The 115,343-nt window shown below is 40.0% G+C and carries 97 protein-coding genes, 4 tRNA genes and 1 pseudogene (2 of these 102 running past the window's edge); 58 read left to right on the top strand and 44 right to left on the bottom strand.

The features are described from left to right. The 6 genes from OGI71_RS07895 to OGI71_RS07920 form a co-directional block, all read right to left on the bottom strand. On the bottom strand, nt 1-432 hold the 5' end (the start) of the coding sequence (locus OGI71_RS07895) for a hypothetical protein (protein WP_282254852.1). 513 nt of this gene lie to the left of the window's left edge; only the first 432 of its 945 coding nucleotides appear in the window; it begins with the start codon at nt 430-432; its stop codon lies beyond the left edge, outside the window. A gap of 80 nt (nt 433-512) precedes the next feature. Next, nucleotides 513-3,656: an error-prone DNA polymerase gene (locus tag OGI71_RS07900; protein ID WP_335995643.1), complete on the bottom strand. Its 3,144-nt coding sequence runs from the start codon at nt 3,654-3,656 to the stop codon at nt 513-515. Then, on the bottom strand, nt 3,656-5,158 hold the full coding sequence (locus tag OGI71_RS07905) for a DNA polymerase Y family protein (RefSeq protein ID WP_282254853.1): 1,503 nt from the start codon (nt 5,156-5,158) through the stop codon (nt 3,656-3,658). Before OGI71_RS07905 ends, OGI71_RS07900 begins: the two co-directional genes overlap by 1 nt. Then, the gene (locus OGI71_RS07910; RefSeq protein WP_282254854.1) at nt 5,155-5,901 is read right to left on the bottom strand and encodes an Error-prone repair protein ImuA; all 747 of its coding nucleotides are present in this window, start codon (nt 5,899-5,901) and stop codon (nt 5,155-5,157) included. The genes OGI71_RS07905 and OGI71_RS07910 overlap by 4 nt, the downstream gene beginning before the upstream one ends. A 141-nt stretch (nt 5,902-6,042) precedes the next feature. Continuing rightward, complete coding sequence (locus tag OGI71_RS07915; protein WP_223580074.1) at nt 6,043-6,777, bottom strand: LytTR family DNA-binding domain-containing protein; 735 nt, start codon at nt 6,775-6,777, stop codon at nt 6,043-6,045. A gap of 12 nt (nt 6,778-6,789) precedes the next feature. After that, on the bottom strand, nt 6,790-8,718 hold the full coding sequence (locus OGI71_RS07920) for a histidine kinase (RefSeq protein ID WP_282254855.1): 1,929 nt from the start codon (nt 8,716-8,718) through the stop codon (nt 6,790-6,792). Nucleotides 8,719-9,243: 525 nt separating this feature from the next. Here OGI71_RS07920 and lgt point away from each other — a divergent pair. Beyond that, nucleotides 9,244-10,071, top strand: a complete 828-nt coding sequence (gene lgt / locus OGI71_RS07925) for a prolipoprotein diacylglyceryl transferase (RefSeq protein WP_282254856.1) — start codon at nt 9,244-9,246, stop codon at nt 10,069-10,071. Between the two features lie 33 nt (nt 10,072-10,104). On the opposite strand, the gene OGI71_RS07930 is transcribed toward lgt, so the two are convergent. Beyond that, nucleotides 10,105-10,767 carry a response regulator transcription factor gene (locus tag OGI71_RS07930; RefSeq protein WP_282254857.1) on the bottom strand — a complete coding sequence of 221 codons (663 nt, stop codon included), beginning with the start codon at nt 10,765-10,767 and terminating at the stop codon, nt 10,105-10,107. Between the two features lie 279 nt (nt 10,768-11,046). Here OGI71_RS07930 and OGI71_RS07935 point away from each other — a divergent pair, with 279 nt between their 5' ends. Continuing rightward, nucleotides 11,047-13,119 carry an ATP-binding protein gene (locus OGI71_RS07935; protein WP_282254858.1) on the top strand — a complete coding sequence of 691 codons (2,073 nt, stop codon included), beginning with the start codon at nt 11,047-11,049 and terminating at the stop codon, nt 13,117-13,119. Between the two features lie 252 nt (nt 13,120-13,371). Here OGI71_RS07935 and OGI71_RS07940 read toward each other — a convergent pair whose 3' ends face one another. The 6 genes from OGI71_RS07940 to rocD all read right to left on the bottom strand — a co-directional run bounded on the left by OGI71_RS07940 (nt 13,372) and on the right by rocD (nt 23,288). After that, nucleotides 13,372-14,451 carry a phytase gene (locus OGI71_RS07940; protein ID WP_282254860.1) on the bottom strand — a complete coding sequence of 360 codons (1,080 nt, stop codon included), beginning with the start codon at nt 14,449-14,451 and terminating at the stop codon, nt 13,372-13,374. Nucleotides 14,452-14,461: 10 nt separating this feature from the next. Further along, nucleotides 14,462-15,724 carry a right-handed parallel beta-helix repeat-containing protein gene (locus OGI71_RS07945; RefSeq protein WP_282254861.1) on the bottom strand — a complete coding sequence of 421 codons (1,263 nt, stop codon included), beginning with the start codon at nt 15,722-15,724 and terminating at the stop codon, nt 14,462-14,464. A 66-nt stretch (nt 15,725-15,790) separates the two neighbouring features. Beyond that, nucleotides 15,791-18,574, bottom strand: a complete 2,784-nt coding sequence (locus OGI71_RS07950) for a TonB-dependent receptor (RefSeq protein ID WP_282254862.1) — start codon at nt 18,572-18,574, stop codon at nt 15,791-15,793. A 206-nt stretch (nt 18,575-18,780) separates the two neighbouring features. Further along, nucleotides 18,781-20,445, bottom strand: a complete 1,665-nt coding sequence (locus OGI71_RS07955; protein ID WP_282254863.1) for a tetratricopeptide repeat protein — start codon at nt 20,443-20,445, stop codon at nt 18,781-18,783. A gap of 615 nt (nt 20,446-21,060) precedes the next feature. Beyond that, on the bottom strand, nt 21,061-22,026 hold the full coding sequence (gene rocF, locus OGI71_RS07960; protein WP_282254864.1) for an arginase: 966 nt from the start codon (nt 22,024-22,026) through the stop codon (nt 21,061-21,063). Next, nucleotides 22,023-23,288, bottom strand: a complete 1,266-nt coding sequence (gene rocD, locus OGI71_RS07965; RefSeq protein WP_282254865.1) for an ornithine--oxo-acid transaminase — start codon at nt 23,286-23,288, stop codon at nt 22,023-22,025. Before rocD ends, rocF begins: the two co-directional genes overlap by 4 nt. 123 nt (nt 23,289-23,411) lie before the next feature. Here rocD and OGI71_RS07970 point away from each other — a divergent pair, with 123 nt between their 5' ends. Further along, on the top strand, nt 23,412-23,864 hold the full coding sequence (locus OGI71_RS07970) for an Lrp/AsnC ligand binding domain-containing protein (RefSeq protein ID WP_108631878.1): 453 nt from the start codon (nt 23,412-23,414) through the stop codon (nt 23,862-23,864). Between the two features lie 61 nt (nt 23,865-23,925). Here OGI71_RS07970 and OGI71_RS07975 read toward each other — a convergent pair whose 3' ends face one another. After that, on the bottom strand, nt 23,926-24,114 hold the full coding sequence (locus OGI71_RS07975) for a hypothetical protein (RefSeq protein WP_120257934.1): 189 nt from the start codon (nt 24,112-24,114) through the stop codon (nt 23,926-23,928). A gap of 205 nt (nt 24,115-24,319) precedes the next feature. Between OGI71_RS07975 and OGI71_RS07980 the strand changes: the two genes are divergently transcribed. The 3 genes from OGI71_RS07980 (at nt 24,320) to OGI71_RS07990 (ending at nt 26,822) form a co-directional block, all read left to right on the top strand. Further along, nucleotides 24,320-24,562, top strand: coding sequence for a hypothetical protein (locus tag OGI71_RS07980; RefSeq protein ID WP_282254866.1), 243 nt, complete (start codon nt 24,320-24,322; stop codon nt 24,560-24,562). A 102-nt stretch (nt 24,563-24,664) separates the two neighbouring features. Beyond that, nucleotides 24,665-25,324: an NAD(P)H-binding protein gene (locus tag OGI71_RS07985; protein WP_282254867.1), complete on the top strand. Its 660-nt coding sequence runs from the start codon at nt 24,665-24,667 to the stop codon at nt 25,322-25,324. 85 nt (nt 25,325-25,409) lie between these two features. Then, nucleotides 25,410-26,822, top strand: coding sequence for an alkaline phosphatase (locus tag OGI71_RS07990; protein WP_282254868.1), 1,413 nt, complete (start codon nt 25,410-25,412; stop codon nt 26,820-26,822). A gap of 40 nt (nt 26,823-26,862) precedes the next feature. Here the strand turns inward: OGI71_RS07990 and OGI71_RS07995 are convergent. From OGI71_RS07995 to OGI71_RS08005, 3 genes are all read right to left on the bottom strand, one after another. Next, nucleotides 26,863-26,935 (bottom strand) — tRNA-Thr (locus OGI71_RS07995). 34 nt (nt 26,936-26,969) lie between these two features. Next, a tRNA-Thr gene (locus tag OGI71_RS08000) sits at nt 26,970-27,042 on the bottom strand. A gap of 34 nt (nt 27,043-27,076) precedes the next feature. Beyond that, nucleotides 27,077-27,149 (bottom strand) — tRNA-Thr (locus OGI71_RS08005). 272 nt (nt 27,150-27,421) lie between these two features. Between OGI71_RS08005 and clpB the strand changes: the two genes are divergently transcribed. Beyond that, complete coding sequence (clpB, locus tag OGI71_RS08010) at nt 27,422-30,022, top strand: ATP-dependent chaperone ClpB (RefSeq protein WP_282254869.1); 2,601 nt, start codon at nt 27,422-27,424, stop codon at nt 30,020-30,022. A 99-nt stretch (nt 30,023-30,121) separates the two neighbouring features. On the opposite strand, the gene OGI71_RS08015 is transcribed toward clpB, so the two are convergent. Next, a complete protein-coding gene (locus OGI71_RS08015; protein ID WP_282254870.1) occupies nt 30,122-30,616 on the bottom strand; it encodes a thioredoxin family protein in 495 nt (164 codons plus the stop codon). A 157-nt stretch (nt 30,617-30,773) separates the two neighbouring features. Between OGI71_RS08015 and purN the strand changes: the two genes are divergently transcribed. Further along, nucleotides 30,774-31,346, top strand: coding sequence for a phosphoribosylglycinamide formyltransferase (gene purN / locus OGI71_RS08020; protein WP_120257940.1), 573 nt, complete (start codon nt 30,774-30,776; stop codon nt 31,344-31,346). A gap of 256 nt (nt 31,347-31,602) precedes the next feature. Here purN and OGI71_RS08025 read toward each other — a convergent pair whose 3' ends face one another. Continuing rightward, nucleotides 31,603-32,838 (bottom strand): MFS transporter, encoded by a 1,236-nt coding sequence (locus OGI71_RS08025; RefSeq protein ID WP_282254871.1) that lies wholly within the window; start codon nt 32,836-32,838, stop codon nt 31,603-31,605. A gap of 92 nt (nt 32,839-32,930) precedes the next feature. Here OGI71_RS08025 and OGI71_RS08030 point away from each other — a divergent pair, with 92 nt between their 5' ends. From OGI71_RS08030 to OGI71_RS08070, 9 genes are all read left to right on the top strand, one after another. Then, the gene (locus tag OGI71_RS08030) at nt 32,931-33,428 is read left to right on the top strand and encodes a DUF4442 domain-containing protein (RefSeq protein ID WP_282254872.1); all 498 of its coding nucleotides are present in this window, start codon (nt 32,931-32,933) and stop codon (nt 33,426-33,428) included. Between the two features lie 41 nt (nt 33,429-33,469). After that, a complete protein-coding gene (locus OGI71_RS08035; RefSeq protein WP_282254873.1) occupies nt 33,470-33,886 on the top strand; it encodes a transposase in 417 nt (138 codons plus the stop codon). An 82-nt stretch (nt 33,887-33,968) separates the two neighbouring features. Continuing rightward, complete coding sequence (locus OGI71_RS08040; protein ID WP_282254874.1) at nt 33,969-34,616, top strand: SCO family protein; 648 nt, start codon at nt 33,969-33,971, stop codon at nt 34,614-34,616. A 1-nt stretch (nt 34,617) separates the two neighbouring features. Continuing rightward, nucleotides 34,618-35,037: a cytochrome c gene (locus OGI71_RS08045; protein WP_282254875.1), complete on the top strand. Its 420-nt coding sequence runs from the start codon at nt 34,618-34,620 to the stop codon at nt 35,035-35,037. Nucleotides 35,038-35,249: 212 nt separating this feature from the next. After that, nucleotides 35,250-35,870 (top strand): TetR/AcrR family transcriptional regulator, encoded by a 621-nt coding sequence (locus OGI71_RS08050; protein WP_282254877.1) that lies wholly within the window; start codon nt 35,250-35,252, stop codon nt 35,868-35,870. Beyond that, nucleotides 35,860-37,185 (top strand): TolC family protein, encoded by a 1,326-nt coding sequence (locus OGI71_RS08055; protein WP_259178837.1) that lies wholly within the window; start codon nt 35,860-35,862, stop codon nt 37,183-37,185. Before OGI71_RS08050 ends, OGI71_RS08055 begins: the two co-directional genes overlap by 11 nt. A gap of 28 nt (nt 37,186-37,213) precedes the next feature. Then, on the top strand, nt 37,214-38,371 hold the full coding sequence (locus tag OGI71_RS08060; protein WP_259178835.1) for an efflux RND transporter periplasmic adaptor subunit: 1,158 nt from the start codon (nt 37,214-37,216) through the stop codon (nt 38,369-38,371). A gap of 37 nt (nt 38,372-38,408) precedes the next feature. Then, nucleotides 38,409-41,579 carry a multidrug efflux RND transporter permease subunit gene (locus OGI71_RS08065; RefSeq protein WP_282254879.1) on the top strand — a complete coding sequence of 1,057 codons (3,171 nt, stop codon included), beginning with the start codon at nt 38,409-38,411 and terminating at the stop codon, nt 41,577-41,579. A 136-nt stretch (nt 41,580-41,715) separates the two neighbouring features. After that, nucleotides 41,716-42,327, top strand: a complete 612-nt coding sequence (locus OGI71_RS08070) for an HAD family phosphatase (RefSeq protein ID WP_282254880.1) — start codon at nt 41,716-41,718, stop codon at nt 42,325-42,327. Nucleotides 42,328-42,464: 137 nt separating this feature from the next. On the opposite strand, the gene OGI71_RS08075 is transcribed toward OGI71_RS08070, so the two are convergent. Then, nucleotides 42,465-43,847, bottom strand: a complete 1,383-nt coding sequence (locus OGI71_RS08075) for a hypothetical protein (protein ID WP_282254881.1) — start codon at nt 43,845-43,847, stop codon at nt 42,465-42,467. 14 nt (nt 43,848-43,861) lie between these two features. Further along, complete coding sequence (locus tag OGI71_RS08080) at nt 43,862-44,467, bottom strand: RNA polymerase sigma factor (RefSeq protein WP_223580031.1); 606 nt, start codon at nt 44,465-44,467, stop codon at nt 43,862-43,864. Nucleotides 44,468-44,691: 224 nt separating this feature from the next. On the opposite strand from OGI71_RS08080, the gene lysS reads away from it, so the two are divergent. The 6 genes from lysS (at nt 44,692) to coaA (ending at nt 50,994) form a co-directional block, all read left to right on the top strand. Next, on the top strand, nt 44,692-46,410 hold the full coding sequence (gene lysS, locus OGI71_RS08085) for a lysine--tRNA ligase (RefSeq protein WP_282254882.1): 1,719 nt from the start codon (nt 44,692-44,694) through the stop codon (nt 46,408-46,410). Nucleotides 46,411-46,547: 137 nt separating this feature from the next. Beyond that, on the top strand, nt 46,548-47,603 hold the full coding sequence (locus OGI71_RS08090) for a patatin-like phospholipase family protein (RefSeq protein WP_282254883.1): 1,056 nt from the start codon (nt 46,548-46,550) through the stop codon (nt 47,601-47,603). Between the two features lie 31 nt (nt 47,604-47,634). Continuing rightward, on the top strand, nt 47,635-48,867 hold the full coding sequence (locus OGI71_RS08095) for a spore maturation protein (protein WP_259178819.1): 1,233 nt from the start codon (nt 47,635-47,637) through the stop codon (nt 48,865-48,867). Between the two features lie 169 nt (nt 48,868-49,036). Beyond that, nucleotides 49,037-49,417: a methylglyoxal synthase gene (locus OGI71_RS08100; protein WP_120257954.1), complete on the top strand. Its 381-nt coding sequence runs from the start codon at nt 49,037-49,039 to the stop codon at nt 49,415-49,417. Nucleotides 49,418-49,438: 21 nt separating this feature from the next. Further along, complete coding sequence (locus tag OGI71_RS08105) at nt 49,439-49,843, top strand: OsmC family protein (protein ID WP_282254884.1); 405 nt, start codon at nt 49,439-49,441, stop codon at nt 49,841-49,843. A 191-nt stretch (nt 49,844-50,034) separates the two neighbouring features. After that, nucleotides 50,035-50,994, top strand: a complete 960-nt coding sequence (gene coaA / locus OGI71_RS08110; protein ID WP_259178816.1) for a type I pantothenate kinase — start codon at nt 50,035-50,037, stop codon at nt 50,992-50,994. Here the strand turns inward: coaA and OGI71_RS08115 are convergent. Beyond that, nucleotides 50,991-51,839 carry a mechanosensitive ion channel domain-containing protein gene (locus OGI71_RS08115; protein ID WP_282254885.1) on the bottom strand — a complete coding sequence of 283 codons (849 nt, stop codon included), beginning with the start codon at nt 51,837-51,839 and terminating at the stop codon, nt 50,991-50,993. The genes coaA and OGI71_RS08115 overlap by 4 nt on opposite strands. A 177-nt stretch (nt 51,840-52,016) precedes the next feature. Between OGI71_RS08115 and OGI71_RS08120 the strand changes: the two genes are divergently transcribed. The 4 genes from OGI71_RS08120 (at nt 52,017) to OGI71_RS08135 (ending at nt 59,131) form a co-directional block, all read left to right on the top strand. After that, the gene (locus OGI71_RS08120; RefSeq protein ID WP_282254886.1) at nt 52,017-54,116 is read left to right on the top strand and encodes a cation-translocating P-type ATPase; all 2,100 of its coding nucleotides are present in this window, start codon (nt 52,017-52,019) and stop codon (nt 54,114-54,116) included. Between the two features lie 163 nt (nt 54,117-54,279). Beyond that, nucleotides 54,280-56,850: a DNA gyrase subunit A gene (gene gyrA / locus OGI71_RS08125; RefSeq protein ID WP_282254887.1), complete on the top strand. Its 2,571-nt coding sequence runs from the start codon at nt 54,280-54,282 to the stop codon at nt 56,848-56,850. A gap of 5 nt (nt 56,851-56,855) precedes the next feature. Continuing rightward, nucleotides 56,856-57,956 (top strand): tetratricopeptide repeat protein, encoded by a 1,101-nt coding sequence (locus tag OGI71_RS08130; protein WP_282254888.1) that lies wholly within the window; start codon nt 56,856-56,858, stop codon nt 57,954-57,956. Nucleotides 57,957-57,958: 2 nt separating this feature from the next. Beyond that, nucleotides 57,959-59,131, top strand: a complete 1,173-nt coding sequence (locus OGI71_RS08135) for a tetratricopeptide repeat protein (RefSeq protein ID WP_282254889.1) — start codon at nt 57,959-57,961, stop codon at nt 59,129-59,131. A gap of 126 nt (nt 59,132-59,257) precedes the next feature. On the opposite strand, the gene OGI71_RS08140 is transcribed toward OGI71_RS08135, so the two are convergent. Both OGI71_RS08140 and OGI71_RS08145 read right to left on the bottom strand, forming a co-directional pair. Then, a complete protein-coding gene (locus tag OGI71_RS08140) occupies nt 59,258-59,692 on the bottom strand; it encodes an FKBP-type peptidyl-prolyl cis-trans isomerase (protein ID WP_282254890.1) in 435 nt (144 codons plus the stop codon). 228 nt (nt 59,693-59,920) lie between these two features. Then, nucleotides 59,921-60,331: an OsmC family protein gene (locus OGI71_RS08145; protein ID WP_282254891.1), complete on the bottom strand. Its 411-nt coding sequence runs from the start codon at nt 60,329-60,331 to the stop codon at nt 59,921-59,923. 202 nt (nt 60,332-60,533) lie between these two features. On the opposite strand from OGI71_RS08145, the gene OGI71_RS08150 reads away from it, so the two are divergent. Both OGI71_RS08150 and OGI71_RS08155 read left to right on the top strand, forming a co-directional pair. Continuing rightward, a complete protein-coding gene (locus OGI71_RS08150; RefSeq protein ID WP_282254892.1) occupies nt 60,534-60,782 on the top strand; it encodes a hypothetical protein in 249 nt (82 codons plus the stop codon). A 53-nt stretch (nt 60,783-60,835) separates the two neighbouring features. Further along, entirely contained in the window at nt 60,836-62,020 is a 1,185-nt protein-coding gene (locus OGI71_RS08155; RefSeq protein ID WP_282254893.1) for an MFS transporter, read from the top strand. A 121-nt stretch (nt 62,021-62,141) separates the two neighbouring features. Here OGI71_RS08155 and fabV read toward each other — a convergent pair whose 3' ends face one another. Then, on the bottom strand, nt 62,142-63,344 hold the full coding sequence (gene fabV, locus OGI71_RS08160) for an enoyl-ACP reductase FabV (RefSeq protein ID WP_282254894.1): 1,203 nt from the start codon (nt 63,342-63,344) through the stop codon (nt 62,142-62,144). Between the two features lie 161 nt (nt 63,345-63,505). Here fabV and OGI71_RS08165 point away from each other — a divergent pair, with 161 nt between their 5' ends. Then, nucleotides 63,506-64,444 (top strand): multidrug resistance efflux transporter family protein, encoded by a 939-nt coding sequence (locus tag OGI71_RS08165; RefSeq protein ID WP_282254895.1) that lies wholly within the window; start codon nt 63,506-63,508, stop codon nt 64,442-64,444. A 19-nt stretch (nt 64,445-64,463) separates the two neighbouring features. Here OGI71_RS08165 and OGI71_RS08170 read toward each other — a convergent pair whose 3' ends face one another. From OGI71_RS08170 to OGI71_RS08180, 3 genes are all read right to left on the bottom strand, one after another. Continuing rightward, complete coding sequence (locus tag OGI71_RS08170; protein ID WP_282254896.1) at nt 64,464-66,254, bottom strand: ABC transporter ATP-binding protein; 1,791 nt, start codon at nt 66,252-66,254, stop codon at nt 64,464-64,466. Between the two features lie 163 nt (nt 66,255-66,417). Beyond that, nucleotides 66,418-67,212, bottom strand: a complete 795-nt coding sequence (locus OGI71_RS08175; RefSeq protein ID WP_208642440.1) for a S1/P1 nuclease — start codon at nt 67,210-67,212, stop codon at nt 66,418-66,420. Between the two features lie 22 nt (nt 67,213-67,234). Continuing rightward, nucleotides 67,235-67,696, bottom strand: a complete 462-nt coding sequence (locus tag OGI71_RS08180) for a DUF4268 domain-containing protein (RefSeq protein ID WP_282254898.1) — start codon at nt 67,694-67,696, stop codon at nt 67,235-67,237. A 99-nt stretch (nt 67,697-67,795) separates the two neighbouring features. Here OGI71_RS08180 and OGI71_RS08185 point away from each other — a divergent pair, with 99 nt between their 5' ends. Next, entirely contained in the window at nt 67,796-68,332 is a 537-nt protein-coding gene (locus OGI71_RS08185) for a lipocalin family protein (protein WP_282254899.1), read from the top strand. On the opposite strand, the gene OGI71_RS08190 is transcribed toward OGI71_RS08185, so the two are convergent. Continuing rightward, on the bottom strand, nt 68,329-68,634 hold the full coding sequence (locus OGI71_RS08190) for a hypothetical protein (protein ID WP_282254900.1): 306 nt from the start codon (nt 68,632-68,634) through the stop codon (nt 68,329-68,331). The two genes, OGI71_RS08185 and OGI71_RS08190, sit on opposite strands and share 4 nt — an antisense overlap. Nucleotides 68,635-68,751: 117 nt before the next feature. After that, nucleotides 68,752-70,056 (bottom strand): ammonium transporter, encoded by a 1,305-nt coding sequence (locus OGI71_RS08195; RefSeq protein WP_282254901.1) that lies wholly within the window; start codon nt 70,054-70,056, stop codon nt 68,752-68,754. Nucleotides 70,057-70,316: 260 nt separating this feature from the next. Here OGI71_RS08195 and OGI71_RS08200 point away from each other — a divergent pair, with 260 nt between their 5' ends. Continuing rightward, on the top strand, nt 70,317-71,369 hold the full coding sequence (locus OGI71_RS08200) for an outer membrane beta-barrel protein (protein WP_282254903.1): 1,053 nt from the start codon (nt 70,317-70,319) through the stop codon (nt 71,367-71,369). 187 nt (nt 71,370-71,556) lie between these two features. Here OGI71_RS08200 and OGI71_RS08205 read toward each other — a convergent pair whose 3' ends face one another. Next, nucleotides 71,557-72,939 carry an OmpA family protein gene (locus OGI71_RS08205; RefSeq protein ID WP_282254904.1) on the bottom strand — a complete coding sequence of 461 codons (1,383 nt, stop codon included), beginning with the start codon at nt 72,937-72,939 and terminating at the stop codon, nt 71,557-71,559. Nucleotides 72,940-73,017: 78 nt separating this feature from the next. Further along, entirely contained in the window at nt 73,018-73,425 is a 408-nt protein-coding gene (locus tag OGI71_RS08210; protein WP_282254905.1) for an NUDIX domain-containing protein, read from the bottom strand. Nucleotides 73,426-73,528: 103 nt separating this feature from the next. Between OGI71_RS08210 and OGI71_RS08215 the strand changes: the two genes are divergently transcribed. Further along, on the top strand, nt 73,529-74,548 hold the full coding sequence (locus OGI71_RS08215; RefSeq protein WP_282254906.1) for a L,D-transpeptidase: 1,020 nt from the start codon (nt 73,529-73,531) through the stop codon (nt 74,546-74,548). Between the two features lie 82 nt (nt 74,549-74,630). After that, nucleotides 74,631-75,392 (top strand): murein L,D-transpeptidase catalytic domain family protein, encoded by a 762-nt coding sequence (locus tag OGI71_RS08220; protein ID WP_259178786.1) that lies wholly within the window; start codon nt 74,631-74,633, stop codon nt 75,390-75,392. A gap of 179 nt (nt 75,393-75,571) precedes the next feature. On the opposite strand, the gene OGI71_RS08225 is transcribed toward OGI71_RS08220, so the two are convergent. After that, on the bottom strand, nt 75,572-76,270 hold the full coding sequence (locus OGI71_RS08225) for a prolyl oligopeptidase family serine peptidase (protein ID WP_282254907.1): 699 nt from the start codon (nt 76,268-76,270) through the stop codon (nt 75,572-75,574). A 224-nt stretch (nt 76,271-76,494) separates the two neighbouring features. Here OGI71_RS08225 and sbcD point away from each other — a divergent pair, with 224 nt between their 5' ends. The 6 genes from sbcD (at nt 76,495) to gap (ending at nt 84,342) form a co-directional block, all read left to right on the top strand. After that, nucleotides 76,495-77,700 (top strand): exonuclease subunit SbcD, encoded by a 1,206-nt coding sequence (gene sbcD / locus OGI71_RS08230; RefSeq protein WP_282254908.1) that lies wholly within the window; start codon nt 76,495-76,497, stop codon nt 77,698-77,700. Nucleotides 77,701-77,704: 4 nt separating this feature from the next. Continuing rightward, nucleotides 77,705-80,743 (top strand): SMC family ATPase, encoded by a 3,039-nt coding sequence (locus OGI71_RS08235; RefSeq protein WP_282254909.1) that lies wholly within the window; start codon nt 77,705-77,707, stop codon nt 80,741-80,743. Nucleotides 80,744-80,826: 83 nt separating this feature from the next. Then, nucleotides 80,827-81,027, top strand: coding sequence for a hypothetical protein (locus OGI71_RS08240; RefSeq protein ID WP_282254910.1), 201 nt, complete (start codon nt 80,827-80,829; stop codon nt 81,025-81,027). A 348-nt stretch (nt 81,028-81,375) separates the two neighbouring features. After that, nucleotides 81,376-82,470, top strand: coding sequence for an AI-2E family transporter (locus tag OGI71_RS08245; RefSeq protein ID WP_282254911.1), 1,095 nt, complete (start codon nt 81,376-81,378; stop codon nt 82,468-82,470). Nucleotides 82,471-82,707: 237 nt separating this feature from the next. Beyond that, on the top strand, nt 82,708-83,328 hold the full coding sequence (locus OGI71_RS08250) for a redoxin domain-containing protein (RefSeq protein ID WP_282254912.1): 621 nt from the start codon (nt 82,708-82,710) through the stop codon (nt 83,326-83,328). A gap of 6 nt (nt 83,329-83,334) precedes the next feature. Next, on the top strand, nt 83,335-84,342 hold the full coding sequence (gene gap, locus OGI71_RS08255; RefSeq protein WP_282254914.1) for a type I glyceraldehyde-3-phosphate dehydrogenase: 1,008 nt from the start codon (nt 83,335-83,337) through the stop codon (nt 84,340-84,342). Between the two features lie 291 nt (nt 84,343-84,633). Here the strand turns inward: gap and OGI71_RS08260 are convergent, their stop codons facing one another. Next, the gene (locus OGI71_RS08260; protein ID WP_282254915.1) at nt 84,634-85,413 is read right to left on the bottom strand and encodes a TIGR02757 family protein; all 780 of its coding nucleotides are present in this window, start codon (nt 85,411-85,413) and stop codon (nt 84,634-84,636) included. A gap of 9 nt (nt 85,414-85,422) precedes the next feature. After that, entirely contained in the window at nt 85,423-86,457 is a 1,035-nt protein-coding gene (locus OGI71_RS08265; protein ID WP_282254916.1) for a quinone-dependent dihydroorotate dehydrogenase, read from the bottom strand. Nucleotides 86,458-86,517: 60 nt separating this feature from the next. Here OGI71_RS08265 and OGI71_RS08270 point away from each other — a divergent pair, with 60 nt between their 5' ends. The 3 genes from OGI71_RS08270 (at nt 86,518) to OGI71_RS08280 (ending at nt 89,378) form a co-directional block, all read left to right on the top strand. Then, the gene (locus OGI71_RS08270) at nt 86,518-88,437 is read left to right on the top strand and encodes an ABC-F family ATP-binding cassette domain-containing protein (RefSeq protein WP_282254917.1); all 1,920 of its coding nucleotides are present in this window, start codon (nt 86,518-86,520) and stop codon (nt 88,435-88,437) included. 131 nt (nt 88,438-88,568) lie between these two features. Continuing rightward, nucleotides 88,569-88,641: transfer RNA gene (locus OGI71_RS08275), tRNA-Lys, on the top strand. A 155-nt stretch (nt 88,642-88,796) separates the two neighbouring features. Next, on the top strand, nt 88,797-89,378 hold the full coding sequence (locus OGI71_RS08280; RefSeq protein ID WP_282254918.1) for a Crp/Fnr family transcriptional regulator: 582 nt from the start codon (nt 88,797-88,799) through the stop codon (nt 89,376-89,378). Here OGI71_RS08280 and OGI71_RS08285 read toward each other — a convergent pair whose 3' ends face one another. Continuing rightward, on the bottom strand, nt 89,379-90,407 hold the full coding sequence (locus tag OGI71_RS08285) for an LLM class flavin-dependent oxidoreductase (RefSeq protein ID WP_282254919.1): 1,029 nt from the start codon (nt 90,405-90,407) through the stop codon (nt 89,379-89,381). A 290-nt stretch (nt 90,408-90,697) separates the two neighbouring features. Here OGI71_RS08285 and OGI71_RS08290 point away from each other — a divergent pair, with 290 nt between their 5' ends. Together OGI71_RS08290 and OGI71_RS08295 are read left to right on the top strand one after the other, a co-directional pair. Further along, the gene (locus tag OGI71_RS08290) at nt 90,698-91,273 is read left to right on the top strand and encodes a Crp/Fnr family transcriptional regulator (protein WP_282254920.1); all 576 of its coding nucleotides are present in this window, start codon (nt 90,698-90,700) and stop codon (nt 91,271-91,273) included. A 98-nt stretch (nt 91,274-91,371) separates the two neighbouring features. Continuing rightward, nucleotides 91,372-92,064, top strand: a pseudogene (locus tag OGI71_RS08295) (NAD(P)-binding domain-containing protein); the annotation flags it as partial. 185 nt (nt 92,065-92,249) lie between these two features. On the opposite strand, the gene OGI71_RS08300 reads toward OGI71_RS08295, so the two are convergent. Then, nucleotides 92,250-92,723, bottom strand: coding sequence for a hypothetical protein (locus OGI71_RS08300; protein WP_282254922.1), 474 nt, complete (start codon nt 92,721-92,723; stop codon nt 92,250-92,252). A gap of 588 nt (nt 92,724-93,311) precedes the next feature. Between OGI71_RS08300 and OGI71_RS08305 the strand changes: the two genes are divergently transcribed. From OGI71_RS08305 to OGI71_RS08330, 6 genes are all read left to right on the top strand, one after another. After that, nucleotides 93,312-93,611: a hypothetical protein gene (locus OGI71_RS08305; RefSeq protein ID WP_282254923.1), complete on the top strand. Its 300-nt coding sequence runs from the start codon at nt 93,312-93,314 to the stop codon at nt 93,609-93,611. 174 nt (nt 93,612-93,785) lie between these two features. Then, nucleotides 93,786-94,364, top strand: a complete 579-nt coding sequence (locus OGI71_RS08310; protein ID WP_282254924.1) for a Crp/Fnr family transcriptional regulator — start codon at nt 93,786-93,788, stop codon at nt 94,362-94,364. A 103-nt stretch (nt 94,365-94,467) separates the two neighbouring features. After that, nucleotides 94,468-95,118 (top strand): hypothetical protein, encoded by a 651-nt coding sequence (locus OGI71_RS08315; protein ID WP_282254925.1) that lies wholly within the window; start codon nt 94,468-94,470, stop codon nt 95,116-95,118. A gap of 73 nt (nt 95,119-95,191) precedes the next feature. Next, complete coding sequence (locus OGI71_RS08320; protein ID WP_282254926.1) at nt 95,192-95,566, top strand: DUF3302 domain-containing protein; 375 nt, start codon at nt 95,192-95,194, stop codon at nt 95,564-95,566. Nucleotides 95,567-95,606: 40 nt separating this feature from the next. After that, the gene (locus tag OGI71_RS08325) at nt 95,607-96,764 is read left to right on the top strand and encodes a biotin/lipoyl-binding protein (protein ID WP_282254927.1); all 1,158 of its coding nucleotides are present in this window, start codon (nt 95,607-95,609) and stop codon (nt 96,762-96,764) included. 1 nt (nt 96,765) lies between these two features. Continuing rightward, the gene (locus OGI71_RS08330; protein WP_282254929.1) at nt 96,766-98,166 is read left to right on the top strand and encodes a TolC family protein; all 1,401 of its coding nucleotides are present in this window, start codon (nt 96,766-96,768) and stop codon (nt 98,164-98,166) included. 399 nt (nt 98,167-98,565) lie between these two features. Here the strand turns inward: OGI71_RS08330 and OGI71_RS08335 are convergent, their stop codons facing one another. Then, entirely contained in the window at nt 98,566-99,582 is a 1,017-nt protein-coding gene (locus OGI71_RS08335; protein ID WP_282254930.1) for an alpha/beta hydrolase, read from the bottom strand. A gap of 228 nt (nt 99,583-99,810) precedes the next feature. Between OGI71_RS08335 and OGI71_RS08340 the strand changes: the two genes are divergently transcribed. Then, on the top strand, nt 99,811-100,335 hold the full coding sequence (locus OGI71_RS08340) for a hypothetical protein (protein WP_282254931.1): 525 nt from the start codon (nt 99,811-99,813) through the stop codon (nt 100,333-100,335). Nucleotides 100,336-100,406: 71 nt separating this feature from the next. Here OGI71_RS08340 and OGI71_RS08345 read toward each other — a convergent pair whose 3' ends face one another. Next, a complete protein-coding gene (locus OGI71_RS08345; RefSeq protein ID WP_282254932.1) occupies nt 100,407-100,847 on the bottom strand; it encodes a hypothetical protein in 441 nt (146 codons plus the stop codon). Nucleotides 100,848-101,286: 439 nt separating this feature from the next. Here OGI71_RS08345 and OGI71_RS08350 point away from each other — a divergent pair, with 439 nt between their 5' ends. The 5 genes from OGI71_RS08350 to OGI71_RS08370 all read left to right on the top strand — a co-directional run bounded on the left by OGI71_RS08350 (nt 101,287) and on the right by OGI71_RS08370 (nt 107,442). Continuing rightward, a complete protein-coding gene (locus OGI71_RS08350) occupies nt 101,287-102,411 on the top strand; it encodes an acyltransferase (protein ID WP_282254933.1) in 1,125 nt (374 codons plus the stop codon). 256 nt (nt 102,412-102,667) lie between these two features. Beyond that, nucleotides 102,668-104,620, top strand: a complete 1,953-nt coding sequence (locus OGI71_RS08355) for an ATP-binding protein (protein WP_282254934.1) — start codon at nt 102,668-102,670, stop codon at nt 104,618-104,620. Continuing rightward, on the top strand, nt 104,610-105,242 hold the full coding sequence (locus OGI71_RS08360) for a response regulator transcription factor (protein WP_282254935.1): 633 nt from the start codon (nt 104,610-104,612) through the stop codon (nt 105,240-105,242). Before OGI71_RS08355 ends, OGI71_RS08360 begins: the two co-directional genes overlap by 11 nt. Before the next feature lie 422 nt (nt 105,243-105,664). Then, nucleotides 105,665-106,603, top strand: a complete 939-nt coding sequence (locus OGI71_RS08365) for a 1-phosphofructokinase family hexose kinase (protein ID WP_282254936.1) — start codon at nt 105,665-105,667, stop codon at nt 106,601-106,603. A gap of 125 nt (nt 106,604-106,728) precedes the next feature. Next, a complete protein-coding gene (locus OGI71_RS08370) occupies nt 106,729-107,442 on the top strand; it encodes a hypothetical protein (protein WP_282254938.1) in 714 nt (237 codons plus the stop codon). Here the strand turns inward: OGI71_RS08370 and OGI71_RS08375 are convergent. From OGI71_RS08375 to OGI71_RS08395, 5 genes are all read right to left on the bottom strand, one after another. Further along, nucleotides 107,439-108,440, bottom strand: coding sequence for a YihY/virulence factor BrkB family protein (locus OGI71_RS08375; protein WP_282254939.1), 1,002 nt, complete (start codon nt 108,438-108,440; stop codon nt 107,439-107,441). The two genes, OGI71_RS08370 and OGI71_RS08375, sit on opposite strands and share 4 nt — an antisense overlap. 97 nt (nt 108,441-108,537) lie before the next feature. Continuing rightward, on the bottom strand, nt 108,538-109,821 hold the full coding sequence (locus OGI71_RS08380) for a hypothetical protein (RefSeq protein ID WP_282254940.1): 1,284 nt from the start codon (nt 109,819-109,821) through the stop codon (nt 108,538-108,540). Continuing rightward, a complete protein-coding gene (locus OGI71_RS08385; protein WP_282254941.1) occupies nt 109,814-111,868 on the bottom strand; it encodes a hypothetical protein in 2,055 nt (684 codons plus the stop codon). Before OGI71_RS08385 ends, OGI71_RS08380 begins: the two co-directional genes overlap by 8 nt. A 98-nt stretch (nt 111,869-111,966) precedes the next feature. Then, nucleotides 111,967-112,599, bottom strand: coding sequence for a response regulator transcription factor (locus OGI71_RS08390; protein WP_282254942.1), 633 nt, complete (start codon nt 112,597-112,599; stop codon nt 111,967-111,969). Nucleotides 112,600-112,612: 13 nt separating this feature from the next. Further along, nucleotides 112,613-114,859 carry an ATP-binding protein gene (locus OGI71_RS08395; protein ID WP_282254943.1) on the bottom strand — a complete coding sequence of 749 codons (2,247 nt, stop codon included), beginning with the start codon at nt 114,857-114,859 and terminating at the stop codon, nt 112,613-112,615. A gap of 222 nt (nt 114,860-115,081) precedes the next feature. Between OGI71_RS08395 and OGI71_RS08400 the strand changes: the two genes are divergently transcribed. Further along, nucleotides 115,082-115,343, top strand: partial view of a multidrug efflux SMR transporter gene (locus tag OGI71_RS08400; RefSeq protein ID WP_282254944.1) — the 5' portion only. 71 nt of this gene lie beyond the right edge of the window; only the first 262 of its 333 coding nucleotides appear in the window; it begins with the start codon at nt 115,082-115,084; its stop codon lies beyond the right edge, outside the window.

Here is a 115,343-nt window from a genome sequence, read left to right on the forward strand (position 1 = left end):
CGCGCCCCCATCATTTTTCCCAAATACCTGAGCTAGTTCAGACAAATGATGTCCGATATGGTTAAAACCAACAACATAACGTAAAAAAACAAAACCTATCACAAGTACAGATAAGCCTATTATTAAGCCTTTTTTACTCCCTGAGCGGTTGCTTTTTTCTATTTCCAAAAAAGAAGATGGCTCAGGTTCTCCTCTGTTTATAGCTTGGCTATTAAACACTTCGTCGTAATCAACTAAAAATAGGTCTTTACCATCGAAAAGATCAATATCACCTTCCTCAAACATTTGGACAATATCGCGGGCCGTTTTCAATTTTACATTTGCGCGATTGGCGATTAGTTTAATTGCGCCATCGTAATTGCCTTGTTTAATTAAATCTATAATTATTTCTTTATCAATTTCGATCTTGTTGACGAGAATAGTTTTGTTCATCTGGTTGTATCTTCTTTCAGTTGATTCCTGTTATGCTATGTTCTTTACGATATTCAAAAATGAGATTAATAAATGGAAGATCAATGAAAATTTCTTCCTTTATAAAAAACATCATTCACCTGCTCATCCTCTTCTGCCAGATTTTTTAATAAACCCGACATATCAAAACAGCGTTCAGCAATGATATGGATCACCTCTCCCTCTACCTGTACTTTTCCTGCAACCATAAACAATTTAGCTCGAAGGATCTCCTTTCGGTATTTTTCGAATACTTTACTCCAGATAACCACGTTTGCAAATCCAGTATCATCTTCAATGGTCACAAATAGCACGCCTTTGGATGTTCCAGGCCGCTGCCGCACTGTAATCAATCCACATACCTTTACGGGCATATTATTTTTGATCAGGTTTAATTTTTCAGTTGGTACAATATGCAGAAGATCCAATTTGTCACGTAGGAAACTTACGGGATGCGCTTTGATGGACAACCCGGTTCTTGCATAATCCGCTACGACATGTTGGCTGGGGCGCAACAAAGGTAGCTCAATCTGCCCTTCTATGCTTTGTGGTGAAGGTTTCCCTTCAAATAATCCAATGGGACGATCTCCTAAAGCAGTGATTTCCCACAATGCCCTCCGGCGATCGATGCCCAGTGAACGGAAAGCATCCGCCTCAGCCAACCTTTCCAGTCCAGACAGGGACAGCCCAACTTCCATCATCGTTGTGATCGCCGAATATCCATGTTGGCGCGCCGAGGTCAGCAATAGTGCTTCTTCTTCCGAAAATCCCTTGATCTGACGTAAGCCCAAGCGCAGCGCATGCGGGTGCCCCATTTTACCTTCCAGGGTATTATCCCAAAAGGAATGGTTGATATCGATGGGTAGAATTTTCACCCCATGTCGCTCCGCATCAATAACGATCTGCGCAGGCTGATAGAATCCCATAGGCTGACTATTGAGCAAGGATGCTGCAAAAATATCGGGATAATGGCATTTGATCCATGATGAAACATAAACCAAAAGCGCAAAAGAAGCCGCATGGCTTTCCGGAAAGCCGTAACTCCCGAATCCTTCCAGCTGCCGAAAAACCCGTTCAGCAAACTCTACGGTATAATCTTTCTTCACCATACCGTCTATCATCTTTTGCTTAAACACCGACACCTGCCCTTTTGCTTTAAAGGTCGCCATACTACGGCGCAGTTCATCTGCCTCGGCAGGTGTGAATCCGGCCGCAACGATCGCAATCTCCATGGCCTGCTCCTGAAACAGCGGAACACCCAGTGTTTTTTCCAAAATCGCCCTAATTTCTTCTTTAGGATAGTCCACAGCCTCTTCTTTATTTCGCCGTCGCAGGTACGGATGCACCATATCCCCCTGTATCGGCCCCGGACGTACAATAGCTACCTCGATAACCAGATCATAAAATTCCCTGGGCTTTAGTCGTGGCAACATGGACATCTGCGCCCGGCTCTCAATCTGAAATACCCCCAGGGTATCGGCATGACAGATCATATCATATACCTTTGGATCTTCAACTTCACCAATCTTGGCCAACGTCAGATCCAGCCCATAATGACTTTTGGCAAGATCAAAAGCCTTCCGGATACAGGTCAGCATCCCCAATGCCAGTACATCTACTTTGAGGAAACCCAGTGCCTCCAGATCATCTTTGTTCCACTCCAGGTTGGTTCGGTTATCCATGCGGGCATTTACCAAGGGACAGAGCTCGTGCAGATTACCCTGTGTAATAACAAAACCACCGGTATGTTGCCCCAGCTGCCTTGGAAACCCAATATACTGATGCGTCAATTCGAGTACCTTACGCAAATGCGGATCGTCGGAATTAAAGCCTTGTTCCTTCAAGCGCTCCAGATCAATATAATCGTCCCAATGACTGCTGACCACGCCGGCCAGACGGCCGACAGTATCCATGGATAGTCCCATTGCTTTCCCTACATCACGTACAGCCCCTTTAGCACGTACCTGCGTCACCGTCGCCACAATAGCCGCGCGGTTGCGACCATATTTCTCATAGATGTACTGAATCACCTCTTCGCGGCGTTCATGTTCAAAATCGACATCGATATCAGGTGGTTCATCCCGCGCATCCGACATAAACCGTGCAAAGAGCAACCTGAATTCAGCAGGATTGACTGAGGTAATGCCCAGACAGTAACAAATGGTAGAATTGGCAGCCGAACCACGTCCTTGACATAAAATACCCCTTTCTTTTGCAAAACGCACATAATCATAGACGGTCAGAAAATAAGAAGCATAGCCCTTACGCTCGATAAAATCAAGTTCCATCTGGATGGTATCCCGGATAGCATCAGGGATCTGATCACCAAACCTATCTTTCGCTCCTTTCCATGTCAAATAGACCAATTCTTCCTGCGCGGTACGCCCATTAGAAGACAGTTCATCTGGATAAACATATTTTAAATCATCTAAGGAGAAGCTGCATGCTGCTGCTATTTCCATTGTCCGTGAGACGGCTTCAGGATAAGGTCTAAACAGGCGCTCCATCTCTGCTATAGGTTTCAGATACCGTTCGGCATTGGGATACAATTTAAATCCTGCATTCTGAATGGTGCATTTCTCCCGGATGCAGGTTAAAACATCCTGTAGTTCCCGCCTTTCGGGTACATGATAATAGACATCCCCCAAAGCAACAAGGGGAATTGCAAGGTTTTCGCCCAATTGTTGCATACGGAACAAGAGCTTTGCATCATCACCACGGTATAGCCGCTTGACTCCCAAATACAGGGCCACGCCTAGTTGCTGCTTATATTCCGTTACAGAAGTGAGAAAACCGGCTTCCAGTTCAAATTTGGCCGTTAACCGAGTGAGTGGACAGATAATAAATCGAATTCCTTCCCTATACTGGTAAACATCCGATCGATAGAGATGACATTTTCCTTTTTCAGCGCGCAGATTACCTATGGTCAATAAGGATGATAACCGGCCATAAGCTTCTTTATCGGTTGGATACGCCAATAAACTTGGACCATCCTGTAAGTCCAGCCGACAAGCTGGAATAAGTGTAATACCGTGCTTCTTCGCGGCACTATGGGCGCGAACAATACCAGCAAAACTATTCCGGTCAGTAACCGCAATTTTGCGGTACCCCAATTGTGCTGCACGTTCCATCAGTTCTTCCGGATGGGAAGCTCCTTCCAGAAAACTAAAATTGCTCGTTACCTGTAATTCACAATAACCCATCATTATGCAAAAAAACCATGTAAAAACCATTGATTGGGCAAACTGTCGTCGTAATGCCCTGAACGATAAAGCCAAAATCGCTGGCCTTTCTCATCCTCAACGGCATAATAATCGCGATGTTCACCTTTATCTATCCACCATTCCCGTTCAATGCGCTCCGGCCCATCCGCCTTTTTAACGGTATAGACTTCCCCTTTATAGCGAAATAACAATGGTGGATAATCGGGAATAGGTGCTGTAACCAAAATAGGTTCTGGTATGCTTAACAAACGCGTGGGCCGGGGTCTTTCAGTTTGCCAGTCAACAGTGGCTACTTCCTGGACTGAATTGGCAGTTTTCATGGAGCGCTCAGGCCAATAATGTGCTGCTGGCAAATAACGGGAAATATCACAGCTGGGATCTCTGCTTTTTAGACGATCCAATAATTCGGTCACCATGGGATTATCAAGTCCAATGCAATTGCCCCATAAATTCTCCTGCACAGGATCGGCCTCTTCAACCTTGGGTACCTCCAAGATAAACAGTTCAATACCCAATGCAGGTTCTATCTGTGCGATTTTCAAGGCAAATAACTGAAACAAGTGATGTTCATGCGCTGTCGCCCGATTGGTTCCGATGTTGATCTGTTCGATTTTTCCGTCAATACGGTGACATTGTAATACAGCCTCCCGTACACCTTTGCCTTCCCCGATCAGGCGTTTACAGATTGCATGTAAAAGCTGCTGGAGGGCGAGCTCAATACCTTCGGCTGTACGGATCGGTTCCAGACTGGGCAAACGTTCTTCATAGGGAAAGATTGGCTTTATGGAAATGATAAATTCATCTTCATGCCCAATAGCCTGATCCAAGCGGAGAAGCAAATGATTTCCGAAACGTCGGCGCAATGCTGTACGTGGCATGGCCGAAAAACTTCCAATTGTTTTCAAGCCAAGGCTTTGCAATCGTGCTAATACAGCGGCTTCCAGTCGAAGTGCCTGGGCTGGCAAAGTCAATAAGGCATCAAAGTGCATATCTGCCTTTAAAATACTGCTTTCCTTTCCGAAACGGGCTATTGCCCAAGCAGCACCGACGGTATCTGCAATACACATCTGCACATCATAGCCATGTTGCTTAAACCTGGAAACGATATGCTGTACATAAGATTCTTCTCCACCCCAGAGGTGGGAACAACCACTGATATCCAAAATAATTCCTTCAGGCAGGTCTATCGCTACGACAGGTGTATACCTGATACACCAATGTGCAATGCTATGGAGCAATTTTTCCTTTAATCCCGGACGTTCATTGATCACTTTTAAGGAGGGGAAAAATGCCTTTGCATCGGCAATGGCCAAACCTGGATATATACCTTCCTCTTCAGCCAGAGGATTACTGGCACTGACGATCAGCTTTCCATGGGTAGAAATCGCCAATACAAAAGGTATTCCCCTGAGCTGGGGATGCCCAACAGCCATCCAGTCTGTTTTTAGATGGCGAAACCACAAGGAGGCAAATCGCTTTTTCATGCCAATCCCTGGTTATGATAAGATGGTGCCCAACCTTCAATCTCTTGCCTTGTTTTAGCAACAGGCACAAAGTCGCCGGCAGTCCATGTCATCTGCCATCGCCCCGGATTTCCGTTCCGGACTTTCAACAAAGCTATATCCCAACTTGGGTAGCCAATTCCCGGCAATCCACCTTCCAATTGACTCGGCAGCGAGCTAATTTTCCATCGTGCTGCACAGGCAGTTGCTCCCAGTAACTTTGGGTTGTGCTGTAGGATAAATCCCGTCACTGCACTTTTCTCCACGGCCAACTGCAAGCGTCGCGACTGTACAAAGTCCAAATGATGTATCTCCGCCAGTACAGCCGTTATCCCTTCACATTTTAGGGCCTCTTCCATCGCCCATAAAACATCCTTTTCCCGTCCCATACGAACGAAAATGACATTTTCAGGAACAACACCAAACGATTTCAGGGCCGTGGGAAATAGTGTATGAAAGCAACTTATCCAAATGCAAATCCCACCATTACACATCAGCTTGCCCAACAATCCACTGATAAAACCACAAGAAACAGCTCCCCCTACCCGATCAAAACTAACAAATTCGTGAATCACTCCTCTTGGGAAAATTCCATTGGGGAAAGCCTCCTCCAATGGACCAAGGCCCATCGGAAGTACATCGGCCGATTTTTGTGGTACTCCCTGCCATACCAGCAGGTCCTTTTTCAATTGGCCGATTAAAGCTTTTTTTTCTGTTAATAACATAGCCACCTCCGTCTTAAAGTTTAAGCAAATTTAATACTAATAATTTTAGTATTAAAACGAATTTGCTATGTTTTTTAGCTTTTCAGAATTTATAAATAAGGATAAGCCTTCTTTTCGATTCCAAAAGAACTTACATTTCCATTAGAAATCATTCAGAAATTGCTGAATAACATCCTTCTTTCTCGTCGCTACAGGAATCATTTTGCCATCTGCCATCTCCAACTGACCATCCTTAAAATATTTTTTAATATAGTTTGCGTTGATCAGATAAGATTGATGACATCGGATAAACTCTGTTTCGGGCAACATGGTTTCGAAGTGTTTCAATACTTTAGAAACCATCATAGGCTTGTTGTCCTTGATATAAAATGTGGTATATCCCTTGTCGCCATGGCAATAAAGCACATCGTCAATATTCACAATCTGTGTATATTCAAAAGTGCGCAAGGCAATTTTTTTGGGTTTATTAGGCGCCTTCAGATAGCTCTCTGCCATATTTAACTGCATGCTATTGAATCGATATTCGGTATTCTTTTTATAGCATTTTTCAATCGCCTCTATAAATTGATCGGGCACCAACGGTTTCAACAGATAAGCAATGGCACCGATATTAAGAGCTTCAATGGCATATTGATTGAATGCTGTAATAAAAATCGTATTGATATCCAATTTAAGTTCAGAGAGAAAAGATAAGCTCGAACCATCTTTCAGCTGAATGTCAGCCAAAATTAAATCGGGGTTGGTTGCCAGTAGTTCCCGCTCAGCCTGTGCAATGGAAGGGCTGTAACCAACGATTTGAACATAAGGGATGCTATCCAAAAGTGACTTTATATACAAGTATATATTATACTCATCTTCAAGAATATAAACTTTCATAATATTGATTTTTTAGTTAAAATATAAAACAAGCGGAATATAAATTTCGACTTTATAACCACGCAGATCATCTCTATAGTTTGGTGTTATTTCAATCCGTGCTTCCGGTTCAGCATCCACAAACAAAAGCTCCAGACGTTCTTTTGTAATGATCTGCGATAAGGACGTCTTATGGGGAACCTGTTCCTTAGATACCTGCATCCCCCATCCATTGTCACAGATGCTGACATGCAGTTGATTTTCATGTGTACGGAAAGAAATCTCCAGTTGTCCCATATAAGGTAAATTCTTAAACGCATGCTCAATGGCGTTTTCCACAAATGGCTGTATAATCATCGGTGGAATCATAACATCATCCAGATCCAGATCCTCGGTCTCAATCTGAAAGCCAAACACATCCTGATAACGCATCTGCTGTAAAAGTATATAATTATTTAATGATTTAATTTCCTGATCCAATGAAATATATTCTTCCCTATTCAATTCGAGAATATCACGGATCTGACGTGATAATAAGAGCAGATATTGATTAGCCTTTGCCTTTTGTTCGCTACTGATCAATCCCTGTAGGTTGGCGATGGCATTGTATATAAAATGTGGATTTAATTGGTTTTGCCTTGTTTTTTGTTCTAAAATAAGCTGCCTATTCTCCGCAAGAATACGTTGATTGATATTTTGCAGTAATTTCTGTTTGTTTCTGAAATAGATAAAAAATGCGATACTGAATACCAGCGCAAATAGAATAACAAATATCCAACGTTGTTGTACCAGTATCTTATGATTAAATGTGTTTGTTGTTCTTAACAGCGTAATCGCCTGATCCTTTTTCTCCGTTTGGTATTTTGTATTGATATCGTTGATTTTCTCAGCTTCGATCCGCTGTGTACTCAGTTGATAATCTTGAAAAGTTGAATCCAAAGCAAAATAGGCTCGTTCATAATCTCCTTTTGACGCATAGGCTAATTGCAGATTTTTATAATAAAACATTTTATTATGCTTAATCTTATGTTTTTTAATAAATCGGAGACCGGCATTAAAATAAAATATGGCCGAATCCACTTGATTATTGTTCAGGAAATTCTTACCAAGATTTGCAAAAATATATGCATTGAGGGTATTGGATGCTTCTAGATAATTGAAATACTTCTTGGACGCTTCTATTGCTTTGGGATTATTATTAATACTAAAATAATATTGCGACTGTAAGTCATACATCCGCATGATGATGGCCGAGTCCTTGGTTGCATTTGCATAGTGTTTACAACTGTCCAAGGTACCTTTTAGTTTCTCATAATCATGCAAAGCAATATATTGCATAAACTTCATTTCCTGATAGGCCTGAGAGACATGTGCGTTGGATTTATTAGGATGATAATGATACCAGGACTCGACATCTTTCAAAGCCTCTCGATATTTTGCCTGTCGGTATTCCGCATTAGCCAATAGATTATAGAACAGAAAGGTAAACACACTTTCATGTGCTAAAGCGTACTCTTTGGAATCAATAATCTGCTCCATCATCGTTCCGCTGGTTACATCATGAAAACTAAAATTAGCACGGATTTCCAAATAATCCTTTAAAACAGCCAAATCCGAAGATAATTTTTGTCCTTCCAGATTTTTTAAAGCGATTTCGACGGAATCAATATTGTCATCCAATAAATATTCGTAGGCCAACAGAATCGAACTGTAAGAAGAATGCTCAAAATAGCCATCTTTAAGCAGTTCATTTCTTTTCTTGTTTACAAGGGCTGCACTCCTGAAATCCTGTGTCGAAAGATAGCTCAACATCACATTCTCATAGCTCAAGTCAAGAGAGTCGTTGGCTACGACCGTAACCTTCTGCGCATCTTGGGGCTTATTCTGATGACAAGAAAATAACTGGATCAGCAGTAAAATCACGATAAGACAGTAAAACGCTCCAGTTCTATATAATTTCATCAGAATATCTATTAATTCACTTTTGTTCTTCTCCAAAGGTATACTTATGTCCTTCAGTGATTTAAAATAACAATGCCGCTATGATGAGTGCGATATTTTAAACGTTAAGGTATAGCGCTCAACAGGGTTGCATTAATAAGTAATCGAATATCGGAATATTCCCAACAAAACAATATACCTGAGTTCAAAAATATTTAACTTTCCTGATATTTAAGTATGACTCTTAATGGATTAAAGATACATAGAAACATACTTCTTACGGTTCATCCTAAACAGGTAGGTCTACCATCTTTAATCAGGTTGTTTATAAAAAACCTCGTCATGCGGTCTTATTAACAAACAAATATACAGGATCGAAAAAAGATAAATTAGGCATTTTAACAATCGTACGGGTAGCATCAATATTTGTATTGAATGACCTAGTTTCCGAACCAATAACGCAACTTTGAACTTATTTTAATGACTTAATGTAACAAAAAACCATCATCTTATACTAATACCATACACTAAATATTTTAAGGCATAATGACGAGTAGCTTAATATTGAATTTCATCACCTGGGATGTCAATAGCGACATCTTTACCATACCGATCATCAATCACCCTGTCCGTTGGTACGGCATATTTTGGCTATTTGGAATTACCCTATGCTACAGACTGTTATGGACAATGTTTAAAAAGGAAGGCCGAGCTGTCGAATTTTTAGATCAGCTTAGTATCTATGTTGTCCTGGGCACAATTATAGGCGCACGTTTGGGGCATGTCTTATTTTATGATCCCTCGTATTATTTCAACAATCCGCTAAAGATCTTCGCTATATGGGAAGGAGGTCTTGCTAGTCATGGTGGTGGCATTGGTATTTTGGTCGCTATTTTCTTGTTCGCGAAGAAGCAGAAACTTCCCTTCCTTTGGGTCGCAGATCGAATCGCATTGGTGGTCCCTATTGCAGGAGCGTGTATCCGCCTGGGTAATCTAATGAATTCGGAGATGATCGGTACACCAACAAACATGCCCTGGGCTTTTGTCTTTACTTCTATTGATCAAATACCACGACATCCGGCTCAGTTATATGAAGCGTTGTTTTGTATCATACTATTCCTGTTACTGCGTTATCTCTGGACAAAACCAATCCTAAAAAACAACATTGGAAATTGCTTTGCTTTATTGTTGATCCTGTTGTTCTCTTTTCGATTTTTAGATGAGTTTCTAAAACTCAATCAGAAAGACTTTGAGAATTCATTGTTCATTAATATGGGACAGCTACTGAGTATCCCATTTATACTTATCGGATCTGTCTTACTTTTCATCAACAGTAGGAGAAAAACACAACAGCTGTTGCAAACCAAAAGTTAGTCAAGCAGGAATCGATTGTATTATTTTAATGCACTATTTGAGAATACCAGACTGAAAGGCAACTTTAACAAGTTCTGCCGTATTTTTCACATTCATTTTTTCGATCAAACTTTGTCGATGGCCCTCTATTGTGCGTTTGCTCAAAAAGATTTTGTCGGCAATCTCCATATTCGTAAAACCGTCCGCGATCAACTTCAGTACTTCCAGTTCGCGTTCACTGATATCAAAGTCTGGTAGCGAACGGTTTGGTAAATCCGTGTAATTTTCACCAGAAATCACCTGATCAAGCAGCGCCATACTGATTTCTTCACTTATATATTTACCACCATTAGCCACATGGTTGAGTCCAAAAAGAAGTTCGTTATAATCCACATTTTTAAGCAGATAGCCCGAAAGGCCATGCTCAAATCCTTCAACAACATAATGAATCTGATTCAACATCGAGAGGATAACAACCTTAATGGACGGATACTTCGCTTTGATCACACGCAATAGCTCCATACCATCCATATGATCCATACTGATATCCGTTAAGATAATATCGGGCAATAATTCGTTGCTCAGGAGTTGTAGCGCCTCATTGCCATCCGAAGCCTCTCCAATGACAACAAAATCCTCCTGAGACTCCAATAACAATTTAATACCATTACGTACGACCATATGATCTTCAACCAACAGTATCTTAACCTTACTCATCTTTTGCAATATTTAATAAAAATTATCTTTCTTCTTCATCCGAATAGTATGCTACTATGGAGTTTAGTTGCATTTTTTTACCTTGGAAAGATCAGGAAACCTCTTGTACCTCCAGCTACCCACCTGCCTTCTTTCCAAACCGGTACATACTGATAAAGATACAAAATTCTCAGCAAGAAGCCTCTGTTCGGTTTAAATTTTAAGGAAAGCATAAGTAGGATCTGGAAAGGGAACAATATTTGTTTTAAACTAAATAGCATTTTATTTTTTTGAAACTTTATGATCCGTTCCGACAAAGATATTTTAACCATACTCAGAACCGCATCGGTGGCCTGCGCGATTTATGATAGCCCTGAGCTGCATATATCCTATGCCAGCGCAAGAATGCTCCAGCTATGGAATTGTGATGAAACTGTCCTTGGACAGCGTCTGGAAGATCGTATTCAACAGGATGATCTCCTAGCTACTGTCTCCAAATTAAAACAGGTATGGTTTAGCCAGAAAAGCCTACTAGAGGAAAATATATCAATCAGGATTGATTTGGAAGGGCAATCCGATAGCTATAACTGCAGCATGAAATACCAGCCCCTTTTCAATGCAACAGGAGAAGTGTATGGCATCTACCAGGAAATAAACATTATTCCCGACCATATTTCGATCGTACAGCAGTCGGATGAAAAGAATAGCATTGAGCAAAAACTTCTTGAAGATCTACTGACTCCAAAATACAGTCTGGAAGGCAACATTCATGCAGTCACCAGTTTAAATAAATATCCATTACCGGGCAGGGAATCCAAAAATTTAAACCAAAAGCTAAAAGTTGCACTAAAAAAAATTATCGAAAGCGAAGAACATTATCATTTTGCGCTACAATCTGCCGAAATGGGAACCTGGAATCTAAACTGCAAGAGCTACATTGTACACTGGGATGAACGTACACGTGAGCTCTTTGGCTTTGCCAAGGGTGAGACTGTTCCTTATAGCGAGGTTTTACGCTATATACACCCCGAAGATAGAAACAGAATAGATCGGGAAGTTAAAAAATCATTGAGTTATCAAAATAAGGGTGTTTATGATGTACAGTTTCGTACCATTGGTGCCGAGGATCAAAAATTACGCTGGCTACATTGCAAGGGAAAAATGTATTTTGATCAGGACCAACAGCCGGAATGGTTTGCTGGCACCACCCTGGATATTACACAACAGCATGCAGAGCGTGAACAACTGGAGGCGATCAACAATCTAGTCGCAAAGAAAGATCAAGAGTTTAGAATGATCGTGGAGGCTGCAGGAATTGGCATCTTTTCCATTGATCTGGAATCAAGGAAAATGGAACTCAATGATCAATGTCGCGAGCTTTTTGGCTTTGATCACCATCGGGAAATACAGGAAGTGGATTTCTTCACCCAGATCCTACCGCAATACCGAGACAACGTACGTCGTGTCTTTCAGGAAGTTGTATCCAAGCAGTCCCCCTTTGACTGTCAATGTGAAATAGAAGATAAAAAAACAGGCAAAATAAAATGGCTTCGATCTGTTGGTGGAGGGCAATTATCGGCTGATTCAAACCGACAAATCATATACGGTGCGATATTCGATACCACTAACGACAAAGAAGAGGAAAGAAAAAAACTGGACTTTATCAGTATCGCAAGCCATGAATTGAAGACTCCTTTGACTTCGCTGATTGCCTATATACAACTGTTACTTGCAAGGGAGCAGACACTCAGTTCGGAAAAACGGCTACAATATCTCCATCAGTCAAATGAGCAGGCTACACGCATGCGTGGATTAATCGAGGGTTTCCTGAATGTATCTCAGCTCAATGAGGGAAAATTATTGCTTCACAAAAATACATTTCGCATCTGCACACTGATAGATTACATCCGTAACATCTATTCACTAAAACCCATCAAGCATCTTATTCACTATACCGGAGCAACCCATTCCAGACAGGAAATTGTTGCTGATCGTGATAAGATCGAACAGGTGATCATTAATTTCATCGATAACGCCATTAAATACGCTCCGACCAATTCAACCATTATCATGGATGTCCTGGTGGATGATGATTATTTCAGTGTAAAAGTCAGCGACCAAGGAAGAGGCATCAGTGACAAGCACCAAAAGCAGATTTTTAATAAATTCTATCGGGTGAATGATTCAACAGACAGTTACGCCTCTGGATTCGGCATCGGATTGTTTATCTGTCGTGAAATTATCCAAAAACATCAGGGAGAAATTGGTGTGGACAGCACACTCGGTGAAGGTTCGACATTCTGGTTTAAGGTCCCTATCCATTGTCAGGAATTACCTGTAACTACAGCGCATAAAGCCTCTAAACAGGATTGATTAATGCTTTGCTTGCACCGAGGAAGACCATATTTCTTTCTGAGAGCTTGATTCGCTATCACCAGCAGGAATCAGCTGTAGCGTATAAAATGTACGAGCAGGATTGATAAAGGCTACGCTTCTGCTTGCACTGTGCGGGGATCGTGGATCTTAAAAAAAACAACAGTAGTAATACATTATTACCGAAAAGAGCAACAACTGTACGTCAATTGTACAGCTGTTGCTTCATACTTTATCAGTCTTCTCTAAAGACTATTTCTTTTTTAGCTCCTGCCCCGCGATATCTTCCCAACGGTAATAGTGAAAAGTCTTATCATCACTCATGGCAACAAATAAACCATGCTGAAATGTATCGTTTAGACGGGAAGAAACGACATCCGAACCATCACTTTGCATAGCCATAACAGGCACCGTTTTCAAATGAGTATGTTCAAATGGGTTTGCCTTTGTACCCTCACGGCTAAAAACCTGAAAGCGGTTAGCTCCCTGATCGGACACCAAAATATAGCCCGTACTATCCGTCAATTTATAAATCGAAATACCTTCATGGTCTTCTTTGAAACCTTCGGTCGCAAACAAAGCCAACTGTTGATTTCCCTTCGCAGGATCTGCATAATACTGCTTCACCCCCACTTGTTCATCCGAGTAGTAGATATAGCCCAGTTCATTGTCTATAGCGATAGCTTCAATTTCTTTCTTTCCACTGAATGAACCAAACTTACGGACTAAGGTGGCCTTCACAGCACCGGCACCATTATCCGTCAAGAGATATTGGCCCAAGTAACCCTCTTTGGGACCATTTTTTCTTCCCACAATGGCATAGATTTCCCCTTTCGGTGAGGTATAAAGTGCTATTCCCATCAGATCCCTGAAATCAGGTTCGGTCTCCCCTACAAACATATCCAATCCACCCTGATCGATTGGTTTCATATCTGGCAGTGAGAATACGCGTAGTTTATGTGTCATACGTTCTGTTGTCACAGCGATATCGACAGATTTCCCTCCGATGATCAAACCATAGGCGATATCCACATTATTTGGGCGTTTCAAATTTGAGACTACCTTATCTTTGACAATTTTACCTTGTAAATCGTACACAAATAAAGCGCCATCCGCATCTTTGTCCGTTGCGATGACCAGACTTTTGCTGGGATCGGTTTTATTGACCCAGATCGCAGGATCATCGGAATCATAACGTACTGCATCAGTAACAAAAACAGGTTTAATGGAATCCGTTGCGGGCGTATTCGTTTTTGGGTTATTACAGGAGACTTGCAGTAATGTCGATGCTGTCAAGCCAAAAAACAGTATTGTTTTTAAAGTTGTTTTCATGTTGAATTAATTAAAATTTGGCACCAAAAGCACCAACATAAGTTGCAGGTTGTGGAGAGCTGTAGGATAAACCATTTGATAGTGTCAATCCGTCTATAAAATGTGGTTTGAATGCTAACGTACCAGCTTTCAAAGCGGGTGAATTTCCTTGTAGGTGGAAATCCCAGGCTGCATTAAATACATAGTTATCACCGGGAGTTTCTAATGGATAGTTCACAAATTTAGGGTTGTTCTCCCCTGCCAATTTGCCCCTGACATCATTGGTACCTTCAACGATATCATTCTTTCCGACCTGAAATTGATCCACCGTCAATTGATCATAACCATAATACCAATTGTTGCTTGATACCGAGCGCTTATCTTCGGGCTTCTTGGGGTCGCGTTTAACCCCAAATCGCGTATTGGCGAACAGATTATTGTAAACTTCCGCTTTAACAGATGCCTCCAACCAAACCGAACCACCTTTTGCTGTCGGCCGACGCCAGCCCGTATTCAGCATGGTATTGTTGTAAACGATGATATGTGCCTGTGGTATTCTGTCTCCTGAATTGGATAGCTTTAAGGCATTGGTATTGACGCTGTAGACCAAATTGTAGGCGACATCAGCGAGACAACCCGATTTAAAGTTCATGGCTTCACCTCCAGTGACGCCATTCGAGAAGAAGCGATTGTTAGCGAAGATAATTTTACCACCTTCAATATAGGTGCAATCTTCATGAAAATGACTGATTGTACTATTTTGAACAATCAGTTTCCCATCAATATTGGAAAACCATAATGCTGGTAACGCTTCACCAGCTGTCTTTTTATATAATCCCATTTTGACAGACATTGAAGCATCTGAAGTAATTGCTCCCCCATATTCGATAATTGTATGGTCTAAAACTAACTCCTGACAACTAGGTGCCGCTAAAATACCACCCCAAAGCTTTCCAAATTCATTGGTTTTAGATTTGTATTTATCTTCTACGGTAAATTTCACCGGATTTTCAGCTGTACCTAGCGCATATAGATTTCCCAACACCACGATTTCAGCTTTACCAACAGAGTCCATTAACACCGTCACGCCCTCCTCAATGGTCAATGTTTTTCCTTCGGGAATAATAATATCACCTTTAATATGCTGGATACTCCCCTTACTCCAAACGCCGGAAACTTCACCAATAGCACTACCATTGGCATCAGAAGTATCCACGTCAATATTTGCCTTTTCACAGCCCGCTAACAATGCGATTGAAAGAGCTGTAAACAATAAAATAATGTTATTTTTCATCTGTATATTTCATTATGAGCATGTGCTCGATTTATTTAATTATAATATGCTAAATGCTTCACAAACCTATTTATTCAGATTATAGCGTAGACCTAGGATATAATTCTGGCCATATAAATCCTTCCGAATAAGCGTATTACCCCCCTGTACGAGCTTTTCCTTAATCTTATCATTCTCAGGATTTGTCCCCTTCACATACAGTTCCATAGGTGTATTTAATATATTATTGGCTTTGGCGAAAATTGCCCATCCTGCACGGAATTTCTTTTCCACAGAAGCATCAAGTTGAATAAATCCCTTTTGCCATAAATCATTATTCAAAAACTGGGAAACGGTATTGATCCGAGATCCGGTATAAGATCCAGCCAATTGTCCTTCCCAACCTTTGTTAGCATCTTTGTATAACAAGGATAAATTAGCTATATGTGCTGCTTGCCCATAAAGAGGGCGAGTTTGATCCAAAAAGATAGGATCAGGATCCTGTGTAACTTCGTTCGTCTTACGGGTCATTTTAGTAGTCGTGATACGCGAATGCGTGTAAGTATAATTTGCCTTAACACCAAATTTTTGGATATACTTAATATAATCAACCTCTAAGCCGAAGTTTTTAGCAGTTCCAAAATTTCCAGGTGTATAGTATACGTCCTGCCTGCGTACCTCATCAGGCTGAAAAGTGTACTCGATAGGGTTTTTAATCTTTTTATAAAACATACCCACAAGAAATTGTGATGACGCTTCTGGGAATAATTCGTAACGTAAATCAAAATTATCGGCCAACGCGTGTTTCAAATCTGGATTTCCTCGTTCCATAAATTCCTCATTGACAACACTAGATGGAACAATTTCGTAAAAACCAGGGCGGTTTAATGCCCGATAGTAAGCTGCATGAAGTTGTTGCTTTTTGTCCAAATGATATTTAATCGTTAAACTCGGCAACCATTCTGTATAAATCTGGGATCCCTTAGGTCTCTTTTCTCCAGCAGGGAATAATAATTTATACCCTTGATTCGTATGTTCCATACGTATACCTCCGATCATTTGAAGCTTGTCATTCTCATAGTTGAACATACCGTAAACCGCCGTCGTTTTTTCATCAGCATCGTAGGTCAATGCATTAGCAACAGCACCAGTAGCGTTACTGACTGTCAATTGGAGATCCGTATATTTCTGAAAATCAACCCCATATTTATATTTTGCCTCATCAGAGATCGGAGAAAGGTTATAATTATTATAGAAGCTGCTCCGTTGTTTGTCACGATATAAACCACCAGTGGAAATCTCCAGTTTGTTTTCTGCCATCGGAACTTTATAAGCGAGGTCCCAATAACCGGCTCGATCCTCATCGGTATTACGCTCCCAACGGTAAGTCACTGGCGACTTGTTTACGAGAGAAGTCCGTCTACGTTCGAAGTTCTCTTCTACTCCATCTAAGCTAATTGTCGTGTTCTGCGGCAACTCATTGCGCGCCGAAGATAAGACACCCGACCAGCGAAAATTCAAACGATTATCCAAAAAATGATGCTCGCCTTGGAGATTACCAGTGTAGATCTGTTGTTGTGTCTTCCTGCTACGGGTCATATAGGTCAGTTCTGACTTACCGATACTTGGATCGTACTGTCCATTGTAAATGGTATTGACCGCATCACGTAATTGGAGGTTGTTCAAATTCACGTACATCTGATAAAAACTCAGCCGATGGTTTGGGTTGAATCGATAATCAATTTTGTTATGCAGTCCCAAGCGTTGTTGCTGTTCATCATACTGTCGGTCACTCTGTTCAGTAATGACCGCATTGGGATTGATATCAACGACAGACGATTTGTAGAAAATAGAACGACTGCCACGATGAAGATTTTGATAACTTGCCCCTAGTATGACTCCCAACTTATCATCTAAATAGCGATTACCAATTGTTAGATTACCGATAAGATCTGGTGATGGTTTTTTATACATATAATCCAACGTTCCCTTATCAAAATCACCAGAAGTAGCATTATAATTTTTTCCATGCAGTTCATAAGGAGATTTTGACGAAACCCCGCTGGTGGAAAAGCTTCCAAAATCCCCATTAAAATACCGTTGGCTATATCCTGTAGCTAAGTTGGCCTGAAACAATAATTTACTTGGAGCAGATTTCATAACCATATTTACGACACCACCAATGGCATCAGCCTCCATATTTGGCGTCAGGGATTTGTAAATTTCCAATCGCTCCAACATATCCGATGGGAACAGATCCAAGGGCACATAACGGTATTTGTTGTCAGGACTGGGGACTTTTACGCCATTGACCAATGTCGTATTATAACGTTTGTCCATTCCTCTTAAAATAGCATACTGCCCCTCACCATTTGAATTTCGTTCGATTGAAACACCCGAAACACGTTGCACAACATTTGCCACTGTAATATCTGGAGATATCTCAATTGCCCGAGCTGATACGACGTTCATGATCTGTGAGGCATTCTTTTCTAGTCGACGAGCGCTTGGATCATCATCGCCGCCATTTCGCTTTCCTTTAACAGTTACCTCCATTAAAGTTTGTTCACTCGAGGTAAGCTGAAAAGTAAAATGAGGCGTATTTTCTTTTTTAATCTCAATTTCTTTAATCAATTCAGTATAGGCCACATGTCGAATATGGACTTTCTCTGTACCTGCGGATAGTCCTTTGAATTCAAAGGAACCATCCAATTGTGTCTTGGTTGACAAACCACTTTGTTCGAGGAACACGGTAGCACCGACAATGGCTTCCCCCGTTTGTCCATCCAGGACTTTCCCCTTGATCTTGGTCGCATAAGCGGCGCTGATCGAAATACTGGAGGCAAGCAATACCGTTAAAACATTTTTCATTTTTAATAGATTATTATGAATCTCTGATTATTGCTGCAAATATGATAGCCTGCAACAGATTCACAAAATCTTTGGCGTTACAAGAAAGAAACAAGCTGAAACAGGGGATCAACCAGAGGGAATCAACAGTAAATAAACAACTGAAATAAAGATAATTACAAGAAAAATAAGCGCCATTAACCTTCAGTTACTCCTATGTTAAGAAATCATGAAATACTAAGCAGATACCCGGCGAGATCCTCACCCTGTTCCAATTTTAGTTTTTTCCTTAACCGATGTCTGGCCACACGAAGACTATCCTGTGATATCCCCAACAGGATCGCGATATCTGTATTGTTGAGATTGATTTTTAGCAATGCGATCAGGCGCATGTCGGCTGCGGTCAGATCAGGAAATAGCTTGATCAGTTTTTCAAAGAAACTATGATGTACGCGTTCAAATGTCCCCATAAACTCTTTCCAATGGATGCCTTGCGTAATATGTTCATTGATCTGTTGTACCAACCGTTGCATAGGTTTCTTTTGATCCCGTCGATCGTCTTTGACTAGCGCTTTCAATTCGTCGCGAAGTTCTTCCAGAAATTGGTTGCTGCGGATGAGGTTGAGCGTATGGGATGTGAGTTCCTTTTCCTTCAGCGTTAGCTCCTGCTTGAGCTGCTTATCTTCCAACAGCTGATTTTTGAGTGCTATTTCCGCCAGTTCACGCTCCGCTTCCTGTTTCCGTGATTCAGCGATCTGAGTTTTGATCCTTATTTTCTGCCGGCTATAAAGAACATAGGATAATACACTCAATAAGATCAATACCACAATCGTACCGAGCAACAAGATCGAATTGATCCGTTTGTTTGTCTGTAGTTTTTCTATTTCCTCCGCCTTTTGATTCATATCATACAGTGCCTGGAAAAATGCTGTGTGCCGCGCCCCATCCACACTATAAAGCTCCAGCACGAGTTTTCGGCTCCGTTCTGCATAGAAATAAGCACTGTCCATTTGTCCGCTTAAAGCATATGTCTTACTGAGATCTTTTGTCGTTGATGCCATCTGATAGACATCTCCAAGATTCTCCGCTAGGCGAAAAGCGAGTTGGGTCAGCTGAATACTTTCGGGATATTTACTGGTTTTTCGAAAGATATCACCCATATTATTGATCACCACAATCCTTCCATAGTTATCCTGTGTTTCCTGATATAAATTCCTCGCCTTTTCAAAATGCAAATAAGCACTATCGTATTTCCCAAGATCTTCATAGATACTGCCCAAGTTTTCATGAATCTTGGCTTCCCCGTTACGATTTCTCTGCTCACGGTAGATCGCCAAGGCCTGTTTTTGATAGACAAAGGCCGAATCATAATGTCCCTCCTTTTCAAAAAGATGCCCCATATTTCCCAGTACAGAGGCCTCGCCATTTCGATCATTTTCGCTTTTGAATGCGTGTAGCGCCTTGTTAAAGTATTCCTTTGCCAACTGATGGCGCTTGTTGAAAATATTGAGTTCACCGATATCGCTCCAGTTGGATCCCAGTGCCTGTTTCGCGTTGAGCTGGGTGTAGATGCGGTCTGCCTGAAAGTAATAGTCCTGTGCCTGGGCATAATGCCCCTGATTCACGCATAACCAACCTATTGTCTGCAGGCAATTTCCCTGCAGCAGTAGATCGCGGTCGTTTATGGCTTTCGCATAACGTTTTTTCACTAAGGTAATCGCCGAATCTGGATAATTTTGACTTAATACCCGAATCTCTTTAAATGAATCAGCTTGTGCCGTAGTCAACTGTGAGAAAAAAAACTGTACCAGAAAGAAGGTCGAAAATATAATATTGTAAGAAATTCTCATTTTTGCCGTAAATAGTCGCCGCGTAAATTTAAGCGTTAGCATGTTAAGAGAATATTAAATCCGATTAAACTTAATATATATCTGCAGTCCTGTGGGCAGGATATTTTATACGAAAGTGCCTCTTTTCTCTGCTTATTTATTGCTATTTCTTTGGTTATTTATTGCTATTTCTTTGGTTATTTATTGCTATTTCTTTGGTTATTTGTGGGTTGTTCTTTGCCATTTCTAGGCCAGTTCTTCGAGACTTCTTCGTACTTTCTAGGGACCTGGCTTGCTATTTCTTTGCTGTTTCTTTGCTGTTTCTTTGGTATAATGGCAATAAAACACCAAACAATTAACCTCCAACAGGCCTTGTTGGACGCATCTTGCCTGCACCGAAGTCCCTGTCATACACGAAAAAACGACCTAACAAGATAAAAGCAAACGACTTAGGGTTGAACTATTGAAAAAGATCCTATAAGGGACTACCTTCAGAAACAGTAAAAAATAAGGGGTATCCGATCTTCATATCGGATACCCCTTAGTACTTATTGATTTATTAAATATTAATACAGGCGCACTACATGACCTTTTGCTCAATCTTAGTTAAATATCACTAATCCTTACAGAGAAGCGGACCTAAGCCAAAAGCAATATAAAATGAAATCATATTAGCTATCAATCACCAGATTTAAGCTCGATCATCGGTGTTATGCGTTCTAAAATATCAAAAGCGACCTCCGCCATCTTATTCCCTTTATTGTCCAACAATGGGTTTACTTCGACAATCTCCAGACAGCCAACTTTTTCGGAACGTATGATTTCTTCCAATATCAGGACGATTTCCTTTGGCATAAACCCCTTGGGAACAGGCGTCCCAGTACCGTCTGAGATCAATTCGCTATCCATGCTATCCACATCAAAAGAGATATAAATCATATCGCAGTCCTGCAAACGGATCAATGCTTCAGCCACACAGTCTTCAATTCCTCGTTGGCGAATTTCTTCGACACGGTAATTTTTAATTCCCAAATGCGCAATCAAAAGATCTTCTGGTTCCTCAGTATCCCTGACACCAAAATAGATTAAACTCGCTGGTTGTATCTTTTCTGCCGGACCGGCAATACGCTTCAGCTTATTCCAGAATTCCTGCGTTGATTGATCAATTTCATTAATTTTACAGGACAGGTTATCTTCATTCAACATGGCTGCCAAGGGCATGCCATGCATGTTGCCAGAAGGTGTCGTATAAGGCGAATGAATATCTGCATGGGCATCTACCCAAATCACACCCAATTTTTTATCGGGATAAGCCGACTTGATACCGCTGATTGTCCCCATTGCCGAAGAATGGTCACCCGAAAATACCAAGGGGAAATTACCAGCCGACAGACTATCTTCCACTGTAGAGGCCACCTGCTTACATTGTTCGTAAATCTGTTGGATATGTTTACCGAAAGGATGGTTATCATTTTGGTAAATGGAACTATTTCGTGTAGGCACATCCACAAAGGGATAATTGATAAAATACTGACTTCCCTTGTTGATCGCCGCAATCTCAATAGCATCTATACCAAGGTCAGAACCTCGGGTACCCGCACCAATATCCGATCTATTTTTGATCAATTCAATCATTTTCTTCATCGCGCAGTCACATTAGTCAACGATCGTTCGATTATCTCCAGGCAGCTGTCAATCTGACTTTCCGTAATGACCAATGGCGGCGCCAAACGGATCTTGTTGCCATGGGTAGGTTTTGCCAAAAGACCATTTTCCTTAAATTTCAGGCAAATATTCCAAGCTAGATCACTCTCTTCGCTAGCATTGATCACAATAGCTGTCAATAGTCCTTTGCCTCTGACTTCGGTAATCATATCCGATTTAGCCGCAATTTTTCGTAACCCCTCCAAAAACAGATCCCCCATTTGACGGGCATTGTTGATCAGATCTTCATCCAGTACAACCTGGAGCGCTTCCATCGCTACCGCACAGGCCAGTGGATTACCACCGTAGGTAGAACCATGCTCGCCCGGTTTGATACATAACATAATCGCATCATCTGCCAATACCGCTGAGACTGGCAATACACCTCCAGACAGCGCTTTTCCCAATATCAATACGTCCGGTTTACTCGCACTGTCCGCATCATCAATGGCATAAGAAGCCAACATGCTTCCAGTTCTTGCAATACCTGTCTGGATTTCATCCGCAATAAAGAGTACATTATAGGTTGTACACAACTGGCGTACACGTTTCAAATAATCTGCATCCGGAACCACAATTCCTGCTTCACCCTGAATCGGCTCAACAATAAATCCGGCAATATTTTTATCCTGTTTAAACAAGGCTTCCAATGCCGCAATATCATTGTAGGGCACCAATGCAACTCCCTCCACGAAAGGACCAAAATCGTTGGTTGCAGTCGTATCGTTTGAAGCAGATATCACCGAAATGGTACGTCCATGAAAATTATCTTTGGCAAAAACTATTTTAGCCTGATTTTGAGCAATACCTTTGACCTGATATGCCCATTTGCGACAGAGCTTCATCGCTGTTTCAACAGCCTCAACACCCGAGTTCATAACCAAAGCTTTATCGAAACCAAATAGCTTACAGATCATTTCCTCAAAATCACCCAGCTTATTGTTATAGAAAGCACGTGAAGTCAAAGTCAACTTCTGAGCTTGATCTGTCAACGCAGCAATAATACGTGGGTGACAATGCCCCTGATTGACTGCTGAATATGCCGACAGGAAATCAAAATAAGACTTACCATCAACATCCCATACCATCACACCTTCTGCCCGTTCCAACACAACCGGTAAAGGGTGATAGTTGTGTGCTCCATATTTTTCTTCCTTGGCAATAAATGCCGCGCCGTTTCCTTGTTTAGATACAATACTCATAATTTGGATTTTATTTCAAATAATAACAAATATACAATTTTTACTATTTTTAAGGTAAAATAATAGAATTTAACACTAAATTAGCATTAAAATATTAAAATTAACTTTTAAACCTACATAACAATGAACGGCATAGATGAATTTGACCTTCAAATTTTAAAATATCTGGATGCGGATGGCCGAATGGCGTACTCGGCTATTGCAACAGCATTAGGCGTATCCAATACCATGATCCATCAACGTATCAATCGTCTCATGGAGCAAGGGATATTAACAGGCATAAAACCCGTATTAGATGAAAAAAGATTAGGTTATGATTGGGGGGCTTTTACGGGGCTCAGTCTGGAAAAAGATCATGATTCAAGTCGTATCATTGCCGAGCTGAAAAAGATTCCTGAAGTTACGGAATGTTATTACATCACTGGAAACTACACCTTATACGTAAAGATTATCGCCAAAAACCATGAACATATGCGTCAGTTGCTTTATGAAAAAATTGACAACATTCCGGGCATCGCAAAGACAGATTCTCTTATCGAATTAGGATGTGCATTTAAACGCAATATTATCCTTTAACAACAATAGCAAGCTCAACTGGTCTCGGATCTCAGACAGCAATCTTGGATTCAAGACCTTGTTATTGTTTTCCGATATTTGCCAGCTCCTCCTCTGTCCAATAAATAAGTTCCCGTAATACAAACACATTTTCATAGCTTCCCAATCCATCTATATAATCCCACAGATTGCCTTCAACTTTAACCGGCCTGCCATGGTGCAGTATATCATACCCATTATCCAACCAATTTTGTATCTGCTCTTTATCCATCTTTATATGATCTTATTGTTAATATTTATTTAAAACGATTACTTCAAATATAAGGCATTTTTGTCAGGGAAATAAGTCTCCGGATAAGAAAATTCAAATTCTATACTTTATTAAAAAACAACATATCAGCGACAAGTTTTCAGTTCGAATTAGGTAATTTTAGGATTAAATAAAGTATATTCGTATAAAACCAAATTGTATAATTATGGCAGATTTTTTCTATGTTGGCTATGAAGGTGAAGATGAATTACTCGAACTCGTAGCTGTATCGACCATCCAATCGCTACTGTATTTTCAGGACGCCGATCAAGAAGATTTTACGACAATAAAAACGGCTATCGATCAAAACTTCATTGTGGAAGAAGATCTGATCACCGTAGCCGACGCCCTGAGACTGGATCAATCCATCGTACGTTTTACACCCGGAAAACCAAATTACAAAGATTAGAGATTCTGATGTAAAACTATTGCTTATCATAGCAGTATTGCTGTCCCGATTGACAGAGATAGCCTGTCGTTCATTTGATGTAAAACAAAAAAAATCAACAACATGAGAGCAGTTTTAATTGGTGGTTCCGGTGCAACTGGAAGAGTACTTGTTCATGAACTATTAAAGTCTACTGATTTCACCGAAGTCGTCGTCCTCTTACGTCGCAAGAGCTTTGATGAACAACCCAAATTACAACAGATCATTATAGACTTCAGTAAACTCCAAGAGTTTGAACAGGAGATTCACGGCGATATTGCTTTTTCCTGCCTGGGTACCACAGTCAAAGATGCAGGTAGTAAAGAAGCACAATGGAAGGTAGATCATGACCTTAATCTACAGTTCGCAGCACTGGCCAAGAAAAATGAAATCCCCTGCTTTGTATTACTTTCGGCGGTCAACGCAGACGCTGAATCAAAGATTTTCTACAATCGGATGAAAGGGAGTCTGGAGCAACATGTGAAAGCGCTAGATTTTGGTAAACTTATTATTGTACAACCCGGCGGCTTGATCCGTCCCAATACAGATCGTTTAGGTGAAAAGATCGGCATAAAGACATTACGCGCTTTTAACCGTATCGGCCTTTTTAAGAGTTATGAAGCGCTACCCGTTGCCACAGTTGCCCAAGCGATGATACAGGCTATCCAGACTCACAAAGAACGCGTCAATATCATCTCGGTAGAAGATATCAAACAGCTATCAGACACTACGAACCAAGGGTAACGTAAAAAGTATTCATAACAATGAATTAACAATAAGCTAATTCGGGCTTATTAATTTGCCGTCATTTATTTTATTTATCACACTAATGAAAAAACGCTTTTTATTCCTTTTTCTCTTTGCTTTTATTTATGTATTTCCGGCTTTTAGCCAAGAAGCAAAATATATCTTTTTCCTCATCGGTGACGGAATGGGACTCAATCAAGTCAATCTGACCGAAATACACCGTGCCGAACTGCAGCAAAAAAACAGTACGGTACCTTTGGTTTTTACGCAGTTTCCCCATGTTGGTTTTGCTTCCACGCACTCCCAATCCAACGGTGTTACCGATTCTGGTGCTGGCGGTACAGCTCTTGCCGTCGGTAAAAAGACGAAAAATGGTGTTATCGGAATGGACAGTACCGGAACAGTACCACACAAAAGTATCGCTTATGCAGCTAAGGAAAAAGGAAAGAAAGTCGGTATCATCACGAGTGTGAGTATAGACCATGCTACACCTGCTTCGTTTTACGCCCATCAGCCCGACCGGGATATGTATTACGAAATTGGCAAAGAAATTATCAGCTCCAATTTTGACTTCTTTGGTGGATCCAATTTCCTAAAACCCGAAACAACCTTTGATAAACAACCCGCTCCTTCCCTTTTCCCCTTATTTGAAAAAGCAGGATATAAAATTCTAAAGGGAAAAGAGGCCTATACGCAACATCCCCGCAAGTCTGACAAAATCATCCTTATGAATACAGACGGCACTGCAACAGATGCGCTAAAATATGCCATAGATCAAAAACCATCTGACCTCAAGCTAGCGGATATTACCGCTGCTGCAATCCAATCTTTAGAACAAAACAATAAAAATGGATTCTTTTTGATGGTTGAAGGTGGAAAAATAGACTGGGCCTGCCATGCAAATGATGCTGCTACCACCATCCAGGAAGTATTAGACTTTAATTCAGCGGCAGAACTTGTATATGAATTCTACAAGAAACACCCCAAGGAAACACTTATTGTGGTCACTGCTGACCATGAGACTGGTGGATTGGGCATCGGCAACGGTAGCTCTACTTTAAAGACAAAATTACTGGCTAATCAAAAATTATCGCATGCCGAGCTTTCAAATGAAATTGGTCACCTGCGCAAAAACAAAGCAAATGCAACTTGGTATGACTTAAAAAATCTGCTTTCTACGCATACAGGCCTGTATAACCAAGTAAAAGTCAATGCGGATGACGATAAATCGCTACAGGGAGCTTACCAACGCAGTTTCGTTGACCATCAGAATGAAACAGCAAAAAGTTTGTACGCCAGTGATGACAAAATCGCGGCTTTAAGCATTGCCATACTAAACCGTATGGGATCAATTGCTTGGGCTTCCAACAACCATTCAGCAGCTTATGCACCCGTTTATGCCATTGGTGCAGGCGCAGAACAGTTCAACCAAAAAATGGACAACACCGATATACCGAAGAAAATAGCGATAGCTGCCAAACTAAGCTTAGACTAAAAACAAAAAAATCCCCAAGAAATTCTTGGGGATTTTTTTGAGCCTCTTATCGGAATCGAACCAATGACCTACTGATTACAAGTCAGTTGCTCTACCAGCTGAGCTAAAGAGGCTTTTTAAATGAATTTTAATGAGTATCGCTCAAAGAGCCTCTTATCGGAATCGAACCAATGACCTACTGATTACAAGTCAGTTGCTCTACCAGCTGAGCTAAAGAGGCTTTTTAAATGAATTTTAATGAGTATCGCTCAAAGAGCCTCTTATCGGAATCGAACCAATGACCTACTGATTACAAGTCAGTTGCTCTACCAGCTGAGCTAAAGAGGCTTTTTACTTCTTTTCAATCTTAAAACGACCTCCGTTTTAAGATGCTGCAAATATCGAAAGCCTAAATCAAAAATGCAAGTCCCTCGCTATAATTTTTACCCGCTTTGACGCCAAATATTTAAAAATCAACAGCATTATTTTTTAATACTGAAAATTTGTCATGAATCAATAAATATCAATGTCATTTTTTCCGAATTATCACGTAAAACCCGAATGGCACTTCAATTGTTATACCCCTACATATCAACAAAACTTTAATTAAGCGATACAGAATGAACTTTAACAATTACACAATCAAAGCCCAAGAGGCTATACAAAAAGCGTCGGAGATAGCTGCTGAAAATCAGCAACAGGCCATCGAGACAGCACATATATTAAAAGCATTACTTACTGTAGATGAAAATGTTGTCAGTCACCTATTAAAGAAATTGAACGTCAACATCCCCTACCTTGGCGCTGAGCTTGATAAGCAAATCGAGAGCTTCCCTAAAGTAAGCGGAAGCAATATCTATCTGAGCAGTGATGCAAACAACGCTTTACAGAAAGCACAAGGATATCTCAAAGAATTCAACGATGAATTTGTATCGGTCGAACATGTACTACTGGGTATATTGGCCACTTCAGACAAAACCTCATCCCTACTGAAATCACAAGGGGTGACGGAAAAAGATCTTAAGACGGCCATTAAAGAATTGCGGGGCAATAGTCGCGTGACTGATCAAAATGCGGAAGCAACTTACAACGCACTTGGAAAATATGCCCGTAACCTAAATGAATATGCCGAATCCGGCAAATTAGACCCGGTCATTGGCCGTGACGAGGAAATCAGACGTGTCATGCAGATTCTTTCACGACGTACCAAAAACAACCCCATACTCGTTGGCGAACCCGGGGTTGGTAAGACCGCTATTGCGGAAGGAATCGCCTATCGGATTATCAAAGGCGACGCACCAGAGAATCTAAAATCCAAAATTGTATTTTCTTTGGATATGGGCGCCCTGGTTGCCGGAGCTAAATATAAAGGTGAATTTGAGGAACGCTTGAAAGCTGTTGTCAAAGAAGTAACCGATTCCAATGGTGAGATCGTCCTTTTCATTGATGAGATCCACACCCTGGTTGGTGCTGGTGGTGGTGAAGGCGCTATGGATGCCGCAAACATCCTGAAACCTGCCTTGGCCAGAGGTGAGCTACGTGCAATTGGAGCAACCACGCTCAACGAATATCAAAAATACTTTGAAAAAGACAAAGCTTTGGAGCGTAGGTTTCAAAAAGTCATGGTGGAAGAGCCAGACACGCAAGACGCCATCTCCATCCTACGGGGATTGAAAGAACGTTATGAAACACACCATAAAGTGCGTATTCTCGACGAGTCTATTATTGCTGCCGTGGAGTTATCACAACGTTATATCGCGGATCGTTTTTTACCGGACAAAGCCATCGACTTAATTGACGAGGCGGCATCCAAATTACGTTTGGAGATGGACTCTGTACCAGAGGCCGTAGACGAACTGGAGCGCCGTATCATGCAATTGGAAATCGAACGCGAAGCGCTGAAACGTGAGAATGACGACAAAAAGGTGCAGGAACTTTCTGAAAGCATTGCCAACTTATCTGCTGAACGCGACACCCTGAGAGCTTCATGGCAGGAAGAAAAAAGCCTGGTGGACAATGTGAACCAAGAAATTGAAAACATTGAAAACTATAAACTTGAAGCCGAACAGGCCGAACGTTCAGGTGATTATGGTAAAGTAGCTGAATTACGTTACGGACGGATCAAAGAAGCACAGGAAAAAGTGGAGAAACTGAAAGCTGAACTGGCTGAAAAACAGGAAAGCAAGCGTATGCTCAAGGAAGAGGTAACTTCAGAAGATATTGCTGATGTCGTTGCCAAATGGACCGGAATACCTGTCAGCAAAATGATTCAGTCTGAACGTGAAAAGCTGCTGAACCTGGAAGAGGAACTTCACAAACGGGTTGCGGGTCAAGATGAAGCCATTGAAGCGATCTCTGATGCAATCCGCCGTTCAAGAGCAGGACTGAATGATGCGAAACGCCCAATAGGTTCATTCATCTTCCTGGGTACAACCGGGGTCGGAAAAACCGAACTCGCAAAAGCCCTGGCTGAATTTCTATTCGATGATGAACAATCTATGGTGCGTATCGACATGTCCGAATATCAGGAAAGGCATGCCGTATCCCGTTTGATTGGCGCGCCTCCTGGATATGTTGGTTATGATGAAGGTGGTCAGCTTACAGAAGCCGTACGCAGACATCCTTATTCGGTCGTATTATTGGATGAAATTGAAAAAGCACATCCGGATGTATTTAACATCTTGTTGCAGGTATTGGATGATGGTCACCTAACAGACAATAAAGGCCGTACAGTCAACTTTAAGAACACAATCATTATAATGACCTCTAATACAGGATCACATATTATCCAAGAGAATTTCAGTCATTTGGATGATGACAATAAAGAGGAGATCATTGCAAAAACACGTACTGAAGTGTTTGACCTACTCAAACAGTCGATCCGTCCAGAATTCCTGAACCGTATTGATGAAGTGATTATGTTTACACCATTGAGTAGAGATGAGATTGGTGATATTGTTCGACTTCAATTTGTGCATGTCCAAAAACAACTGGCCGAACAAAATATCTTTATAACAGCCTCGGATGAAGCGATGGATTGGTTGGCACAACTCGGATACGATCCGATCTATGGTGCTAGACCATTGAAACGTGTCATTCAGAAACGTATTCTGAATGAGTTATCCAAAGAAATCTTATCGGGCAAAGTCAGTCGCGATTCGATTATCAGATTGGATGTGTTTGATGGAAAATTCGTCTTTATCAATAAACAGGAAGATTGATAATTGATAGCTTATAGTGATGAATAATCATAAAAGCCCCGCTAATGAAGTGGGGCTTTTATTCTATAAACTAGTATATTACTATAAGCCAACTATAATTTAATTCCAAACTCCTACTGTTTTCAGCAATTTCTTCACATCGTCTTCCCCGTCAAGATGCTGCACTAAGGTCCTCGTTTTTGCATCATAAACATAAAGAGAAGGATAATTACTTGGGCTGAATTTTTCTATAAACTGTGTTCCCGAATCAAACAAAAATTTCACATTGGGAGCAGTTTTCAATGCTTTGGCATGCATATTAATAAATCCATCCACATAAGGTTTGTCGTTCATGGAGATAAAATAAAAACTAACGTTTTTTAGCTTTTGTAAATTCTGTGCAATGCCCGCCCCCATTTTCTGACAATGGCCACAGCCCGGATCATAGAAGTCCAAAACGATATAACCTGTCCTGGGCAATTTGTCCGAATTGAATTTGCCCGACCCATAGACCTCATCAAACGTAAATGCTGGAATTGTTTTTGGAGCCTGCGCAAATAAGGGTTGAAAAAGAAAAAATGCACATGCAAAAAATACGGAACAAAGTAACTTCATGTTAAAGAATTTTAAACTGAAAATGAATATTCAATTAATTTTGATCAATAATACCTAAAAATGCGGTTCTATTCGTCAATATTTTAGTTTTTTTGCAAAAAATGCGTAAGTTTGGACTAATTTTTAAATCGATCAAATCTATTAACACTCATTAATCGTGAAAAAACGAATTGCCATTTTTGCTTCAGGTTCAGGGTCCAATGCTCAAAAAATAATGGAACATTTCAAATACTCAGATGAAGTTGAGGTTGCGCTGATCCTGTCCAACAACCCTGATGCTTATGTTATTCAACGCGCTGACAATTTTGAAATTCCAGCCCATATATTTGATCGCAATGAATTTTACAACACGGACAATGTCGTTAACATCCTTAAAAATTTGAATATTGATCTGATCGTTTTGGCAGGTTTCCTATGGCTTGTTCCAAACAATCTTTTAAAAGCCTATCCAAATCAGATCATTAATATCCACCCTGCTCTCCTACCTAAATATGGTGGCAAGGGCATGTATGGCGACCATGTACATAAAGCTGTTTTGGCCAACAAAGAAGAAGAGCATGGCATTACCATTCATTTTGCCAATGAGCACTTTGATGAGGGCGAGATTATTTATCAAGCAAAATTTAAGGTAGATGCGGGTGATACCCTGGATATTATTAAGTTCAAAGGACAGCAATTGGAACACCAGCATTTCCCGAAAGTAATTGAGAACCTAATCAAAAAAATGTAAAAACAACATTTTTATTTAGAATTATTTTAAACAAATTGTAACTTTGTCTCATGAACGAAGTTATTGAATCCTTTGTGGAACAGTGTGAAGGCGAGGGCAAAGCAAGCCCATTTCAATTTAGAAGTGCCGCAATGAATCCTTTTTCCGATTTTTCCTGTGTTTGTTTCAAAAAATGCTGTAAAAAATACAAAGAAGGGAAACGTTGCAAGAAGTGTCCAGGCCGAAAAAAATAGGCTGTTATTACTTTTATCTAGGCTTACTCCTCTAGATAGTTCAGATCCTTATCAAAACTTTCTTCGAGTTGTGTCAGTGAATACATCGCAATACCAGAAAGTACCAAGACCATCGTAATTGCCGCTGGGACAATACCAAACGAATCCACCAAAAGTCCATAGACCATTGTTGATGGTATCAAGGCACCTCTGACAAAATTAGGTGCTGTGGTAGCCACAGTTGCCCGCAGGTTGGTCCCAAATTGCTCCGCCGAAATAGTCACAAATGTGGCCCAATACCCTACTCCTAGCCCCATGACAAAAGCCAAAACTAAAAATTTATTGGCTGTAATTCCAGTACTCAAAAGATACCATAACGAACTACCGATAATAATCAACTGACAAATAAAAACCACCTTTTTCCGAGATTTTAGAATCTGCGCAAACACACCCGCTAACACGTCGCCAATAGAAATTCCTATATAAGCAAACATCACCCCTTTACCAGCGCTCAGGGTCTCTGATGCTCCTAGTGCTTTTCCTATTTCTGGAGCCTGCGTGACCAACACTCCCACCACAAACCAGATTGGCAAACCTATACAGAGACAATTGATATAGCGCTTCAATCGGCCTTTATCGGTAAAAAGCATCCTGAAATCACCTTTCGGAACATCCTTTTTATCCTGTTCCTTAAATAGCCCCGACTCAAAAGAACCAACACGCAATAGCAACAACAATAAGCCCATTCCGCCACCAACAAAATAAGCTGTACGCCAATTGAATTCCTCCGAAACAAAGTAGGCTAAAATAGCGCCCAATACCCCAACACTGGCAACTAGCATCGTTCCATAACCACGCTTTGACTTATGCATGCTTTCCGAAACCAAGGTGATCCCCGCTCCCAGTTCCCCAGCCAATCCAATCCCCGCTATAAACCGGATAATTCCATACTGCCACACATCCCCTACAAAACCATTTGCAATATTCGCTAAAGAATAAAGTAAAATAGAACCAAACAGCACCTTTAAACGTCCGTATTTATCACCGATAATCCCCCAGATAATCCCTCCAAGCAACAAACCGCCCATTTGCATATTAAGAACAAATTCGCCTTTTACCCGCATCTGTCCTGTCGGCACCCCGATATCTGTAAAGGATTGAATGCGGACAATAGAAAAAATAATGAGATCATAGATATCGACAAAATACCCCAACGATGCGATCGTCACCAATAGCCATACCTTCTTGCTTTCAGCCTGTTTATCTTTTAATGTTGACATTTTAGGTTCTTTGATGCCGTAAAAATACCATAGTGAAATAAGAAAACCAAGATTTCGAAAAATAATCCGGTACATTGTTCTATTTTTGTATCATGAGATACAGTCCGCGTGCATTAACATGGCTATTGCGTTTTTACCCTCCTTTTTTATTTCAGGGAATTTGGGTAAAAAAAATTAGTCCCGGCTTTAAAGGAGCCGAGGTGAAAATTTACAAGACTCCGTTTAATATCAACACCAATAAAACCTTATTTGGTGGAACAATTTTCGCTGCTGCAGACCCGATATTTCCGATCCTGATTGATCAGTATCTTCAAAAAACAGGTTTTAAAAAAACCGTAGCTTGGCTCAAGTCATCTCGGATTGATTTTAAAAAACCCGGCAAAACGAGTGTGTGCTATTCTGTTCAACTTTCTGACGAACTATTGGACGAATGCACCCAAACCATTCGCACGAAAGGCAAGATTGTCAAAAACCTGAGTCTGGAAATAAAAGATAAAAATGATGAATTATGTGCTGTAGTACATTGTGAAACCTACATTCGTGACTTGAATTTTACATTCCCGGATAGAAATCGAAAGGTCGAGCAATAAGAAATTGATATCTTTGTCCAATTACCAAAAAAAATAGAAACATGAACAAAATCGCTTTCATGGCTATCGCATCCTTGGCAATAGCGGCATGTGGAACCACTGGCACAAACAATGTAAAGGTTTTACAAGATTCAACAATCAAAATCCATGATGAAATCATGCCTCAGATCGCTCATTTTGACCGCGATGCAGTCAAAATAGACTCTATCTTGAATAATCTAAAAACACTTAAAGCTGCTAAGGCGGACTTAGACACCACAGCAACAAAAAAGGAACTTGGTTTATTGAAAGCCAATCTGGAGAGTGCAACAGACCATATGATGGACTGGATGAAAGCATATAAACCCGACAGTACCGATATCAAATATTTTGAAGTCGAATTACAAAAAGTATCAGACATGAAGAAAATATTTGATGCTGTCTCCAAGGAGAGCCAAGATAAATTAAAGAACTTCTAGGCGAGCCGCGCTGCTCACTACTTCCTTACAGCAGGATAGAAAAGCCCAATAGGGTAAATTGATAATAAAAGAATACAAACGGATGAAATCTATAATTAAACTTTGTTGTGCTACGGGCCTATTGTTTGGTTTATTTTCTTGCAAAAACACGAGCCAGTCCAACTTACCAATTTATGGCGAACGGGAAGCCGTCGAAAAAACAGTTGATGGAAAACAAGTGATAGATACGGTTTATCATACCATACCGGCATTTAAGTTTTTGAATCAGGATAGTGTGATGATCTCAGAGAAGGATTTCGAGGGAAAAGTATACATCGCAAACTTCTTTTTTACCCATTGTCCAAGTATCTGCCCGACAATGAACCGTAATTTGCTCAAAATCTATACACAATATAAGGACAATGATGCGGTCCGTTTTTTGTCCCATAGTATAGATTTTAAATATGACCAACCTTACGTATTGAAAGATTACGCAAATAAATTAGGCGTAAGCAATGACCATTGGCAATTTGTTTCAGGTACAAAGGCAGATATATATGGTATAGCCAACCAATATATGGTTTACACGGCTGAGGATAAAAATGTACCCGGAGGTTATGATCACCAAGGTTATCTTGTCTTGATTGACAAAGATAAACGCATCCGTGGCGCTTATGACGGCACTAATGATGAGCAGGTAAAAAAACTAATGGATGACTTACCAAAGCTATTGAACGAAGCTAAAAAGTAATATGCGGACCCTCTTAACGACCTTCTTTATTATCGGATGCCTATTATCGGCTTTGATCGGCTGTCAAAGCGAAATTGATATTAGGACAGCACAATACACGGTAAATGGTCAAAAAGTGTATATAACACATTGTCAGAATTGCCATGGCGAAAAAGGAGAAGGATTGGGGAACCTCTACCCACCGCTCACAGACACCAAGTTTTTGAAAAAAAATCACCAGAAGCTTGCCTGTATCGTTAAACATGGAGCAACAGGGGAACTTGAGGTCGCAGGCAAGAAATTCAATAACACGATGCCAGCTTCAAATCTTTCCGCTGTTGATATTGCTTATGTACTGACCTATATCAATACAAAGATCAATAAGGGCAAGGAAATATTTCCCTTAAATGAAGTGGAAAAACAATTAAAAAATTGTCAATAAAAAAAGGAACTTGTATAAAGTTCCTTTTTTTATGAGGCCTAATGCCAAAAAGCCACGTTAAATCCAGCCGACTAAAAAATAATCATCCAAAGCCAAAACAATTTAAATCTTTTTTCCTTATTGTAGTATTGATCCAAATTGTTTAGCTTTTATTGATTTATAACAATAATTTGACATTTTGGATTCAAATTAATCACTAATTTTGCAACCGAATGAACGTTCGATTGATGCAGACAAATGAAAAAATTGCAGCTGTCTTTGCTGCCACACTTAAACTGATACACACAAACGGTTTCCACGGGACGCCAATGAGTAAGATCGCACAGGAATCCGATGTAGCGATAGGAACTATCTACCACTATTTTCCCTCTAAAGATGATTTGATCTTTGCGCTGTTCAAACATTGCCGGTCAATCTTGAACGATTACATATTTGATGGGATAAAAGAAGACTTTGATTATAAAGCTTCTTTTTTTCATGTGTGGCGCAACTTTGTTCAGTTCTATTTAGAAAATGGACGGATCTTCAGTTTTTTTGAACAGTTTTTTTCCTCACCTTATTACGAGAAGAATAAAGCTGAGATACAGGAACCTGTCGGTGGCCAAAACAAAGTACTCGACTTTTTGCAAGAAGGCATTGACAAAAAAATTTTAAAACAAGTAAATGTTCACCTACTGGTGGCTAGTTATATCGGAGTGGCTTTGTCCACAGTACATAGCATCAAATTCAAAGATCTTCACTTCTCCGAACAGAATATGAAGGAGCTGATGGAAATAATTTGGGATGGCGCTGTCAATAGAAATAAAATAATTAATGAGATATATGAAGTTTAATAAAATCGTTTATTCCTTAGCGACCCTGTCGCTGTTGAGTAATACAGGATTTGCACAACAGCAATCTGAAAACTTGCCGCCAAATGCGACGCTTCAGCAGCTGATAGATTATGCACTACGCAATCAAATTTCTGTAAAACAGGCACAATTGGATGAAGCCATCGGTGAAAAGGATATCGATATCTCCCTCTCGGGCTGGTACCCACAATTAGGTTTGAAAGGAAGCTACAACTACAATGTGATTGTCCCTGTGGTCAATATCGGTGGAAATAATATCAAAATGGGGCAGAATAATGCCAGTGCATTGACGCTACAAGCCGATCAGCAATTGTTGAATCCCGAATTGATACAGGCAAAAAAGGCTGCCTCATTAGTTCGCTTAGGCAACAAGCAAAACACCGAAAGCAAAAAAATAAATGCGGTTGTGGAAGTCAGCAAAGCTTATTATGACATCCTAACAACAGAGGAAATGATTAAAATTGTCCGCGAAAATATTGCTAGGCTCCAAAAGCAGCTGAAAGACGCAAAATCGCAATATGATGTTGGAGTGGTTGACAAAACGGATTTTAAAAGAGCGCAGATCGCTTTGGCCAATTCCAACGCAGACGAAAAACGTAATGTCGAATTACGAAAATATAAATATGAATACCTGAAACAGCTGCTAGCATTGGATAAAGGCCAAAATCTTACTTTATCATTCAGTAACAGTAACATGGAATCCGAAATTTTATTGGATACCACAGCTGCTGTGAGTGTTTCCAATCGGATCGAATTCCAACAATTGGAAACATCGAAAAAGATTCAACAATTGAACACGCAATATTTTAAATGGACCTATTTACCTAGCATAAGTGCCTTTTATAACTACGCATTCAATTATCGGAATGATAAATTCAGTAAACTCTATAACGACAATTTTCCGGGTTCTGTCGCAGGTTTGAATCTCTCTTTTTCTATTTTCGACGGATTCAAACGAAAAAAACAAGTCAATAAATCCAGGTTGCAGGAGGAACGTATTGACTGGGATATCAAGAATCTGGAAAACAGTATCAATACGGAGTATGCCTTATCAAAAGCCACATACAATGCTAATCTAAATGATTGGAAAACGGCAAAAGAGAATGTAGAATTGTCCAAAGAGGTTTATGAAACAATCAAATTGCAATACGATGAGGGAATCACAAAATACCTGGATTTAATGACGGCTGAAAATGATCTCAAAATAACGCAATTCAATTATCTGAGTGCGCTCTATGCATTGCTATCAAGTAAATTGGATGTTCAAAAAGCAGTTGGGGCAATCCAAACTAATTAATCAATTCAAACGGAAACTAATACAAATCATGAATAAAAGACAATTATTATTCGCTTTCTTCCTTGGGACGGCTTTAGTATGGACCTCTTGTGGAAATAAAGATGCAAAAAAGCAAGGTGCAGCACAGGCTCAAGCCGAGAAGGTTGTTCCTGTTACCTTTGGCGCAGCATCACATGAGACTGTTACGGGAACCATAAGTTACCCAGCAACAGTCAAACCGTTGAACGAAGCAGACCTATTTGCAGAAGTAAGCGGTTATATTACCAAAATATATGTTTCAGACGGTGCCGTGGTCTCTAAAGGTCAAGCCTTATATGAGATTGACGGGACACGTTATAATGCAGCGGTACAACAGGCCAAAGCAAGTCTTCAAATCGCACAGACAGACCTTGACCGTCAAAAAAGAGATTTAGCGCGTTACCAAACATTAGCGGACAAAGATGCGATCGCTAAACAGGTTTATGATAATGCCGTTTCAAATGTTGCTTCTTCGCAAGCACAGGTAGAATCTGCACGCGCTGCATTGGTAACAGCCAATACAAACCTGTCCCGTTCTACGATTCGTGCGCCATTCTCCGGAACCATTGGTATATCACAGGTACGCTTAGGTGCTTTGGTCAATCCTGGTACTACGCTATTGAATACATTATCCTCAACAAGTCCGATTGCCATTGAGTTTCAGGTCAACGAAAAAGATATCAGCAAGTTTGCTCAAATGCAGAGCAGCCATGCTTCTTCGGACCTTTCGCTTTTATTACCGGACGGAAGTACCTATGAAGGTAAAGGAAGCATAACGACCATTGACCGTGCTGTTGATCCAGCGACAGGAACAATTAAAATACGGGCTACATTCCCGAACAATGCCAATGCGTTAAGAGCGGGCATGAATATTACCATGAATGTATCCACCACATCGGCAACTGAAGAAATCGTTGTCCCTTACAAAGCAGTCTTCGAGCAATTGGGTGTGTTCAATTTATATGCCGTTAACGATAGCAGCAAAGCTGAAATCCGTCAGGTAAAATTGGGTATTAAAGCCGGTGATAAAATCGTTATCAAAGAGGGTGTCAAAGACGGTGAGAAAATCGTTGTTGATGGAGCCATGAATGTCCAAAATGGTGTTAAAGTTGTCGATGCTGCCACTGCTGCCCAACAAGCTGCAAAAGGCGCTCCGAAAGGAAAATAACAGCATTAATTTTTAAAGAGAATCTAAAAGATATAGAATGATTTCAGAAGTATTTATTAAGAGGCCAGTTACCGCAATCGTTATTTCGATATTGATTTCAATCATCGGAGTTATTGCTGTATCTACGTTGCCAATTAGCCAGTACCCTTCTATTGCACCTCCAACCGTAACAGTTACAGCAAACTATACGGGCGCAGATGCACAGACGGTTGAGCAGACCGTGACAACTCTGATCGAGAGTCAGATCAATGGTACACCTGGCATGATTTATATGTCGTCAAATAGTACTTCAAATGGTCAAGCAACAATTACTGTCACATTTGAAGTAGGTACCGACATCGATATCGCAACCCTAGACGTCCAAAACCGCGTCGGGATTGCAGAACCTGCCCTTCCAGAAGCTGTTAGACGTTTGGGGATCACTACCCGTAAAGCCAACAACGATATCTTGATGTTGGTGGCTTTAACATCACCCAAAGGAACCAGAGATGAAAATTTTCTGGCCAATTACAACAACTTGTACGTCAAAGATGCGTTATTGCGTGTCAAAGGTGTCGGTGATGTAACGGCCTTCGGTCAACCTTTCTCCATGCGTGTATGGTTAGATGCCAACAAATTGGCTAATCTAAGCATGACACCTGCAGATGTTTCCGCAGCTATTGCCGAACAAAATACCCGTATACCGGGAGGTAGTGTCGGAGCACGCCCACAAGAGTCTTCGACCGTATTTGAATATCCTATTATTACGGATAGTGACCTTTCTAATCCGGAGGACTTTGAAAATATTGTCGTAAAGACCAATAAAGATGGATCCATTGTACTTTTAAAGAATGTCGCACGCGTAGAACTGGGACAATTTAGTTATGGAACTTCTTCCAAAGTAAATGGAATGACCTCATCTGCGATGATGATCAACCAGACACCGGGTGGAAACGCCGTTGAATCTGCAGAAGGTATTGTTGCTGCCCTGGAAAAATTAAAGCAATCCTTTCCAACGGACGTTGATTACACCATCAGTTACGAGACCGTTTCTGTAGTAAATGCATCCATTTCTTCGGTAATCCATACCCTGGTGGAAGCATTACTTTTGGTAACCTTTGTGGTATTCTTCTTCTTACAAAGCTGGAGAGCAACATTAATCCCTGTTCTAGCGATTCCAGTGTCGATTATTGGTACATTCATCTTCTTCCTGATGTTTGGTTTCTCAGTCAACAACCTGACGATGCTTGCCTTTGTACTGGCCATCGGTATTGTGGTGGATGACGCCATCGTTGTGGTGGAAGCGGTACAGCACTATATTGACCACTATAAACTAGATGCAAAAGAAGCGACCCGTCGCGCAATGGGTGATATTACTGCGCCGGTTATCGCGATTGCCTTGATCTTGGCCGCGGTATTCGTTCCAGTAGGATTTATTCCGGGGATGGTGGGTAAACTGTATCAACAATTTGCGATTACCATTGCCGTATCGGTTATGTTATCCGCATTTATTGCCCTCTCCCTGACACCTGCGCTATGTTCAATTTTATTGAAACCAACAGCTGTACACGAAGGTGCAAAAGGATTGAACAAGTTCTTCTACAAATTCAACGTTTGGTTTGAGAAAGTGACGATCAAGTACTCACGCGGTGTAAAACAAGCCATCAAAAAGGCGCCGCTTGTATTGATTATCCTTTTATGTATCTTTATCGGTACAGGTTATATGTTTACCACCAAGCCAACAGGATTTATTCCTTCTGAAGACGGTGGTGCATTCTTCGCTGGTGTCACTTTACCTGAGGGTTCATCTTCTGCCCGTACCAATGAAGTATTAAAAGAGATCGAGGACGATTTACACAAGACCTTCCCTGAAATCAAATACGTTACAGCCATCTCGGGTATCAATATTTTGAACCGTGCCTTCAAATCAAATGGTGCAACGCTATTCGTCTCCCTAAAACCGTGGGAAACACGTACACGTACCGCAAACGATATCGCTGGCATGATCATGGGTAAATACATGGCTTATACGAAAGCTCGCGTATTGGCAGTAACGCCACCGGCAATCCCAGGTTTGGGTACTTCCGGCGGTTTCTCCCTACAAATTCAAGATTTACAAACAGTAAATATCAAAGATTTTGAAGCCACTGTAGGTAAATTTCTTATGGCGGCCAACCAACGTCCTGAAATTGGAATGGCCTATACCATGTTTAACACCAATTCGCCAAACTACAAATTGGAAGTAAATCGTGAACAGGCAAAACGTATGGGCGTACCGATCTCAAGTATCTATTCGACAATATCGGCCTATTTAGGAAGTAGCTATGTCAATGACTTTACGAAATATGGCCGTAGCTACCGTGTCGTTACACAAGCCGATATCCCCTACCGGATGAACATTGAAGACATCAACAAGCTGTATGTCAACAATACGATGGGCAATCCAGTGCCGATGGGTACCTTGGTGAAGTATGAGCTAATAACAATGCCTTCAATCATCAACCACTACAATATTTTTAGAAGTATCGAGATCAATGGTAGTTCTGCCCCAGGATATTCTTCTGGAGATGCGCTGAAAGCTTTGCAAGAAGTTGCGGCGCAGACATTACCAGAAGGATTTGACTATCAGTTCTCAGGTCTTTCATTACAAGAGATGCAGTCCGGATCGAAGACCGTTCAGATCTTTGCTTTATGTATCTTATTTGTATTCTTGCTGTTGGCAGCGTTGTATGAAAGCTGGTCTGTTCCATTCTCTATCCTCCTATCGGTTCCTTTAGGGGTATTTGGAGCAATCTTGACCTTAACGTTGATACCGTCTTTAGATAATAATATCTATGCACAAATCGGTCTGGTAACCATCATTGGTCTTGCGGCCAAGAATGCGATCCTAATTGTGGAATTTGCCAAAGAACGGGTTGATATCGGGATGAATCTCTATGAAGCGACATTAGACGCTGTAAAATTGCGTTTACGTCCGATTATCATGACCTCTTTTGCATTCATCCTGGGTATTATTCCATTGATGTTATCACACGGTGCTGGTGCCATATCTCGCCAAACAATCGGTTGGACGGTATTCGGTGGTATGACTGCGGCAACACTGTTGGCAATTTTTATCGTACCGGTTCTATTCGTTGTGATCACACGAATGGCTTACGGTAAGAAAAAATTGGCTGAATTAGAAGCTAATTTTGATGAAGAAAAAGCGAAGAACTTAAGTGCACATTAAGCAAATAAAATTTGCAGTATGCGCTAAGAACGGACTATATACCATAAGACGCCTTTCCTTCTGACGAAGGAAAGGCGTCTTTCTTTTGGCTCATCCAATTATAATTTTTAATTTTACCACACACTATTAAATAGATATGTCACCTGAATCACAACGTAAATTTGAACAGCTAAATCTTCTTGCCGAATCCTATGATGCCCTACTATTTGACGTCGACGGTACTTTGGCCGACAACATGGATGCCCATAAACAAGCGTATAAAGCTGCCGCCGAACAATATGGTGTCACTTTGGATGTCACTCTTATTGACGAAACGGCCGGCTGGCCTACGGTCGCTGTTGCAGAGGAAATCAGTAAACGCTATGGCGTAGATTTCAATTATCAAGAATTCTCAACATTGAAGTCCACCATATTTCGGGACGAATATGTCTTTAAAACAAAGCCGGTAGATTATGTTGTTGAACATTTAAAATATCAAAAGGGTAAAAAACATATTGCTGCTGTCTCAGGAGGCACAAGAACAACCTTGTCGATGACTCTGACAACCATAGGTGTATGGGATGACCTGGAAACATTGGTGTGTGCCGGTGATACAGCAGAAGGTAAACCCTCGCCGCAACCGTTCTTACTCGCTGCTTCACAGTTGAATATTGCTCCAGAAAAATGTTTAGTCTATGAAGATGGAGTTCCGGGGGTAGAAGGTGCAAAAGCCGCCGGAATGGGCTGGGTTCGTGTAGACGAGCTATAATCGATCAAATAAAGACGCTACAAAAAGCCCCCGAATTTTCTATCGAGGGCTTTTCTTTTATTCCTGCGCTCCCTCCTTTCAGACTGTTCAATTCTGGAAGGGGTTCGCGTCTACTTTTTGCATAGCTTCTTTCTAAACTAAAAGCTAGTGATAATTTTCACACCACCATTACTGTAATTCAGATCAGACGATCTTAAACCACCAACCGGTATTTTATAATAGGGTTCCACAGAAATGGAAAGTTTTCCTACTTTCTGTTTTCTTCCGACCGAGAAATTCACAAAACCATTTACACCTTTATCATCCACATTCTTTTCGGTGGATTTTTGCTTATATTCTGTATTGTTGGTTTCGTAAATGGTCGCGCGTTCCTGATCCAGTAAACCAACATAAGAAACCCCAACAGAGGTATAAAAATTCTTAGTGATTGCATAGCGAACATCAACCGGAATATCCACCGTCAAAATTTTACCGGAGACACGTTCGTTGCTTTTGGCATCTTTTGCATCGGCTAAACCCTTTGCAAAAGCATTACTCAAACCATTGGGTTGCGAAAGATAACTTGGTGCGTTCATTTCAAAAGAATTGGAAGCCATCGCCGGTGTAATGGGTGTATTTCCCGAAACAGCGCCATAGTGTTGGATAGAAGCACCTGAACGAATGCTGACCTTACTCGAAACATTATAGGCCAGGGCAACTCCTCCACCAAGAGTAATACTTTCAGAAGTGGAAGCTGGAGACACAAATGCGCCCATTTCCCATTTTCTATCGAGATCATTGTTGCTTTTTAACATCACACTACTCTTCTGGTTTCCCTGTTGTCCAGCATATAGTGCCGCAAGACGTGCAGCCTCACGTTGGATCTGTGTAGAAGAAACAGCTGTATTTGAGTTCGTTGATATCACATTTGAATGTGTTGCTGTGGCAACCTTAGTCCCTGTCGTGATATCTGTCGAAGCAGTAACTGTAGGGTCATCCAAATTGATCTGTGCGGATAGTGTACTATTTCGCAGTTGCATGGCCTGCCCACCCAAAGCGGCTAAATTATTTGATACACTGATATTATTTCCACGTACTGCCTTTCCACCAAATAGCACAAACTGTTGTTGCTGACTGTTATCGGCAGGTTGGCTTTCCACTTTCGAATACGTAAACGGTCTATCCCGCAATAGCTCTTGCGCACTTAGCCCCTGCTCGGCAGTAACATCAGACAATGAGCGTTGAATAGATTCTTTTAAATCTTTATTATACGCGAGAACCTCGCTATTTTTATCATTTTGCGTTAAAACTGCAGAAGACGGAGCTACCGAAGAATTATTTTTCAAACCCCAATACCCCACACCAAAACATAAAAGTACCGCGGCAGCCGCGCTCCAATATTTCCAGGCGGAAGAAGGCGGGGCTGCTACCCCATGCTTTGATGCAAACTTTTCCCAGGAGCCTTCACGATATGGTAGCTCATGGTCTTTTAATTGCCCAATGATTTCTTCTATCAATTCTTTTTTCTTATTGCCTTCCATTGTAACAACAATATTTATCTTATTTCTTGAACTACACCTGTATAGTCCAAGTATAATTTTCTCAGTTTTTGTTTTGCCCTTGTCAGATAAGTACGCGAAGTACTATCCGGTATATTTAGCATCTGGGCAATTTCATCATGTGAATACCCTTCTATTTCATAGAGATTAAAAATAGTTTTTTGAATTTCGGGAAGCTGATCCAACAGACTCAGAATTTCATTCACTTCTAAGCGGCTGTCCAATTGAACCGACGGTGTGTGCATATCCCCTTCAGCCATATCTTCCACGGAATACATTTGTTTTTTACCCCTCAAAAAATCAATAGAGATATTGGCCGCGATTCGACCGATCCAGGCCCTAAATGACTTTTCAAGGTTCTCTGCATCGATATCCATATTAAAGGATTCCAACTTTCGAAAGATCCGGACAAAGCTCTCATTCACAAGTTCCTCGGCATCCACATCCTGTTTGACATAGCGGATAATGATTGCCATGAGGTAGCCATAATATTTTTTATAGACGAAAGCCTTTCCGTCCTCACGATTTCGCAAGCAACGCTCCAGGGCATCATGTAAAGATGATAGCTTCTTGTTATAAAAATATGACTGAATAATTCCCACTTAAACTATTTTAATATTAAGCTTCAAATAACGAAAATAAAATTATAAAACTTAAAATCAAATAGTCGAATGTCCCCGCTTAATATCACTATTTAACTATTTTTATTCTCCTAACGGTTCCGGTTTATATTTCGCTACACTGCTTTCAAAAAAATGAATAAAAAGAATTGAAAAAAATGGCTATTTTTGCATGATTTTCACATTTTAAATATTATTCAGACCGAATGAGTACTGTATTATCCGAACAGGAACAACTTAGAAGACAGGCGATGCAATCGTTGTTGGATATGGGAATCGAGCCTTTTCCAGCAAATGAATTTGTCGTCAACGCACACGCTGCCGATATTTTAGAAAACTACGATAGAGATAAATTGAATTATAAGAACATTACCATTGCCGGACGTATCATGAGCCGTCGTGTTATGGGAAGTGCTTCATTTTTTGAAATTCAAGATTCTACCGGACGTATCCAGGCCTATATCAAGCGTGATGACGTATGTCCTGATGAAAATAAAGATCTCTATAATGTCGTTTTCAAGAAACTATTGGATATTGGCGATATTGTAGGTGTCAGAGGATATGTTTTCACAACGCAAACCGAAGCTATCGCAATACACGTTGAAGAACTTACCGTATTATCCAAATCTTTGCGCCCGCTTCCAATCGTTAAATCTGCAGAAGGAAAAACTTTCGATGCGTTTACGGATCCGGAGCAACGTTACAGAATGCGTTATGTGGACTTGATCGTGAACCCTGCCAATAAAGAAATATTTGTAAAACGTACCAAGCTTTTCAATGCCATGCGTCAATTCTTTAATGATGCTGGTTATATGGAAGTGGAGACACCTGTTTTGCAGTCTATCCCCGGTGGTGCCACTGCACGTCCATTTATCACACACCATAATGCACTGGATATTCCTTTATATCTTCGTATCGCCAATGAACTTTATCTAAAAAGATTGATCGTGGGTGGTTTTGACGGTGTGTATGAGTTTTCAAAGAACTTCCGCAACGAAGGAATGGACCGTACCCATAATCCCGAATTTACGGCAATGGAAATCTATGTAGCCTACAAAGACTACAATTGGATGATGGATTTTACAGAACGCCTTTTGGAATATTGTGCTGTGGCAGTCAATGGTACCACTGAAGCAACTTTTGGTGAGCATAAAATTGATTTCAGAGCGCCATATAAGCGTATTTCCATGACCGATTCCATCAAAGAATTTACAGGATTTGATATCACAGGCAAAACCGAAGATGAAATTCGTGTTGCTGCGAAAGGCATGGGAATCGACGTCAACGAAACAATGGGTAAAGGCAAGCTAATCGACGAAATTTTCGGTGCCAAATGTGAAGGGAACTATATCCAACCAACATTCATTACGGATTATCCAAAAGAAATGTCACCATTGACAAAGAAACATAGAGACAATCCGGATTTAACAGAACGTTTCGAGTTAATGGTCTGTGGAAAAGAGATTGCCAATGCTTACTCGGAATTGAATGACCCGATTGATCAACGCGAACGCTTTGAGGATCAATTACGTCTTTCAGAGAAAGGTGACGATGAAGCGATGTTTATCGACCAGGATTTCTTGCGTTCATTAGAATATGGTATGCCTCCTACTTCTGGTTTGGGAATAGGTATGGATCGCCTGATTATGTTCCTGACAAATAATGCTTCTATTCAAGAAGTATTGTTCTTCCCACAAATGCGTCCAGAGAAAGTAGCAAAAGTTGCTGATGTGAAAGACTATGAAGAGCAAGGCATTCCAGCGGAATGGGTACCAGCTCTACAAAAAATGGGTTTTACAACCATTGAAGCATTAAAAGAAGCCAATCCGAATAAAGTTTTCAATGATCTGGGTGGTATGCGTAAAAAGCTAAAACTAGAGATAGCGATGCCGAGCAAAGAGGATGTACTTGCTTGGTTTAACTAACCGACTACAGCATATAAAAGGCGTGTCTGAAAAAATCGGATACGCTTTTTTTATAAAATCCTTACCCAAGAAAGGGTACACTAAATTGCAAACATTTTCTATATTTACGTATCTTGAAATAAAAATTGCTTTAGCGTATGAAGAGCATACTTGCCCTTGATGGCGGTGGTATTCGGGGAATTATTCCGGCTATGATACTTGTGGCTTTGGAGGAGAAATTACAGAAAAAAACAATGGATACCAATGCACGTATCGCCTCCTATTTTGATTTTATTGCCGGTACAAGCAGTGGTGGGATTCTGACAAGCATCCTACTATTCCCGGAAGAGGGAAATCCCACGCACCCAAAGTTTTCAGCACGCGACGCCCTAAACCTATTTGTCAATCACGGGACAGAAATCTTTCACACCTCAAAATGGCGACGTTTTCTGGGCGGATTTGGTCTGGTCAGTGAATTGTATTCCTCAGTTGCCTTATCCAATGTGCTGGACAAATATTTTCAGAATGCACGGCTAAGTCATCTCATCAAGCCATGTATTATCACGGCTTACAATATCGAGCTCCGTAAAAATCATTTTTTCAGACAGCAAAAAGCCATTACACATGGCGAAGCGCGCGATTTTTATCTAAAGGACGTATGTAAGGCAACCTCAGCGGCTCCGACCTTCTTTCCTGTTGCTGAAATATATTCGATATCAAACACCAGATACCCGCTCATAGATGGTGGTGTATTCGCGCAAAACCCCTCGATCTGTGGTTTGCTGGAAGTCCTAAAAGCTTTCAATAGTACACAGATCAATGATGTATTTATGGTATCCTTGGGTACCGGCGTTTCAAAGACAGCATATAATTACGAACACTTCAAGAAAAAACTTGCGATCCAGATTGGCCCCGCCCTAGTCGATATTATGACAAGTGCTTCTTCTGAAAGTACCGAATTTTTTATTAAGCAATTGTTCAGGAACAATGGCAAACAGCAGAATTATATCCGCCTGGAACCGGCAAACCTGTCCAGTATCAATGCTTCCCTAGATGCTGCCTCACCAAATAATATACAGAAACTCATATCCCTATCCGATAAGCTGATCAGCGAACATGAGGATACGCTGGATTATATCATCGAACACCTCATCAAAGAAAAGAATCAGAATAAGAAGAAAAATCCATGGAGCCAGTTGATGGATAAATTCTAAAAGGTTACTTTTACGCATATTTAAATCTATTATGGCATTAAACTACGTTTGGGTTGCATTTTTTTTAATCACATTTGCCGTAGCCCTAGTAAAACTTATCTTCTTCGGAGACACCGAAATTTTCCAACAAATTGTCAACTCGATCTTTGACAGTGCTAAAAACGGAGCCGAAATCTCCTTAGGACTGATAGGAATGATGAGTTTCGCTCTAGGGATCATGAAAATTGGTGAAAAAGGTGGTATGATCAATATCTTCGCAAAAATCGTAGGTCCTTTCTTCCATAAATTATTTCCTGAAGTCCCTAAAAACCACCCTGCTCTTGGATCTATCCTAATGAATTTTTCCGCCAATGCACTTGGCTTGGATAATGCAGCTACCCCTTTGGGACTTAAAGCAATGAAGGAGCTTCAGGAACTCAATCCCAATAAGGACACAGCAACAAATGCACAGATTATGTTTATTGTACTCAATGCATCCAGTCTGACCTTATTGCCGATTTCGATTATGGCTTACCGCAAGGAAGCAGGTGCACCAGATCCTTCGGATGTCTTTCTTCCGATTTTGATTGCAACATTCTTTTCCACCTTGGTCGCATTGATTCTTGTAGCCATCTATCAGAAAATAAATCTATTCAACCGGGTAGTTTTGGGCTATTTAGGTGCCATGTGTTTATTTATCGGTGGATTGCTTTACTATTTTTCAGGTTTACAGCAATCTGAAATTGAAGTCTTCAGCAAGGTATTTGGTAATGTAATCTTGTTTAGTTTATTCACTTCGTTTATCGGATTGGCGCTGTTCCGCAAAGTCAACGTTTACGATTCCTTTATTGAGGGTGCCAAAGAAGGTTTTGAAGTTTCTGTCAAGATTATCCCCTATCTGGTAGCTATGTTGGTCGGTATTGCTGTCTTTAGAGCTTCCGGAACGATGGATTATATGGTTGCTGGGATATCCAAAGGTATTGCTCTATGTGGTTTAGATACGTCTTTTGTAGATGCTCTTCCTGTTGCATTTATGAAACCGCTTAGCGGCTCGGGTGCCCGAGGACTAATGGTCGATCTGATGAATGCCAAAGGTCCGATGGATTTTGCTGCCCGCGTTGCCTGTGTGATCCAGGGTTCTACAGAGACAACATTTTATGTACTAGCAGTCTACTTTGGTGCCGTGGGTATAAAACGGACAAGACATGCCCTACCTTGCGCTCTTTTGGCTGAATTGGCTGGTGTGGTAGCGGCGATTATTATCTCTTATATCTTTTTCAAATAGTGTTTATTGTCAGCTATTAGTTGAAAAAACAATAGCAAATAAACACTTAAATGAATTAAACCGGGAGACAAGTAAAGTAGATAAATAATGATCTATGTGTATTCAATCAGTTAAGGATCGCTTCAAAGCATTTGAATGCATAGACAAATGAATAAATAATTAGAGACGAATGAAAAAAACAATCGCACTGATCGCCCATGATGGCAAGAAACCAGAAATGGTTGCCTTTGTCAAAGACCACCAAGATTTGTTGGAACATGCTAATATCATCGCAACGGGAACAACGGGTTCCTATGTGCGGCAAACCGGATTACCTGTGGAGCTAAAATTAAGTGGCCCTATGGGCGGTGATGCACAGATCGCTGCATTGGCCGCTGAAGGTAAAGTGGATGGTATTATCTTCTTCCGTGATCCGCTCGGCAAGCATGCGCATGAACCCGACATTCAGATGTTAATGCGAGTATGCGACCTCTATAATGTTCCATTGGCAACAAATCCTGCTACTGGAAGCTTAATTATCGAAGGATTATTGGAAGATCTCGTTGACTAACAAAAAACTATTTTATTCAAGATGACGGAAAATGAAGTTATTGTCACCATAGGTGAAACTCCCTATACAACAACTGTACAATATGGCAAACACCAGATTATTGTCGATGAACCGGAAGATTTAGGGGGTCAGGATCAAGGGATAAGCCCTACACCGCTTTTACTTTCTTCTTTAGGCACATGTAAAGCTGTCACAGTAAAAATGTATGCTGATCGAAAAAACTGGCCCCTAGAAGAAGTTATGATCCGTCTTTCACACGAAATCCAGACCAGTGAACAGCAGCAGACGACCTATATACAATGTCACATTAGCTTCAAAGGCGATTTGGACGACGAACAAAAAAAGAGGTTATTTAAGATCGCTGAAAAATGTCCGGTGCATAAAATCTTAACTAATCCTATTGTAATAACTTCAAATCATTTGTAATTGTTTCTTGGGATAACGGACAACACTATTTATATTTGTCCGCACAAAAAATCTTCGTATAACAATCCATGCTAGTGAGGCAAAAGGATGCCGAAGGTTCTAATAGGCCTTTGAATCGAGCGGAAAGCTCAGTTTTGAAAGAATAAGCAGGAATCAAGAATACATACACGTTCAATAAAAATAGCAAACCGATGCAATTGGATCCACAAATAGCAATAGACTCTCCTTTTAGATCAATAAAACGGGAAGACTGGAAAAATCTAAATGGAAAAATATTGCACAACTTCAGTTCTGAAGATCTTGAAAATCTACATGCACTCAATGAGCCATTGACAAATCAGGAGATCGAAGAAGTTTACGTTCCTTTGAGCCATTTGCTAGAAATCCACATTGACCGTTTCCAAAGCCTTCATCAACGGACAAATCGCTTCTTCGGTAAAGAAGAGAGCAAATTGCCCTATATTATCGGCATTGCCGGATCTGTGGCGGTAGGAAAAAGTACAACAGCAAGAGTATTGCAACGGGTACTGAGTATGTTGCCTTCCAAACCAAAAGTAGATCTGGTGACAACAGATGGCTTCCTCTACCCCAATCAACAGCTGATCGAAAAAGGTATCCTCAACCGCAAAGGATTTCCGGAAAGCTATGATGCCAAACGGTTGATCCATTTCCTCTCTGCCGTCAAGTCTGGAGCCCCTAAGATTACTGTTCCGGTTTATAGCCACTTGGTTTACGATGTCCTGCCAGACGACCAACAGCAAATCATTGAACAACCGGATATCCTGATTGTCGAAGGTATTAACGTATTACAGGTTAACTCACAACGCCCACGTAAAGGCCATAGTGTATTCGTTTCCGACTTCTTCGATTATTCTATCTATGTACATGCCAGTGAGAAAAACCTCATCGAATGGTATACCAATAGGTTTGAATCCTTGCGCGCGACAGCCTTTCAGAATCCGGCTTCATTTTTCCATAAATATGCGGATATGTCACCTGAGGAGAGTCATGCCATGGCCGTGAACATCTGGAATGAGATCAACAAGCCCAATCTGATCAAGAATATCTTACCGACCCGTTACCGTGCCGATCTTATCCTAGAGAAAGGCAGCCACCACTTTGTCAAGAATGTGAAGGTCAGAAAGATCTAACTGAGCCGTCCCTTAAATTGAAGCACTTCATTCAGGATCTTGCTCTGCACCTGTTGGTGAATCCGATTGCTCGAAGATATGGTGCTGACTTCAACTTTGTATTTCACAAAGTCTTTGGCCAGGTCAGCTATTTTCACCGAGAAGCCCTGTCCGTGGTCTAAATTGGGATTATTCTGAAATAAAGGCTTAAAATATTGCTCCAACTCCTCCACAGCTGCCGCATGATCAACCGGCAACTCGAATTTCACAACTATTTTATTGGATTTCTGTGAGGTCTTGTTGACCAAAGTCGCGGTAAATACCAGGTTATTCGGAATCATCACAGCATCATCATCCTCGTCCCGGACAACTAGATTGGCCAAGGTAATATCAACAATTTTGCCCTGATACTCCCCGATTTTAATGCGATCACCGACAGAAAACTGATCCGAAAACATAATGATCAGACCCGATATCATATTTGTAATATATTCTCTAAAAATAACGGCAATGGCCATGGCAACGATCGTCATACTGGTGATAAAATCCTTCGGATTGATACCAACAGCAATCATCACACTTACAATAATAAAAAATACATTTCCTACGGTCGCCACCCGTGTGATGCCGAGCACGAAATTACCGCGCACAACCTGATGTTCATTTCTACTATTATAAAGTTTGACCAAAATAAAATGACCGATCGAAATCAGTACGCTGGCCGTCAGAAAAGTATTCAGTCCGTATGCAATATCCCGTATGCTATCTTTCTGTTTATAAAAAGCTTCAAACTGCACAAATGAAGCCGTCAGCGCAATAAGTAGTATGATCCGTACAATAAAAGAAATTGAAATAGATTTCGTCATTTTTAAACGTTGATGATTTGCAAATAAAAACAAATTTATCGTTTTCTCCACTGTCACCAAAGATTTTTTTGCGGCATGACGGAACTAAAAATGTTGCATAGCTAAACAATTTTACTTTACGTAAAAAGCATTATCAGGAAATACCTATCTTTGCCTAAAGACATTACATGCTATTAAATGAAGGAATCCAACGTGCAAACTGAACTCAACGTCACCGGAATGCATTGTACAAATTGTGCTATTTCAATCCATAAATACCTAGAAGACAACGGCGCTAAGGAGATTTACGTTGATTTCGCTTCAGATGAAGTAAAGTTTTCCGATATTCCGCAGGATCAGGTTCCACAGCTTGTTAAAGGCATCGAGTCATTGGGGTACAAAGTCATCAAGGACAAAGATGCCAGAGTAAGCTTCTGGAAATCAGTTGAGTTTAAATTTCTGATCTGTCTGCTCTTTACGATTCCACTCTGGAGTCACATGTTTGTGGATCTCCCCTTGCTTCATGACTCCTATATACAACTGGCTTTATGTGCGCCTGTCTATCTTGTTGGCTGTCTTTACTTTGGCAATAGTGCACTACGCTCGCTATGGAATAAAATGCCTAACATGGATGTGCTTATCTTTGTGGGTTCCACTGCAGCATTTGTCTATAGCGCTATTGGTACGTACTATAATCTGGGGCACGATTATCAATTTTACGAAACCTGTGCAACCATCATTACCTTGGTTTTTATGGGGAATGTACTTGAAAAACGTGCTGTTACCAAAACCACATCTGCGATCAAAGATCTAGTTAAATATCAAGACATTAAGGCGATTAAAATCCTCGACGATCAGGAGATTGAAATTACCGCTAAAGAGATTAAATCCGGAGATATCCTCAAAGTAAATACGGGAAGTCTGATTCCAGCAGATGGTGACATCCTGGATGGACATGGCTGGATAGACGAATCAATGATCACGGGCGAGAGCATGCCCATTGAAAAAACAAAATATGAAGCTGTCATTGGCGGGACACTGCTGACTGCCGGCAATATCAGAATCACGGCAACCAAAGTAGGTTCAAAAAGCGTGTTGTATCAGATCATTCAATTGATAAAAGACGCGCAGAGCAAAAAACCACCTATCCAAAAATTTGGTGATAAAGTAGCGGCCTATTTTGTGCCTATTGTTGTCACAATCGCCTTTTTCACCTTTTTTATTGCTTACTTTATTGCCCAGTTGCCCTTGCAGCAAGCCTTGATGAATGCCATTGCGACACTTGTTGTGTCTTGCCCCTGTGCAATGGGCCTGGCTACACCAACAGCAGTGATGGTAGGTCTCGGTCGGGCGGCCAAGCAAGGTATCCTCATCAAGGGTGGAAGCACAATTGAAGAGTTATCCGAACTCAAACAGATGGTCTTTGATAAGACAGGGACACTGACAACGGGCGATTTTAACATCAAGGCCATTCAGACCTTTGGTATCGAGCAATCTCAGGTCGAATCCATTATTGCACAACTGGAAAGCTACTCCAGTCATCCGATTGCCCAATCTATCCGTAAGCAGTTGAAGGAAATAAAGTCCTATCGTATTATTTTCAAGGAAGTCAATGAAATTAAAGGACAAGGAATATTTGCTACGGACACGAATGGGAACAGCTATTCCATCTGTAATGCCAAAATCGGCAAGAAGGATTATTCCAATCGATACGACCTGTCGCTGACGATTAATGAAGTTGTCATTGCAGGTATCGTTTTGGAAGATCAGATCAAGCCCTATGCAAAAGAGCTTATTCAGTATCTAAAAGATAAAGGGATCAGACCTATTCTATTAAGTGGTGACAGACAGAGTAAATGTGAACGGGCAGCACAAAAGCTTGGCATAGCTGACGTCTACTGGGAAAAATCGCCCAGCGAAAAACTGGCGATCCTATCTGAGCTCAAAAAGGCTGCTCCTACTGCGATGGTTGGTGATGGCATCAACGATGCTCCTGCCCTTACGGCAGCTGATGTCGGTATTTCTCTCGGTGACGCAACACATGTGGCCATTCAATCTGCGAAAGTAATCCTATTAAACAATGATTTGAAATCAATTGAAAAGCTGCTACAGATAGGGCATCACACCCTCCTGACCATCAAACAAAACCTCTTTTGGGCATTTGCGTATAACATCATTGCGATTCCATTAGCAGCTGTGGGGTTTCTGGGTCCCATGCTCGCAGCGTTGAGTATGGCCTTCTCCGATCTTATTGTGATCGGCAACTCGATCCGCCTACGCTTTAAAAAAATGAAATAAAAACAATACGGCATCAGTACCAAGACAATCCATAAAAGATTGTCTTTTTTATGTATATTAGGCTTCAATTCATTCGCTTTTGAGGTTAAATTTTTGTAACTTCGCATGCGTAGCAAGCCAATTAAAAAGGCTTGCTTACTAGTTTTATTGAAACCAAATTCATATGGCTGAAGAAACAGAAAACGACAACAATCTTGTTCCGGCAAACGACCGGATTATCCCAATCAATATCGAGGATCAGATGAAGTCTGCTTACATTGACTACTCCATGTCTGTCATTGTATCCCGGGCTCTTCCTGATGCACGTGACGGCATGAAGCCTGTACACAGACGTGTACTTTATGGTATGTTGGACTTAGGGGTTACCAGTGGCAAGCCTTATAAAAAGTCTGCCCGTATCGTTGGTGACGTATTAGGTAAATATCACCCACACGGTGATTCTTCCGTTTACGACACCATGGTTCGTATGGCTCAAGATTGGAGTTTACGCTATCCGTTGGTAGACGGTCAAGGTAACTACGGTTCCATTGACGGTGACCCTCCTGCGGCAATGCGTTATACAGAGGCGAGATTAAAAAAGATTGCCGAAGAAATGCTTTCCGATATCAACAAAGATACTGTTGATTTCCAAAATAACTTTGACGACTCTCTACAGGAACCTACCGTATTACCGACCCGTATCCCTAACCTTTTGGTTAATGGAGCTTCTGGTATCGCTGTAGGTATGGCAACGAATATGGCGCCACATAACCTGTCTGAAGTAATTGATGGTACCATTGCCTTCATCGATAACCGCGATATTGAAGTACCTGAATTGATGCAGCATATTAAAGGTCCTGATTTTCCAACTGGGGCATTGATCTATGGTTATGCTGGTGTTCAAGATGCTTGTAATACAGGTCGTGGCCGTATCGTCATGCGTGCAAAAGCAGAAATTGAAACAACCAAATCTGGAAAAGAACAAATTATTGTGACCGAAATCCCTTATCAGGTGAATAAGGCCAATATGATTGAACGTACTGCTGATCTGGTTAACGAGAAGAAACTGGAAGGTATTTCTGCTATCCGTGACGAATCTGACCGTACAGGTATGCGTGTCGTTTATGATATTAAACGTGATGCTAATGCGAATGTCGTATTAAACAATCTATTTAAATACACAGCCCTACAAACTTCTTTTTCAGTCAATAACATCGCCTTAGTTAAAGGAAGACCTGTGCTGATGAATCTAAAAGATATGATTCGTGAGTTTGTTGAACATAGACACGATGTCATCGTCAGACGTACACGTTACGAATTGGCGGAGGCTGAAAAACGTGCTCACATCTTAGAAGGATATCTGATCGCGTTGGATCATTTGGATGAAGTCATTAAATTAATCCGTAACTCCGATACACCTGAAGATGCGCGTCTTGGATTAATGGAGAAATTTGGTTTATCCGATCTTCAGGCACGTGCGATTCTGGATATGACCTTGCGTCGTCTGACAGGACTGGAACGTGATAAGATCAAAGAAGAATATGCTGAATTGATGAAAACAATTGATTATTTGAAATCTATATTGGCAGACGAAGAACTCCGTATGAAGATCATCAAAGATGAGTTGATTGAGATCAAAGAAAAATATGGTGACGAACGTAGATCTCAGATTGTACACTCTGCGGAAGACATGCGCATGGAAGACTTTATTGATGACGAAGAAATCGTGATCACCATCTCCCACAACAGCTATGTAAAACGCACGCCATTATCAGAATATAAACGTCAAGGTCGTGGTGGTCGTGGATCAATCGGAACAAATACACGTGAAGAGGATTTCACAGAGCATATTATTACAGCTTCAGCGCACAACTATATGCTCCTATTTACCGAAGCAGGCCGCTGTTTCTGGTTACGTGCATTTGAGATTCCTGAAGGAAGCCGGACATCGAGAGGCCGTGCACTTCAAAACATCATCAATGTACCGAAGGAAGAGAAAATTAAGGCATTTATCTTAGTGAAGAACCTGAAAGACCAAGAATACTTGGAAAACAACTTCATTATCATGTGTACTAAAAAAGGTACCATCAAGAAAACGTCTTTAGAAGCTTATTCCCGTCCGAGAGCAAATGGTATCAATGCGATCAACATCAACGAAGGTGATCAATTAATCGAAGCTTGTTTAACCACAGGAAGCAGCGAAATTGTGATGGCACTACGCTCAGGAAGAGCAATCCGCTTTAATGAGTCTACCGTTCGTCCAATGGGTCGTACAGCAACAGGAGTTCGCGGTATTACATTGTCTGCCGAAAGTGATGAGGTGATTGGCATGATTAGTGTCAATGATTCAGAAACAACTGTATTGGTGGTTTCGGAGAAAGGCTACGGAAAACGTACCGATATCGAAGACTACCGTGTCACAAATCGTGGTGGTAAGGGAGTCAAAACAATCAATGTAACCGATAAAACAGGTGAATTGGTTGCGATAAAAGGTGTTACAGACGCTGAAGACCTAATGATCATCAATAAGTCTGGTATCGTTATCCGGATTGCTGTAGAAGGATTACGTGTGATGGGCCGTGCAACACAGGGTGTGAGACTCATTAATCTGAAAGACAACGACGAGATTGCTTCCATTACGAAAGTAGATCGTGAAGAAGAATCTGACGAGGAATCTGGGGATATCGAAAATTCAACAGAAGGAGATAACGAAGGATCGGCTTCCGAAGAAAATATAGATTCAAACGAAGAATAAACTGCATGAAAAACTTACTGATATCATTGTTAATATCTGCAAGTAGTTTAACTGTTGCTGCCCAATCAAATTTGAAAGAGGGCAGCAACAGTTTTGCTTTATATACCAAAACTGGTGACTTCAAACATCTCGAAAATGCCAGAAAGTTTGCTGACGCCGCATTTCTAACAAAAAAAGATACGTCTGCTGTCAATAATAACCTTTTAAGGGCTTTGGTATATAGCTCATTGGCGGTTGCAGATTCAACTAGAAAACAGCAGTATAAACTAGACCCGATAGATATATCCATCAAATCGCTAAAATTGTTGGATGCAAAAAAGGCGCGTCGGAATTTTCCTGCAGAGATGGACTATGTTCGTCAAAATCTTGCAGGCGCAATCTCCTATCAGGGCGGTATCGCACTAAAAGATGATAAATTTGATAAAGCATATAAGGCTTACCTTCGAATAGACTCCCTTGGTTTTAAAAATACCGACCTCAAATATAATCTTGCCGTACTTGCCGGAAAAAACAAAGATTATATGAATGCTATTAATTACTATAACGAGCTTATTAAAGCTGAAAATCCCAAGCCTAACTACTTTTTGGAATTGGCACAAATTTATAGCTTAGGAGGTACTAAACAGGATGTCTTAAACGTTCTAGAGAAAGGACATGCTATATTCCCAGAGAATAAGCAAATCCTTTTTAGATTAATAGATGTGTATTCGGCCAATAATTCGTACGATGCAATATTGAATGTTATCGCTGATGCAATTCGTTTGGAACCTGAAAATGTTGAATTAAATTACATTGCCGGTTATTCTTACGAAAATGCGAATGATCTAAAAAAAGCAAAAGAATACTATAATAATGTGTTACGATTAGATCCAAACAATTATGAATCTAATTTGGCATTGGGCTTAATTAATCTCGAAACGCTATTAAAAGATCCGACAAACCAGGATATCCAGGATTTAACGGTCGAATATCTATTAAAAGCAAACGAAATCAAACCCTACGATGTTAATGCCTTAAAAGCCTTAGCAAAATATTATACGCTTATCGATGATGCGTTACAATTAGACAGGGTGAATTTATTATTGAATCAATTAACAGTTAAATAGATATGAATTTAAAATCTCTATTATTATTAGCGGCAATAGGTACTGTATCTACATCAGTTTCTTTCGCTCAAACGGGTAACGTAAAAAAGGCAAAAACTGGTCTTGCTAAATTTCAGGAATTAAAAGATGCTGGTACTGCACAATTAGGCTTACCAAATCTTAAATCAGCAAAAGAAGCTATTGACGCTGCCGTCATCAACGAGAAAACAAAAGATAATGCAGAAGCTTGGACAGTATACGCTTTGGTTAACGCAAACTTATCGACTATAGATAAATCCACTGAGTTGGCAAAATTAGCAGAAGATGGTATTGCCAAAGCAAAACAATTGGATACAGATGGAGCAAACAAAGCAAACATCACTGTAGCTGAGCAAATCCTTGGACAATACAACTTCAATATTGGTGCTGAAGAATACCAGGCACAAAAATACGCCGATTCTTATAGTTCGTTCACCAAAGCATTGACGTACCTTCCTGGAGATACGCTAGTGACTTACTACAGTGGTGTAGCGGCATTGTCCAACAAGGATTATAAAAATGCGATCGAACGTTACAAAGAATTGATCCCTAGAAAAGATTTCTCTTCACATAAAACAATTATGGTTGATTTACCGAAATTGTACTTATCATTGCAAGACACAACTTCTGCTCTTGAATATGCGAAGAAAGCTGCTGAAGCTTACCCGGATGACAATGCAGCGATGACGCAAAATATCGAATTGAATTTGATCACAGGACACGAGAAAGAGACAATTGATGCTATCACGACACAATTGGCTAAAGATCCATCGAATAAAAGCTTAAACTATTATTTAGGTATCGCACAAGCATCAGCAAAAAATGATGAGGCAGCAGTTGCAGCATACAAAAAAGCGTTGGAAATCGATCCTAACTTCTTTGAAGCCAATACAAATTTAGCGATCACGTTGATGAATAAAATTCGTGAAAAACTAAATGTTGTTAACAACAACAGAAAATTGACACAGGCGCAATATAACACAGAAGTGGACAAGATTAAAGCAGAATTGAAACCTGTATTACCTTACTTGGAGAAGGCTGTTTCTTTGCAACCAAAGAATGTAGATGCTTTAACAAATCTAAAGAACTACTATGTTTTTATGCAAGATGAAGCTAAAACTACTGAAGTCAATGCCAAAATCAAGGAATTAGAATAAATTTTTCCAAAATAAATAGAAAATCCCCAGCGTTTGTTGGGGATTTTTTTATGCTTGAACCGTAATTATTATTTTTGTTTGAGCTTAGCCTCCTTTATTTGGAAATTAGTATTTCCAATCAGTCTATTATAAAATTGCGATCAGTTCAATCTGAAATACCAAAGTGCACTCCCCTCCTTTTCGGGGCATTAGTTCTTCCTTTCCATAAGCTAAATGCGGTGGAAGGTAAACTTGCCAGATTGATCCAACAGGCATCATACACATGGCCTCCTGCCAACCACGGATAAGTTCATTGATATAAAATGTTTCTGGCCGTTTATGCCTATAGGAGCTGTCAAATACCGTTCCGTCCAATAGCTCACCCTTATAATGACAGATTACTTTTGAGGTCTTCACCGGAATTTTACCGGCACCTTCCGTCAATATTTTATATTGTAAACCCGATGGACAGACTGTTACACCTTCCTGCGTAGCATTCTCTTTTAGAAATGTGATTCCTTCCTCCCTATTCTTTTCCAATAACGCTGTCGCGTTTAGCTTATTTTTCTTTCTCTGTACCAAAGTAATATCGTTTAAATGCTAAAGTGGTGATCAGCGCTGCACATACAGCCACAGTATTCGCGATAGATTTGCTCGATTGCGGAACGCAACATACTGACCAAGGGTCAAAGTAACGGCTTTTTATCTTTTTAAAGAAAAAATGCAGCGATTTTTAGGGAAGCCTAAAACGTCACTGCATTCATATCGTAGATCTACACCGATCTACACTTATTTTTATATTCCAAACTGCTATACCAAGGCAGCATGTAACGTTTTTTCAAAGCTAAATGCTTTGCTGACTGGGCAATTATCCTTTGCTTTCTGAGCAAACGCCTGAAATTCCGCATCGTCAATGGAAGGTACTTTTGCGGTCAGTTCCAACTCAGAACGCACGATTGCACCATTTTCAAATACAATGGTTGATACCGTTTTGAGTTCATCGGGTACAAAACCAGCTTCTGTTAAAAATGCGCTCAGCTGCATCGTAAAACATCCGGCATGGGCTGCGGCCAATAGCTCTTCCGGGTTGGTGCCAATACCATTCTCAAACCGTGTTGAAAACGAATATTGTGCCTGATCCAATACCGTACTATCTGTGGTCAGATTTCCCTTACCTTCTTTTAGACTCCCATTCCATTGGGCTGTTGCTTTTCTTCTCATGATTATTTCTTTGTTGTTATATATTATTATCCTTCGATACTACCTTTATTTTCAAAGATTTGCTGGAAATAACACTCCAGATCCATTTAAGAACGATCTATATATACAACAAACCTGCCTATAAAAAGTTGTATTTTATTGTATAAAATCATGTCGCACTTCTGAAGAATGTCTCGTTATTCACTACAATAAAACTAAACTCATGAATAAATTAGCGTATCTCCTCATCTTAGTAGCATTCACTTCTTGTAAAACTCGTCAGAACACGCAACATGCCTTAATTCAAGATTGTCCCGAAGAAAAAATTGTCAATAAGATTCCCGGACCGCCAGTAAAAGGAGAATCTGAAAAAATCTACTATATCTATCAAGGCAAAAAAGTATCACCTAAACAATTCGATCAGGAATGGCTTGAAAAAAATTGTGAGATTAAGGAGACAGTCGTCTACTAATTTTATTTCTAAAAACAAGCCTAAACACGTACTTTTGCCTAAAATTTTTTAAAATGACAGTTTCTCTTCGGGAGGTCAATAAAAAGATTTTAGGCTATGTTTCTTTAACTTTTCTCGGTTATTTCACAATTGGCTTATCACTTGCGACCTTACCCATTTTTATTCATCAAATTTTAGGGTTTAATACAATTATCGCCGGATTGGTCATCAGTGTCCAATATATTGCGACCTTTTTATTACGGGGTTATGCCGGAAAAATAGTGGATACCAAAGGCCCCAAGGTATCGGTCCTGCGCAGTATGCTCTTTTTTGCGCTTTCGGGGATCTTACTCCTATTCGTCTTTTTATTCAAATCGCAGCCTTTCATAAGCCTTGGTTTATTGCTGATCACAAGGTTATTCACAGGCATTGGCGAGGGACTGGTCGGCGCCAGTCCGATCAATTGGGCGCTATTGGAGCTAGGCGATGAACATGCTGCCAAAGCCATCTCCTTTAATGGTATTGCGAGTTATGGCGCACTTGCCCTCGGAGCACCATTGGGTGTATTGATGGTTGACCATATCAATTATGAATCATTGGGACTGCTGACCTTTGCTATTGGTATCTTGGGCTATCTTTATAGCAAATCAAAAACTCCCTTTCGGGTGATCGCCAAGAAGACTAGCACTGTCAGTTTCAAGCGTGTACTTTTGACTGTCGCTCCATTTGGGACCTGTCTGGCCCTGGGCGGTCTCGGTTTTGGGAGTATATCGACCTTTATGACACTGTATTATGAGCATTTTAACTGGCAGAATGGTGCTGCCTGTTTGACCGTTTTTGGTATTTTCTTTATCCTGACAAGGCTTGTGTTCAATAAGGTCATTGATCAATATGGAGGTTTGAAAGTCGCCTTGGTCAGTCTTTTTGTAGAATCATTAGGTTTATTGGTTATTGCCCTCGCCCTCCATCCCCTTTGGACACTTGTTGGAGCAGCATTAACAGGCCTTGGCTTTTCACTCGTTTTTCCTGCCCTTGGGGTGGAAGCGATCAAAAAGGTCGATCAAAGCCAACAGGGCTCGGCATTGGCTGCATACGGATTATTTATTGATATTTCTCTGGGGATTACAGGTCCCTTGATCGGTTTTGTAGCCAACAATGTTGGCATGACTGGTATCTACCCCTTTAGTGCCGTTATGGTGTCTATTGGTTTTGCAGTCGTAGGCAATTTATTATATAATCGGAAACCGAAGCTTGCCTGACACTCCCGACCTGTGCATGGTAGATTCTCAAAAAACTACAGGGGATATACAAATAGAAGAAACGAAAAAAGGCTAACCTGACGGTTAGCCTTTTTTATATTACTCGTATTGTTAGCTTATATTAGTTTTCAATGCTCGGTACAGCAACAACCTCATTGGTATCAGCGTTGTAATCTATACCATCAAAGTTAAAACCAAATAAGTTAAAAAACTCATTGCGGTAACCTTCGATATCGGAGATCTCAGTCAAATTTTCTGTATTCGCTTTCTCCCATAGTGCGGCGACTTCAGCCTGAACATCTGCACGCATCTCAAGGTCGTCAACACGGATTCTGCCTTTATCGTCAAGCAATACTTTGCCATCAGCAGTATAAAGACGCTCTGCAAATAAACGTTGCATTTGTTCAATCGTGCCTTCGTGGATTCCTTTTTCTTTCATCACCTTGTATAATAAGGAAATGTACAAAGGTACAACTGGGATCGCTGAACTAGACTGTGTCACTAAAGCTTTGTTTACAGAAACATAAGCTACTCCGTGAAGATCACTTAAGATCGCGTTGATTGCAGGTACAGTACCTTCCAAATCATCTTTCGCACGGCCAATCGTTCCATTGCGGTAGATCGGATAAGTCAATTCAGGGCCGATATACGAATAAGCAACTGTCTTTGCGCCTTCAGCTAAAAGGCCTGCAGCTTTAAGATCTTCGATCCAAAATTTCCAGTCTTCTCCACCCATTACGGCAACTGTATTGGCAATATCTTCACTATTTTCTACGGGTTGAATCGTAATATCCGAAACAACACCCGTATGGAAGTCTACCGTTTTATCGGTAAAAGGTTCCTGTATAGGTTTTAAAACAGAAGCGTGTGCAACACCTGTTTTTGGGTGTGTACGACGCGGAGATGCTAAACTGTAAACCACTAAATCTACTTGTCCCAGATCCTTTTTGATTAATTCAATGGTCTGTTTTTTGATATCGTCCGAAAAAGCATCACCATTGATACTTTTGGCATATAATCCAGCTTCGTGGGCTTCTTTTTCAAAAGCCGCAGAATTGTACCAACCAGCGGTACCCGGCTTACCTTCTGCCGCAGGTTTTTCAAAAAATACACCGATTGTAGCAGCTCCAGAACCAAACGCTGCAGAAATCCGGGATGCAATACCAAATCCTGTTGAAGCACCGATCACCAACACTTTCTTTGGACCATTCGCGATCTCACCCATCGATTTCACGTATTCAATTTGATTTTTAATGTTTTGCGCAGCCCCTTGTGGATGCGAGGTTAAACAAATAAAACCTCTAGTTCTTGGTTGTATAATCATCTTGATGAATTTTCTTACTACTTGTTTTATTGATTAGGCAAAATAAGGAATTTTAAATGAGAAAATCGCCATAAAAATCAATTACTTTTTGTTTCATTTCCAATTAAACGCGCATTTGCTTACTTTCACTGTATTAAATTGACAGTACATTCTTTTTATTTATGCCATTCCAATTTACAATAAAAAACAATAAAAATACGGCACTTTTTTTAGGAATAGTTGCCGCATTATTTTTCGCCAGCACCTTCGTCTTAAACCGCGTTATGGCAGTTTCGGGTGGAAGCTGGCAATGGACAGCATCCTTACGTTTCATCTGGATGCTTCCCATCTTGTTTGTTATCGTATTCATTAGAGGTAATTTAGCGCCTCTCTTTGAGGCCATCAAATCCAACATACCGCAGTGGTTGCTATGGAGTACAATAGGTTTTGGTGTATTTTATGCCACCCTTACCTTTGGTGCTAGTTTTGGCCCCTCATGGTTGGTCGCCAGTACCTTTGAATTCACCATTATCGCAGGTATGTTTATCGGGCCCTTACTGGAAAAGAAAGAGAATCGAAGCGGAATTTCCAAAGCCTCACTCCTGTTCTCGATCACTATTTTTTTGGGAATTGTCCTCATGCAAATCTCAGAAGCACGTGCAAGCTCCATAAAGTCCATGTTATTGGGAACCATCCCTGTATTGATCGGGGCCATTGCCTACCCTTTGGGAAACCGCAAGATGATGCAAATAGCGGAAAATAAATTGGATGCCTTCCAACGAACACTGGGCATGACATTATGCAGCATGCCCTTTTGGATTCTGCTCAGCATCTTTGGCTATATGGACAGTGGGCTCCCAACCGAGAGTCAGTTGCTGCAGACCTTCATGGTTGCCATTTTTTCTGGAATAATCGCCACCCTCCTATTCTTTACGGCAACAGATCTGGTCCGCACCGACCACAAAGCCCTCGCGGCGATTGAAGCAACGCAAGCCATGGAAGTAATCTTTACACTATTGGGCGAAATAATACTATTACAAGCTGCCTTTCCAAATAGTTATTCCTGTGTGGGAATTGCCCTCGTTGTCATTGGAATGATACTCCATAGTCGTGCAAATTAAGGTCCGAAAGCGTAAGATATCAATTTTCATCAGCCTGTAAGGTCTTGCTGATCTTGCTTAAATTAAGACTATTGGCCATAGCTGAAAAAATTTCGTAGTAGGTTCCTTTCTGTATATAAAGTTCCTCATGTTGCCCCTGCTCAACAACATGGCCTTTCTCCATCACGACAATTGCATTGGAATCAATAATCTGGGAGATGCTGTGCGATACAATAATTACCGTACGATCTTTCTTGATCGCATCAAGGCTATTTTTAATCTGCTCCGTAGCAATGGCATCCAGATTCGCTGTGGGCTCATCCAGAAAAATAATAGGCGGATTTTTCAGAAACAACCGTGCAATCGCAATACGCTGTTGCTGTCCACCAGAGAGCAATTGCGCATCAGAATCGTAGCCTTTTGGCAACTCCATAATCTGTTGATGGATATAGGCTTTTTTAGCTGCTTCCACGATTTCTTCCCGTGAACTCCCCATCTTGCCATATTCAATATTTTCAAATATTGTCCCTTTAAAAATATGATTACGCTGCAACACCATACCGATATGCTGCCGGAGGAATGCAGTATCATAATCTGCCAAATCTACACCATCCAATAAGATCTGCCCACCTGTCGGTTCATAGAATTTATCCAACAAGTTGATAATTGTACTTTTCCCCGCACCACTTAGTCCGACTAAAGCTGTAATTTCATTGGGTTTAATAGCAAAGCTGACATCTTTTAGTGCCTGTGTCCCATTGGGATACTCAAAGAAAACCTGACGCAATTCCAAATGACCGTGGATTTTCTCCGGCCGATACGTTCCTTTTGATTCAATCTGATCATCCGATTCCAGGATCTCAAAAAAAGACTCCGAATAGATCAGGGCATCGTTGACCTCATCATAAATGCGATGCAATTGGCGAATCGGTGCCGAGACGTTGTTGAACAGCATGATATGGAACATAATGGCTCCAATTGTAATTTGTCCAGATAGCACCAAATAGGCCGTCAATACAATAATGATAACGACTGCAATCTGTTCCACAAAATTCTTTATGCTATCGTAAAAGAAACTCGTCTTTCGGGTTTCCATTTGATTTTCGGTCATCTCAAATTGAATCTTCTCATGTCGTTTTGCTTCTTCAGGCTCCCGTACAAAAGATTTGATCACAAGTATTGATTCAATAAGACTGATAATTCGATTATTTTTAGATTCACGGTAATTACGCATCTGTCGCCTAAATCCTGTCAGTTTTGAGGCTTGGGTCTGACTAATGTAAAGGTATAATGGAATGACTGCGACACCCACCAGGCCTACGTATACATTGGCATAGAACATACAAGCCAATGCGATGATAGCATTGGCAAATAAAGGCAAAATATCAATAAAGAAGTTTTGCACCAAACGTGTAAGTGAGCTGATTCCAGCATCTATACGTGTGGCTAACTTTCCACTTTCATTATCTGCAGAAGTATAAAAGGCAAGTTTATAAGTCAAAATGCGGCTCACAATAGCCTGTGAAAAATCACGTGCAATATAAATCCGAAGTTTTTCCCCATAGAATTTTTGACCAAACTGCACCAGCGCATAGATAATTTCCTTCAGCAACAATACCGCACTGATGATCCCGACAATATACAGCCCCTTAGACAACGGTTCCTTGGCCACCATCATTGCATTAATGGTATCTACTGTATACCGTAAAATAAATGCGTTAATTTGAGCAGCAAATGACCCTACCACGGTCAAAAGTAAAGTATAAACAATCAGCTTGCGATAAGGGCGGGCAAAGGGAACAATTTTTTTAAACAGCTGTGGAATAGTCATGGAGAAAGATTATGATAAGTATGGAACAAGTAAGCAGTATGCTTTGTTTAAAAGTAAATAGAAAATCATATAAATCCTATACAGCAAAACTGAAATACCAGAGCAAAAAAAAGTCGTACCATAAACAATGATACGACTTCAATATACTGTGCTTTAAATGTGCTTATCCAAAAATCCGGTTCAGCACCTTAGCCAGACGCAGACCACCTTTGAGTAAACATTGCTCCATGGTATCTTTATTTTGATAAACGTAGGAATAAGACAGGTTGGCATTGTTGGCTACATCAGCATAAATCTTTTCTGCAAGCTGATTTGACTCATACAACCAATTGGACAATTCACCAGCGGCCAATTGTTCGTTTTCCTTTTTACCATTGATATCCAATACTGTTGCGTACTCTGTATAACTATATTTCTCATTATCCACCAAATCGCTGTCCCAAACGCGGTGAATGTTCGATTTTTTTCCAAACCAGCTCACTTCGATCTTATTTCCACCCTGATCTTCTGCTCGGCTGACATGCATAGGTTGATGCGCATCCCCCAAGATATGGATCAAGAAATAAAGATTCTGTTGCTGTTGATCCAGCGAAATATTTTTATCTGCAAAAGATTGCTCGATACGGATTGCTGTTTTGTATAAATTTTCATCAGCCGAATTTTCAAGTCCCAGTTGAAACTCTGCCCAAGGTAAATTTGAATTTAAATTTATAAAATGAGAATTACCTAATTTCTTAAATTCTGGGTTAGGATCCGACTTGATAAAGTCGCCCCAATTTGCCCAATATGCCAACTTTTGCTGTCCAATGATTTTTCCAATATTCTTTTTTGCTTTCTTGTTCAAATGACGCTCAGCGATCTCAGCGACGACACGATGCCCAATGGTTCCCCAGGCAAATACCGATGAAAGTTGAAAACACAAAGCCACAGCCAGCAAACCCTTAATCATTTTTTTCATTGTTGTATCTATTTAATTGTAATTATTTAAAAATATCGAACGCATATTTTGCGGAAGACCAAAACTCGTCAAGTGCAATCATCCGTGGTTTAAAGAACGTGATCAGTTCCCCCCACTCTATTTCCTTAAAAATACTATGGCCTTCCAGTGTCTTGTAGATCTGACAAATCGGCTTGCCATATTCGTCATAGCCATCCATATCCCATTCCCATTCTTCTCCCAAAATATCATGAAGCAGATTTTTGTACTGCAGAAATTGCTCTGCCATCAACGCACGGATTCCAGCATCAGTATGTGACCAGGTTATCGCAATTTTGGCAGCTTTCTTGTCGGCATCCATTTTAAAATACAGCTGTTTGACCCCTGTTTTATAGTTAACCCAATTTACTTTTTCACCGTCAGCAGATGCATGCAGGGACATGAATTGCCCAAACTTGGTCCAGAACAGCTGTTTTAATTGTTTTACCTCTTCTCTAGAATACACAAATACTATTTTTAAGTCACAAAATTAAGAAAATAGCTCAGTATGCCTAAACCTTATTGGTATTAAAATTGTTGTTTTATCAACAAACAAATTCAAAAGATGAATATAGACAAGAAAAAATCGCTCTTACTGCTGGCCGCTGTGGCTTTGGGAACTGTCGCATACAATGCATTAAAGCCGGTGATATCGCGCCCCGATGTAGTGGACCCTTTTGACTTAGATAAATACCTTGGAAAATGGTTTGAAATCGCTCGACTCGATTTCCGTTGGGAAAAAGGACTGAGTCAGGTTTCAGCAGAATACAGCAAAAATAAAAATGGAACGATCCGGGTAAACAACCAAGGCTATTCGGAGGAAAAAGAACAATGGAAACAATCCATCGGAAGAGCCAAATTTGTCAATGGTCCACATGAAGGCGCATTGAAAGTCTCCTTCTTCGGCCCCTTCTACAATGGCTATAACATTGTAAAAATAACTCCAGATTATAAATATGCACTCATATTTGGAGACAATCTCGATTATATGTGGATTTTGGGCAGGGATACAACGATTCCAGAAAAGATCCGAAACGAGTTTCTAACCTATGCATTACAATGTGGATATGAAACCGGTAATCTGGTTTGGACAAAACATTAGTCGAAAATCGGCGCCAGTACCTGATAATTGAGGGTGGGATCCTGTGCTAAAACATCAGCAATCTCCTGAAGATCCTGCTGGTCGATGGCATTTTTAATCCCAGCATTGTATAGATTCGCAAGAAATAGCGCGGCATCACGCTTTTCAGCTATTGCTAAAATGGAACTTCCAACATAGAAATTGAGAACAGACGTGGCATAATCGCCAAATATATTAAAACTAAAATCGCCATTTTTCTGTAAGGAATAGCGCATCATTTTCTCAAAATCCGAACGTAAAGTATCTTTTGTAGTATCTTTCATAGCATAAACTCAAATATTCCAGCCTATTCAACCTTTGGCAAAGGTGCAAAAAAAATCCCAAACAATGCTGTAAGGAAAAGCATTGTTTGGGATGATTAATTATTCCGGTCAGAGGGCCTAAAGCGCCTCAGCGTGTTGAGAAACGTCCAGGCCAAGTTCTTCATCTGTTTCCTCCACACGTAAAGGAGAAATTAGATCCGTTACTTTTAATAGAACCAGCGAGCCCACAAAGGCGAAGAAAGATACTGCGAACAAGGCAACGGTATGCACAAAAAACAACTTCGTTTCACCAAAGAATAAGCCATTATCAACGACCAAAGGATTGACATTATGGTGAGCAAATACGCCAGTCAGCACCATCCCTACCATACCACCTACACCATGACAAGGAAATACATCCAAGGTGTCATCAATACTTGTTTTACTTCTCAGATAGACAACCAGATTGCTGATCAATGCAGCGACTAACCCGATGACCATGGCGTGTGGAATACTGACAAAGCCTGCTGCTGGTGTAATCGCAACCAAGCCCACGACAGCACCAATACATGCACCCATCGCTGATGGTTTTTTACCTCGGATAATATCGACAAATATCCATGCCATCGCTGCCATCGCCGAAGCCGTCGTTGTTGTTGCAAACGCATAAGCCGCTATTGTATTAGCCCCGCCAGCCGAACCGGCATTAAATCCAAACCAACCGAACCACAGTAAGGCTGTTCCCAGGATCACATAGCTTATACGGGCTGGATTGTGTGTCTGTAATTTACGGCCTTTTAAATAAATCGCTGCCGCCAACGCAGCCCAACCTGCTGACATGTGCACGACCGTACCGCCGGCAAAATCAAGGACACCGAATTTCGCCAAAATCCCTTCCGGATGCCAGGTCGCATGCGCCAATGGCATATAAATAAAGATACCAAATAGGATAATAAACAACATATAAGAGTTGAATCGGATACGCTCGGCAAATGCACCCGTAATAAGTGCCGGCGTAATAATCGCAAATTTCAGTTGAAACATCGCGAATAAAACCAATGGGATAGTTGGCAATGCACCCCAAGCGATATTTCCTAAGGTCCCCTTCATCATAAAGAATGTGCGTGGATCACCTATAATCCCACCGATATCTTCGCCAAAGGCCAAACTAAATCCGACGATCACCCAGAGGATTGTCATCAGACACATACAGATAAAACTCTGCATCATCGTTGAGATCACATTCTTTTTACTGACCATTCCACCGTAAAAAAATGCCAGACCGGGCGTCATAATCAACACCAGCGCTGAGGAAGTCAATAACCAGGCTGTATCCCCTGTATCGAATTCCGCTTTGTCGAGTGCAGACAAATCTATAGATGGAAATACAAGTCCCAATACGCCCAAAAGTACCAGAACTAAAAGTGGAATAATTTTTTTCATTTGTTTAAACTGATTAGTTTTTATTAATACATCAATAAATTGTTATTTAAAATACAAAAACAAAACAAAAACCCATTTTTACTTATTGTTTTGACAAATATAAAGTGTTTTTATTGAAAAATTACTATCAAATATTATTTTTTGTAATATTTTTTACATAATTTCACATCAACAAAGACAAAAACAACAAAAACCTATAAAAAATCATTTAAAAACCAACCAAAAAACCCAAAACAAATCAAACTTAAAACCTTTTAGACATGAAAAAAATCTTAACATTTATTATTTTTTCAATAATTTTCATCAAAACATCAAAATCACAAGAAGAAAACAAGGAAAAATCAGTAGAAATATCAGGATCAGTAGATACCTACTGGAAATATGACTTCCAAAACAAACCAAATATCAACACTTACTTTACTGAAGACAATAATTCAGTTTCCATTGGCATGGTTGATCTAGCCTTAAAGAAGAATTTTAAGAAAGCATCTTTTGTAGGAGAACTATCTTTTGGACCCCGCGGACAATATCGATCTATCGTAAATGGAGACGGCCAACCCGGAGACGACAAAAACAGCTTCCACATTCAAAATCTGTATGTAGGCTATAATCTAACGGACAAGCTCAATCTGACCGCCGGATTTATGGGAACATTTGTCGGATTTGAAGTCATTTCACCCACCTACAATTTTCATTACTCCACCTCCTATTTATTTGGTGCCGGCCCTTTTCAAGATGCCGGACTGAAAGCAACCTATAGTTTCTCCGACAAGTTTGCGCTGATGGTCGGTATATTTAATGATTGGAATGTATACCAAGATATAAACGGCGTATCACATGTCGGTTCACAATTAACTTACAGACCTAACGATAAAGGAAGCTTTTACCTCAACTTCTTAACAGGATCGTCTGCGGGTGGAAAAGAAAACTACAGCTCAGGCACACTCGTAGATTTCGTCGGAAATTATGATTTCACACCAAAATTCTTTCTCGGCGTAAATGCCACACATTATAAGAGAAGAGCCGAAGGTGGTTACACTGGGATAGCACTCTATCCAAGGGTTCATCTCTCCGAGCATTTTGGAATAGGATTACGTGAGGAGTTCTTCCAAACGCACAAAGAGGAAAGCAATGGCATCCCAAGTTCAAATATGCTAGCAACTACCTTGACAGCCGAATACAACTACCACGGCTTCAAATTCATTCCCGAAATTAGATTTGACAAAAGCAATACCGAAAAATTCATAAAGAATGACCTATCCCCAACAAAATCGGCCGGACAATTTTTGTTAGCATGTGTATATAGCTTCTAAATAAAGTATTATCCACACTCTTTTTTACCTATAAATGCTTGCAAGAATGATTTCATATCCTCGCGAAATCAATTAGATATCCATTAAATACAATCTCTGCAAATAGAAAAAGCGGATCTTTTGGATCCGCTTTTTTATCTCTCCTCTCATATCTAGAATCTCAAGTCTAGAATCTCACCTCCCCCCATTACCTTACACTAACCGCAACATGTCGGTCTAAAATCCGGTCTGTCTCTGGTGCATCTGCAGGGTATTTTGCAAATTGCGAGCCATAACCCTCCGCTCCGGTCACCTGTTTAGACAGCCCCGCCTTGTCCAGGTAATCCTTCACCGCATTTGCCCGATCCAACGATAATTTTTTATTATACTCTTCATTTCCGGTTTTATCTGTATAACCACCAATTTTCACATTGGCAGCAGGGAAAGCTTTGAGAATCTCAGCCAGATTACTGAGCTGAGCCTGGCTTTCAGGTAATACTTTCGCAGTACCGGTTTCAAAATTCAGGTTATCAAAATCAAACCAAGTATTTTTCAATGAATCTTCTCCCAAAGATTTATAGTCGGATTTTAAAAATTGTACCAACCGATCTTCTATACCACTTTTAAATGCCCCCAGCTTCCCTCCATTCGGCAACATCACATCCAAATGCTCACGATCAATCTGACTGGCCGTACCATTTCCCATTGTATTTCCTGAGTCCACCTGCCCCTGATTGACACTGCTATCTGTAACACCAACATTTTTATTACCACTACAGCCTTTTCCAAACAAAAACCAGAGCAATGCAATAACGATCAAAGCAACCAAAATCTTCCACCAGCCTCCGCCAGATGAAACGGTCGATGCTGCCGCCGCTCTGGCTCCATCTGCTCTAGGCAATGCCAACGGCTCCTTATGTGCTTCCAGCTCCGTGGCCGGATTTATAACCGTTGCTCCAGGATGGTTTTCGATATGTTTTACGGGTTCTTCCACGGGAGGTTCTGGTACGACTTCTTCAGGTGCAGAAAAATGACCTCCATCAAATAATTTCCCAAAAGCACCCAAACCCAATCCTGCAGGAATAGCGGCAGCAAAAGCTGTTTTATTATCCTGCAAAGTTTTATTTATGGTATTCGCATCCCACTGTTGACCTCTATTAGTCAAACTTGAAAATATAGCTGGCAAGGACAAACCCATCAATTTCTGCACCGACTCAGCGCTGAACCCCAGATAACCTGCCACTGTACCCAATACGGTCTCTAGACCACCACCAAATATTGAATTCAGCATATTGCTGTTTCCGGAACTTCCAGATTCACCTGGCTGCCCTTCGGCACCTGAACCAGCTTCCTGACCGCCCAGAAGTTGGTTCAGGTCAAAATTCGAAAAACGCTGTTTCGCCTGCTCTAGAATTGTAGAAATCCCACCACCGCCTTCCGTCTGTTGGCTTAATCCCAAAAACAAAGAGGGAACAACAACATTTAAGCCCTGTTTTACCTGTTCATTATCCTGGTTTAAACTTTGCCCGATTCGAGTAAGAATCTCGTCATCAAAAAAGTCTTTCGCTGATTTTAAAAGCTGATTTTCCATAATCTTTGTTTATTAATTGTTTACATATAAAACATTAACAAACAAAGCCTTAATTTGTTCACATCATGCTATCCAACATCAAAACTCTCCTGACAGCCACTTTGGAATGACGAACTCTTCGGCCAGATGTGCCAACTGATAATCTTGCCAATTGCTCTTATTGATCCATTCTACTTCCTCCAGTTCGGCCTGTGGTTGAAAATCAAGTTTCATAGCGAGTTTGATCAAATAAATATACCCTTCTACCAGCGTATCACGCTCATTCACCGCCTGCGTCACATGCCGACCAATAAACTGCAATGTCGCAGGCTCTGTATCAAACTGCAACTCTTCCCGGAGTTCCCGAACCAAGGCTTCCGAATCGCTTTCTCCCACAGCAATCTTACCGCCGGGCAATTGAAAATATTTTGATCCCTTTTTCCTAACCAACAACAGCTCCCCTTCGGGGTTCAGCATCATAGCCGAACAAATTACAATCCTATGCATACTTTTTACTTGAAATTACAAAACTAACTTTTTGTCAATCATTTAAAAAATGTGTTTTATTCTTATATTTAAAGAACAAAACAATAATTTACATAATCCATATATGCATCAAGGATTAACATGTCTCGTATTTAGCCTATTATTTCTATCGTTGGGCTGCCAGCAGGAAAAGAAGAATACAGCAGAAAAAGAGCAACCAATTAGACATCAAGACACTGTCACTGCTAAAAAACAGGAAGAAAAGCCTAAAGTAGTGACAGCAGCAGATATTATGATAAAAAAAGATCTGCTTTACAAAAAATACACACTTGAAGATACCTACCCCTATAGGGATACCACGCGTAGCTTTCAATGGGACAAAATAAAGGAACGTCTAGCCTATGTTGAAAATTTTCAGCAGACGCCCTCATTGTACGCCGTCCTTCAAAACTATCAAAATGAAAAAGGTGAGGCACCTACAATTAAAGATTTCAAACGGGATTCTTACAAACGTGTGTCGGATAGTTTCAATGTCGAGCGTTATCAGGCAGCACCATTGTATGACCCAACAACAGACAAACCGGTACGTTACGGACGCGACGGATGGTTGGTCCGTTTAAAGGGGTCAGACACCTTAGCGCGGGTACCTATTGCCGGTGTATCATTTGAAGGGGAATATACCGTCCCCAAGCGCTATCTGCGACTGATAAGCGATAGTGTACAATTTAACATTATTAATGTTGTTGATGTCAAGAACCAAAACATCTGCACATTGGAAAAAGTGGGCAAAGAGTGGCTCGTGCGTAGCATGAACCCTGTTACCAGTGGCCGACACAAACCGCCGCATGCCCAAGAAACACCCACCGGACTTTTTGTCGTCCAGGAACACAAATCAAAAATGTTCTATTTTGAAGATGGCACACGCACCTATGGCGGATTTGCTCCCTATGCGACCCGGTTTACCGCTGGAGCCTATATTCATGGTGTACCGGTCAATAATCCAAACGGTAGCATCATCGAATACAGTGAAAGTTTGGGCACAACCCCTAAGTCACATATGTGTGTCAGAAATGCGTCATCTCACGCTCAATTTGTCTATAAACGGTCAAAAGACCTTTCCTCCTTGGTCATTGTTATTGATTAACAATATTTAACATTCTGTAAATCAAATATGTATTAACTTTAATAATTATTTTTGTAAACATCTACACAGAAAAGGGAGGAGAATGGGAAATACGATTATGTTTCTTTTAATGGCACTTAATACAGCATTGTCATCAAAAGAAGAATTAAAAACAACAGATCAACAAACCAACACCCATCATATAAATGTAGAACGTCAACGGACAGCCGTTGATTCTTTATATGATGAAATGAATCTAGGCCCAGTATTAAAATACGAGGCATTTCGACAAGCAATGGAAGGTAGAAAAGAGCTTTCCATCCACAACAAAGATATTATGACAGTCATCGACTTTTCCATGGCATCCACGGAAAAAAGACTTGTTGTACTTGATCTGGAACACAAAAAAGTGCTTTTTAACACCTTGGTATCACACGGAAAAAATAGTGGTGAAAATTATGCTACAAATTTTTCGAATCAGCAAGAGTCATTAAAAAGCTCATTGGGATTTTTTGTTACCGAAAACACCTATAACGGTGAAAATGGCTACTCCTTGGTATTGGATGGCCTTGAAGAAGGTATAAATGACAATGCCAAAGCACGATATGTGGTTATGCATGGCGCAGATTACTGCAGCACAGGTACTATATCAAGCTTGGGAAGGTTAGGCAAAAGCTACGGATGCCCTGCGGTTCCCCGGGAATATGCCGGACCGATCATCAACACAATAAAGGATGGAACACTCCTGTTTATCTATGCGGACAATCCCGACTATCTTGCGAAAACGCACCTGATCCATCAACCAAATGTATTGATGGCGCAATTCAATCGAAAACAACGACTTGAAAACACGGATGAAGGTTAATTAAGGAAAATTTAAAATGTAAAAACGAAACCCGAGAATTGGCTATTTAAAATTAGATTCGAAAGGGTTACAAACAAAATTCATAAAAATGGGATGTCCAGATCTTCACTGGACATCCCATTTTTATTATATTTTTAAGGACCAAAAGGACCACACATAAAATAGCTATACCATACAGCCTAGGATTTATGCTTTTTCTTAAATTTTAACATCCAGTCATAGATCGCATCATCGTGAAATAAGCGTTCTACACTACCATGTGTCCCTCCTTTTATCACATTTAAGCTCACATCAGCTTCAGGGTCCGCCTTTTTTATGGCTTTCATAATTTTTCTGGATTCTGAAATGGGTACTGCACGATCAGCTGTTCCATGATGTAGCCAAATTGGAACCTGCGTCAGGTTGGAAGCATATTGGCTCGATCCACCACCACAAATCGCCACTGCTGCAGCTATCCGCTCTGGATATTTTCCGGCAACATCCATGGTCCCATAACCGCCCATACTCATACCGCAGACGTAAATACGGTCAGGATCAGCATTGTAATGCGCGATAACATAATCAACGATCTCCATCACTTTATCCGGATCCCAACCACCGCGGGATTGCGGAGCAACGATAATTCCGGGCACCTCCTGCCCTTTATTAATCGCATACAGTACTCCGTAACGTTTTACCCGATCCAAATTCGTACCTGATAGACTTCTACCATGCAAAAACACAAAGACAGGTTGTTTTTCCGAGGTTTCATCATCGGCATCAGCTTCTTTCAATAGAAAAGGATAAGCTGTTTCCCCTTTGATCGCTTCTATTTCCTGCGCATTTATCTTCATCAAAAACAGAAAGAAAACACACAAAGACAGGTAAATTTTACGCATAAATTTATTTTATCTACGATTACTTAGCTTAATTTTGGAGGACTAAAAATACAATTAAACTATTTTTACCTGCCGCATTTAACAACTTTTAACATTTTCAATGCATCAAACTATGCTCTTCAAACCTGTGTTCCTACAAATTTGGTCTGATATGCAATTATAATTGCATATCAGACCAAATTTATCTTAGTTTGTACTATTACGTAAAAAAACAAGGGCTCATCATGAAAATACTGCATACTGCCGATTGGCATTTAGGGAAACGACTGGATAGCTTCTCTCGGATGGACGAACAACTTTTGGTCATGGAGGAGATTATTCAGCTCGCAGACCAGCAAGAGGTCGACCTGGTTCTTATCGCAGGAGATCTTTTTGATACGTTCAATCCCGGTGTAGAGGCTATCGAGTTATTTTACAAAACGATCAAACGATTGGTAAAAAATGGTACCCGACCTGTTATCGCTATCGCTGGAAACCACGATTCACCCAATTTGATTGATGCACCAAACCCTTTAGCCCGGGCATCTGGCATTATTCTCATCGGTCACCCAAATGCGCTTGTAACGCCATTTACAGCCGAAGGTTTTTCCGTCCTACGTTCAGACAATGGTTTTATCGAGTTGAGCCTGGAAGGCTATAACTATCCGATCCGGATACTCCATACCGCCTATGCCAATGAAATTCGGCTTAAACAATATCTTGGTGAAGACAAAGAAGTTCGTTTAAATAAAGCATTGGCCGAAAATTGGCAAAAATTAGCAGATACCTACTGTGACGAAAAGGGTGTCAATATACTGACAGCACACCTTTATATGAATAAAATTGGATCCCCATTAATCGACGAGCCTGATGGGGAAAAGCCAATTAAAATTGGAAATGCTGATCTGATCTATTCAGAATCCATCCCGGCTCAGATTCAATACACGGCACTCGGCCATATTCATGGATTCAAAAATATCGGCTCTCCGGAAAAACCTGTTGTATACGCCTCATCTCCCCTTTGCTATAGCTTCGCCGAAGCTGGCCAGACCAAATACATAAGCATTGTCAATGCTCTACCCGGTGCACATGTCACATTTGATCGCATTGCACTCCGACAAGGAAAACCTTTAGTCCGAAAATCCTTTGACGATATCGACCATTGTATTACTTGGCTCTCCGAGCATCCAGAAACATTAGTGGAATTAACGCTCAAATCCGAAACCTTCCTAAAAGCCGAAGACCGTAAACTGATTTATCAGACACATCCGGGTATCGTCTATTTAATTCCGGTTGTGCAGCACGACAAACAAAACCCACTTGATGCAAAAGAAATTAATCTGACCCAAGATATATCTGCACTTTTTCAGGATTATTTCAAATCCAAAAATGCCAACCAGGCACCCAATGACGATATCCTCAACCTTTTTCGCGAAATACTAAATTCTTAAGCCCATGATCCCTTTAAAGTTAACTGTAGAAGGTATATATTCCTATCAAGAACGTCAGACAATAGATTTCACAGCATTGACAGATGCCGGTCTTTTTGGGATATTTGGTGCTGTTGGATCTGGTAAGTCATCTATTTTGGAAGCAATCACCTATGCCTTATATGGTGAAACGGAACGGTTAAATGCGCGCGATAAACGCACTTACAATATGATGAATCTGAAATCAAACCGTTCCTATATCGAATTGGATTTCATCAACTTCGAAAACCGCACATTCAAAGTAACAAGGGAATTTAAACGCAATTCCAAAAATTTTGAGGATGTCAAATCTCCTACGGTTGTATTATATGAAAATATCAATGAACAATGGGTTCCATTGGAAAGCAGTAACACACAATCGATCATTGGATTAAGTTACGAGAATTTCAAAAGAACAATCATCATTCCCCAGGGGCAATTTAAGGAGTTCATTGAGCTGGGTGCAAAGGAACGAACCGATATGATGAAAGAAATCTTTCAGCTCCATCGTTTCGATTTGCAAGACAAAGTTGCTGCCCTTTATAAAAAAAATCAATCCGAACTGGATCAGCTCAATGGTCAGTTGATGGGGTTCGAAGAGATCAGCAGTGAGCGTATCATCGCGACACGTGACAAGCTGAATGAAGAGCGAGAATCTTTCAGCAAGGCGCAGCATACAAACAAGCTACTTCAGGAGAAATTTCAGGCATTGAAAAATGTGAAAGAAGATTTTCTGGAATTGAGCAAAATGAAGTCTCTATTTCAACAGCTGACTGATCAGCAAGCCGCAAAGGAAACTTTGCGCCAACGTATGATACGCTTTGAAGAAGCGCATACAAGCTTTTTTCACATCCTCCAGACACAGGAGAAATTGAATCAGGAAAATGTCCAGGAACAAAGCAGATTGCAGCTTGAGGGAGCGAAGTCTGCCGAAATCCAACAAACTACACAACAGGTATCGCAGCAATTGCAACAGGTTAAACCACAATATGAGCGACTAGCAGAACGACGGGTAAGCGAATTGGATTTGGAACTCATTCTACAGCTGATCAATTTTTCAACTGAAATAAAAGGTTTAAAAGAAAGCGCGCAGAAAGGTCGGGATTTCGTCCAAAAAGCTAAGGAGCAACACGTGCTATGTAAAAACAACATTCAGGAAACCGAAACCCTACTTCTTCGACTAAAACAATCGAAACCGTCGGCTAATGAGCTGATGGAGCTGGGACAATGGTACACCAAACAGCAGGCTATCCAACAACAGGAGAGCGAACTCAACCATCAACTCCTGGAGCTAAAAGTTTCCATAACCGATCTACAAGGTGATTTGCAAAGTAAAAACTTCGACCCTGCCGGGTTTGATTCAGCTTATACAGCCGAATTGCTGGAACTTGAAACCCGACTCAGCATATTGAACGACGAGAAAGCACACCTTCTGTTGCAACAAAAGCTCACACAATTCGCGGAAAACCTAAGTGCGGGTTCCCCCTGCCCCTTATGTGGAGCCCTGGAACACCCTGCTATCGCGGAAGGAATAGATATCACACAAGAGCTGACAGAAAACCAACGGGCGACAGCAGAAATCAATGCGCGCATAAAATCCAAGGGTGATCAAAAATTTGAGATTGAAAAGCTCCTACTCCGCCTACAATCCCTACAGGTGCAACAAAATGATCTCACAAGCAAGATCCAGGCAAACAAATCTCAGAAGGCCACTCACCTACTCCAATTTACCTGGGCAGCGTACAGCAGCACCGATGAGTCAATTTATACACAGAAAAAACAAGAGCTTTCCAACATCGAAGCCCAGATCATAGCAACAGAACAGATCGCAACGACCCATCAGACCACATTGGCAGATATAGAGAGCAAGCTGGAAAGAGCAAATGTAAAATTAAGTGGTCTTGAAATTGAGGAAGCGCAAAAGCAAACCCAGATCAATCAAAATATAGACCACTTAAAACACTTGAACTGGACAGACTATCAATCCCGGGAGAAAGCTACGGTCGAAAACGAATTTCATACACTAAAAGCGGAAAATCTTCGTATAGAACAGGATTATAATACCTTGACAGATCGCTTAAATAAGCTAAACAGTCAGTTTGCTGCACAAAATAGCCTAGTTCAATCCATTCAAGAACGGATTATCAAAATAAAGTCTGAAATCCTACACCTTGACACGACTATCGAACAACTCCTCCAGGCTTCTGTATTCAACACGATAGATCAAGTAAAAGAGACATTAGCGGAGAATCTACCTGTACAGAAAATACGCGCGGAACTGGAACAGTTTCAAATCCAATTTGAAACACTGAAAGCACAGATCATGCAATTAGACAAAAAGTTAGCAGATAAAGTCTACGATGAGGCAGCCTTTATGAAGGAAGAAGCTGCTTTGGAAGAAAGCTCCCATCATCTTAAAATCCTGACAGAGAACGTCGCTAAATGCGAGCAGGAGTTGAATCAATTGGAGACGGCCTACGAAAAAAAGGAAACCTTACTGCAACAACAAGCACAATCAAACCTTCGTAATGACAATCTTAAACAGTTATTTAACCTGTTTAAGGGGGCGGGATTTGTGCAGTATGTTTCATCAATCTATCTGCGGCAGCTCTGTGATCATGCCAATATCCGTTTTCACCGAATGACACGAAACCAGTTAAGTTTACAGATTAATGAAAACAATGAATTTGAAATCATTGATTATCTGAATGAAGGCAAAAGCCGGAGTGTAAAAACACTCTCTGGTGGTCAAGCTTTTCAGGTATCCCTGAGTCTTGCGCTGGCCCTAGCTGAAAGTGTACAGTCCAATACCAAAGCCGCTAAAAATTTCTTTTTTATCGATGAAGGCTTTGGCACCCAAGATATCGCTTCTGTCAATATTGTCTTCGAAACCTTACTTGACCTGCACAAAGAAAATCGAATCGTCGGTATTATCTCGCATGTTGAAGAATTGAAAGAACGGATACCAATATCACTTTCCATCGAAAAGGATGAAGAACATGGCAGTCAAATTTTCATTAATTAATTGTAAATCCCAAAGTAATTTTGTAGATTAGTTATAGCGACAGTAGCCAAAAAACTGTCGCTATAACCAAAAAACAAAAGATTATGGGCTTATTTTCAAACAACAGAAAAGGAAAAGGGTCTCATCCTTTTTTTCATAAAACAGCTAAATCGACAATTCATTTAGCGGCAGAAAACAACAATCAATCCGCTGAACATCGGACAACCTCATCTATGCTCTTTGTCAAGCAATATGATATTATGCGTATCTTAAAGGAGATTTTAATGCCGCAGAACCAAAATTAGTTTTTGGTAAAAATCCGTATGGCTCAGGTAGTGAGGAAATATCTAGCCCTACCCCTGCTATGATCTCTATCTGGTCTATGCTGTTATGCTTAATCTATTACTATTCTCGCAACCAAAATATTAATCTAGCCTTATACAAGAGAAAAAGAGACCATCGGGCCAGATAGACATTCCTATCCATTCTGGTGATCGTCAAGGACCTACTTTCTAGCTTTACTGCTCTAAAAAAGAAATTAAAAAAATCATTGAAATTCTAAAAAAGTAAGTTTAATTTAACAATATAAAACATTTATAAAAAAATATTGTCATACGTAAAATAGAAATTAAAGCGGTACTTATTCCAGACACATGAAATACAAACAGATAAACAACAACTCCATTAACCAGATTATGCTTATCATCATTATTTTGCTGATATGCATTTTGATATTTACGAGTCTTTTCTATTATCTTCCGGGCTTTTTGGGCGCTATAACACTATATGTCCTCTTCCGGAAAATTAACTTTAAACTGACAGAAGAGAGAAGATGGAAGAAATCTCTTGCGAGTCTCTTACTAATTCTACTTACAATTGTATTCCTAGTCGGTCCGCTCTATTTACTGATCAATTATATGGTGCCACAGGTGACTGAGGCAATTAATAATAAAGAGGAGATTATGGAAAAATTTGATTCCATTAAAACCTATTTCAAAGATAGCCCTTATCTCAACAATATTGATTTATCTGACACCGCATTGATGGGGGCACTCCAACGGGCGGCCAAGTTTATCCCCAATATACTGAATTCAGTAGCCGAAGTAGGTGTCAATGTTTTAGTCGCATTATTTGTACTTTACTTTATGTTGGTCAGCAGCAAGCAATTGGAACGGACAATATACAATGCCATTCCGTTTTCTCCGGGAAGTAAAGCAGAGTTATGGCAAGAGTTTGACATGATGGTCAAATCAAATGCCATTGGTATTCCAATCCTCGCGATGTGCCAAGGTGTAGTTGCCGGTCTAGGTTATTGGTTTTTCGGTTTGGAAAGTCCCATTTTTCTGGCCATTCTAACTGCTGTCTCTACCATTATCCCTATCTTGGGTACGATGGTAGTCTATCTCCCTGCGGCCATATTTTTGTTAGCAAATGGGCAATCCGGCAACGCCATAGGGCTAGCACTTTATGGTATCATTATCATTGGAAGTATTGATAATATTCTTCGCTTTACAATTTTGAAAAAACTTGGCGATGTCCATCCCTTAATAACCGTTTTTGGGGTATTATTGGGATTAAATCTCTTTGGTATGTTAGGATTGATATTTGGTCCCCTTATTCTATCCTGTGTGGGAGTCTTACTCAAGGTATATAGCAACGAATTTGGTCGAAGTACACCGGAAATCATACAATCTACGTCATTGATAGAACCCAATAGTCCCAGCAACACCACCGATACGACGGAATAGTATAAAATTAGGAGACATATTGCAGTGGGAAGCATCGAAGATGATAACCAGTAAACTGTCATAACTTGAGTTTGGACACTGCATAATCCCATTTTTTTTATAGTTTTGATTCTTCAATGGCATCGTTGTGGAATGATCTATCTTCGGCTCAAGCTGAACGGTATAAATGCATTCTGTTAGCGCGCCTAAAAAGAATAGAAGAAATCACTAAAACTGATTTAAAATCAAAGGTAGTCTATGAACAAAAAAATAATCTTAGGAGTAACTGCTATGCTCACGGCAGGCATGCTTTATTCATGTAACAACAAGGGCAATCAAAAGACAGCTGGTACGGAAAGTAGTACCGCAGAAAATACGGCTGAAAGTCATGACCATGCGGGTAACGACCACGCCGGTCATGATCATGCGCAAACTGCCCCTACCCAATCTTCTGGTCCGGCTGCAATTCTTCCTAATTTCACTTTTTACCAACTTCGATCCGGCATACGTGTCAGCAATGAGAATCTTGCTAAAGATAAGAATACAGTCTTCATCTTATTTGATCCGGGATGTAGCCATTGTCAGCACGAAGCAACTGAGCTCGAAAAAAATATTGACCGCATAAAAGATGTCAATATCTTTTATATTTCCATGAATGATCCAGCATTGGTATTAGGATTCTTCGATAGCTTCGCACCAAAGCTATCCAAATCTTCCAATGTGGAAGTCTTGATTGACAAAGATCAAACCTTTATCCAAAATATACATGTCCCTTCACAGTTCCCAGCAAATTATGTCTATGGTGCTGACGGAAAACTGAAAGCACATTGGGAAGGTGAGAAAAATATCAATGAGGCGATAAGCCAATTTCATAAATAAGCTGAAATGCTCAACATAGCGATAAACGGATTTGGACGCATCGGAAGAAACACTTTACGTAATATTTTTCTTCGCGATGCTTTTGATCAATTGCAGGTGGTCGCCATCAATGATTTGGCTGATACCAAGACTTTGGCCCATTTATTCAAGTATGATTCGGTACATGGACCATTCTCTGGCACGGTCACACACGACGAACATCATATTATCGTGAATGGCCATTCCATTCTGGTTACCAATGAAAGAGATCCCGCCCTACTACCTTGGAAATCCTTACATATTGATGTTGTTGTTGAATCTACGGGGCATTTTACGAACCGTGAAAAAGCAACGCTTCATCTAACAGCAGGTGCAAAAAAAGTTATTATCTCAGCTCCGCCAACAGACAAGGATATTGCAACAGTCGTATTGGGTATCAACGATAATGCTGTCGATCTCTCGGCTTCAATCCTGTCCAATGCCTCATGTACAACAAACAACGTCGCCCCACTGGTTAAAATATTAGACGATAATTGGGGGATAAAAGACGGATATATCACTACGGTGCACTCCATGACAGGAGATCAAAACCTACATGATGCACCACACAAAGATTTGCGACGGGCACGTGCAGCCTCTTCGGCTATCATACCGACAACTACAGGTGCCGCCAAAGCGATTACCAATGTCTTTCCACATCTACAGAATAAGTTGGGTGGAGCAGGTATACGTGTTCCTGTGCTGAATGGTTCGTTAACAGATTTTACCTGTACGTTAGAAAAAGAAACAACGGTTGAAGAAATCAACAAAGCTTTTAAAGCTGCAGCGGAAAACGAATTAAAGCAGGTGTTGTTTTATACAGAAGACCCAATCGTGTCTGTTGATATAATAAACAATCCCTATTCTTGTGTTTTCGATGCGCAATTGACTTCGGTTGTGGGTGGATTAGTGAAAGTTGTGGGTTGGTATGACAATGAATTTGGCTATTCCAATCGTTTGGTGGACCTCCTGATTAAGATTGACCAGCTTGTTTAATCCAACCAGCTGAAAATAAAGAAAGCCCGTATCCTAAAAATACGGGCTTTTTGTTTAAAACTTTTACAGGCCTGTTTGCGACGTATCAGCACTATAGCCCGCGCACAGATAAAGTACGAGAAAAGCACTTTTCGCTTTGTTTAATATCAATCAATAGTTACTATCCCACACATGATTATTTCGAGTAATCAGTATCCTAAGTGTACCGTTTGTCACTTAGAGTACTCGTTGGCCGTATACCCTGTTTCTGGGATGATACTAGTATATTAGTACAATATACGTGTAATATCTTTACAATTCCCGTTCTACTCCCAAGCCGAAAAGTGCAAAATCATATTTTACCGGATCATTGGGATCCAATAGACGAAGATTGCCTGTTAGCTCTTGTGCGGTCTTCCAGTTGACCTTTTCCAAGGTAATCAGTCCAAATTTTCGCGCTACACGTTCAACATGGACATCACAGGGACAGATGAGGTCTTTTGGTGACAAGCGGCTCCAAATTCCAAAATCTACTCCTTTATTATCCTTTCGGACCATCCAGCGTAAAAACATATTGATACGCTTGACAGTAGATTTTTGGGCCGGACTACTGATATGTTTACGCGTTCGGTGCGGATAGTCTGGCAGCGAAAAGAAATAGGTTTTAAATGCATTCAGCGCCTGCTCCAAATCCACCTCTTTTACCGTCTCCTGCCCTACCAAAAAAGCATCTTCTAAAGACGCAAAGTGGCTATAGTGATACCGAAAAAAAGCAACAAAATAAAGAATATCCGTATCATTGAATGTACGATGTTTAAAACCAAGCAGACTTTTGAGGTCCTGATCGCTATGGTTCATGATATAATCATAAGGCACGCAGTCCATTCTTGCGATCAATTCATTACACTTATTGATGATGGTTTTACGCTGTCCCCAAGCCATTATAGCAGCTAGGAATCCCGTAATCTCGATATCATTCTTGCTTGAAAATTGATGTGGAATGGATATGGGATCATTGGGAATAAAATTAGGTTGATTATATTCATCAACCTTTTTATCCAAAAAATCTTTTAAATTAAAATCAACAGCCATCGTCTCTGATTATCGTCCTGTCTGTAATATACCTTTACAGATATTTGCGATCAACCCCGGCCCTTCATAGATAAATCCGGTATATACCTGAATAAGACTAGCTCCGGCATCAAGTTTTTCAATAGCATCTTTGGCTGAATGAATACCACCAACACCAATGATCGGAAATGCTTTATTGGATTTTTCGCTGAGATAGCGGATTACTTCAGTTGAACGCTTGGTCAACGGGCGTCCACTGACCCCTCCAGCCTCTTGTGTCAAATCCTGTTGACTCTTTAAGCCTTCTCTTGAAATCGTGGTATTGGTAGCGATAACTCCTGCAATCTGTGTCTCCATGACGATCTCAACGATATCATCCAGTTGACTATCAGTTAAATCGGGTGCAATCTTAAGCAGAATTGGCTTAGGAGCTGATTTTGCTTTATTCAGATCCTGTAATGTGTTTAATATATTTTTTAACGGTTCCTTTTCCTGCAAATCCCTTAAGCCTGGTGTATTTGGTGAACTGACATTGACGACAAAGTAATCTACATAATCAAAGAGTGCATTGAAGCAATAAATATAGTCGTTTACCGCTTCTTCGTTTGGTGTCACTTTATTTTTTCCAATGTTACCACCGATCAGAAGCCCTTTTCGGTCTTTTAGGTTCTTCAATCGGGTAGCAGCAACATCCGCACCCTGATTATTGAACCCCATGCGGTTGATCAGCGCTTCGTCTGGTACAAGGCGAAACATCCGTGGTTTATCATTCCCCGGTTGTGGTTTTGGTGTAACGGTTCCGATTTCAATAAAACCAAAACCTAAATTAGTCATGTCGGAGATATATTCGGCATTTTTATCGAAGCCCGCTGCCAGGCCTACTGGATTTTTAAATTTCAATCCAAAGACCTCACGTTCCAAGCGAGGATCTTCTACCGTAAAAATAGCATTCAATAATTGCTTGGCACCCCAAATTTTTGAGAAGACATTCAATCCGCTGGTCACTTTGTGGTGAGCCATCTCCGGATTCATTGTAAAGAATATAGGTTTGACTAATTTATACATAATCGCAAAGTTAGTCAAACAAGAAGAAATATTCATTACTTTTGTACTTTTGCATTTGAAATGATATCAATAAATAATTTAACATTTGAAATAGGATCCCGTGCGTTGTATGATGAGGCAAACTGGCACATCAAACCAGGTGATAAAGTAGGTTTAATTGGCGCCAATGGGGCTGGAAAATCAACCTTATTGCGTTTGATCGTTGGACAATATGCCCCAACTTCGGGAACAATTTCCATGGCAAAAGATTTAAAGATCGGTTACCTAAACCAGGACTTATTATCTTACCATTCGGACAAGAGCATTCTATACGTCGCTATGGAAGCGTTCGAACGTCAAAATCAACTACATGCCGAAATCGAAGACTTACTTGCGAAATTAGAAACAGATTATTCGGACGATATTCTCAATAGACTAAGCGATAGACAACTTGAATTTGAAGCGCTGGATGGCTATAATCTTGAATTTAAAGCACACGAGATCCTTGCCGGTCTAGGTTTTTCGGAAGAAGAACAAAAAAGGCCACTGGCTACATTCTCCGGGGGCTGGCGTATGCGTGTAATGCTTGCAAAAATTTTGTTGCAGACACCGGATATTCTATTATTGGATGAGCCGACCAACCACATGGACTTACCTTCCATCAAGTGGCTTGAGAATTACCTACAGGCATTTGATGGGGCAATCGTCATTGTATCACACGATAGGTACTTTCTGGACCGCATCATCAAAAAGACGGTGGAGTCGCGTAAAGGAAAATTAACACTTTATGCAGGTAACTACAGCTTCTACCTGGAAGAAAAGGAATTGAGAAACGAACTACAGGCCAACCAGTTCAAAAATCAGCAGGCTAAGATCAAACAGGAAGAACGACTTATTGAGCGTTTCCGTGCTAAAGCATCCAAAGCGAAAATGGCACAATCCCGGATTAAAGCTTTGGATCGAATGGAGAGAGTTGAAGATGTGGATGACGATAATCCAACGGTCAACTTTAGCTTTAAGTTTTCAAAACCTTCTGGCCGTCATGTGGTGACATTAGACAATATTTCTAAATCCTATCCGAACCTAGAGATATTAAAAAACACTTCTGCGATCATTGAAAAAGGTGATAAGATTGCTTTGATCGGAGCAAACGGAAAAGGTAAGTCTACCCTACTGCGTATTGTGGCTGGCACAGATAATCAGTTTGAGGGAAAAGCAGAACATGGACACAATGTGTCGCAAACGTTCTTTGCACAGCATCAGCTAGAGGCGCTCCATCTCGAGAACTCGATCTTAGCTGAACTACAAGCGTTTGCGCCAAAACATACAGAGACTGAATTACGTTCGATACTCGGTTGTTTCCTATTTACGGGCGACGATGCCTTCAAAAAAATCAAAGTGTTGTCTGGGGGTGAAAAATCCCGTGTAGCCCTTGCTAAGGCATTGACTGCAGACGCCAACTTCCTAGCGCTCGATGAGCCTACCAATCACTTGGATATGCAATCGGTCAATATTTTGATCCAGGCACTACAACAATTCGAGGGAACATGTATTGTTGTATCCCACGACCGTTATTTCTTGGATCACGTGGCCAACAAAATTTGGTATATCGAGGACAAGGAGATCAAAGAATATCCGGGCACCTATCAGGAATATGAAGAATGGGCAGCTAAGCGTGTTGTAAAAACAGAGGCAAAACCGGAGAAAAAAGTCAAAGAAGAGCCGAAGGTTAAAAAAGAGAAACAAACGCCATCTGAAGACCGGACACGATTACTGAGCAAAAAGAATAAAGAGCTTGCTGCATTGGAGAAAAAAGTCGAAGAACAGGAAATATTGGCCAAAGATTTAGAATTGAAACTGGCTGACGAAGCTGTATATTCGGATGCGACCAAGTTACAGGAAACTACGCGCGCGTACAATTCAGCTAAGGCCCAATTAACCCAGTACCAAGAGCAATGGGAGCAATTGGCCGAGGAAATTATGGAATTGGAAAATGATTAATTTTTTTGGCTTAAAATCAGCTTTTTAAGCAAACAGCTACGATTTTAAGCCAAAAAAATTTGCAGGAATAGGATTAAAGCCCTACTTTTGCATCACTTCAAACAAGGAACGGTAGTTCAAAAAAGAAGTACGATTCCGTAGCTCAGCTGGTAGAGCAATACACTTTTAATGTATGGGTCCTGGGTTCGAATCCCAGCGGGATCACAAAAGAAAAGCTAATCGAAAGATTAGCTTTTTTTGTTTAACAACATCAGGATTCGAAAGAAGGTCTTTTAGCTAAGCTAATTTCATCATAGGGGACTTATGAAGGATTTATATTTTCAGTATATTTACCATTGGGTTCGGTAAAATAATAACTAATGTATAACACTTTAATCGAATATATCAATTCGCGGGTCTCCAGACCTTTGGCAGCAAATGAAATTAACATTCTCAAAAATAATTTTGTACCACATAAACTCAGAAAACGACAGATCTTTTTACAGGAAGGTGATATAAGTAACCATATTGGATTTCTTGTCAAAGGCTCCATGAAAAAATACAGTACAGATACCAAAGGTTCTGAACATATAATGAGCCTCTATATTGAAGGCTGGTGGGTAGTCGATCGTGAGAGTTTTGCAAAACTCACTCCTTCTTCCTTTAATATTGAGGCTTGTGAAGGTACGGATTTACTTATCTTAACAAAGAGAGCCGCAGAAGAAGTATTCTCCCTTCCTATAATGAGTGAACTCATACGGCAGTTGGATGAAAATTATTCTTTTGCCAGCCAAAAAAGGATCAATGCCGCCATAAGTATGACAGCTGAAGAAAGATATAATATGCTTCTTGATAACTATCCTGAATTTGTGCAGCGATTTCCGCAACGCATGATTGCTTCGTATTTAGGTATCACGCAAGAAACCATTAGCAGGATCCGTTCTAGAGCTGTCAAAAAATAATCAGGATTGATTGACAATAGGAATTACCTTTGTCCCAATTAGTTCAATGGCTTTGAATATATCTTCTTTGCTAAGTCCTGGATTGTCCATCTGAAACGTAAATCTTGATATACCACCCAATGCCTCACTATGTCGTAAAATCTTTTCGGCAACTTCTTCGGGATTACCAATGACATAAGCACCGGTGGGCTCGGCCTGGGCCTCAAACATTTCTCGTGTAGGAGTAGACCACCCTCTCTCCTTGCCGATCTTACCCATCATTTCCTGGTACCCTGGAAAGTAAATATTCTTTGCTTTAATTGTTGTATCCGCCACAAAGCCTAGTGAATGTAGTCCTACTTTAAGCTTCGCCCTAGCATGTCCAGCTTTTTCTCCGGCCTCATAATATAAGTCTATCAGCGGACGGAAACGGTGGGTTTCACCTCCAATAACGGCCACCATCAATGGAAGCCCCAGTGCTCCAGCGCGTATAAAAGATTGCGGAGTTCCTCCTACCCCTATCCAAACGGGCAGCTGTTCCTGCACCGGCCTTGGATATATGGCCTGTTGTTTTAGTTCTGGGCGGAATTTCCCCTTCCAGGTTATAGTTTCATTATCACGGATTTCAAGAAGCAATTTAATCTTCTCTTCGAAAAGTGCATCATAATCTTGGATATTGAACCCAAATAAAGGAAATGAATCAATAAATGATCCTCTTCCAGCTACAATCTCAGCCCGGCCTTTTGAAATAATATCCAACGTGGCATATTCCTGAAATACCCTAACAGGATCTGCCGCACTTAGTACGGTAACCGCACTCGTTAGACGAATATGCTGAGTTCTTGCTGCCGCTGCCGCCAATATTACTGCTGGAGACTCATCCAAAAATTCTTTTCGATGATGCTCTCCCAGCCCAAAAACATGTAATCCGGCCTGATCCGCAAACGCTATCTTTGACAATAAAGCTTCCATAGCCATCATATTTTCCTCAGGACGCAACCCGTCATCATATGCACCAGTGGCAATAAAACTATCTATTCCTATTTCCATAATCATTAATTTAGTTTTGTAGACTTTCCATTATTGAAAAGCTAACCAAATTTCTATTTTTTGATGGTTCATAACGATGATCTATGTCAAAAAGAATGCCGACAAATCATAAAAAACATCTTCTATCTCAGGCAAAGAGACGCAGACTCATAATCCATATAGCCTTGCTGCCTCAATGTACATGAATGGTCGTCAAATTGGGTATCAGGAGGCAAAGTAGGTTTGACGGAACTCGATCCAATTATTTTCATTTTTGTATATTTAGAAGTAATTTAAGAAGCAACCATCATTTGGAAAATATAATAAACCATTTTGACAAGTATCTACCTCTTAATGATGAGGAAAAACAGGCTTTGATGAGTCGTGTTACGGAAAGGAAAATCAAACGCAGGCAATTTTTGTTGCAAGAAGGAGATGTATGTAAGTACTTTACTTATGTGCAAAGTGGCTGTTTTAAAATGTATGGTGTTGATGATAAGGGTATTGAACACAATCTTGTTTTTGCAGCGGAAAATGACTGGATCTCGGATATTGGTAGCTTACACAAAGAACTTCCTTCTAAATTGTTCATAGAAGCAATCGAACCGTCTATCGTATTACAAATATCTAAAGGAGATCTGTGGTACCTGTACAGCAACCATCCAAAGTTTGACCGGAACTTCCGTGTAATCATCGAAGATAAATATATCGAACTTCAAAATCGCTTATTGCAGGCATTTAGCTCCACCGCGCTCGATAGGTATGATCGTTTCATTACCCAATACCCGCATTTAGCCAATAGATTACCAAATACCCAAATTGCCTCTTATCTAGGCGTAACCCCCGAATTTCTGAGTAAAATAAAGAATGATAGATTTAAAAAATAGCTTTACCCTTAACCTATATTAAGGATATTTCTTAACTTATCTTATAAGCTTGGCTAAATTGTTTATTACAACTTTGTACTGTCAATAAAGGCAAACAACATTTAAAACATACAGTAATGAACACAACAAGTCAAAAAACAAAAGTCGCCATTATCGGTTTAGGAAATATTGGTAGAGCAATTGCATCCAATCTTGTAAAAGGTAACCATCCAGTTATTATTTCATCCCGCGAGATCAGTAAAGCGCAAAGTTTTGCTTCTGAATTGGGAATTTTAGCGACAGCCGAAGAAATAGCTAAAGCAATAGAAGATGCCAATGTAATCATTCCGACCATCTACTTTGACAAAATCAAGGATTTTTTAAGCCAATATGCATCAGAATTAAAAGGAAAAATAATTATTGATGTTTCCAATCCCATTGCTCCTGACGGTAATGGAGGCTTCAAAAAAATTATTGACAAAGATGTTTCTGCTGGTCAAGTTTTGTTGGATCTGATCCCAAAAGAAACACATTTTGTAAAAGCATTCGGTACATTGGGAGCTAATTCTTTGTCAGAAGTAGCGTTTACTGAACCTAATAGAAAGGTCCTTTTCTATGCCTCGGACAGCACAAACAGCAATAAACAAATAGAGGAACTTATTACCGATAGTGGTTTTGAACCACTACACATCGGTGGTATCAATCAATCTATCCGTATCGAGGTATTCGGCGATCTACATGAATTTGGTGCATTGGGCAAAACCGTAACGCTTGAAGAAGCTAAGAAGGCCCTTAACGCACAAAATAGGTAAAACAGCTCCTTAATCAGCACAAAAACGTTTCACCCCAGTATCAATAGCCGCAAAATAAGAAAAGCTAATCTTACGATTAGCTTTTCTTAACAGTAACTCCCCCGCTTTCCTTTGCGCGATCTAGTCAATAGACAATTCACTGTGTAGTAGAGCGATACTGCAACAGATCTATATACAGGAGTATTTTAAACTACATTCCAATTTTTATTTACTGTTATCTGGGGATTGCTTTGCAGGGCTTCATCTACTAAATTTAGTACTTTAAGAACATTTCCGCTCAAACGAAAACGATATGTTTCCTGTGCTGTTTGAATTTTTACTGTTGCACTGTACCCTCTGTAATGTGTTTGTGACACATGAATACTTGTTATGTCCTTAAAAGCAATGGTCGTTTGCTGCAGGTTTGTAAAAAAACGAACCATACCTTGTTTTACAACATAAGGTGGCATGAATTTTTCGTAAAAAGGAGCTTTGTTGTTGTTCTTTATTAGCTTTTCCATGTCTTTTTCAGAAAGTGTAATGATAAACTGCCGATAATTATCAGTATATCTTCTAATGAAAAGAATAGCTGGAATTACCATCAAGAGCAAACAGCAAAAAAATCCCAGGGCGTAAAGATAACTGTCAATTACCCTTGCATTATAACGATCTTCACCCAAAACTGCTCTGCCGTAAGATTATGTTTCCATCATAGTTATAATAAAAAAAATGATAGGAAGTATTACACTTACCGACAACATTATGCCGATAATTATCAAACTTCGGCGTTGTAGCTCGTTTATGAAAAAATTATTCATTGCCTTTTTGTTTATATTTCAACGTTTTCATTATGCCCTAAGAGTAGTCTCTATTTGAATATTCATTGTTTTTTTAACTGAGTTTCTAAACCAAAAATATCCATAGTGGCTTCCCTTCTCCCCCATCGACAATCAAATTCAGCTTAAATGTATGTTATTTCTTATTACAGATAATTAAAATTTAATATTCGAATGTCCCAGTTTACGATTCGCTTTAATGGAATATTTATTTGCACTGTTTATATCTATTTGAAGCCAGCAATAAGAGTACCACGGAAATAGTTGAGAAAAAACACGAAAACTAGTGATCATATTTTATAAAATCCATTTTATTCTATAAATTAAAAACCACCAAACGGCTCATTTTTAACAGAATAAATATTTTCATATGGATTTTTTATCACTTGAACCTTTATCCCTTCTGGCAAGGATTTTCAAAAATCAAAGCTATTGTTCCAAGAGCTTGGTTTTTCAATAACATGGGAAGAGGACAATCTTATCGGTTTCCAAAATGGAAATTGTAAATTCATATTACAACAATATGATAATGAAACATTCGCTCAAAATTTAATGCTAGCGGTTAAGATTGAAAATATGAATACCTTTTGGAGCGAGGTAACCCCAAAAAAACTTTCAGACAAGTTTGGCATCCCGGAAATTGGACAACCAATAAAACAACCATATGGTATAGAGGTCAACATTATTGACATTGCTGGAGTTTGTTGGCATTTTATTGAAGAGCAAATTTAAAATAAGGAAGAAAGATCGACTGGAAATGTAAAAAGGATCGGGCATAAAACAGATATGAGTTACAATTTCCTTGCATTGCATAAGCCATTTTTTTAATAAAATGAAAACGATTTTTGTTACATTTGAACTTATACGTTAACCATCATGTTAAGCCAGTCGGAAATATTAAAACATTTGGAATCCCTTCAACAGCTGAATGATGAAGAACGCCTTGAATTGTCCAAAATATGCAAACCACTATTTTTGTCCAAAAAGACCAAACTTGTGGAAACGGATGATCGATTTGATTCTGTCTTTGTACTGACAACGGGCTTGTTACGTTGGTATTTCTATTCGGATGATGGTACCGAAAATAATGTTTTCTTCTCCTCGGAAGCAGATCATGCCTTTATCGCCAGTATCCCTGAGTATTATGCTGACCAACGGGAAACAAAATACACCATCGAAGCTGTTGTGGATACACAGTTACTGCTATTTCCGAAAGAAATCTTTGAAGATTTGGCCTTTCAACATAAAGGGATTTTCCAGTTCTATGTCAAATCCTTAAAAATTATTATTGATACCTTACGCATCCGTACCGAGCAGCTATGCAGTGATTCTCCAAGTGCCCGCTATGAGGTTTTCCTAGAAAACCGTTCGTACATCACCAAAAATACAAACCGCAAGCATATCGCTAATTTCTTGGGCATTACACCAAACTCTTTGTCCAGATTAACAGCCCGTATACAAAAAAAACGGCCACCAAAAAACTAACTTAAGAATACTTTTTTAGCCTGTATTCGTTCTAATTTTGCTTCGTCAAAAAAGCTGTAAAACAGCCATTTGTACAGATAGTATGATTTAAAACGAAAACAAAATGAACAAATTTATTGTAAGAATAGGTGTCTTAAGCCTATTCGCACTTTTGGAAATTAATGTGGTACATGCCCAATCTCATGAAGCGGAAAAGGTTGGCCTGTACATCACCCAAGAAATGTCATTTTTAAATATGACAACAACGCAAGCCGAACAGGTTTATCAAATAAACCTTCAGGCAGCCAATGCTGTAGAAAACTTACGCCAAAATAGCAATGCTCAACAAATAGGCACTGCGGAGAACATCGAAGGTTTTACAGAGATCCTAAAACAAAGGAACCTAGCTGTACAGGAAATTCTTTCACCGGTACAATTCCAACTCTTTAAAGAAAACAAAATAATAAGAGCAGCTACTTTCAGGACTATTGTCATGGCCAAAATGTTGGATTTAACCCAAGATCAGCTCGATCCAATTTTTGAGATCAATCAAGCAGTAGTAAAAAATGTAAGAAAAGACCTGGACACATACTTTTCTGCGGATAATAACTGGGGTAAAAAAAATGCACAACGTAAACTGCATAGAGCGCTAAAGAAAACGGACAAAGCATTTGACAAAGTCTTAAGCCCGCAGCAAACTACAATTTACCATGAAAATGTTGATCTTTTGCGAAATGTACTTCGCGAAGAATATGGAACTAAAGACTCGTTTTAAATCATGTTTTCATGATGCTCGGCTCTATCTTAATTGATATTGCCGAGATTTTTATCACCAAATTTATCTTATCATGCAAAAATTATTAGCAACAATTTGCTTATTGCTATTGTGCAGCGTTTCACATGCCGCTACTGGCGGTGCCGAAGACACGATCGCGGATGTAGCATCATGGCTTATCATATTTATCTTACCTATCGCTGGAATTTTTCTTTTTTGGAAAGTACATATTTATCCTGAAAAAATAGCGGAGAAGAAAAATCATCCACAGCTAAGTGCCATAAAAAGTATGTGTTTACTTTCATTGATATTCGGCGGTCTTCTCTGGCCAGTTGCCTTGATATGGGCAAATTATGACTATAAAAAAGATAAAGTGCCTGTTCCAAATTTAGGAGAATCGGACTCTTCTTCAGGTAAAGAAAGCTTACATATTGAGGAAAAGAAATAAATTCTATAAGAAATACAGAATCATCTAGAACAAAAAAATTATGTTAGAATTACTAATAGGAATATATGCCGGTATTTGCTGGCTTATCATCAAAAAACTAAAACTAATCCCTTGGAATTTCAATACGCAAGTTGTAGTATACTCATTACCTATTTTTGGGTCTATTGCCCTGATATTGAGTCTCAACTATTTTTGTCCCATTACATCGGATGTAAAAGTCGGTAACCGCAGTGTCGATATTACAACCCAAACCTTAGGGAAAGTCAAAAAAGTATATATCAAAACAAATCAGGAGGTAAAAAAAGGAGATACACTATTCACGATAGATCCAGTACCATACGAGCAAGAGATAAAATCGTTGGAAGCCCAGCTCAGCAATATGAAGTCTACCGTTTCCTCCTACACTTCGGATATTGATGCTTCCCGCAAAAATATACTGAGTTTACAATCTCAGCTTGATTTGAGCAATAAAAGAATAAAGCAATACCAGGAACTCGTAGCGGCTGGTGCAGCCAATAGATTTGACCTGGAACAAGCTGTCGCTACTTCGCAGGATCTGCAATCGCGAATTAGTGCTGCTCAGGCACAAAAATCGTCGTTGGAAGCCAAATATCATTCGACTCATAACGGCGAAAATGCGTCTATTGCGGAACTAAGGGCTAAATTGGATCAAGCAAAATGGAATCTTTCCCAAACAGTAGTTTTAGCGCCTACCGATGGTCTAATTCCAAATGTACAGCTGAATGAAGGGGCGATGATGGCACCTTTTAAATCAGCTTTTGTGCTGATTCAAAAACAACAATCTATTATCGCCTTCTTCTCTCAAAATGAGTTGGAAACGGTAAAAAATGGTAATGAAGTCGAACTTGCTTTAAAGACAGCCCCAGGGAAAGTAGTCAAAGCAAAATTGGAATACGTGGTTGATGCAACCAGTCAGGGTATCATGAACAATGCCGGTGGAATGCTTGGTGGTAATGCCACAACTTCAGGAATTCCTGAAACAGCGCGACAAGTGCCCGAAACGGATGGAAAGCTCATTGCGAAATTTGTATTGGACGAAAACGAGCAACCGCTAACTGTCGGTGCAAGAGGAATGGCTGTCATTTATTCCGACCATATCAAACCGTTGCATCTTATCCGGAAAGTAATGGTGCGCGTGAGCAGCAAAATCAATTACTTAATTCCAAAACTACATTAATATGATAAAGAAAATCAGTATAGGGGCTCTCCTACTATTCAACTTGACTTCTTGTATCGGTTACAAAAATGCAACAATTGAGAAGATTGATGAATTAAAAAACACGAGCGCAATAAAGGCGAATGTTGAAATATCTGATAAATGGATTCAGGAACAAGGTCAGAACCAACCCGCTTTTTCCTATGCGTGGATGAACGAACTCCTCACACCGGAGTTGGAAGCGTTAATCAAAGAAGGGCTTGCCCATAATGCGGATATTATCATCTCCAAAGAAAAACTGAATCAAGTTGAATTAGCTATGGATATCGCCGGAAGCAGCCTTTATCCAAGTGTTAATGCATTAGCAAATACAGGTAACAACCTTGTCAGTGGAAGCCACACTGGAAAGTTGCAACTAAAAGCCAACTGGGAACTTGATCTCTGGGAAAAAAACAAATCTGCGGAAATGGCGAGTGTAAGCCAATACTTTTCGGCAACGTTTCAGCAAAAAATGCTGGAACAGTCCGTTGCCGGGATAATTGCTAAGGCATATTACCTGAATATTGCAGGTCAGTACCAAGAACAAAAAATCAGTGAGTATATTACAAAAACCGAAGACTTAAAAAGGATTTTAACTGTTCAGAATAAAGTTGGAACGGCAAACGCGCTCGATTTGTCCAATATAGAAAGCGAGTCTATTCTCCTGAGCTCTTACCTTGAGAAAATTAAAAATGCCAATTCGCAATCAAGAAGAAGTTTAGAAATGTTGTGTGGAAAATATCCAGAGGGTTTGATAAAAGTAAATACGAAATTTTCGGCTTTACAACAGGATATCCCAACAAATTTTCCACTAAATGTTTTGGAAAAGAGAGCCGATATTATGGCCCAGCAATTTCAAATAGAATCCAGTTTCTATGAAATTCAGGAAGCAAAAGCAGCGCGGTTACCTGCCATTAACATCAGTGCTGCATTTGGAGCAGCGGAAACAAATGTTGAGGGGATCAGCAATCTGTTTTCCAATCCATTGATAAAAGTCGGTGGTGGCTTAACAACCCCTATTTTTAACGGCGGAAAATTAAAAAAGAACGTAGAAATAAAAACCTCACAACAAAAACAAGCTGTTGAGGAGTATGCAAAATCAGTCCTACTAGCTTTCAGCGAGGTAGAATCTGCCTTAGCAAATTTAGGTTCAATCGAAAAACAAGAGGTTTTCCAGCAACAGGCAATTTCTTCGTTGGAGAAAAATATAGATTTAACAAGAAAACAGATCAATGTCGGCAGCAGCAACAGTTTCATCCTGCTTCAAAAGCAAAGAGATCTGGTAAAAAGGGAAATGAATAATATCGATCTCCATCTCCAACAGCGCATTGAAAGGATCAACCTCTACATGGCACTAGGAGCAAATGGACTTGCTAATTTTTAGATACGACAGGGCATGAGCAAAAAAAGTTAATCAAAAGATTAGCTTTTTTTATAAATCACCGATTTAAGAATTTAATAACTTATCTAATGATCTGCATCATTTAAATCTGTTATTTCATGTTATCTTCGAGATATTGCTCCTTATTTGGCAGCTCAAGTTTCTACACTTTATGGTAAAAAGATTGATCACATGAAAAATTTACTATTATTGGATCTGCCCCTATTCGAGATTCTGGTATGTACAGTTGTTATAGTCAGCATTTATCTGTTGTTTTTGACATTCTTCAGAAAGAAACCAGAATAGTTCTTTATTGAAGTTCATTTTAAGAAAGCATATTTTTTAAAAAGGGTATAGATGAATAGGAAAATAACGAAAGATCATTATTCTTATCTAATATTATTAATGAATCGTATTTGTGGTCATTTTTATTGTCTGTAACCATCGTTCCACTAATTTTTCCCAATCGGCAATAGGCAATTTTTCCCAATCAGGAATTTTTTGTGCCGATTCACGCAATCCAAATGCATGTCCACCCTCGGCATAAATATGATATTCTGTAGGAACCCCAGCCTTTTTTAAGGCGATATAATAGACTAATGAGTGTTGTATTGAATCTATGTTATCATTCCCAGCTTGTAATAAAAACATTGGCGGCGTATGACTATCAACAGGAAGCGTCCGGTTAAGTTCGTAAAGCCGACTCGTGTGAAAAGTCATGTGCCCAGGATACATGACAATTCCGAAATTTGGTTTACAACTTACCCGATCAATTTCATCCATTATGGCATAAGCACGTTTTCGATAATTCGTACTAACTTCGGCAACTAAATGTCCTCCAGCAGAGAATCCCATGACGCCAATTTTATTTGGGTCTATATGCCATTCTTTTGCTCGGGACCGTACCAATCCCACTGTCCGTTGCGCGTCTTGTAGCGCAAGAGGTTTGACCGGATCTTTTTCACAATCGCAATCTTTATCATAATGAGGACCTGAGGCAGGAACCCGATATTTCAAAAGTATGCCTGTTACACCTATTGACGCTAACCATTCACAGATCTCTGAACCTTCAAGGCTAATAGCGAGCTTATTATATCCCCCACCTGGAAATACAATCACCGCCGCCCCAGTATTTTTCACTTTAGGTGGATAAATCGTTATCGTCGGGTTGGAAACATTTTTTACCATTCCATCATTGTAGGTTTCTGTCCCGGTTACCAGTCCAGCATCAGGAATATTATTCGACCAAATAGGTATCTGTGAAGGTGTAGATGAGAATTTGGAAGTATTTTCCTTCGGTCTTTGCTCCAATTGACCCTGATTTTGTTGTTTGTTATCACGACAAGAAATTAGGCAAATCCCCAATAATGACATGACAACTATTTGTCTACTTGATATTATGCCTTTCAATATTTTCATTTGCCACTTATCAGTATATTAAACTAATCATCAACCAGTTCGTATGGGATTGATCCAATTATTCACCTATTAAATTTAACAAAAAAAGATTAAAGCGGCGGTAGCAATAGTGTATTGAAAGGACCATTATTTTACAAGACCAAAACAATTGTGGATGTCACAAAAACCGATTATTTTATACCTAGGCATATATTTTTTGTATAATTTAGGGGCTTAACCCATTCGCACATGAAGAAAAATGAAATAACGTTATCTGCCTTCCATGGTAAATATACTTTTGGGGCATCGCTAATTACCATATTCATTTTATTTCCGATTTCAATCATATTCATTAAAGCTATAGATGTTAAATATACAGTAAATCAAACCCAGCTAATTATCGTAATATTAAGTTTAGTTTTTGGTTTTTTAATCGTTGTAATGAAAAGTACCATGCAAAAAATTTTATTCGTAAAATCTGAAGATCAATTTTATTTGAAAGATGAAAAAGGAAATGAAGTTCATTTGCCTGATAACACAACCTATAATATTTACAACTATAATTCGAGAAAAGCGTTTATGTTAAGAATCACAACACAAGCTGGCACAAAATATTTTTTGTCTCCTGATATGAACATGAAATCCGATATTGAAGATTTTTTTGCCAAGTTCCCGCAAAAACCGAACAGAAAGGACTTTTATATTAAGGCTTATCCTTACCTGATTTGTTGCGTTTATTTTATAATAAGTATTGTGCTCGTATTATTTATTTAATGATTGAACATTAGCATCATCTCGCAATCCAGGTTCAAAATAGACGCGAATACCGCTTTAGTACATTACCCCTATTTCTTGTCGTGATATACATATTCAACAATGCTCTTCCATATCTTATTATTATAAGCATTCATCTTTGAGATGGTGCCGGCATCGCTTACGACAATAACCTGGGTATCAATACCATCCACGGGCTGAACACTTTTACCTTCCTCCGAAGACCGAAATTCTGCTAAATTGATTTTAGCTGTCAGGTCTTCCCAATCCTGAGAAACTGTTTTCTTATGATATTCTGAATTATTAGCCGGATTAGCCGCAACTGTTTGACGATAGTGCGTGGAGTCTTTATCGATAAAGATACAGGAGTGAAATCCTAGTTGCCCTCCTGTATTGATGACTTCAATAGATTTTATTACGACATCTTTCATAACTCCAGGCGAATTTGAGGTCTTGTTCTTTGTTTCAGTGCAGCCGATCAAAAACAAGGATAAAACAACTAATTTATACATTCTTCAAAATTTAAACTTTTATACAAGGTCAAATTGTTTATGAATAAAGATAGGACATTTTATTTCCTGTCTAATTACAATCTTATATCTGCCAGCGATCAGTTACAATTCGTTGCATAAGAATCATTATTGTCTATTACGGTAAATACACATAATTAGAATCTTAGTCAGATAATAAAGTCTTCTTATCAACTTTTTTACTGAGCTAACAATACTTATAAGAGGTAAGATCTTTATCTGAACTGATGAGTATTCTTACTGTTAAAAGGGTTTCTGAAATAACGAAATCGGACACTTGTCAAACAAGAAAATGAGACTAATCAGCGGGAATTTGATATGATTTGGCGGGATTCTGATCGGTTATTTTTCTAATTTCATCAACTTCATAAAATAGCAAGTTACTGAAGATAATCGAACTTAAATCCATATCCAACAAGCAATGAACCAAAGTCGTCTTTCTACAAAATCCCATTACCCTATCCTGGATGGATTGCGTGGTGTCGCGGCCATCATCGTTGTCACCTTCCACCTCACTGAACCTTTAGGAACCGGACATCTGGACATCCTAGTCAACCATGGTTATCTCGCTGTTGACTTTTTCTTTCTCTTGTCCGGATTTGTCATTGGCTATGCCTATGATGACCGTTGGCAGAAGATGAGTCTCGGTACCTTTTTTAAACGCCGAATCGAGCGGCTTCAGCCGATGGTCATCTTAGGGATGACCCTTGGCGCTATTGGGTTCTACTTTACGGACTCGACTATCTGGCCACTTATTCATACGGTTCCCTTATGGAAAATGTTGCTGGTGATGCTTATTGGTTATACCATATTACCCATTCCGCTCTCTTTAGATATTCGTGGCTGGCAAGAAATGCATCCTCTTAATAGTGTGGGTTGGTCGCTATTCTTTGAATATATTGCCAATATCCTTTATGCAATCGGCATTCGAAAGCTATCAAAAACCGCCCTCGCTATTTTGGTGCTGATCTCGGCCGTCGCTCTCGCCCATCTGGCCATTACAAGCCCCAATGGTGATGTCAGTGGTGGTTGGACACTCAATATGGAACAACTACGTATCGGACTTACCCGGACCATGTATCCATTCTTTGCCGGTTTATTACTTTCTAGGGTAAGCAAACCTTCTCAAATAAAGTATGCCTTTTTGTACTGTAGCCTCTTGCTCGCCATTGTATTATATATGCCCCGTATCGGTGGCGCCAAACATCTTTGGATGAATGGAGTTTACGAATCAATCTGCATAATCATTATTTTCCCACTTATTGTTTACCTGGGAACCAGTGGAACAATACAGACACAAAGAGAGTACAGGGTTTGTAAATTCTTTGGCGATATCTCCTACCCTCTCTACCTCGTCCACTACCCAATCGTTTATTTTTACGTCGCCTGGATCAGTAATCATCAAGGGATGACATTCGCTCAGGCCTGGCCGTATGCACTGATCATCTTAATTTCCAGTATATTATTAGCCTATATAAGTTTAAAATGGTATGATGAACCCATTCGCACATGGTTAAAAAATCGTAGATCTTCGAGGGCTCAGTAATCAAGATTCCAAACATAACTTCTGGTATAAAACGGAGGATATTTTTTAGAAATATTTTAGTTGAAATTTTAATATTAAATTTAGTAAACAATACAATATCAAAACTGATGATGTGTTTACTTTACCCTCCTATAAATAGGAGGATAAATTTCACGATTTATATGTATTGGAATAATTGAGAATACTTAATAAGTTTGTTGATGTGCTAAATCAGTCTTTTTAAATCACTGAAAAGCACACTATTAAAACACTTCAGATGAAGAAACTGCTTTTCCAATTTATCTTAACTATACTGCTGCTATCCCCAACATATGGTCAGGATACCAGTGCTATAGATAGTTTAAGAAATGAATTTACGGCAGCAAAATCTGACACCGCTAAGCTATCACTATCAAACAAGCTCGCTCGAGAATATTTTATCCGTGGCGACAGCATTTCTGCCTTCAAGTATGGGTATATATCGCTTGCACTTGCCCGAAAAACAAAGGTGCCACTGTATCGGGCAAAGGGCAACCAGATCATGGGTTATCTACACACCATATTGATCCATATGGATAGTGCAAAGTATTACAATAATCAGGTTGTCCAAATCCTAAAAAGTGCAACATCTGCTGAAGAAATGCGCGTTGTGGCCTATGCAAAAAATAATTTGGCAGCCAATTACCATGTGATTGGTCAGCTCAAAAAAGCAGTTGAACTTTTAATTGAAAATCTACCAATATTTGAAAAGATAAAGGATAATAGGCTTTATCATGTAACCTTGGAAAACATTGCAGCCACCTTTAACGAATTGGAAGATTATGAAAAAGCCACATTCTATATTCTAAAAGGGATCGATTTTCTAAATAAAAATAATTTTGATCCAGAGCATAAAATTGGTACTTATCTCATAGGCACTTTAATTACATACGGGCAGAATGATCTGGTGCTTATGAAAACCTATCTTGATAAAGTCAAGTTGTATTTAGATCAAGTGGGGACTTCCACCCTATATTCCTGTCGTTATTACGCTTATTTGACCTGGTATTACGTCAGAAAGAAGGATTTAAAAAAATCCAGGGCGGCGCTAGCACAAGCGGAAAAAGCGCTGAAAAATTTGAAGAGCCGAACCAATTACTATGATTTCTACAATTCACAATATGAGGTTGCCTATTTAGCTGGAGACAATAAAACAGCTCAGCAGGCTGCATTTACTTTATATAACATGGCAAAAGAGGATGACCGTAAATCGGTCGCCGCCAGTCATGCACAGGATGTCGCGCTTATGGCCAGCAGAAATGGTGATTATAAAACTGCTTACACCTTTCAAAAGCGATATTCAGTTATTTCTGATAGCACGAAATACGAAAACATGGAAGTAGAGATACAGAATCTAGAAATCAACTATCAAACCGCAGAAAAAGAAAAACGTATTGCCCTATTGGAAAATGAACAACGTGAAGTCGTATTAAAAAGCAAAAATCAAGTTTTGCTGAATTTAGTTTTGGGTATTGGCGCTCTTACTTTCTTATTGGTCATGTTGTTTCTTTTTTATGTGCTAAGGACAAATAAAAAGAATAATAGAAAACGTTTGGAGGAAATCGGCCGGGATCAAGAACTTAAAATATCGCAGGCGCTACTTGAAGGCGAAGATCGCGAACGTATACGGATCGCGCGTGATTTACACGATGGTATCGGTGGAACATTAAGTGGAATAAAACTAAAGCTTTCAGATCCAACTGCAGATAGAGAATTGATGGTCCAAAAGGCAAATGAGCAACTTCACTCCGCCATTGGGGAGCTCAGAAGAACCGCAAGAGGAATGATGCCGGAAAGTCTACTGAAAAATGGGCTTGAGACAGCACTACATGACCTATGTACAGATCTGATAAGCTCCGAGGTACAGATTGAATTTCAATCCAGTGGTTTGTCAGATCATTCCATGAATAATACTGTTCATATCTACCGCATTGTACAAGAATTATTGACCAATGCAATCAAACACGGTAAGGCAAAAAATATTCTGGTACAACTTATCCAAGAACAAGATGCTATCTTGATCACCGTAGATGACAATGGTAAGGGATTTGACACAGGACAAATGTCAAACGTAACAGGTATAGGTCTCAAAAATATTCAGAATCGGGTTGACTTTCTTAAAGGGACATTGTCAATTGATAGTGATCCAGGAAATGGAACCTCCGTAAATATTGAGATTTATGTACGATAGAGAATTCGTTATAGCCATATTAGATGATCATCCAATGGTATTGGATGGTATCCAAGAAATTATCAGGAGAAATATCACCAATGCAACAGTCATCGGTTTTCCGAGTATTATGCTATTTAACGATTTTATCAGGGCCAAGCCTGTGGATCTGCTTTTGGTGGATATGTTTCTCAGTGATGGACGTGGAATTGATGTCTGTAAGGAGGTTAAAGAAAAGTTCCCTGTGGTTCGTGTATTGGGAATGAGCAGCGCACTTGAAAGAAGTACAATTGTTGAACTGCTGCAACAAGGAGGATCCGGTTTTATTCTCAAAAATACCGAGGCTACCGAGATCTTGGAAGCGATTGAAAAAGTGATGCGTGGCGAGATTGTCTTAAGTCCTGAAGCAGATAATCTATTAAATAGATCTTTAGACAATCCAAGTCCCCTACCTACCCTAACCAGACGTGAACGAGAACTATTGCGCTACCTAGTTCAAGGAAAAAAAATAGCTGAAATTGCAGACCTATTGCTTTTAAGCAACTCAACGATAGACACTTATTGCAAGTACCTTCTGCAAAAATTTAATGTGAGTAATACGACTGATTTGCTAACCCTCGTTTCCAGAGAAAATATATTGTAAAAAGTCTTACTGATTATTATTACTTTACTTCCCTATCTATTCGTTGTCATATCATTTAAATCAAAAATTATAGTGATCTTTTTAGCTCAATCTAGATTGACAAAGCTATTGCATATTAAATCCAGCCTAACCATTATCCACGTGATAGAAGATGAATATATCAATCATAAAATACCAAAAGGTAAACAAAGAGCTTCCTGAAAGCAGCCTAATAATTTTATAAAAAATTGAATGTAAATTAACAAATAACGGTTATCTTCATATAGCATACCCTACTTTAATCCATTTCAGAAGTCATGGCATTAACGAAAGGAATTGGACTGTATTTGTTTGAAAGATATTCCACTACATTACTAGGAGTTATCTTTTATATGTTAACATATATTCAGCATAGGGAAAATCCTAAGTTTAATGAAAGCAATATGATGAAAAAAACTGTATTAACCATTACATTAAACCCTTCGGTAGACAAAAGTACAAGTGTTCAAAACATTGTTCCCGAAAAGAAACTGCGCTGCAATCCCCCAAAGTATGAAGCTGGTGGTGGTGGTATTAATGTAAGCCGTGCGCTCAAACGACTTGGTATATCTTCAAACGCACTTTTTACCTCTGGAGGAAAAACGGGCAATATGTTGGAGGGATTGTTAAAACAAGAAGAACTCGATATTACACCAATCCATATCAGCAGTGAAACAAGGGAAAACTTTATTGTGATAGATACGACCACCAATCAACAATATCGATTTGGATTTCCGGGTGAAGCCTTTACAGCGGAAGAGAAGGAAAACATTTTGGCTATTGTTGACCAATTAAATCCAATACCTGATTTTGTCGTCATCAGTGGTAGCCTCCCAAATGATGTTCCCGCGGACTTTATTGGATTACTTATCAATAAATATAAAGCAAAAGGAAGCAAAGTGATCGTAGATACTTCCGGAGATGCGCTTAAAGTTGCTTTGGAGGAAGGCGTATATTTGCTGAAACCAAATGCGGGTGAATTGGCCGCTCTTGTTGGAAAAGAGGAACTGGCTAGCACAGATCTGGATCATGCCGCCAAGCAAATAATTGCACAGGGCCAAGCTGTCCTTGTTGTCGTATCTCTGGGAGCTCAGGGAGCCGTGCTGTATACCGCAGCAGAAAAAATTCAGATGGTTCCACCACTTGTAAAAATACGTAGTACTGTTGGTGCTGGAGATAGTATGGTTGCAGGTATGGTATCCGTTCTGACCAGAGAAGGCACAACCGAAGAACTGCTTCGTATGGGAATAGCTTGCGGATCGGCAACCACTATGGCCGAAGGAACCGCCCTCTTTCAAAAGAAAGATGTGGACAGACTATATGACGAAGTCAGAAAGTTATAAGCCCGTAGCTAAAATACGCGCGGTTTAATTTTTAGAATAGCTGTTCAGTTGTAATAAACCTGTTTTCGGCCATTCGGGACGAGCAACGCTATAAGAAACTTTTTAACCTAATCTTTATTGTATTTATGCATATCAAAAACATTCAGAATCACAATCTTTTTGCATATCGAAGATTACGGCGGGCGATCGGTTATCTGGGCATCTTTCTACCTATTATCTTGGTTTTGCTGTCCTTATTTAAGTTTTTCGGCACCAGCATTCAACCATCCATCAGTCATTACTATTTTTCAAATCTGAGAGAAATTTTTACCGGAACTTTGTCTGCCGTTGGATTATTTCTAATCTGCTATAAAGGAAATGGAAATAAAGTCATTTGGAAAAATGATAATATCCTCACAAATCTTGCTGGATTTATGGCGATTGGAGTTGCCTTTATACCCACAGATCCAATTGGTAGCAGCTGCACGCAATGCACACTGGTTGCAGTTGGTTTAAAGGAACTACATTATGGGTTTGCAGCTGTACTTTTTCTGACGTTTGCATTCCTTTCCATCAATGTATTTACTATTGGCCAAGAACCAAACAAAGAGATTCCGATTAGTGTCATGAATGAAAATAATATTTACCGTTTTTGTGGCTATGGTATAATCGTTTGTATCGCTTTGATTCCGTTTAAGCTCTTTGGGTATGCAACACTTGTATTTGAGGCCATTGCACTTTTTTTATTTGGCAGTTCATGGCTTATTAAGGGACGTGCTTTGGGTGACAAAGGTGCTATAGGTGAAAAATTATACCGTGAACATAATACCACAGATACCGAAAAGGCGGGGGCGTTCTAGGTCTTGGGATCATCTACTGGGTCGGCCTCTACCCGCTTCTCCTCCTGTGTCAACGGAGCTGGAGGAATCTCACCACCAGCACGTTCGATTTCCTGAGTCTCCACATGTACGGCAAATTGAGCTGGTTCGATCGGAATCCCCATCACCGTTGCATATTCTCTTGTATAGATGGCTCCAAAATATAAGATAGCAGCAGTATAATACACCCAAAGCAAAATCAAGACAAATGATCCCGCAGCACCATAGGTGTCCTGGGTCGCTGAATGTTCCAGATATATTCCGATCAGATAACGACCCAAAATAAACAAAACTGCTGTAAATAGGGCCCCTGCACGAACTGTCCGCCATTGAATATTGACGTCGGGAAGTACTTTAAAAATAATACTAAAGAGTAAGAATATAATACCAAATGATAACGCAAAGTTGATTCCGTCAAGCAGCACCACTGTCATGTCGGGAAAATAACGTTGCAATTGTCCTGTAAGGGCCAAGATTACACCATTGATAATCAAGGTGACAACCAATAAAAATCCCAGACCAATGACTAAGGAAGAAGACAACAAGCGATCCTGAATCAATTTCAGCCAGCCCTTCTTCGGCTTGGCCCGTACATGCCAGATTTTATTGATTGAATTTTGGATATCTCCAAATACACTGGTTGCTCCTAATATCAAAGTTATGCTGCTAATTAGCAGTGCCATGTTGGATTTGCCCGAGAGTTCGAGATTTTGAATAACTTCCTGAATCTGTTTGGCGGCACTGTAACCTACTAAGCCACGCAGTTCCATAAAGACCTTCCCCTCGATGGCATCTTCACCATAAAATATACCTGCCAGCGCAATTATTAAAACCAGTATTGGGCCGATCGAAAAAACAGTATAGTAAGATAAAGAAGCACTATATTTCATTGAATCTTCATTCAAAAATCCGGCAACTGAACTCTTCAAAATTCGCCAGTAGGTCTTTATCTTACTTCTACTTTTAGTCCTTATATCCATATTGATCATCTTTGTCAATAAGAATAAACCACCTTCCGGTAAAGAATGTTTTTGGATTTACAAAGAAACAGCGGAATACTAGTGTGGCGCAACCCTATTATTCATGCGAATAATCCCAAATAGTCCCCTGAAAAACAAGCTGATTGGCGCCCGCGACTTTTAAGGTAAGATCCATATCCGAAGCGATCGCCTTCAACATTAAAATCGGAGTGACTTTTAAAGCATTCGGCCAATCCACAAGATGAATTGCGACATGTGAAAGACTATTGGTTTTCGTATATTTTGCCTGCATCTTGTCTATCGTTGAAGCCGTCGATAATATACTAAATTGACCATCATTTTTCTGAAACCACTGGTAAAACAACTTATTGGGGAGAAATTTAGGTAAGCTCTCATCCCCCCGAATTCCAAACCGAACATTTGGCACTTTACTTTCATAGGCTGTTTTTTCCTCTACTGTTTCAAAATTGTCATTCACCGCATAATTAATAATGGTATCTGTCTGTACGACCTGATTTTTTAAAACTTCGATATCAACGTAATTCCCATTCGCATGGGCCATAATCGAGTCTGCCGAAATCGGAAGATCAACAAGCATGTCTTTTAAAGCTGTCTTTAATCGTTCGTTTGGAAAATTGATCCAGCCTTTGCTGATGTAATTTTCGTTTACCAATTCCCGGACGAGATATTCCTGTGGAAAATTCCAAGTATCAGATTGGAGTTCACCTGCGATCTCAATACGGCTACCTTTCAGGTCAAATTCAATAAAATTTTTGGAAGAAATAGCACTATAACGCAATGATTTACGGGTTAGTTCGCTCGGGTGATTGATGAAACTCTCAATAGATACCCGCTCTGTATCCGACTGGATCAACTGGATCATTTCATCCTTCTTTTTATCGAGATTAAAACCCAGTCCCACCAACACGGTGTTACCCTTCCAAACAAATGCAATTTTATTTGTATCCTGATAAGCATAATTTACTCCCGGAGCGACATTATTTTCAATGGAATCAACTTCCAGCCCCTCTTTTAAGAATGTCAGAAATTGCTTCTCATCTTTCAAATCAAAAAAAGCATAAAAGTTATTTGTCGTGTCTTCCAGAGAAAAAAGGAATACATTGGCCTTGATATCTATTCCATTGTCTTTTAGCTTAGTCAATTTTTTAGCAAAGTCCTGCCCTCCTTTCGGTGCAGTTTGCCATTTATCGAAAAATTGATTCAATAGGATATCATCCAGAGAAATCGTCAATAAAGCCTTACTCTTTTTATGGACTACAGACTTATACGACTGCTGTTGTCGAATGATGTAAATGCCACAGCCTATTATCACTAATCCTACGATAATACCTAAAGTCCAAATTATTCCTTTTTTAATCATTGTCAGTTATATCAATTGGGTTGTCCAGTTCAGGTTGTTCATCCGGCACAATGCCATCAAGCAGTTGGTTGATCATAAACTGTAAGCCATTGTTTGCGTTTGCTGGCAGTTCAAGTTGCAAATCAGTTTCCAGTTTATCGCCCACAATTCCTTTAGAACTCAAGGTAAAATTACCATAATTATTCAATTCTGCTAATGTAGATCGCCAGCTATTGCCCAATACGAGATTTAGATCTTTTGTCAGCGCTGGTATTTTCTTTGTTTGGAAAGCCGCAGAAAATTTACTTACTTTCATAAGTTTAGCAAAAGATTTATTGGGCTTGGTCGGATAGTTATCCTTGTGCAAAATTTTATTTAACTGTAGGCTATCGTTACTGATCATCACTAGATCTTCATTGAACAGCAGGTATAAAGGAAAATCTTTGCCATTGCCTTGTTTGATTTTATAGATCCCTCCCGCAAAGCTTGCATCAGACTTTGATACCGCGACATCCAATGCCTTTTTGATAATCCTTTGATCTTCGGATGTAAACATCCAGATAAAAGATACTACCTTCTCCTCCTTTGTCTTATTAACTTCCTTTAAGTCATAATTATCATCATAGTCGTAATCAACATAGTCGACCTTCAGATTAGTAATTCCATTGACAACGACCAAATTGTCCCCGGGCATTATTTTGGCAACAGCTTTTTCATCCAGTGCAACTTCAAGTCCAAGAGCCATCAGCTCAAGTACCTCATTCTCTTTTCCAAAATATTTTTTCAGGTTTTTTGTGAAAAATGCCGGTATTTCCTTTAGGTAAGCTTCGGTATTCACATTGACATTAAAATAACCTAAAGTTTCCTCTGTTAAATACTTTGCAAACTTCGGATTTGGCTTCCTTGCATACAATTGTTTAGTCAGTTTCACTAAATCTTTGCCCAGGGTTACACCGGTTTTAAGCGTAATTTTATTTCCCTGTTGCGTCAAGTCAAAAAACATGTCCTTATAGTCATTTTCCAAAGAGAAACTGCTTGTATGATAATACGCATCTACCATGGAACGTACAGAACGAAGTCCGTCATAGAGACCTTCAACTTTGGGTAGCCATACACGTGCAATATCCACATTCTTCAGAAAATGCGCCTGCTCTTGTGCAGTTATATTTGGATAGTTACTGTTCAATAACTGCTCCTGCTCACGCAGTAACCATTTTTCCAATAATATATTCTTAATAGAATCATTTCGTCTATTCACCTCCTCGAAAGCGGTATCAAGTGAATCATAGTTGATATGATTTTCATAGGCACTAGTATCAGCCTCGGTTACACTGGCATAGACGTCCAAAGATTCTCCCTCCTCTTGCTTTACCTCAGCTTTTAATGTATCAAAATCAAATGCATCCCATTCCATCGTTGTAGAATCCATTGGTACAGAATCAGCACAATTAGCTGCTGCCTCGGCCTCATCTGCTGCCGCAGTGGCGGCAGATACTGCAGCGGCGGCATAATCTATATTTTCGATCCCATATATTGCGGCAGTAGAATCGTTGGCAAGATAGGTCGTACCAACCTCACCTTTTAAAATTCTAAACTCCTTTGCATTCCAAGCGAGCAATTGACCATCCGCGGTTCTAAATCGGCTATAGCCGTTCAAGGCAGGAAGCGAAGTCCCCTTCATATTCAACAACTTTTCAAAGCGGCTGACAGCATTGATCGGGACAATCAACTCTCCGTATAGCAAGCTATCCCTATCATTCCTGTAGTATATAGCCATTCCCTTCGAATCAACTCCTGTCTGCTGGAAATCCTTTTGCAGGTCAATACCCTTCTTTTCAAAATATTTAAAAAAACCAATCCGATCCAGCAACTTATTCAATGTGGAAGCTTCTGCGTATTCAACGACTTTAGCCAGATTAATAGCCACTACTGTATTCGATCCATCAGGTATTTTGGTGTCAAATCCCTGCGCTTGCACCGAACCAAAACCCAAAGACAACATAACGCCAAAACAATAGGGAAGCAATTTTCTTCCCGGACGACCTAATAAACTAGCTGATATAACCATATACATTTGATGCTTTCTCTTATTTATCTATAGCATCAAATGTATCAAATGCAATAGGCTATTCTCATCCCTGAATTCAGGTAATTCACAGATTTCTACTAAGCTTCACGTATCAAACCATATTCTATAGCGGATTTGACCGCCGCAGTTACACTTTTCGTCTGAAATTTTTCCATTAAGTTTTTACGATGGCTCTCCACAGTATGGGAACTAATAAACAGGGATTCGGCAATCTGATTGGTCGTCAGTCCTTTGGCCACAAAGGTCAATATCTCCTTTTCACGACGTGTAAGCTTGGGAACTTGTTTCAGTCCGGCATCTGTTTTCTTATTGAGTATAACTTGGGTTTTCTCACAGATGTACCGCTTGCCCACCAAAACATCGGATATGGCGGTAATGATTTCATTGCCGGTGGCATTTTTTTGAAGATAAGCATCTGCCCCCTCATTCAAAATACTATTGATAACCGCCAATTCATTATGCACACTAAAGGCTACTATTTTCAGCTCTTTATGGGCTTCTTTCAGCCCCTTGACTAGATCTATTCCATTTGCATCGGGAAGATTGATATCCAATAACAATACAAGCGGTGCATCTGCTACAATGTTTTTAAATAGTTCTGCTGCACTTGCATACATACCCACAACTTCAAAATCTTCGTGGGAATTGATAATATTTTTTAATCCCTCCAACAACAGCGGGTGATCGTCTGTAATCGCTATCTTTATCATCTTAAGTTATTAATTAAACAACAGGCATTTCAATTTCTATGGTAGTTCCTTCGCCGATGGCGGATATAACCTTCATGTCGCCATGTAGAAAAGAAAGTCTTGACTGTATATTGTGCATGCCTGCAGAATGTTGTAAATCTATCTTTTCGGTATCAAATCCCTTGCCATCATCTTCAATAGTAATATGTAAACGTTCATTATATACAGAAAGTTGTATGAAGATATTGCTTGCTGCGGCATGCTTCAATGCATTGTTTACCAGTTCTTGGATTATTCTATATAAGGAAATCTGATGTTCTACACTTAATTTTGATTCAAATTGGATAAATTCACTTTCTACCTGACAATTCGGTTGACTCATCCGTGCGGCATAATCCTTTAAGGCTTCCTCTAGACCATATTTGACAATTAGGTCTGGCATCAGGTTATGTGCAAGTCGACGCAATTCATCCACAGCATCATCCAGCAGTTCGATACTCCGCGTAATACCATTCTTAACTGAAGGCTGTTCGGTGTCCCCATCGCTAATTGAGGATAAGCCCAATTTCGTACTTGACAGTAATCCTCCTAAGCCATCGTGCAGGTCTCTAGCCAGACGTGTCCGCTCCTTCTCTTCCCCTGCCAACATCGCCGTCAGATTTTTGATGGCATGTTGCTGATTATTTTTTTCGATTTCAAGTCCATGCATGTGTTCCTTTTGCTTTAGTGTCTTGGAACGTTGCCAGTAGGCATAAAACAATAAGATGACAGCGATTAAACAGCTAATAAATAACCAGATATAAATTGAATTCATGCGTGATTTAAAGGCAATCTCCTGCTTGGAAACATCAAGTTCCTGTAATCGTTGTTCATTCTCCAAGCGGCTTAATTGCAAGTCCTGTTCCTTTTTGTCACGCTCAAGCTGAAGTACTTTCAACTGTTGGGTACGGTTTAGTTCGTTTAATTTTAAATTTTCAACCAATTGATTCTGTCGGTCATTAAGCGCTTTCATCAATTTGATCTGCTGTCCCTTTTTCTCCCCCTCTAAACGAAGACGCATTAATTTTTGGTTTTGCAGTTCCCGTTCATATTTTATTTCAAGTTGTTTGGTTTTATCCAATTTATCCGAGTTGAATGCCTCCTCGAAAACATTAATATAACTTTTTTGATATTGAAATGCCTCTTCGTATTTTCCCTCTTCGACACTCACTTCAGCCAGTCTACTAAAAAGACTTAATCCCATCTGATAATCATAATGTGGCTCTCGCTGCAGGTTGTAAAGCGCTTGTTGCAGATACTTTTTGCCCTGATCCCGATAGCCGCTTTTAAATGCCTCGTCAGCCAATACACCATAGGCTGGAACAGAGATGGCATATTGTCCTGTTTCCTGTGCAATTTCCAAGGCCTGTTGGGCAAATGAAATCGCCTTTTTACTACCATTCTCCGGATAAAATTCATGATACAGATTAGCTAGATTCACCGAGACATAGGCCATATCTGTCGGATTAATAAGATTTTTCTGATTAGTTTTTGCTATTCGGTAAGCTTCCAGATAATGTTCTTCGGCTTTCTTCAAAAGTTGCTGATCTGTTCGGTTTGACCGATATTCCTCCTCAAATAGGTAACCAGCTTGCATATAGGCATCAAATAAACTATTCGTATTCTGACCTGCTTTCGCTGTCTCCAATAAAAGGTTCGTGTACTTCTCCTGAAATTCGTAATTCCGCTGATTGGCATAAATAGCCGTCAATTCTTTATATATCGCCAATTTACGGGCTATATTCGCATCTGTCTGGGGGGCTTTTTCCAAAAAAGAAATTGCTTTATGAAACTGGGAAACAGCCTGATCCTCCTTATTCTGTCTTGTCATAATCCAGCCATCACAATAATGAATATATCCCTTGATACCGTTATCATTGATTATGGGAAGAACAGACTTTGCATGTTCCAGGTAAAAACGCGATTTCTCAAAGAGGCGATCGTTATAACTATTCATTGCCGCGATGCAATTTAAATAGGCATAGTATTGTTTGTCGGGGTAATTTTTGGCCAATTGAATATTATCATTGAGCAACTGACTTGCCAATGCTTTCTCATTGGCGAAATATAGCGCCTGCGCATATTTTCCGGTCAACAGAAACCGTTCCTTACTCCCCAATGGAAGATTGTAGTATGATTTCTGTAGCTCCTGCAACTGTTCTTGGGCATACAGCTGACAGCAAGAGAATAGAAAAACTAAGCATATAATAAAGGTTTTTAAAAAAAAACGAATATACCTCATAAAGTCTGTTAATTCCCATTAGTGGATTGGTCAAACTTAGATAAATTTACCATTATAAACAATTATAATTACCGTCAAAATTACCCTGATCGCTGTACAAGCGCTGTATTTGTACCAACTCAATAGCTGCAATCTCCTAAATACAATACCATTGAGGCAAAGTGAATAGCAAAAAGTGTAGCTTTGCATACAGTACTTCACTAGATCAGAAAAGACTCGATAATGATAAAATATTTATACTTGTTTCTTGCTATTGCGGCAGAAATTTTCGCTACGACTTTCCTAAAGAAATCTGAGGGGTTTACCTTATGGAAACCTACCGCCATCTGTATCATTGGTTACATTATCGCTTTTTATTTCCTGAGCATCACATTGAAATACCTTCCTGTCGGAATATCCTATGCAATCTGGTCGGGGGTTGGTATTGTTGCCATTACATTGATAGGCATGATTTTGTTTAAACAGATTCCTGACACTCCAGCAG

Origin of the sequence: Sphingobacterium sp. ML3W (assembly GCF_029542085.1) — a bacterium.
GTDB lineage: Bacteria > Bacteroidota > Bacteroidia > Sphingobacteriales > Sphingobacteriaceae > Sphingobacterium.

Coding starts and splice junctions, on each gene's coding strand:
- OGI71_RS07900 (WP_335995643.1), bottom strand. CDS start 3,656: ATGATGGGTTATTGTGAATTACAGGTAACGAGCAATTTTAGTTTTCTG.
- OGI71_RS07905 (WP_282254853.1), bottom strand. CDS start 5,158: ATGAAAAAGCGATTTGCCTCCTTGTGGTTTCGCCATCTAAAAACAGAC.
- OGI71_RS07910 (WP_282254854.1), bottom strand. CDS start 5,901: ATGTTATTAACAGAAAAAAAAGCTTTAATCGGCCAATTGAAAAAGGAC.
- OGI71_RS07915 (WP_223580074.1), bottom strand. CDS start 6,777: ATGAAAGTTTATATTCTTGAAGATGAGTATAATATATACTTGTATATA.
- OGI71_RS07920 (WP_282254855.1), bottom strand. CDS start 8,718: ATGAAATTATATAGAACTGGAGCGTTTTACTGTCTTATCGTGATTTTA.
- lgt (WP_282254856.1), top strand. CDS start 9,244: ATGACGAGTAGCTTAATATTGAATTTCATCACCTGGGATGTCAATAGC.
- OGI71_RS07930 (WP_282254857.1), bottom strand. CDS start 10,767: ATGAGTAAGGTTAAGATACTGTTGGTTGAAGATCATATGGTCGTACGT.
- OGI71_RS07935 (WP_282254858.1), top strand. CDS start 11,047: ATGATCCGTTCCGACAAAGATATTTTAACCATACTCAGAACCGCATCG.
- OGI71_RS07940 (WP_282254860.1), bottom strand. CDS start 14,451: ATGAAAACAACTTTAAAAACAATACTGTTTTTTGGCTTGACAGCATCG.
- OGI71_RS07945 (WP_282254861.1), bottom strand. CDS start 15,724: ATGAAAAATAACATTATTTTATTGTTTACAGCTCTTTCAATCGCATTG.
- OGI71_RS07950 (WP_282254862.1), bottom strand. CDS start 18,574: ATGAAAAATGTTTTAACGGTATTGCTTGCCTCCAGTATTTCGATCAGC.
- OGI71_RS07955 (WP_282254863.1), bottom strand. CDS start 20,445: ATGCTAACGCTTAAATTTACGCGGCGACTATTTACGGCAAAAATGAGA.
- rocF (WP_282254864.1), bottom strand. CDS start 22,026: ATGAAGAAAATGATTGAATTGATCAAAAATAGATCGGATATTGGTGCG.
- rocD (WP_282254865.1), bottom strand. CDS start 23,288: ATGAGTATTGTATCTAAACAAGGAAACGGCGCGGCATTTATTGCCAAG.
- OGI71_RS07970 (WP_108631878.1), top strand. CDS start 23,412: ATGAACGGCATAGATGAATTTGACCTTCAAATTTTAAAATATCTGGAT.
- OGI71_RS07975 (WP_120257934.1), bottom strand. CDS start 24,114: ATGGATAAAGAGCAGATACAAAATTGGTTGGATAATGGGTATGATATA.
- OGI71_RS07980 (WP_282254866.1), top strand. CDS start 24,320: ATGGCAGATTTTTTCTATGTTGGCTATGAAGGTGAAGATGAATTACTC.
- OGI71_RS07985 (WP_282254867.1), top strand. CDS start 24,665: ATGAGAGCAGTTTTAATTGGTGGTTCCGGTGCAACTGGAAGAGTACTT.
- OGI71_RS07990 (WP_282254868.1), top strand. CDS start 25,410: ATGAAAAAACGCTTTTTATTCCTTTTTCTCTTTGCTTTTATTTATGTA.
- clpB (WP_282254869.1), top strand. CDS start 27,422: ATGAACTTTAACAATTACACAATCAAAGCCCAAGAGGCTATACAAAAA.
- OGI71_RS08015 (WP_282254870.1), bottom strand. CDS start 30,616: ATGAAGTTACTTTGTTCCGTATTTTTTGCATGTGCATTTTTTCTTTTT.
- OGI71_RS08025 (WP_282254871.1), bottom strand. CDS start 32,838: ATGTCAACATTAAAAGATAAACAGGCTGAAAGCAAGAAGGTATGGCTA.
- OGI71_RS08030 (WP_282254872.1), top strand. CDS start 32,931: ATGAGATACAGTCCGCGTGCATTAACATGGCTATTGCGTTTTTACCCT.
- OGI71_RS08035 (WP_282254873.1), top strand. CDS start 33,470: ATGAACAAAATCGCTTTCATGGCTATCGCATCCTTGGCAATAGCGGCA.
- OGI71_RS08040 (WP_282254874.1), top strand. CDS start 33,969: ATGAAATCTATAATTAAACTTTGTTGTGCTACGGGCCTATTGTTTGGT.
- OGI71_RS08045 (WP_282254875.1), top strand. CDS start 34,618: ATGCGGACCCTCTTAACGACCTTCTTTATTATCGGATGCCTATTATCG.
- OGI71_RS08050 (WP_282254877.1), top strand. CDS start 35,250: ATGAACGTTCGATTGATGCAGACAAATGAAAAAATTGCAGCTGTCTTT.
- OGI71_RS08055 (WP_259178837.1), top strand. CDS start 35,860: ATGAAGTTTAATAAAATCGTTTATTCCTTAGCGACCCTGTCGCTGTTG.
- OGI71_RS08060 (WP_259178835.1), top strand. CDS start 37,214: ATGAATAAAAGACAATTATTATTCGCTTTCTTCCTTGGGACGGCTTTA.
- OGI71_RS08065 (WP_282254879.1), top strand. CDS start 38,409: ATGATTTCAGAAGTATTTATTAAGAGGCCAGTTACCGCAATCGTTATT.
- OGI71_RS08070 (WP_282254880.1), top strand. CDS start 41,716: ATGTCACCTGAATCACAACGTAAATTTGAACAGCTAAATCTTCTTGCC.
- OGI71_RS08075 (WP_282254881.1), bottom strand. CDS start 43,847: ATGGAAGGCAATAAGAAAAAAGAATTGATAGAAGAAATCATTGGGCAA.
- lysS (WP_282254882.1), top strand. CDS start 44,692: ATGAGTACTGTATTATCCGAACAGGAACAACTTAGAAGACAGGCGATG.
- OGI71_RS08090 (WP_282254883.1), top strand. CDS start 46,548: ATGAAGAGCATACTTGCCCTTGATGGCGGTGGTATTCGGGGAATTATT.
- OGI71_RS08095 (WP_259178819.1), top strand. CDS start 47,635: ATGGCATTAAACTACGTTTGGGTTGCATTTTTTTTAATCACATTTGCC.
- OGI71_RS08100 (WP_120257954.1), top strand. CDS start 49,037: ATGAAAAAAACAATCGCACTGATCGCCCATGATGGCAAGAAACCAGAA.
- OGI71_RS08105 (WP_282254884.1), top strand. CDS start 49,439: ATGACGGAAAATGAAGTTATTGTCACCATAGGTGAAACTCCCTATACA.
- coaA (WP_259178816.1), top strand. CDS start 50,035: ATGCAATTGGATCCACAAATAGCAATAGACTCTCCTTTTAGATCAATA.
- OGI71_RS08115 (WP_282254885.1), bottom strand. CDS start 51,839: ATGACGAAATCTATTTCAATTTCTTTTATTGTACGGATCATACTACTT.
- OGI71_RS08120 (WP_282254886.1), top strand. CDS start 52,017: ATGAAGGAATCCAACGTGCAAACTGAACTCAACGTCACCGGAATGCAT.
- gyrA (WP_282254887.1), top strand. CDS start 54,280: ATGGCTGAAGAAACAGAAAACGACAACAATCTTGTTCCGGCAAACGAC.
- OGI71_RS08130 (WP_282254888.1), top strand. CDS start 56,856: ATGAAAAACTTACTGATATCATTGTTAATATCTGCAAGTAGTTTAACT.
- OGI71_RS08135 (WP_282254889.1), top strand. CDS start 57,959: ATGAATTTAAAATCTCTATTATTATTAGCGGCAATAGGTACTGTATCT.
- OGI71_RS08145 (WP_282254891.1), bottom strand. CDS start 60,331: ATGAGAAGAAAAGCAACAGCCCAATGGAATGGGAGTCTAAAAGAAGGT.
- OGI71_RS08150 (WP_282254892.1), top strand. CDS start 60,534: ATGAATAAATTAGCGTATCTCCTCATCTTAGTAGCATTCACTTCTTGT.
- OGI71_RS08155 (WP_282254893.1), top strand. CDS start 60,836: ATGACAGTTTCTCTTCGGGAGGTCAATAAAAAGATTTTAGGCTATGTT.
- fabV (WP_282254894.1), bottom strand. CDS start 63,344: ATGATTATACAACCAAGAACTAGAGGTTTTATTTGTTTAACCTCGCAT.
- OGI71_RS08165 (WP_282254895.1), top strand. CDS start 63,506: ATGCCATTCCAATTTACAATAAAAAACAATAAAAATACGGCACTTTTT.
- OGI71_RS08170 (WP_282254896.1), bottom strand. CDS start 66,254: ATGACTATTCCACAGCTGTTTAAAAAAATTGTTCCCTTTGCCCGCCCT.
- OGI71_RS08175 (WP_208642440.1), bottom strand. CDS start 67,212: ATGAAAAAAATGATTAAGGGTTTGCTGGCTGTGGCTTTGTGTTTTCAA.
- OGI71_RS08185 (WP_282254899.1), top strand. CDS start 67,796: ATGAATATAGACAAGAAAAAATCGCTCTTACTGCTGGCCGCTGTGGCT.
- OGI71_RS08190 (WP_282254900.1), bottom strand. CDS start 68,634: ATGAAAGATACTACAAAAGATACTTTACGTTCGGATTTTGAGAAAATG.
- OGI71_RS08195 (WP_282254901.1), bottom strand. CDS start 70,056: ATGAAAAAAATTATTCCACTTTTAGTTCTGGTACTTTTGGGCGTATTG.
- OGI71_RS08200 (WP_282254903.1), top strand. CDS start 70,317: ATGAAAAAAATCTTAACATTTATTATTTTTTCAATAATTTTCATCAAA.
- OGI71_RS08205 (WP_282254904.1), bottom strand. CDS start 72,939: ATGGAAAATCAGCTTTTAAAATCAGCGAAAGACTTTTTTGATGACGAG.
- OGI71_RS08210 (WP_282254905.1), bottom strand. CDS start 73,425: ATGCATAGGATTGTAATTTGTTCGGCTATGATGCTGAACCCCGAAGGG.
- OGI71_RS08215 (WP_282254906.1), top strand. CDS start 73,529: ATGCATCAAGGATTAACATGTCTCGTATTTAGCCTATTATTTCTATCG.
- OGI71_RS08220 (WP_259178786.1), top strand. CDS start 74,631: ATGGGAAATACGATTATGTTTCTTTTAATGGCACTTAATACAGCATTG.
- OGI71_RS08225 (WP_282254907.1), bottom strand. CDS start 76,270: ATGCGTAAAATTTACCTGTCTTTGTGTGTTTTCTTTCTGTTTTTGATG.
- sbcD (WP_282254908.1), top strand. CDS start 76,495: ATGAAAATACTGCATACTGCCGATTGGCATTTAGGGAAACGACTGGAT.
- OGI71_RS08235 (WP_282254909.1), top strand. CDS start 77,705: ATGATCCCTTTAAAGTTAACTGTAGAAGGTATATATTCCTATCAAGAA.
- OGI71_RS08240 (WP_282254910.1), top strand. CDS start 80,827: ATGGGCTTATTTTCAAACAACAGAAAAGGAAAAGGGTCTCATCCTTTT.
- OGI71_RS08245 (WP_282254911.1), top strand. CDS start 81,376: ATGAAATACAAACAGATAAACAACAACTCCATTAACCAGATTATGCTT.
- OGI71_RS08250 (WP_282254912.1), top strand. CDS start 82,708: ATGAACAAAAAAATAATCTTAGGAGTAACTGCTATGCTCACGGCAGGC.
- gap (WP_282254914.1), top strand. CDS start 83,335: ATGCTCAACATAGCGATAAACGGATTTGGACGCATCGGAAGAAACACT.
- OGI71_RS08260 (WP_282254915.1), bottom strand. CDS start 85,413: ATGGCTGTTGATTTTAATTTAAAAGATTTTTTGGATAAAAAGGTTGAT.
- OGI71_RS08265 (WP_282254916.1), bottom strand. CDS start 86,457: ATGTATAAATTAGTCAAACCTATATTCTTTACAATGAATCCGGAGATG.
- OGI71_RS08270 (WP_282254917.1), top strand. CDS start 86,518: ATGATATCAATAAATAATTTAACATTTGAAATAGGATCCCGTGCGTTG.
- OGI71_RS08280 (WP_282254918.1), top strand. CDS start 88,797: ATGTATAACACTTTAATCGAATATATCAATTCGCGGGTCTCCAGACCT.
- OGI71_RS08285 (WP_282254919.1), bottom strand. CDS start 90,407: ATGGAAATAGGAATAGATAGTTTTATTGCCACTGGTGCATATGATGAC.
- OGI71_RS08315 (WP_282254925.1), top strand. CDS start 94,468: ATGAACAAATTTATTGTAAGAATAGGTGTCTTAAGCCTATTCGCACTT.
- OGI71_RS08320 (WP_282254926.1), top strand. CDS start 95,192: ATGCAAAAATTATTAGCAACAATTTGCTTATTGCTATTGTGCAGCGTT.
- OGI71_RS08325 (WP_282254927.1), top strand. CDS start 95,607: ATGTTAGAATTACTAATAGGAATATATGCCGGTATTTGCTGGCTTATC.
- OGI71_RS08330 (WP_282254929.1), top strand. CDS start 96,766: ATGATAAAGAAAATCAGTATAGGGGCTCTCCTACTATTCAACTTGACT.
- OGI71_RS08335 (WP_282254930.1), bottom strand. CDS start 99,582: ATGAAAATATTGAAAGGCATAATATCAAGTAGACAAATAGTTGTCATG.
- OGI71_RS08340 (WP_282254931.1), top strand. CDS start 99,811: ATGAAGAAAAATGAAATAACGTTATCTGCCTTCCATGGTAAATATACT.
- OGI71_RS08345 (WP_282254932.1), bottom strand. CDS start 100,847: ATGTATAAATTAGTTGTTTTATCCTTGTTTTTGATCGGCTGCACTGAA.
- OGI71_RS08350 (WP_282254933.1), top strand. CDS start 101,287: ATGAACCAAAGTCGTCTTTCTACAAAATCCCATTACCCTATCCTGGAT.
- OGI71_RS08355 (WP_282254934.1), top strand. CDS start 102,668: ATGAAGAAACTGCTTTTCCAATTTATCTTAACTATACTGCTGCTATCC.
- OGI71_RS08360 (WP_282254935.1), top strand. CDS start 104,610: ATGTACGATAGAGAATTCGTTATAGCCATATTAGATGATCATCCAATG.
- OGI71_RS08365 (WP_282254936.1), top strand. CDS start 105,665: ATGATGAAAAAAACTGTATTAACCATTACATTAAACCCTTCGGTAGAC.
- OGI71_RS08370 (WP_282254938.1), top strand. CDS start 106,729: ATGCATATCAAAAACATTCAGAATCACAATCTTTTTGCATATCGAAGA.
- OGI71_RS08375 (WP_282254939.1), bottom strand. CDS start 108,440: ATGGATATAAGGACTAAAAGTAGAAGTAAGATAAAGACCTACTGGCGA.
- OGI71_RS08380 (WP_282254940.1), bottom strand. CDS start 109,821: ATGATTAAAAAAGGAATAATTTGGACTTTAGGTATTATCGTAGGATTA.
- OGI71_RS08385 (WP_282254941.1), bottom strand. CDS start 111,868: ATGGTTATATCAGCTAGTTTATTAGGTCGTCCGGGAAGAAAATTGCTT.
- OGI71_RS08390 (WP_282254942.1), bottom strand. CDS start 112,599: ATGATAAAGATAGCGATTACAGACGATCACCCGCTGTTGTTGGAGGGA.
- OGI71_RS08395 (WP_282254943.1), bottom strand. CDS start 114,859: ATGAGGTATATTCGTTTTTTTTTAAAAACCTTTATTATATGCTTAGTT.